Below are 115,343 nucleotides of genomic sequence, written 5' to 3' on the forward strand. Positions count from 1 at the left end.
CCTGCTTACCCACCTTCTCAACCGTTGTTTACTTCTTTCCCCGTGTTTTCAGGTTGCTCCTTAAATGGATTCTGAGGTGGTAATATCCCGAAAATTTCCCCCCAGGATCTTTTAAGTTTTGAGCGAAGCGGTAACTTAAAAGTAGGCGCCCTGATAAAGCACGACCTGCCCACCGGGTAAAACCTGACAAGTCTCTGACTTGTATCATGATAGGGGTGTTTGAAATGAGTTGGTTGCCTCTTTCGCCCCCTTGTTCATTTTGGCTTGATCCAAAACGAACCAAAAGATCAAGAAAACACGAAGATCGCAGGCCCGGTAAACACTTGCACGGTTCCTGCTTACCCACCTTCTCAACCGTTGTTTACTTCTTTCCCCGTGTTTTCAGGTTGCTCCTTATAGAAATTCGGATGCATGGGAATGCCCCGGTGGTTGTAGAGAGCACATCCTTTGAACCATGATTTTTAAGATTGAAAGGATTTAGCGGATGACCAGAACTACTTCAATGTTCCTTGTTCGATGTTGAATGTTCGATGTTCCACACCATTCAACATTTCTAATTCATAATTTCAAATTCCCCTCATCCCTGGGAACAAAGCAAAAATATATTTTCCACAAAAACGCACACAAACCTTTCAGGCTGAGGCATATTTTTCTTACTATCCAATAAACAAACCATCAAGATAAAACAGCTTAACCCATGTCCAAGACTCTCTTCAACATCGACGACGCTTTTCTCTTTGAATCGGAACTGAATGAGGAAGATCGCCTCATCATGGAAACGGCCCGTGATTATGCCCAAAGCAAGCTGGAGCCCCGGGCCCTCAAAGGGAATACCGAAGAATATTTTGATCAGGATATTGCCAAAGAAATGGGGGAGATGGGCTTATTGGGAGTGACCATTCCTGAAGAATACGGCGGATCGGATGCCAGCTATACCGCATACGGTTTAATTGCCCGTGAAGTGGAACGGGTAGATTCGGGCTATCGCTCCTTTATGAGCGTACAGTCGTCGCTGGTGATGTACCCCATTTCCGAATTCGGCACGGAAGAGCAAAAGCAGAAATATTTGCCAAAATTGGCCTCGGGTGAAATGATCGGCTGTTTTGGGCTGACCGAACCGGATCACGGCTCCGACCCCGGCTCCATGGTGACCACTGCCGTAAAAACCGACGGCGGATGGAAGCTGAACGGCGCCAAAATGTGGATCACCAATTCCCCCATTGCCGATCTGGCCGTGGTATGGGCCAAAGCTAAAGAGAATAAAGATGATGAAGGCGTGATTCGCGGGTTTTTGGTGGAAAAAGGAACCAAAGGATTTTCAGCTCCGCACACCAAGTATAAAATGAGTCTGCGAGCCTCCGAGACGGGAGAACTGGTTTTTGATGATGTATTTGTGCCGGATGAAAATGTATTTCCGGATATAAAAGGACTGAAAGGCCCGTTCATGTGTCTGAATTCTGCCCGTTACGGCATCGCCTGGGGAACCGTGGGTGCAGCAGAGTTTTGCTATCACCGGGCCCGTCAATATGTGATGGAGCGTAAACAGTTCGGGAAGCCGCTGGCGGCAAATCAGCTTATTCAAACCAAGCTGGCGAATATGATGACAGACATCACCTCCATGCAGATGCTGGCTTTCCGCCTGGGCAAACTGAAAGACGAAGGACGCGACCATCCTTCCATGACTTCCCTCGCAAAACGACATAATTGCGGCAAAGCACTGGATATCTCCCGGGTTTCCCGCGACATGCATGGCGGCAATGGCATTGTAGGTGACTACCGGGTGATCCATCATGTCATGAACCTGGAGTCTGTAAATACCTACGAGGGTACTTATGATATCCATGGCCTTATTTTGGGACGAGAAATAACCGGTATTCAGGCCTTCACGCCGAAGGGGAATGAGTAAGGATTAAATTCCAAATTCCAAAAAGCCCGGTCATTGTGAGGAGCCCGGGAGGTGGAATGCAGGGTTGGGAAGTCCAACGACGCGGCAATCTCCCTGATACGAATCCGGCAGTGTAACAACGGCTAAAACCCTGTCCCTCTTTGGAGAGGGCATGCGAAATGAACTTGTTCATGCAGCGAGGGAGAGGGAAGCCAGGGGCAGTGGAGCCGGAAGGTGCCAAATTAATATCCAAAGCCCATGGCACCACCGCCCTCCCCGCAAGCAACAGGCGAGCTGTTCTTGCTGTCCCTCCAAAGGGACACAGGGTTCGGTGGTTACTGTCCGGGCGCCACACAGAGTCATCCTGAGGGTACTCCCGAAGGATCTGCACAGGCTGAATCAGGCTTTATTCCCCGTATCTGCGAAGGGTTGTTCAAGTGCCTCCCATTGCAAATGTATGATTTGTAAACCCTTCGCTTGTGTAAAGGAAGGGATCGGAAGTTGTGGCGCGTCCAACACTCTGAACCGGGATTTCAAGGATGAACAGATTCCGCGGATAAATAAAACGTGATGATAAGGTAGTTTCAAAGACCCCAACTTTTACATATTACTGTTAAAGGAAAAATGGACATCTTTGGTATAATCAGTTATACTAAATTATTCGGTAACTAACATTCATTAAAACTACCGTTATGGAACGCATTGTAAATATTGCAAAAAGTCATAAGGAAGCAAGGGATTGGGATATTGAACAAGCGATATCTATGACACCGGAAAAACGACAAGCTATTGCTAAAGAGCTGAAGATTCGTGTTTTTGGGAAAACAGCCAAGGACGTAAAAGAATCCCATCGTTTGCAAATGAAAGATCAGCGTGATTAGATGGATTCCAATTATTTTTCCGGTGATATAAAAGAATTCATCAGGCTTTTAGATAGGTACGATGTTAAATATATGATTGTAGGAGGGGAGGCTGTGATCTATTATGGTTATCCGAGACTTACCGGTGATGTTGATTTTTTCTTTTCCTCTGAAGATAAAAATGTAACCAAATTATTTAAGGCATTATCAGAATTCTGGGATGGGGATATTCCGGGAATTGAAACTGTGGATGAGCTTAAAACACCGGGTTATGTGATACAGTTTGGATTGCCTCCTAATCGCATAGACTTAATGAATTCTATTGATGAGGTAGATTTTGGCGATGCCTGGAAAAAAAGTAAAACAGAACAAATAGAGGTGAATGGGAAGGAAGTTCCGGTATATTATTTGGGATTAGAGCATTTAATAAAAAACAAAGCTGCATCTGCCAGGGACAAAGATCTTGATGATCTGTCATATCTGAGAAAATTATAATTAAAGTTTATTACATACCATACCGTAGTCATCCGTAAGATCCGTTTTATCCGCGTTCCATTCGGTTGCTTGAAATGACTTGGTTGGCTTAGTCGTGCAGGTCTGAAGATCTTGGCTTGTTTATGTCCTTGCCATTCCTTCGCCACTCGGTCCATTGCACATCGTCCATCGCATTTCATTGGGACGATGAACCCCCAGGATTTTTGGAATGAATTGGTTGCCATGAATTTCGACCTCTTCTGTCTTCTCCTTCGCAAGGAGAAGGACGCTTATACAAATTCTGAGGTGGTAATATCCCGGAAATCACCCAAAGAGTTTCTCCTCCCGGGAGGAGATAAAGAGGAGGGTCGCTGGTGCCAAGGGCTCCGGTGGTAGATTAGGTTTGGTTGCCTCCATCTCCAAACCCTATCCCTGTCCCTTTCCCTAACGATCGCTTGCATTACGCCGCTCACGCCAAGGGCAAGGGAACGCCTTGGTGGCTTTGGATGTGGTTAAAGCTTCGGTGGTTGTGGCAGGCGCATCATCGGTGAATCGCGGATTATCCGGATAAAGGGATTCCGCGGATGACCAGAACCACTTCAATGTTCCTTGTTCGATGTTGAATGTTCGATGTTCTACCTGACAACCCTGGGTATAAAAAGCCCGTCATCCCGGTCAAACCGCAGTGAAGCGGAGGTGCCGAACCGGGATCTCCCTAAAATGGCTTGAAATTTTAAACCCACTCCCATCATCTGACGACTGTTTAAGGGGGCAGGCCGTCAACTCCTGCAAAGAGTCGTCCGATGATTAAGCAAGCCGGCGTACTCCGTGTTCCATTTGGCTGTTGGAAATGAGTTGGCTGTCCTAAACTCCGACCTCATCTGTCTTCTCCTTCGCAAGGAGAAGGACGCTTATAGAAATTTGTATGCATGGAAATGCCAGGAGGCTGTGGCACGTTCATCACCTTGAACCGGGATTTTCAGGATGAACAGGATTTAGCGGATAAATAAAACCACTTCAACGTTCCTTGTTCGATGTTGAATGTTCGATGTTCAATGTTCTACCTTTTTTGCTGAAATTTTGTTTGCATTCAATTACCTTAGGCAGGCAATTTCCATAGATCAAAGGTATGCATGGATTTAAAAAAGAAACTTTTAGAAAATACGGAGGCACTGATCGCGAAGGTGGATCAGGTGTCCGATTCCCAGTTCAACACCAAACCGGGAGGAGCGGAGGACAGCTGGTCGGTGGCGGATGTGGTGGAACATTTGTACCGGTCTGAATTCGGCATCCCCAAGCTTTTTACCGGTAAAACGGAAGCCGTGGTTGATCGTGCCCCTGATGCCTATCTTGAAGTCATGCGGAAACGGTTTTTGGAATCCGATAAAAAAATGAAAGCCTCCGATATTACGCTCCCCACAAAAGGGAAAAAACCCAAAGAAGCACTGATTTCCAAATTCCGGAAAAATCGCCGGAAAATTGCCGAATTGACCGGCGAATTAACGCCCGAAGCCTTATGTCTCTTATTTGAACACCCGATCTATGGATATTTGACCCGGCTGGAATGGGTTCATTTTAATATCATTCACGCCCAAAGACATATGCGACAGATTGAACGCATCAAATCTCAGATAAATTGAGCACCTTTAGAGACATCATCAGGATTTAACATCGAGTTCAAAAAAAGAATAAGGAAACAGAAAATAACCCCCAATAATCAGGACTATTGATCACTATGAAAATTACAGGCAGCGCATTGTTGGTATTGTTGTTCACAAGTGTTTTATCAGGGATGATAAATGCTCAGAGTTATTCGACAGAAGAGGTCGTTTTTAAAAGTGGCGACAATGTTTTAAGCGGGACGCTGGTGTTGCCCAACCGCGCTGAAAACGTGCCGATCCTGGTATTTATGGGAGGGATGTATGAATGGGGAGATTTTCATCCGCAACGCGAAGTTTTTATTCGTGAGAACCTGGAAGCGGTTTTCCCGCCGGCCGGGATCGGGGTGTTTTATTATGATCCGCGGGGAGTAGGGGATTCTGACGGGCGATGGAGCCGTACGACCCTCAACGGTTTTGCCGATGACGCCAAAGCCGCCATTGCTTACCTGGAACAGCGAAGGGAAGTGGATGCCGGCCGGATTGGGATTGTTGGTCAGGGCGAAGACGGCTGGGTGGCACAGATTGTGGCGGCCACCGCTCCGGAGCAGGTGAAGCTGATGGCCTCCCTGGCCGGACCTACCTTCAGCGCTACCCGGCAGCTGGTGAATGAATATCACAGTGAATATGTGTGCAACGGTCAGGACAGCACTTCGGCCTATGAAAAAGCCGTTCAGAAAGCGCAGTCGCACCAAAACTGGGTGTCTGCCATTTCCATCACGCGGCGGTGGCGGCACATGAAAATGAAACTGGATTTCGATCCCGCCCAATATATCCGGGAGATTGACATCCCCGCCCTGTTTGTATTCGGCGAAAATGACGGACAGGTGTATGCCGACTGGGCGATGGAGGAATTGAATATCATCTTTCCGGATTCCCTGCCTTCCAACTTCAGAACCCACCGTATCGCCGGCGCCAATCACTATTTCCACGTCGTCCCGCCGTGTTATGAGTATGAGGATGAGCGGGTAAGTGTAAGCCGAAACTTTTCATTCCGTTTCAAAGAAGTATTCCAGAGATTCATTTTTGAGAATTTGTAGGGGTAAGCACCCAGATGCTAAGTGCCAAGGACCAAATTCCAATGACCAAAAGGGCCGGCCATGGGGTACCCCAGGATCTTTTAAGTTTTGAGCGAAGCGGTAACTTAAAAGAAAGTGCCCTGGGAAAGTATGACCTGCCGGCCGGGTATAACCTGACAAGTCTCTGACTTGTATCATGATTGGGTTCCTTGAAATGACTTGGCTGCCTCTTTCGCCCCCTTGTTCATTTTGGCTTGATCCAAAACGAACCAAAAGATCAAGAAAACACGAAGATCGCAGGCCCGGAGGCGCCAAGGGCAAAGGTGGTAGATTAGGTTTGGTTGCCTCCATCTCCAAACCCTATCCCTGGCCCTTTCCCTAACGATCGCTTGCATTACGCCGCTCACGCCAAGGGCAAGGGAACGCCTTGGTGAGTGTGGATGCGGTTAGGTTAAAACCCCGGTGGTTGTAGAGAGCACATCCTTTGAACCATGATTTTCAGGATGGGCAGGATTCAGGGATGTTCAAAACCACTTCAACATTCCTTGTTCGATGTTGAATGTTCGATGTTCTACACATTCAACATTTAAAATTAACCTTACCATTGCTTTAGAAGATCTTTTTGTTCAAATTGTACTATTGAATTTAATTAACTCGTTATGGAAGACACGCTGATCAAAGAATTATCGCGACTCAATAAAAATGAAAAAATCATTTTGGTTGAAGCTTTGTGGGATTCTATAGCATCCGACCCTGACCAGGTTGACGTCCCCGCTCATCATCAAACCATTATTGAGAAAAGGCTGCAGACGCTTAAAGAAGATAAAGCCAATGGAAAGCCCTGGAGTGAAATCCGGAAAAAATATTTGTAGATAAGCGTGCCTAAAACATTGATCCTTACACCACAAGCCGAGAATGATTTTGAGGATGCTTATAGTTGGTATGAAAATCAAGACCCCGGTTTGGGGAAAGAGTTTGCTCGCTGTGTAGATGTAAAATTAACCTCGATTCTTCGGGTTCCTCATCAGTATCAATTGATTTATGAGAACACAGTTCGCAGGGCATTGGTCGGCCGATTCCCTTTTTCGATTTACTTTGTTGATGAAGAGGATTCGGTTACGGTATTTGCTGTTTTACATCAACACCGCAATCCGGAGATTTGGGAATCACGTATATAAACCCCGGCTCCTCCCAGGATCTTTTAAGTTTTGAGCGAAGCGGTAACTTAAAAGAAAGTGCCCTGGGAAAGTATGACCTGCCGGCCGGGTATAACCTGACAAGTCTCTGACTTGTATAATGATTGGGATGTTTGAAATGACTTGGTTGCCTCTTTCGCCCCCTTGTTCATTTTGGCTTGATCCAAAACGAACCAAAAGATCAAGAAAACACGAAGATCGCAGGCCCGGAGGCGCCAAGGGCAAAGGTGGTAGATTAGGTTTGGTTGCCTCCATCTCCAAACCCTATCCCTGGCCCTTTCCCTAACGATCGCTTGCATTACGCCGCTCACGCCAAGGGCAAGGGAACGCCTTGGTGAGTGTGGATGCGGTTAGGTTGAAACCCCGGTGGTTGTAGAAAGTACATCCTTTGAACCATGATTTTTAAGATTGAAAGGATTTAGCGGATGACCAGAACCACTTCAATGTTCCTTGTTCAATGTTGAATGTTCGATGTTCTACCTGACAACCCTGGGTATAAAAAGCCCGTCATCCCGGTCAAACCGCAGTGAAGCGGAGGTGCCGAACCGGGATCTCCCTAAAATGGCTTGAAATTTTAAACCCACTCCCATCATCTGACGACTGTTTAAGGGGGCAGGCCGTCAACTCCTGCAAAGAGTCGTCCGATGATTAAGCAAGCCGGCGTACTCCGTGTTCCATTTGGCTGTTGGAAATGAGTTGGCTGTCCTAAACTCCGACCTCATCTGTCTTCTCCTTCGCAAGGAGAAGGACGCTTATAGAAATTCGGATGCATGGAAATGCCCCGGTGGTTGTAGAGAGCACATCCTTTGAACCATGATTTTTAAGATTGAAAGGATTTAGCGGATGACCAGAACCACTTCAATGTTCCTTGTTCCTTGTTCCTTGTTGGATGTTGGATGTTGGATGTTCCTCCACTAAATACCCCTTTATATACAATCCCAAACTTCGTATTATCATCACTTAACAAAATTCAGGAACAGTGAGCGAAGAAAATAATCCAAATCAGGGTGAGGGAGGCGAAAAGCCCGGCAAGAAGAACGATTCCGAAAATTTCCCCATTCAGGAATACCGGTTAATACCGGCCGACCAGTCATACGGCGGATATGAAGAAGATGAAATTGATCTCATAGAACTGGCCAAAACCATTTGGGAGAGCCGGCAGGTGATATACAAATTCGTAGCGGCCGGTGTGGTACTCGGGGTGATGGTAGCCTTGCTCAGTCCTAAAGAATACCAAAGCGGCGCCACGCTGATGCCCGAAGCACAATCTTCCCAAAGCGGTGCAAGCAGCTTACTGCAACAATACGGCGGATTATTGGGAATGAGCGGCAGTGCAGACTTAGGAGCAGAAGGAATGATCCCCCCACAGCTCTACCCGGAAATTGTAGAAAGCCTGCCCTTTCAGCTCGAACTGCTGAACACCGAAGTGGAATTTAAAGATTTTGGCACCACTGCATCCGTATATCATTTCTTTGATGAAGTATATACGCCTTCAGTTCTTTCTTATGCAAAGGAATATACTCTTGGCCTTCCGGGAAAAATCATTGGAGCGTTTAAAGAGGAAGCTCCGGTAACAGCCTTGCCCCGTGGATTTGAGGCAGACTCTATAATATCCGTTACCAAAGACCAAATGGAAATTGTTGAAAACATGCGGGAGCGGGTATCGGTTTCCATGAGTGATGAAACCGGGGTAATCAGCTTGTCTGTGACCATGCCCGACCCAAACGCCGCCGCAGAGTTAACTAAAACCAGTATCGGGCTGATGCGGGAATACGTGATTAACTACCGCACCCGCAAGGCGGAGCAAGACCTCATGTTTGCCCGCGAGCAAATGGAAACGGCCAAAGCCGATTTTGAAACCGCCCAAAACCGTTTGGCGGAATTCCGGGACAGTAACATTAACCTGTCTTCGGCCCGTGCTCAAACCCAGGAGCAGCGCCTGCAGTCGGAATATGACCTGGCCTTTAATGTGTACAACACGCTTGCCCAGCAGGTTGAGCAGGCCAAACTGAAATTACAAGAGCAGACCCCGGTGGTGAGCATACTGCAGCCGGTGCAGGTACCCGTAAATGACGAAACCAGCGGGGCTATGATCTTAATTGTATTTGTGATGCTCAGCGGAATTGCGAGTATCGGCTGGATTTTTATTCGTCAGTTTTTGAAATCCAATCCGTTTGGGAAGGAATAACTTCTCTAATACACCCGGTCAAAGAGGGGCCCGTGAGGTGTAATGCAGCCCTGGGTATAAAAAGCCCGTCATCCCGGTCAAACCGCAGCGAAGCGGAGGTGCCGAACCGGGATCTCCCACCACATGGATTGTCCTCACCACAGCCTCCTTGTTGACTAACTTTGCTCGAACCAAGGAGATCGCGGGTCCGGGCCCGCGATGACTTATTTTATTATAACGATGTCATCCTGAACGAAGCGCATGCGGAGTGAAGGATCTCCCTGATACGGCTTGCCCAGGATCTTTTAAGTTTTGAGCGAAGCGGTAACTTAAAAGAAAGTGCCTTGGGAAAGTATGACCTGCCGGCCGGGTATAACCTGACAAGTCTCTGACTTGTATCATGATTGGGTTCCTTGAAATGACTTGGCTGCCTCTTTCGCCCCCTTGTTCATTTTGGCTTGATCCAAAACGAACCAAAAGATCAAGAAAACACGAAGATCGCAGGCCCGGTAAACACTTGCACGGTTCCTGCTTACCCACCTTCTCAACCGTTGTTTACTTCTTTCCCCGTGTTTTCAGGTTTCTCCTTAAATGGATTCTGAGGTGGTAATATCCCGAAAATTTCCACAGAGTTTCTCCTCCCGGAAGGAGATAAAGAGGAGGGTTAGTGGTGCCAGGGGCTCCGGAAGCTGTGGCGCGTCCAACATTTTGAACCGGGATTATCCGGATGAACAGATTTCACGGATGATCAAAATTGCTTCAACATTCTTGAATGTTCGATGTTCTACCCATTCAACATTTCTAATTCATAATTTCAAATTCCCCTTTCCCGTATAAAAATTTATCCCTATCATTGAGTAGTAAAATTACTCGATAATGCGCAACGCAGTTGCGTGCGAAATTCAAAATGAAAAATTCAAAATGAAAAATAGGGTAGGGATGCCGTTAGGGGTTCTATCATCTATTATACTACCTGTTGGTTATAATGCGACCACGATGGTCTAAAACACCCGGATACCCATTTTTCATTTTGAATTTTAAATTTTTAATTCCCTACGGGACCACATGTTAGACACTTTAATCCAATCCAAAACCCGGCTGAAGCTCCTGCTTCGCTTTTTCCTCAACCCGGAAAGCAGCGCGTACTTGCGCGGACTGGCCCAGGAGTTTGACGAAAGCACCAACTCCGTGCGCATTGAGCTGAACCGCTTTGAGGAGGCGGGATTGATAGAGGGGCATAAAGAAGGGAACAAAAAGATGTATAAAGTGAATACAAAGTTCCCTATGTTTAGCGAATTACAGAACATAGCCTTTAAACATTTTGGTATAGACAAGATCATTGAGCAGATTCTTGATAAGCTGGGCGAATTGGATAAAGTTTATTTAATAGGAGACTTAGCACGGGGATTGGATACCAATATCATTGATATTGTACTGATTGGAGAAAACATCGATACATCCTATTTGTCTAAGCTGGTTGCTAAAGCCGAAGACCTGCTAGGTAAGAAAATTAGGACTTTGGTATATAATTCGGATGAAGAGGTTGAGATTGAGTCTCCGAAACTATTGATATACGGAGAGGTAAGTTGAAATTAGGAATGTTAAAGAATAAAGGGAATACATTGAAAATAGTAGTCACGGGCGGTGCCGGCTTTATCGGAAGCCATTTAGTGGACCGATTACTAAAAGAAGGCCATACGGTTACTAACATTGACAACTTCGATCCATTCTACGATGAAAGCATCAAGCGCGAGAATATAAAAGGGCATTTGGAGTATGATTCTTATACGCTGCATGAAGTAGATATAAGAGATAAAGAAGCCCTGGATAAAGCTATTTCCGATGATACCGATGTCATTGTACACTTAGCGGCCAAAGCCGGTGTTCGTCCTTCCATTGCAGATCCCATCGCCTACCAGGAAGTGAATGTAGCAGGTACACAAAATATTTTGGAAGTGGCTCGTGAAAAAGATATTAAACAGTTTGTGTTTGCTTCATCCAGCTCGGTATATGGTAAAAATCCCAATGTACCTTGGAAGGAAGATGATGCTGTATTGCAACCAATTAGCCCATACGCCAGCACCAAGGTAAGTGGAGAGTTGTTGGGACATGTATACAGTCACTTGTACCATATTCGTTTTTTAGCTCTTCGATTTTTTACGGTTTATGGTCCTCGACAACGGCCGGATCTTGCCATTCATAAATTTCTGAAGCTCATGAATGAAGGAAAGAAAATCACATTGTACGGGGATGGATCTACACGTCGCGATTATACCTACATTGATGATATTATTAATGGTGTTATGGCAGCTATTGAATACAAAGACTCCATGTATGAGATCATAAATCTTGGCAATAACCAAACGGTGGAGTTGTTGGAATTGGTGGAAGCAATTGAAAAAGCTTCAGGTATTTCAGCGAAGAAAACCTTTGGACCGGAACAGCCGGGAGATGTCAAGCAGACCTGGGCCGAAGTGGAGAAGGCAAATAAATTTTTAAATTATAAATCAAACTATTCCATAGAGAAGGGCTTGGTAAAATTTTCTCAATGGTATCGTAAAAATTCAAAAAAAGTGATTACACAATGAAAATAATAGTAACAGGCGGCGCAGGATTTATAGGTTCGTCATTACTCCGAATGATCATTGATGAGACCGAACATGAAGTTTTGAATATTGATAAGCTTACCTATGCCGGGCATCTGGAGTCCTTAGAATCCATTTCGAAGTCAAACCGATACCAATTTGAGCAGGTAGATATTTGTGATGCAGAAGAAATAAATCGCATCTTTAATGAATTTCAGCCAAGTGTCATTATGCATTTGGCAGCAGAATCCCATGTGGATCGCTCTATCGATGGTTCCGCAGAATTTATTAAAACGAATGTGAATGGAACGCATACCTTATTGGAGGTAGCAAAGCAGTATTGGCAGGGTTTGGATGACGAGCAAAAAGAGAATTTCCGATTTTTACATGTTTCCACAGATGAGGTTTATGGTGAATTAGGAGATGAAGGCTTTTTTACTGAAGAAACCCCCTACGATCCCCGTTCACCTTATTCATCCAGTAAAGCTTCCTCCGATCATTTGGTAAGAGCATGGCATCATACCTATGGTCTGCCGACGATGATTACCAACTGTTCGAACAACTACGGACCCTATCAGTTTCCTGAGAAATTGATTCCGGTCGTTATTTTGAAAGCATTACAAGGAAAAGATATCCCGGTGTACGGAACCGGTGAGAATGTAAGGGATTGGTTGTACGTAGACGACCATGCCCGGGCATTACTGAAAACAGTTCAGGAAGGAATACCGGGCGAAACCTATAATATAGGCGGCCACAACGAAAAGCAAAATATTGAAGTGGTCCACACAATCTGTGATAACTTGAATGAACTGGTTCCACAAGAAGCGAATTACAGGGATCAAATCTCTTTTGTTACCGACCGACCCGGACACGATTTCCGTTACGCTATCGATGCCTCCAAAATTGAAAAAGAATTAGGCTGGTTACCACAAGAAACCTTCGATAGTGGAATCAAAAAAACCATCCAATGGTACCTGGATAATATAGATTGGTGCGAGGCTGTCACAGAAAACAACTACGATCTCGAACGGCTGGGAACGGCTTAAATAATTTAAAATTTAGAATTACTCAATTTAAATTTTCCAAAATGAAAGGAATTATACTCGCCGGCGGAGCCGGAACACGTTTACACCCGAATACATTGGTAGTCAGCAAGCAATTACTACCGGTGTACGACAAACCCATGATCTATTATCCGCTATCTACTTTAATGCTTTCCGGTATTAAAGAGATCTTAGTGATTTCCACCCCTGAAGATTTACCGCGTTTTGAAGATCTGTTAGGTGATGGCTCGCAATGGGGTATTGAACTGAGTTATGCCGAACAGCCTAAGCCCGAAGGATTGGCCCAGGCGTTTATTATTGGAGAAGATTTTATTGGGGATGATAATGTTGCCCTAATTTTAGGTGACAACATTTTTTATGGACAAGGACTTTCTCAAAAACTCCAAAAGGCAGCTCAATTAGAATCCGGAGCAACGGTGTTTGGGTATAATGTTCAAGATCCGGAACGGTATGGAGTGGTTGAATTCGATGAGAACGGAAAAGTGTTAAGCCTCGAGGAAAAACCGAAACAGCCCAAATCTAATTATGCAGTGGTGGGTTTATATTATTATGACAACCAAGTTGTAGAACGAGCTAAGAACTTGGAACCATCTGCCAGGGGAGAGTTAGAGATTACGGATCTGAATAAGGTTTATTTAAAACATGAAGAGCTTAAAGTAGAATTAATGGGGCGGGGAACAGCCTGGTTGGATACCGGGACACACGATTCTATGTTGCAAGCCTCAAATTTTGTGCAAACCGTAGAACAGCGGCAGGGATTGAAGATTGCCAGCCCGGAAGAAGTGGCTTGGCGTATGAATTATTTAAATGATTCTCAGCTCAGAAATTTAGCAAATCCATTGATAAAAAGTGGTTATGGTGAATATCTACTTAATTTAATTAAGGAATAAATTTAGATGCTGGAAGTAGTTAAAGAACCTATACCGGGATTGTTAATTATAAAGCCAAGGGTTTTTAAAGATGAGCGTGGATTCTTTTTAGAGACCTGGCAGAAAGAACGATACAATGAGATTGGAATTAAAGAAGATTTTGTACAGGATAACTGGTCGCGTTCAACTAAAGGCGTTTTGAGAGGATTGCATTTCCAAAAAGAACATCCCCAAGGTAAGTTGGTGAGTGTTCGTTCAGGAAGAGTATTTGATGTGGCTGTTGATATAAGAAAAGATTCACGAACATTTGGAGAATGGTACGGGCAAGAACTAACTGATGAGAACAATCTGCAAATGTACGTGCCGCCAGGGTTTGCACATGGGTTCTGTGTATTATCAGAAAAAGCAGATTTTGTTTATAAATGTACCAACTTCTATATGCCTGAAGATGAATCCGGTTTAATTTGGAATGACTCCGATCTATCAATCAATTGGATATTAGATGAATCTGAAATAATACTTTCAGATAAAGATAAATTGAATCCAACGCTAGCAGAAATTGCATGAAATTCATTATTGATAGACAATGGGGTTAAAAAGTGACTTATTAAAAGTAGGCTCCTCAAATGCAATTGTCTTGTTATCAAGTCTTGTTAACGGATTCTTTCTTCCATTTGTATTAACCATCAATGGATATGCCAATTATAAAACATACATATTATATGCTAGTTTTATAGGCTTTCTGCATTTCGGTTTTGTTGATGGAATAAATGTTAAGTATGGAGGGATCAGAAAAGATGAGGTGAATTTCCGAGAATTCGAAAAATATCACTTACTGTTTATAATCACTCAGGTGTTTTCAACACTCTTTATCCTAGCAGCCTATCTTTTAATAAACAACGATATTTTTCTTTATGTATGTTTTGCAATCATACCTATAAATATTCAATCATTCTTTTTATCCTATTACCAGGCAATTGGTGAATTCAAGACCTACGCTAAAGCTATAATTGTAGTTCCAATATTTACAATTATTTTTACTATAACTGTTTATTTATTGAGTTATAATAAGTTTCATTATTATGTATTTGCTCAAATTGCTAGTTACTATATTTCTGCAATATATTTAGAATACCATCACTTCAATTATCTAAAGAAGGTAAATGATATTTCTTTTTTTAATTCGTTGAAAAATTTCACTAAAACATTTTATGTCTCATATTCAATTTATTTAAAAATATTTGTTTCTGGCTTCTTTATAATGGTTGGAAACTTAGCTTTTGTTTTATTTTTCGATATAGGTAAATGGATGTCTAAACTATTTACAAGCCCAGAAGGATTTGCCATTTACTCATTTAGTTTATCACTTATAGGTTTTATTGTAATTTTTGTCTCTTCAGTGAACAAAACGTTCTATCCTTATCTTCATAGAAATAGAAAAAGAGTAACCATTATTAAGTTTAGGAATTTATTTTACGTATTGGGGACCGCCTCAATACCGTTATTTTTTCCATTAAAATGGCTTGTAATAAATTATTTACCTAAATATCAAGCGTCTTTATCCTTGACTGCAATTCTTATAACAACAATTCCAGGAATATTCATAATCAAAAGCTTATATATAAATTTATATAAGGTTGAAAAGAAAGAAAGTAAATTTTTATATGACACAATTACATATCTTCTGATTGCATTATTGGTAAATGCTATGTTCTATTATATATATCCAGAACTAATTTCTATTGCATTTGCCTCAGTTCTTTCAATCTATTTTTGGGCAATTTTCCCTGCTAATGTTAACTATATCAGTAGGTGGGATAAAATGAAAGAAGTATCATTCTTGATAATTATATATTCCTTTTTTGCTTTTTTATATAATTTAGAGTTAAATGTTATTCTATCGATGAGTGCAATGATGATATTTGTCTCCATCATTAATTGGGTTTATTACCGTGAAGTTGTGGTAAGTGTTATAAAGCGTAAATTATGATTTACTTTATAATATTAGCGCTTCTATTTTTACTTACTATATACTACGATTTTGGAAACAATAATCTAGGTAAGATACCTTTCTTTTATCTAGTCCTAATAATGCTAATCTGTTTATCTGGATTTAGATATCGTGTTGGTGGAGATACATTAATGTATATGCAAACTTATGGTTTGCTTCCCACTCTTAATGAACTTGACGATTTCCAAAACCCATTTGCAAAGTTGCAGCCACTTTGGTTGTTATTAGTTGCTTTTTCAAAATCGATAAGCAAAGAATTTTTCATATTGCAATTTATGCATGCAATCATTTTAAACTCAATTATTTTTGGCTTCATTCGAAAACATACCCGTTATATATTCACTGCTGTTTTGTTTTATTATTTTGGCTATTACTTTTATTTCAATTTTGAAATTTTGAGGGAGTCTTTAGCTATTGCTATTTTTATTCTATCGTTAGATTATTTATTTCAGAAAAAATGGTTTAAATATTATTTGCTCTCTATAGTTGGTTTACTTTTTCATTTTTCTGCCATTATTTTATTTTTCATACCCTTAATAGTGAAATTTCGATTAAGGACACTAAGCTATATTCTGATTTTTGTACTTGGCTATTTATTAAATCCTTTTTTCATCTCATCTTTGAAATCTTTAGCTGGAAGTAATGCACTATTAATAAGTATTTTTACGTATTTAGATTATAATTACACTATATATGGTCTGCTTTCGCTACTTGTTTTAAATCTGATATATCCGCTTTTTATTAGATATGTTAATGAGTCTTATCTGAAAATCAAGAGTCAGCTAAATCCATTACTAAATGTATATATTTTCATAGGAGCTATCACGCCTATGTTCTATATATTTTATCGGTTCGCAAATTATTTACTTCCTGTTTTTTTTCTGATTTTAGCAAATTGTTTTGTTGTTGTGGTAATGAAAAAAACTAAACATAATTCTAAAATTATAATGTTGATATTAATTTTATGCTCTGTTTCCTTTATACATACGAAAAAATATTTTTCTGACACATCAGAATATGTAAATAACAGTAGGTGGTACTCTCGTTGGTATCCATATCATTCTATCTTTGATAAGGAAGAAGATCCTGTTAGAGAAAAACTAATTATTGAACAATCTAAGCCTAGATTAAATGAAAATTAATATCGGATATTCGTGTGATGAGTCATATGTAATGTATACTGGTATTTCAATGATATCTATGTTTGAGAATAACAAAGATGTTGAGGATCTAACAGTATATTTGTTTTCAAAAAATATTACAGATACTTCTATTCAACAGTTAAGTGACATTGCAAATGAATATGGAAGAAAGTTTGTGAATATTCCTTTAAGCACTATTCTATATGATCTAAATGTAAAAGAAACAGAAAGGCATATAATTACAGTATATGCGAAATTGTTTTTCTCAAGAATAGATGAGATTGAAAAGATAATTTATTTGGACAGTGATACGATAGTAAATAGTAGCCTGAGGGAAATGTGGTCAATTGATCTTCGGAATAATTTAGTAGCAGGGGTTGAAACTTTTTCTGTAAAAGTTAAAAATGAATTGGGGCTAACCAAAGGTGATAAATTTATTAATGATGGCGTTGTAGTTTTGAATTTGAAGAAACTTAGATCTGAAAATATGGAACAAAATTTTTTGCAATTTATAAACCAGTACAAAGGTGCCCCACCTTTTCTTTCAGAAGGTACTATTAATGTAGTTTGTAAAGGTCAAATAAAGACTATACATCCAAAATTTAATTTGATGAGTGGGTTGTTAACAATCCAGAATAGATCATACTACAAATCAGAAAATCTTGGGGGGTATTATAATGATGCGACTATAAATGAAGCGATTCGGAATCCAGTTGTTATTCATTACTTAGCAGCGTTTTTTAACAGACCATGGGATAAAAATTGCAGACATCCATTAAAGAATATTTATTTAAAGTATAAAGAAATGTCTCCTTGGTGTGAAGTTCCATTAACAGATAAAAAACTAAAATTAAGGCTTCGTTTAATTGGGTTTATGATTGACAATTTACCTGATCAAATTTTTGTTTTACTTCGTAGAATTTCCAGCTTTATAAAAACTAAAAATCACTAAATGATTGACAATAAGATTTTAAATAAAAAACTACTAATAACAGGTGGAACAGGCTCATTTGGAAATGCTGTTCTAAATCGCTTTTTGGAAAGTGAACAGTTTTCAGAAATACGAATATTTTCTAGAGACGAAAAAAAACAGGATGATATGAGAAAGAGCTTAAATAATGAGAAGCTCAGATTCTACATAGGGGATGTTAGAAATTATGACAGCATCGAAAAAGCTGTGCGAGGTGTTGATCATGTGTTTCATGCAGCGGCCTTAAAGCAAGTTCCCTCTTGTGAGTTCTTCCCACTGGAAGCAGTAAAAACAAATGTTCTGGGTACACAAAACGTCATTGATGCTGCGGAAAAGAATAAAGTTGAAAAGGTTATTTGTTTAAGCACGGATAAAGCGGCATATCCTATTAATGCAATGGGCATTTCAAAAGCGATGATGGAAAAGGTAGTCGTGGCTGCATCAAGAAATCTCCGGCATACCACCGTATGTCTTACAAGATATGGAAATGTAATGGCTTCCCGCGGTTCAGTGATTCCATTGTTTGTAAATCAGATCAAAAAGGGAGATCCGTTAACGATCACGGACCCAAAAATGACACGTTTCTTGATGTCACTGGAGGAAGCGGTAGAATTAGTATTATTTGCTTTTGAAAATGCTAATCCGGGAGATCTTTTTGTTAATAAGGCTCCTGCTGGAACTATAGGTGATCTTGCTACTGCTTTAAGGGAATTATACAAATCTGATGTTGATACCAAAATCATTGGTACTCGACATGGAGAAAAGCTTTTTGAAACACTTTGTACCAGAGAAGAGATGATGAAAGCAGAAGACATGGGTGATTTTTTCAGAATACCTGCAGATAACAGGGATTTAAATTATGGCAAGTATTTTACAGAAGGAGACGAACATATTTCGGAAGTGGAAGATTATAATTCTCATAATACAGAACAACAAGATGTAGAAGGGATTAAAAAGCTCCTTATGAAATTAGATTCTATTGAACAAGACGTTAAAAGTTTAGGACAATGATAAAAGTTGGGATAACAGGTCAGAATGGATTTATCGGTCAGCACCTCTTTCGAACTCTAAATTTATTTCCAGATAACTTTCAGATAGTACCTTTTGACAGAGAATATTTTAAAAACGAAACCGAACTCAACTCTTTTGTAGAAGCTTGTGATACTATCGTTCATTTAGCTGCATTAAATCGCCATGATGATCCACAAGTAATATATGATACAAATGTCATGCTGGTACACAAGCTTATTGAGGCTTGCAGGAACACAGATTCAACCCCGCATATTCTGATGTCTTCTTCTACCCAAGAAGAACGGGATAATTTGTATGGGCAGTCCAAAAAAGAGGGCAGAAAAGTATTGGCAAAATGGGCTAAAGAAGAAGGCGCAGTATTTACCGGTTTGGTTATTCCCAATGTGTATGGTCCGTTTGGCAAGCCATTTTATAATTCTGTAGTGGCTACCTTTTGTCATCAGCTCACGCATGGTGAACAGCCGGCGATCCATAGGGACGGACAGCTCGAACTGATCTATGTTGGGAGCTTGGTAGAAAAGATCATAGATTGTATAGAACAGAAAACAAATGATTCAAACCATCTTATTTCTGCGGATACCACAGTAAAAGTATCAGAAATTTTAGCAATGTTGTCAGAGTTTAAGGAAACCTATTTTGAAAAAGGGGAGATTCCTGAATTGACAGATACCTTCAGCCTGAATCTATTCAACACCTTCCGTTGCTACATTGATATGGAGGAGTATTTCCCAGTTAACCTCACCAAGCATGCAGACGATCGCGGGGCTTTTGTAGAAGTTATCCGATTGGGAATTGGGGGGCAGGCCTCATTTTCAACGACCGTTCCCGGAATAACAAGGGGAAATCATTATCACACTAGGAAGATCGAGCGTTTTGCAGTGATCAAAGGAAAAGCACGAATAGAACTCAGATTGATTGGTACAGGTAAGGTATTTTCTTTTGAATTGGATGGGGAACAACCGGGGTATGTGGATATGCCTATTTGGTATACACACAATATTTCGAATATTGGGGATGATGAATTATATACCATCTTTTGGATCAATGAGCCTTATGACCCGGAAGATGCAGACACTTATTATGAAGAAGTTTAATACCTTTGCCAAATGAAGAAATTAAAAGTACTTACTGTTGTTGGCACACGTCCGGAGATCATTCGCCTTTCAAGAGTGTTAGTCAAACTAGACGAATCCCCGGCCATAGATCACACGCTCGTACATACCGAACAAAATTACGATTACGAACTGAATCAGATCTTTTTTGAAGATTTGGGGTTGAGAAAGCCGGATCATTTTCTGGAAGCAGCTGGAAGTAATGCCACTGAGACCATTGGAAATATCCTTATAAAGATTGACCCAATTCTCGAAGAAGTTCAACCCGATGCGTTTTTAGTGCTTGGAGACACGAATAGTTGTCTGTGTGCTATTCCTGCTAAAAAAAGAAAAATCCCCATTTTCCATATGGAAGCCGGAAATCGATGTTTTGACCAACGGGTGCCGGAAGAGACCAATCGCAAAATTGTGGATCATATTGCTGACATCAATTTAACATACAGTTCCATAGCAAGGGAGTATTTACTTCGGGAAGGTTTGCCTCCTGATCAGGTTATCAAAACCGGTTCGCCAATGTATGAAGTGCTTCATCACTTTATATCGAAGATCGATAATTCAGATGTATTGGAAAGATTGGAATTAGAAAAATATAAATATTTTGTAGTCTCAGCCCATCGTGAAGAGAATATCAGCAGTGAAAAGAATTTTAAAGGTTTGATCGATTCTCTGAATCAAATTGCTGAGAAATATGAGTATCCGATCATTGTATCTACACATCCCAGGACAAGGAATATGCTGAATGAGAAAAAAGTATCTTCTCATAAGCTGGTAAATTTTATGAAACCGCTGGGTTTCAGTGATTATAATGCTCTTCAAAAGAATGCATTTGCAGTACTTTCAGATAGCGGTACAATATCAGAGGAATCATCTATATTAAATTTCCCTGCCTTAAACATTAGAGAAGCCCATGAACGCCCGGAAGCGATGGAGGAAGCAACGGTTATGATGGTTGGATTAAGACCTGAACGAATTATGCAAGCATTGGAACAAGTGAGTTTACAAAGTCGAAGTGATCGTGATTACAGATTGGTTTCAGACTACTCTATGTCTAATGTTTCGGATAAGGTTGTTCGCATTATTTTAAGTTATACTGACTATATAAATAGGATTGTTTGGTTTAAATAAGAAAATGAAAGAAAAAATTTTGTATGTAGGAAATTTTAAATTACCGGATAAAAATGCAGCAGCACACCGAGTATTAGTCAATTCAAAGATTTTAGTAAAACTTGGGTATGAAGTGATATTAGTTGGGGTGAGAGATGAAGTTGATACCGGAATTTATGAGCATGTCAGTGAGATGGAAGGTATTCAAATGTATTCAGTCTCTTATCCAAAAAAAATTATTGATTGGATAAAGTTTTATGGATCGAATCGAAATATCAACACGATCTTAAAATCCCAACCAAACCTGAAGTATTTTATAGGATATAATTATCAATCTTTGTCATTTTTAAAAGTCTACTTTAGACTTCATAAAAAGCTAAAATTTATTGCTGATACCACAGAGTGGTATCAGCCAGATCATAAATCTTTGTTATTAAGAGCTGTTAAAAAAGTTGATACTGCAATTAGAATGCAGCTTATAAACAAATATCTTACTGATGGAAACATTGTAATAAGTAGATTTTTAGAAAAATATTACAAAGAACAAAAGAATCTCAGAATACCCCCTTTAGTCGATCTTGATGACAAGAAATGGGAATGTCTAGCACCTAAAAATAACAATGGCACAAAGTTTATTTTTTTTGGTACAGTAGGCGGAAAAAAAGAAGAAATAAGTTTAGTACTTAAATTCTTCGATATTATTTCTGAAACAAATAAGAATTGTAGGTTAGATATTTTTGGTATTACTAAAAAGGAATTAATGAATTTGGGTACTCCTAATAATTCCAATGTTAAAGCTCACGGAAGAGTTTCACATAAAGAGGCATTGGTTGAAGTATCAAAATCTAATTTTTCAATTTTTTTCAGAGAAAACAATTTAATCACTAGAGCAGGTTTTCCAACTAAGTTTGTTGAATCTATGTCAGCAGGCACACCAGTCATCACAAACTATAGCAGTAACTTAAAAGATTATTTGATACATGGTAAAAATGGGTATGCTATAGATATACAAAAGTTAAAAAGCAATAGTTTTACAGAGATTAAGAAACTGGAGATTATTGAATCTGATACTGAGTCAATGGGTATAAAAGCTTTTGAAACAGCTGAAAATAATTTTCACTACGTTAATTACATTAATTTAATGGATGAATTCCTAAAAGCAATTTGAAATTGAAAATCTTAGTTCTCTCAAGTTTATCAAAATCACTAATAAATTTCCGTGGACCACTCATTCAATCCTTCGTTGATAAAGGGCATGAAGTAATTGCAGCCGGTCCGGATTATAATGCATATGTCAATGACGTACTTTCAAGGATGGGAGTTCAATATGAAATCTATCATCTCCAAAGAACTGGTACAAACCTGTTAAGTGATATCAAGAGCTACAATTCTCTAAAAAAATTGATTAATAAAGTTCAACCGGATCTGGTTCTATCTTATACCATAAAGCCGGTTATATATGGAAGTTATGCGGCGAAACGATTGAAAGTGCCAAAAATATATTCGATGATTACTGGTCTAGGTAATGCATTTAATAACACTACGTCCTTAAAATCAAGCTATTTATCATGTATAACAGAGTTCTTGTACAAAGCATCCTTAAAAAATACTGATGGTGTAATTTTTCAAAATCCTGATGATAGAGATGTTTTTGTAGAAAAAGATATCATTCAAAAGGGTAAGGCATTTAGAATTTATGGTTCCGGTGTCGATATAGACGAGTTTGCTTTTTCTGAACCTGTTTTTAATCCTGTTACTTTTTTGTTTATTGGGCGCCTTTTAAAGGAAAAAGGTATTAATGACTTTATAGAAGCAGCAAGGATAATTAGAAAAAAATATTCAGATACAAGATTTTTGGTCGTTGGTGGGTTAGATAATAATCCAACTTCTTATTCAATTTCTGACTTTAAAGAATTTCATGATTCAGGATTAATTGAATTTATTGGTCGAGTAAAAGATGTTAAACCATATATAAAACAATCGTCTATATTTGTTTTACCATCCTATTATGGAGAAGGTACTCCTCGTACAGGTTTAGAAGCCATGTCAATGGGAAGACCACTTATTATGACAGATTCTGTAGGGTGTAGAGAAACTGTTAAAGATGGTTTAAACGGTTTTTTAGTACCAATTAAAAATCCCAATAAAATTGCTCAAGCCATGGAGAAATTTATTATTGACCCTAACTTAATTACGCATATGAGTAAGGAAAGTAGACGTTTTGCCGAAGAAGTATACGATGTAAGTAAAGTGAATAAAGAAATTTGCAAAATTTTAGGTCTTTAATGCTTAAAAGGTTCTTTGATTTTACGGCATCAATTACGGGTTTAATACTAGTATCTCCATTGTTTTTACTTTTAATGATACTTGTCCGAATAAAAATGGGAATCCCGGTTTTCTTTACTCAAGTTCGTCCGGGAAAAAATGGAAAACCATTTAAAATGTATAAGTTTAGAAGTATGACAAATGAGACTGATGAGGAAGGAAATTTGCTACCAAACGAATTACGACTTTTGAAGTTTGGAAAGTTTCTACGGTCGACAAGTTTGGATGAGCTGCCTGAGCTTATTAATGTGATTAAAGGTGATATGAGTCTAGTTGGTCCCAGGCCACTTAAGATGGATTATTTGAAATTGTATACTCAGGAGCAAAGAAGGAGGCATGAAGTCAGGCCAGGAGTTACAGGCTGGGCTCAGGTAAACGGTCGAAATTCAATTTCATTTACAGAGCGATTTAAAATGGATGTTTGGTATGTGGATAATCAATCTTTATGGTTAGACATTAAAATATTATTTAGGACATTATTTAAGGTATTCAAAAGAGAAAATATTAATCCAGATCAAGGAGTGCAGAAAAAACCCTTTGATGGGACAAATTGAAAGTGTATGAGGAAAGATCAGGAAGTCAGTGATAAATACAAGAAGAATCAAGATTTTGAACTTGCCTTATCGTTGATGAATAAAAAATTACATGAATCAGAGCAAGAATTAATTGCAAAATTACCTGAGAGTTACCCTACAATTCATATAATTGGCGCACCCCGTTCTGGGACAACACTTGCTGTTCAGCAATTGGCTGAAGGACTCAAAGTCGGATATATAAATAATTTGATAGCTGCATTTTGGAAAGCCCCATTATTTGGTATTCACCTATCCAAGCAATTATTAAAGGATGAATATCATTCTAGTTTTAAGTCAACCTATGGACGTACAAGCGGGATACAAGAACCACATGAGTTTGGATATTTCTGGAACTATCATTTAAAGTATGATGAATTTTATCAGCAAGATAGTAATCATGAAGCAAAAATAGATTGGGATTATTTGACTACATTGATAAAAAATATGTGTGAGGTGTATGACCGTCCGATATTGTTCAAATCTTTCTTATATGGCTTTCATGCACTTAAAGCTCAAAAAATATTACAGAAAACATGTTTTATTTACATTCGCAGAGACTTAATGGATAACGCCCTTTCCATTTTAAAAATGAGAAAAAAATATCTTGGTGATAGCAATGAATGGGCTTCCATTAAACCGAAACAGTTTGATATCCTGCAGGAAAGAAATATTTATCAGCAAATTATTGGGCAGATACTGTTCTTGGAATATGAGTACATAAATCAGCTAAAAGAGCTTCCCAAAAAAAACCGATTGATTATTAATTATGAAGATATGTGTGATAATCCCAGTGAGTTTATTAATAATGTCCATTCATTGTTGAAACCACATTACAAAGGATTAAAGCAAAGCGAAATTCTATCAGAAAATGAAATACAACGAAAAGCATATGACGATCAAGGAGAAAATGTAGAAAATTTTGAAAAGGCAATTAAATCTTTAATACATGAATTCCCAAAGCTAAAAGTATTAACCGAAGCAAGAAAAGATAAGGCACAATCAATTTTATGAAATCAAATTTCCTAATGCCTGATGATGATCAATGGAATAATATTTTAAATCGAACGAATTATGAGTTTTATCAACACCCGGAATTTTTAAAACTCGAGGCTGAGTTGGTTGGAGGAGAAGCTACAGCTTGGTTTGCTGAAGATGCCGATGAATGGATTTTAATTCCTCTTATCAAAAGGACAATTCCGGATGAAATAACAAATGGGAAGGAATACTATGATTTAGTGAGCCCTTATGGCTACCCGGGTATTTTGCACAGTTCCTACAGTGCACTAAATACTTTCCTAGGTGAGTTAAAGGAGAAAGGTAAAAAGGCGGGATATATTTCCACCTTTATAAGATTGAATCCACTATTAAATCCGTATTTTTTACACGAAGATGAAGACATATCCCACATCATTCATGGACAAGTGGTTATGATTGATATGAATAATTCATACGATGATCTAAGAATGAATTATTCATCAAACTATAGACGAAATCTAAAAAAACTAGTCAAGTCTGGTAACAAATTAGTTTGGAATGAATGGGAGTTATTAGATGACTTTATTGAAATTTATAATGAGACCATGGAGAGAGATGAAGCAACTGAATATTATTTCTTTCCTAAAGAATATTATTTAAGAATTAAAGATTTCATTGGTACTGAAAACATCGACTTGGTGATTGTAAGAGATAAAAATCAAAGATCCATAGCGGGGGCAATTTTTTGCAAAAATGATCACGTTGTACAATATCATTTGGGTGGCACAAAAAATGAATTTCTAAATGATTCACCATCTAAAATGCTATTTGATGGTATTATTGAAAAGTATAGTAATGAAGTGGAGTTCTTTAATCTTGGAGGAGGAGTAGGTAATAGCCAAGACTCACTTTTTAGGTTTAAGCAAGGTTTCGGAAAGGAATATATAAAGTTCTCTACTCTACGCATTGTCAATGACAGGCAAAGATACAACAACTTGTGTGCTGATTTCTCAAAAGAAGAACTTTATGATATGAGTGGATATTTTCCACTTTACAGGAAATGAGTTAAGTATGAATAAACAAAAAATATGGCTCTCTTCCCCCCACATGGGTGGAGAAGAACTCGAATACATCCACCAAGCCTTCGAAAAAAACTGGATCGCTCCGCTCGGGGATAATGTAAACGGCTTTGAGGATGATCTTAGAAATTACACAGGTACGAAAGCGGCCGGTGTTTTTACGAGCGGCACGGCCTCTATTCATTTGGCCCTTATTTTACTGGGAGTGGAAGCAGGGGATGAGGTACTGTGTCAGTCTTTTACCTTTTCCGCTACGGCGAATCCTATTCGATACCAGGGTGCAATACCGGTATTTATAGATTCAGAAGCAGATACCTGGAATATGGATCCGGAACTTTTAGAAGAGGCTATAAAGGAGCGGTTGGAGAATTCGGGTGAGGATGTTGAATCAAACCCGGCAACGATTCGTCAGACGAACGGCAGTCGTCGGACGAAGCTGCCTAAGGCTATTTTAGCCGTCCATCTCTATGGCATGCCCGCCAAAATGGATGAGATTCGCGCCATCGGAGCGAAATATGGAATTCCGGTGATCGAGGATGCTGCCGAAGCTCTTGGCTCCCATATAAATGGACAAAAATGTGGTTCGTTTGGGAAATTGAATGTGTTGTCGTTCAACGGAAATAAGATCATCACTACCTCCGGCGGCGGTGCATTGCTCAGCGATGACGAAGAATTAATCCAAAAAGCCCGGTTCCTTGCCACACAGGCCCGGGATGATGCCCCTCATTATCAGCACTCGCAAATCGGCTATAATTATCGAATGAGCAATATTGTGGCGGGTGTCGGCCGCGGTCAGATGAAAGTGTTAGATGAGAGGGTGGCCCAGAGGAGAGCGGTGCATGAACGATATTTTGAGGCCTTAGGAAAAATCTGGTTGGAAGGAGAAATTCAAAATTCAAAATTCAAAATTTTAAATTCCTCTCCAACCGGGGTGTATTTCTTAAAAGAACCCTCCGGCTACTTCAGCAACCGCTGGCTAACAACGGTCATCATCAATCCGGAGGAGACAGGAGGAGTTACCCGAGAGGATATTCGATTGGCTTTAGCAGAAGAGAATATTGAAGCGCGGCCTCTTTGGAAGCCGATGCATCTGCAGCCGGTCTTTGAGAGTTTTCCTGCATACTCAAATGGCTTATCGGAGTGGTTGTTCGAATATGGTTTGTGCCTGCCGAGCGGAAGTAATATGAGTGAAGAAGATCAGGCCCGCGTCATCAAAACCATAAGAGAAACTATTGCCTAAAGCCCGGTCATTGCGAGGAGTCCGAGAGGCATAATGCAGGTTTGGGAGCTTAAACGACGCGGCAATCTCCCTAAAACGAGCACCCAAATAGACCAGGGAGATCGCCACGTCGGCAACCGGGGAATGTCTTGAGTAAACCTGTTCACCTCCTCGCGATGACTTAATTCTATAAATTTTCCCAAAATTTTATACTAAGCTCCATTTCTTTCCGTTCATTCCCCCTAACTGAATCATAGGTTCAGTCCTCACTCTTTACCGACACACGATAAAATGGGCATTAGAATGTTTTAAAGCAGGGTTTGTGGTATCCATAAAGCCCTAAAAAGCAGTCCTTTAAAAAAATGAAATATTTTTTTTGGTTGATTATGCTTATTATTGGAGTCTTGCACTATAGAATTGACAAAAGAGAAGCAAGTATACATTCATAAATAGATATATATGAAATGAAAGATACAGTATTTAAGTACAAGGGTTTTTTTAAAGGGGTAGCAGATATATTAACCTGGACAAGCATGACCGTCATTGCCTTTCTGTTACGATTGGATGGTGATTTAACGGGATACTTTCAGGCCATTGCACAAGCCACAGCCATTCTGTTTGTGGTGAAATCTGCCCTGGCCTATTACATGGGCAGCTACCGGCAGTCGTGGCGCAATACCGGCTACAGCGATTTATTTCATATCGTTGTCATGGTATCCATTCTGACGGTGCCTTATGCCACTATTGTTTTTGCGGGGGGAACCGCAATTAATGTTCCGCTTTCTATCCCAATTATTGAATTTTTCCTCTCTATTCTGGCTTTAGTTACCCTGAGAGCCGGAACACGATTTTTTATCAAATACCGTATCCCGGCCATTCGTAACAAACAGTATAGAAGACGCATTCTGATTGTGGGAGCCGGAGAAAGCGGAACAATGGTGGCCAAGGAAATGCTTAAAAGCCGTGACGCCTTAATGCATCCGGTGGCATTTGTGGATGATGATTTATCCAAGCGCAAACAAAAGCTCATGGGAATTCCGGTGAAGGGGACGATTTATGAGATTCCCGCTATCGTCAGGAGTATGAGAATCGATGAGATTATTATTGCAATGCCTTCGGAATCGGGTGACGTGATTCGACGGGTAGTTGAAAAAGCACGGCAGACGGATGCAGATTATCGCATCATTCCGGCGTTATATGATTTATTGAGCGGGAAAGTTTCCATCAGTCAGCTGAGGACGGTAGATGTAGAGGATTTGCTTCGCAGAAAGCCGGTCAGCCTGGAAACCCGGGAGATCAAGTCCTATATCCAGAACAAACGAATATTGGTAACCGGTGCAGGCGGGTCGATCGGTTCGGAAATTGTACGCCAGATTTCCCGTTTTAATCCAAAACACGTGATTCTTCTGGGCCGGGGTGAGAACAGCATTCACCAGCTGGTCAGGGAAATTAACAATGAAATTCCGGAATTGGAGTATTGCATTCGTATCTGTGATGTCCGGGATTATGATTCACTGGAAACGATTTTTGAAAATGATCGGCCGGAAGTGGTATTCCATGCCGCTGCCCATAAGCATGTGCCTTTGATGGAAGAGAATCCTTCACAGGCTATTTTTAATAATGTAATGGGGACTCGTAACCTCGTAAACCTTTCGGTGGAGCACAGAATTTCCCATTTTGTGAATATTTCCACAGACAAAGCGGTGAACCCGACTTCGGTAATGGGTGCAAGCAAGAGAATTTCCGAGTATATTGTAGAATGGGGAGCAGATCAGGCTCAAAACGGAGAAATTTTTGTATCAGTTCGCTTCGGTAATGTATTGGGTAGCCGTGGCAGTGTGATTCCTATCTTTAAAGATCAAATTCGAAAAGGCGGGCCTGTAACTGTTACGCACCCGGATATGGTTCGGTACTTTATGACCATCCCCGAAGCCTCACAATTGGTGTTGCAAGCCGGGGCCTTGAATAACAATGGAGCCGTTTATGTACTGGATATGGGAGAACCGGTGAATATTGAACAAATGGCTCGCGACCTTATTAAACTGAGCGGACTTGAGCCCGATGTGGATATCAAAATTGAGCATACCGGTATTCGTCCCGGAGAAAAACTCTTCGAAGAACTGCTGACGGCAGAAGAGGGTACCGACATGACCCGCCACGAGAAAATATTCATGGCTCGGAAAAACGGCGTATTGGATAACCTGGAACAGCGGCTTAATCGCCTCAAGGAAATTGCCAGAACCGGAGACAAAGAGACGATTAAAGAAGAAATCTACAACTTTGTACCCACCTATTCCGGCTATTTGACACGGGAACAAGAACAAGAGGAAGAAACACTGGCTTAGGTGTACTTGCTGTCATTGCGAGGAGCTTGTAAGGTAGAACGCAGGCTTGAGAAGTCCAACGACGAAGCAATCTCCCTGATATGGCTTCCCAAGCATGTCAAGGAGATCGCGGGTCTCCGCGTTCACTCCGCCCGTGATGACAGCCTGTGGGTAAAAGAAAAGCCAGTCATCCCGGGCAAACCGTAGCGAAGCGGAGGTGCAGAACCGGGATCTCCCTGACGAGGCCTGGGATATTTAACACTGAGACTTTGGTAAGTGCGTAGTCTGCATCAGGGAGATCGCGGGTCCGGGCCCGCGATGACTCATTTTATAATAACAAGGTCATCCCGGACAAGATGAAGCGGAGCGGAATCGCCGATCCGGGATTTCCCTGAATCAATTTGGGATGTGTAACAACGAGCCCCTGGGTATAAAAAACCCTCTTCTTAAATACTTCAAATGTCCTTACTTTGGCTCAAATCAATTATAATGGTAAAATAACCAAAGGTTGATATGAGTATCAGGAACCTCCTGCAAAAAATTGAACAAAAAGAATATAAAGTCGGGGTCATTGGATTGGGCTACGTCGGCCTGCCATTGTTATGGACTTTTCATTCAGCAGGCCTGCCGGTTATTGGATTTGATATCGATCAAACAAAAATTGACAAGCTGGAAAAGGGCACGCCCTACATCAAACACCTCGGAAGCAAGATGATGGAAACTCTGTCTCAATCCGACCGCTGTGAGGCCACCACCGATTTTTCCCGCCTGCATGAAGCGGATGCTATTTTGTTGTGTGTCCCCACGCCCCTGGACCATCACCGCGAGCCGGATATGAGTTTTGTGGAGCAGACCACGGAGACGGTTTCCAAATATCTGCGGAAAGGGCAGTTGGTGATTTTGGAATCCACCACCTGGCCGGGCACTACGGAGGAGCTGATGATTCCCATCCTGGAGAAGAATTCGGGATTGAAAGCCGGATCGGATTTTTATGTGGCATACAGCCCGGAGCGGGAAGATCCCGGGAACCCGAATTTCAATACGGCGAAGATTCCCAAAGTGGTGGGCGGCCATGGCGCAGAGGCACTGGAACTGGCAACGGCCATGTATGATACCGCCATTGTGCAAACCGTGCCGGTCACCGACTGCAAAACGGCCGAAGCGGTAAAGCTGACGGAGAATATTTTCCGCTCGGTCAACATTGCCCTGGTGAATGAGCTGAAGGTGGTGTATGAGTCTATGGGCATTGACGTGCATGAGGTTTTGGATGCGGCGGATACCAAGCCGTTTGGCTTTATGAAATTCACGCCCGGACCGGGTTTGGGCGGACATTGTATCCCCATCGACCCGTTTTATCTGACCTGGAAAGCCCGTGAGTTTGAGAAGCACACGCGTTTCATTGAGCTGGCCGGTGAGGTAAATACTAACATGCCAAGCTATGTACTGGACCGGACGATGCTGGCCATGAATCAGCATAAGAAGGCGATGAATGGCTCCAGGGTGCTGGTCATAGGCCTCGCCTACAAACCGGATGTGGATGACATGCGGGAGTCCCCCACCTTCAAAATTTTTGATTTGCTTAAGGCAGTGGGGGCCGAGGTTTCGTATTACGATCCCTTTATCCCCGAAGTCCTCCCCACCCGCGAGCATGCCGACTGGACGGGACAAAAGTCCATCGAGTGGAATCAAAAAACCGTGTCCGATTTTGATGCGGTTATCATCTCCACCAACCACTCTTCCATCGACTATGCCGAACTGGCCGAATGGAATGATTGCATCATCGACACCCGCAACGCCATGAAGGGCGTGGAGCCGAAGGATGAGCGGCATATTTTTAAAGCGTGATTGAAAGCTGTCAGCTATCAGCTTTTTGCTTTAAAAATATACAATGTCTTGTTATGGGTACTGTTGCCCTTGGCGCCAGCCCTCCCCGCAAGCAACAGGCGAGCTATTCTTGCTGTCCCTCCAAAGGGACACAGGATTCGAGCCTTTGGCGAGTGCGGTGCTTGCAGCCGGGAGATCCCGCATCTCCGTATTCACTCCGTGCGGGATGACAGTCCCTGGGTATAAAAAGGCTGTCATCCCGGTCAAACCGCAGCGAAGCGAAGGTGCCGAACCGGGATCTCCCGCCACATGGATTGCCCTCCCCACAACCACGTTGTTGACTAACTTTGCTCGAATCAAGGAGATCGCGGGTCTCCGTATCCACTGCGCCCGCGATGACTCATTCTATTATAACGATTTCATCCCGAACAAGTCCTCTCCTTGCGAAGGAGAGGATTTAGGTGAGGTCGAAGATTAGGACCGGTAAGTTAAATAAGTGAAGGATTTCCCTAAAACGAGCAACCAAATAGATCAGGGAGACCGCCACGTCGGTAACCAGGGTAGTCCTCGAGTAAACATGGCAGCCTCCTCGCGATGACGAGGTTGAAATAAACTAAAAACCCTTTAATGGTCATCCCTGCGCAGGCAGGGATCCGAATGTTTCCATGGAATCGATAACCATCTTCAATAAGACTATCAGATTCCGGGCATTCGCCGCGGAATGCTGAATATCGAGCTTTGGCAAGCGCGGTGTTTGCAGTTTGGGGATCCCGCATCTCCGTATTCACTCCGTGCGGGATGACAGGCCTTGGGTAAAAAAAGCCCGTCATCCCGGTCAAACCGCAGCGAAGCGAAGGTGCCGAACCGGGATCTCCCGCCACATGGATTGCTCTCACCACAACCACGTTGTTGACTAACTTTGCTCAATCAAGGAGATCGCGGGTCTCCGTATCCACTGCACCCGCGATGACTCATTCTATTATAACGATTTCATCCCGAACAAATCCTCCCCCCCAAAGATCTCTTAAGTCAGCGCTCGATAAACCATAGTGATTTACCAAAATTTATTGCCTCGCTTAAGACTTAAGAGATCTCCGTATTCACTCCGTGCGGGATGACAGCCCCTGAGTAAAAAAAGCCCGTCATCCCGGTCAAACCGCAGCGAAGCGGAGGTGCCGAACCGGGATCTCCCGCCACATGGATTGCCCTCACCACAACCACGTTGTTGATTCACTTTGCTCGAATCAAGGAGATCGCGGGTCTCCGTATCCACTGCACCCGCGATGACTTCTGCTATAAAAACGATTTCATCTCAAACCTCAAATCTAAAAACACTTTTTCACTACAAATTATGTACCTTCACAGCTCATCAAACCAAAGATTATCATATGAAATCCATTACATTTTCAGTCATTGGTTTTGGCAGGATCGGGAAACGACACGCTAAAATAATCCATGAATATGAACACAGCTCCCTGATTTCAGTAACGGATGTGGATGCATCTCAGTTTGAATCGGCCGGGGAATTGGGGATTCAGGCAGAGCAGTATGCCTCCATACATGATTTCCTGGAACATGACGAGCATAAAAGCGACGTGGTTTGTGTCTGTACTCCCAATGGCTTTCACACCGAATATGCCGTGAAGCTGCTCCATGCCGGTTATCATGTACTTATTGAAAAACCGATGGGCTTAACAAAAGAATCTTGCCTGGAAGTGATTGGGGCACAGGAAGCCACCGGCAACCGGGTTTTTGTGGTAAAGCAAAACCGATACAGTCCGCCTTCCGTTTGGATGAAAGAGGTGGTAGAAGAGGGGCGCATCGGAGACGTGCTGATGGTGCAGGTGAACTGCTACTGGAATCGTGACGAACGCTATTATGAAAACAGCAGCTGGCGGGGCACGAAAGACCTGGACGGGGGAGCGCTTTTCACCCAATTCAGTCATTTCGTAGATTTGATGTATTGGGTATTTGGAGATATAAAATCACCCAAAGCGATGATCAGAAATTTCACCCATCCCGGACTTAAAGATTTTGACGATTCCGGTTTTGCCCAGTTTGAATTCGTAAACGGGGGACTGGGGTCCATCAATTATTCCACCTCCTGCTGGGATAAGAATATGGAAAGCAGCATTACGGTGATAGGCTCTAAAGGAAGTTTTAAAGTGGGAGGTCAGTATATGAACGAAGTGGAATACTGCCATATCGAAGACTATGAAATGCCGGAGCTGGCCGAGACCAATCCCCCCAACGATTACGGTCCTTTTAAAGGAAGCGCAGCCAATCATCACTTTGTTTTTGAAAATGTAGTGCAGACGCTGAACGGAAAAAACGAAGCCACAGCCAATGCCTTTGAAGGAATGAAAGTAGTCAGCATCATCGAACAAATATATGAAGCGAGATCTTAAATATGAGATATAAGATTTAAGACAAATTCCAAACACTTGCACCTTGAACCTAACACCTTGTACCTAAAATTATGTCTATCCCTTTATTAGATTTAAACCGGCAGTATGATTCCATAAAAGAGGAAATCAGGGCGGCCATCGATGAGGTGCTGGAGAGTCAATACTTTATCATGGGCGATGAGGTGAAAGCCTTTGAGGAGGAGGTAGGCCGATATTGCGGATCCAACTTTGCCTACGGCTGTGCTTCCGGCTCCGATGCCTTGCTGCTGGCGCTTATGGCGATTGATATCCGTCCCGGGGATTATGTGATCACAAGTCCGTTTACCTTTTTTGCTACGGCCGGAGCTATTTCCCGGTTGGGGGCGATTCCGGTGTTCCTGGATATCGAAAAAGATTCTTACAACCTGGATCCCGGTCAGGTGGATTTATTTATGAGGGGAGAACACCCGGTCTATAAAAAACTGAATCCCGATCCTGACAAAATCAAAGCCGTCATCCCGGTTCACCTGTACGGACAAATGGCGGATATGGATCCCCTGATGGAAATTGCCAATGAGCATAACCTGGTGGTGATTGAGGATGCTGCTCAGGCTATCGGGGCGGAGTATAAAGGACGAAAAGCGGGTTCCATAGGCGATATCGGGTGCTTTAGTTTTTTCCCCAGCAAAAACCTGGGCGCTTTTGGAGATGCGGGTTTGGTCACCGTAAAAAATCAAAAAACAGCCGATAAAGTAGATATCCTGCGGCTTCACGGGGCCAAGCCGAAATATCATCACAGTCTGGTAGGGATCAACAGCCGGCTGGATACCATTCAGGCCGCGGTGCTGTCGGTAAAGCTGAAATACCTGGATGAATGGTCGCAACGCCGGAAGGTGATAGCGCATCGCTATAATCAACTTTTTGAGGAAGCTGGGGTGGCCGGAGCACTCAGTGATTGTTCCGGGACTTGTACAGAAATGGGTGGAGCCGGTTGCTCACTGGATCCGAATTCCCTGATCACTCCAAAAGAAGCAACGGGGACGGAGGCATCGGGAGGCAAACATATTTACCATCAATACACCATCCGCACCAAAAAAAGAGAGGAACTGGCGCAGGCATTGAGTGAACAAAATATTGGCCATTCGGTGTATTACCCGATTTCACTTCATGAACAAGAGTGCTTTTCATATTTGGGATACCAGGCTTCCGACTGCCCCAACTCACACTGCGCCACCCGGCAGGTCATTTCCCTCCCCATTTTCCCGGAACTGACGGATGAGGAAATCCGCAAAGTGGCCGAAGTGGTGGTGGAGGTGGTTAGGGGATAGGTTTGGGTAAAAAAAGCCCGTCATCCCGGTCAAACCGCAGTGAAGCGGAGGTGCCGAACCGGGATCTCCCTCCACATGGATTGCCCTCACCACAAGCTCGTTGTTGATTAACTTTGCTCAAATCAAGGAGATCGCGGGTCTCCGTATCCACTGCGCCCGCGATGACTCATGCTATTATAACGATTTCATTCCGAACAAGTCCTCTCCTTGCGAAGGAGAGGATTTAGGTGAGGTCGAGGATTAGGTCTGGTACGTTAAATCAGTGAAGGATCTCTTTGATGCGAGCCGGATGTTGAACAACGACTCTCTGGCAAGTGCGGTGCTTGCAGTCGGGAGATCCCGCATCTTCGTATGCACTTCGTGCGGGATGACAGGTCTTGGGGAAAATAAGCCCGTCATCCCGGTCAAACCGCAGCGAAGCGGAGGTGCCGAACCGGGATCCCCCGCCACATGGATTGCCCTCACCACAAGCTCGTTGTTGATTAACTTTGCTCGAATCAAGGAGATCGCGGGTCTCCGTATCCACTGCGCCCGCGATGACTCATGCTATTATAACGATTTCATTCCGAACAAGTCCTCTCCTTGCGAAGGAGAGGATTTAGGTGAGGTCGAAGATTAGGCCCGGTAAGTTAAATCAGCTCCAAAAACCTCTACAGTCCCAAAACCCTTCCGGTACCTCAGCGAACGTCGTTCACGTCTTCGCGATGACCGGTAGGCTCCGAACGATGGCCGAATTCCTCTAACTCCTAACACCTCGCACCTAAAACCTAACCCCTAACCCCTAACACCTAACTCCCAAAACCCCTATATTCTCCCCGCAATAATAAATCAAGAAAACAAAATCGCAGACTATGAAAATCGCCGTAGCAGGAACCGGATATGTGGGGATGTCGCTGGCCGTATTATTATCTCAAAACCATGAGGTGGTAGCCCTGGATATCGTAGAAGAGAAAGTAGAGCTCATCAATAATAAAAAGTCTCCAATAGTTGATCCTGATATAGAAAAATATCTGAGAGAGAATGAATTAAACCTATCGGCTACCTTAGATAAAGAGGAGGCCTATAAAGGAGCTGAATATGTGATCATTGCCACTCCTACTGATTATGACGAAGAGACCAATAAATTCAATACCCGCACAGTGGAAGCAGTTATTCAGGATGTTTTGGCTATTAATCCTGACGCCGTGATGGTGATTAAGTCGACGATTCCGGTTGGATATGTAAAAGAAGCCAAGAAAAAATTTAATACTGAAAACCTGCTATTTTCTCCGGAGTTTTTACGAGAAGGGAAGGCGTTGCATGATAACCTCTATCCCTCCCGGGTGGTTGTTGGAGAACGATCAGAACGAGCTCAAAAATTTGCAGACCTGTTGGTAGAAGGAGCAGATAAAGATCCTGAGGATATTCAGGTATTATTTACGGACAATACCGAGGCAGAGGCAATCAAGTTGTTTTCAAATACTTATCTTGCCATGCGTGTTGCTTACTTCAATGAACTGGACACTTACTGCGAGACCCACGACCTGAGTTCTGTGCAAGTGATCGAAGGGGTGGGCCTGGATCCGCGTATTGGAGATCATTACAACAATCCTTCTTTTGGATATGGAGGGTATTGTCTGCCTAAAGATACCAAGCAGCTGTTGGCCAATTTTGGGGATGTCCCGAATAATTTAATCAAAGCTATTGTTGATGCTAATACTACCCGCAAAGATTTTATAGCTCGTCAGATCTGGAAAAATGATCCGAAAGTAGTGGGTGTTTATCGGCTGGTGATGAAACAGGGTTCTGATAACTTCCGTCAAAGTGCCATTCAGGGAATTATGAAACGCATCAAGGCAAAGGGAATCGAAGTGGTGGTCTATGAACCCTACCTGGATCAGGATGAATTTTATCACTCTAAGGTGATCCGTGATCTCGATGAATTTAAGAAAATGTCAGAAGTTATTATCGCCAATCGCATGGTAGATGAAATTCAGGACGTGAAGGATAAAGTTTATACCAGGGATCTTTTCGGGAATAATTAGGATGTAGCCAAAGAACGAGCGGCTTATTTTTAAAGCGTGAGTGAAAGCTGTCAGACTTCAGCTATCAGCTTTTTGCTTTAAAAATATTCAACACCTTGTTATGGGTACTGTTGCCCTTGGCGCCAGCCCTCCCCGCAAGCAACAGGCAAGCTGTTCTTGCTGTCCCTCCAAAGGGACACAGGGTTCGAGCCTTTGGCGAGTGCGGTGTTTGCAGCCGGGAGATCCCGCATCTCCGTGTTCACTTCGTGCGGGATGACAGGCCTTGGGTAAAAAAAGCCCGTCATCCCGGTCAAACTGCAGCAAAGCGGAGGTGCCGAACCGGGATCTCCCTGATACGGTTTGGAATGGTTAACCCCGGCACATCATCTGAGAACCACGGATCAGGCGGATGAACAGATTCCGCAGATAATCAAAACCACTTCAATGTTCCTTGTTCGATGTTGAATGTTCGATGTTCTAAACATTCAACATTTCAAATTTCCTCTCTCAAACTTTTAAAATTATTACTGCAACAAAGGGCCTGAAATTTCTATCTTAAGGGCAGTTCAAAAGAATTAACTATGATCTGGGAAAACTCATTATATCTGTGGCTGTTGACGCTGATACCGGCAGGAATTGTACTGCTTTGGTGGAAGTCAAGACAAGTGCGGGCCATTCAAAAAAAATATTTCAGCACCGAGCTCTTCAGTAGCCTCCGTAAGGGATTCTGGCCGCTCGGAAACCGGCTGAAAACTATCTCCATGCTGGCAGGGCTGTTTTTCCTGATTGTGGCTTTGGCCGGGCCCAAAATAGGTACGGAAGTGAGGGAGATAAAAAGGCAGGGGATTGATATGCTGGTGGCCCTGGATTTGTCAGCGAGTATGAATGCAGAAGACGTTCGTCCAAGCCGGCTCGAGAAAGCCAAATTTGAAATTAACCGGTTGATTGAACGGCTTCGCGGAGACCGTGTCGGGCTGGTGGTGTTTACGGGGGAGGCCTATTTGCAAAGCCCGATGACGCTCGATTACTCCGCATTGCGGCTCTTCCTCGATATCGCCGATACCGAACAGATGCCAAGTTCGGCTACCGATTTTAAATCGGCTATGGAAACAGCCATGGATGCTTTCGAGGCACTTGAAGATAATGGAACCGATGCAGCAAAAGTGTTGCTTATTATCTCGGACGGAGAAGATCACGGACAGTCGTATGATGAGGCTCTTGAAGCACTGATATCGGAGAATATTTTAGTATATACATTGGGTGTGGGAACTGCTGAAGGCACCACTATCCCGATATATGAAGAGGGAACGGACCGGTTAATTGGGTATAAACGAGACAATAGCGGACGGGTGGTAACTACAAAATTACAGAGTCAGACTTTGCGAAGCATTGCCGGTAAAGGCAACGGAGAATATTATTCTATTGAGCGCGGGAACGATGGAATAGATTCGTTTTTGGCTCGTATGGATGATCTTGAAAAAGGAGAGTTTGCAAGTCAGGAGTACGCCGATTACAAAAATCAGTACCAGTGGATGGGAGTATTAGCGCTGCTGTGTTTCGTGGTTTCTGTACTTATCCCTTCTTACAAAGAGTAACCGGTTAGAAATTTACATACATACACACACATACATATATAAATCAGCATGTCAGATAAGGAACAACAGTTTCAAAAAATTGAAGAAAAGCTAAAAGAGCAGGGTTTTAAAATATCGGATCAGGATTTTGATCGCCCATGGGGTGGCTTTTTTGTGATTGATGAAAATCAGGCGAAGAAATTTATAGAAACTTATTTCGATGATGTTGAAATGAGCGAGGTAAATATCTCAGGCAGGTTAAGCCCGAAAATTTTATTGGTCGAACCGGGAAAGAGATTATCCTGGCAATATCACCATCGCCGTGCTGAAATGTGGCAGGTGGTAGAGGGGCCGGTGGGAGTAATACGCAGCATCACTGATGAACAAAAGCCGGTGAAAAAATATAATGAAGGAGATTTGATTACCCTGAAGCAGGGAGAACGTCACCGCCTGGTCGGTTTAGATGATTGGGGCGTTATTGCTGAAATTTGGCAGCATGTGTATGCCGACCACCCCTCAAATGAAAAAGACATCGTCCGCCTCGATGATGATTTCGGCAGGTAATTAATTAGTAAAAGACGAGACAAGTAAATTTAAAATGATAAAACTATTTATCACCGATCTGGACGGCTGTATTTCACATCCGTTTGTAAGTCCGGATTGGAGAGCATTATCTCGAATTAGGGAATTGAGCCAGTTAAGCAGGGATGATGAGACCATTCCGGCTTTGACCATCTGTTCCGGCCGGCCCTTTCCGTATGTGGAAGTTGTGGGGCAATGGCTGGATGTGGATTACCCCATGCTTTTTGAAAGCGGCGGGGGCATGTATGATATCAAGACAAATGAAATTACCTGGAATCCGCATTTCGACGATGAAGCAAAAAAGGCCGTTGCCGAGATTAAGAAGTGGATGGAAGGAACGCTCATAAAAAATTATAAGGGCACGTATCCTGAATTTGCCAAGTATACGGATGCCGGCCTGGTCAACCCGGATTCTTCCAAAATTGCATTGATGCATAAAGAAGTGCTGAATCATGTAAATGGGAATTACCCTATGTTCGAGGTGCATGTCACCGACGTTTCCGTAAATATCATTTTGAAGAAAACCAATAAAGGGGGAGGCATCCGCTTTCTTTGTGAAAAATTGGATATTGACCTGGATGAAGTCGCCTATATCGGCGATACCGGCGGTGATATTCCGGCTCTTGAAATAGTGGGCAAATCTTTTGCGCCTCAAAATGCCAATTCCGGGGTGAAAGAGGTAGCGGATGTAATAACCAAAGAAACTACCCGGGGCGTCCTTGAGGCGTATGAGCAGCTGATCGCGTTTAATAGAGGGTAACACTAGACTTTAGCAAGTGCGGTGCTTGTATCAAGGAGATCGCGGGTCTCCGCGTTCACTCCGCCCGTGATGACAGCCTGTGGGTAAAAGAAAAGCCAGTCATCCCGGGCAAACCGTAGCGAAGCGGAGGTGCAGAACCGGGATCTCCCTGACGAGGCCTGGGATATTTAACACTGAGTCTCTGGCAAGTGCGGTGCTTGTATCAAGGAGATCGCGGGTCCGGGCCCGCGATGACTCATTTTATAAAAACTCCGTCATCCCGGACAAGATGAAACGAAGTGGAATCGCCGATCCGGGATCTCCCAACTGCAGCCCCAAAGATCTTTTAAGTCTTGAGCGAAGCGGAGACTTAAAAGTAAATGCTCCGGAAGTCTCTGACTTCCAATATGAGCTACCGGTTCCACTTCAAATAAGAATTTCCTCAATCTCAATCAGCCCGGTTTTATCTATATACCATTGGGCACTACTATACGGATAATCTTGTGGTCTTTTGCAAAACCCCTCCTTTACCGGATTATAATGGATATACTTCATTTTCTGAGTGAAAAACTTGTTCGAAGTTACCTCCATTGGACGATTATCCTGTCTCCAAAATTGATACTTTTTGTTATTTGAGTTTTGACTTCCCGCTTTCTTAAACATCCATAACATCCACTCTTTTCGGCTTTCTTTAGGGTTTGATTTCAGGTCTTTGAGTATTGAAAAAGCGGTATATTTTTTGAAATCACGTAGGATATCAGAGAGGTTTGCGTCTTCCTGTGCACTAACCAATAAATGAAGATGATTGGTCATCAGGCACCAGCCATGAATTCTAAGCCCTTTATTTTTCTGGCAAAACTTCAAACTGTCGACAATAATCTTTTTATGTGCAGGTCTGGTAAATACATCAATCCAGTCTACCACAGCAAAAGTGATGAAATGAGCTTGTTGGTGATTATGAATATTGAACCCCGTCATAGTTGAAATATAAAATCTCGAGGCCTTAATGCAAGTCAGAGACTTGCGGAGCTAAGCTCTTAAGTCATCGCTCGATAAACCATTGTGGTTTACCAAAATTTATTGCCTCGCTTAAGACTTAAGAGATCTATGGGTTTCTCAACTCCGGTTGGCCAAGTGTCGAAACCTCATCCCATAGATCGACCATCTCGGGGTTCAAACTTTTAATAAGCTTAATTTTCCAGGCTCGTTTCCACTTCTTCATACTTCTTTCAGCCTGAATTGCCTCATACATGGTTGGGAAAGCCTCATAATACATCAGTTCCCGAATATTATACTTTTTAGTAAAGTCACATCCTTCGCCATTTCGATGGTCATTAACCCTTTTAAGCAGCTGTGAAGTCACTCCGGTATAATAAACCGTCCGGTGCTTATTTGATAATATGTATAGATAACCTGTTTTACTCATTTGTTAAGTAAGAGCGATGAGAAAGGAATTCCTTACAAAAAATTTGCACTTAGCGAGGAGATCGCGGGTCTCCGCGTTCACTCCGCCCGTGATGACAGCCTGTGGGCATAAAAAAAGCCAGTCATCCCGGGCAAACCGTAGCGAAGCGGAGGTGCAGAACCGGGATCTCCCTGACGAGGCCTGGGATATTTAACACTGAGACTTTGGCAAGTGCGATGCTTGTATCAAGGAGATCGCGGGTCTCCGTATCCACTGCGCCCGCGATGACTCATTCTATCATATCGATATCATCCCGGAGAAGTCCCCCAAAGATCTTTTAAGTCTTGAGCGAAGCGGAGACTTAAAAGTACATGCTCCGGAAGTCTCTGACTTCCAATACGAGCAACCGGTCTCACCGGATGTTCCTGATCACTTCAATATTCAATGTTGAATGTTCGATGTTCAATATTCCCCCTCCCCTAAAACCCTACTGAATCTCTCGTTCCTGAAGCTGTTTGAGGAGTTCAAAGTAATTCTCAATGAGGCGTTGATAATCAGGAGAATACTGGGTGAAATTTGGGTCATTCAGGCGTCTTCGGATTTGCTTCTCCAGTTCTTCCAGCGTCAGTTCAGGAGGGGTGGAGCGTTCAAAATCATCCGCAACGGAACCCTCACGTTTATCTTCTTCATCCCGTTCCTGCATCGCCTGCTCTGCTTCCAGCATGCGCGATAAAATGTTCTGCTGGCGTTCAATCAATATGGGGTCGGCTGCTCCGCCGCGTAAATCATTGATGGTATCTTCCATATCCTCAATCATACGCTCAAGCTCGCTGCCAATTTTATCGCCGTCAAGGTCACCGCTGCGCTGCAATTCCTGCAGTTGCTTCCGTATTTGATTTTGCTGTCTGGCCATTTGATTCAACCGTTCCATTTGATCCTGAGACAATCGCTCTCCCTGCATATCATTGATCATTTCTTGCAGCCTTTGGTTGAGTTGCTGCTGCTGTTCACCGGTTTCTCCCAGCTGTTCCATCATCTGCTGCATCGACATTCCGCTGCCGCCCTGTCCTCCGTTTTGGGAATTCTGCAGCTGCTCCAGCAAATTGGCCACCATAAATGAAATATCGTTGATGCCCCCCAAAGCTTGTCTCGATGCTACGGAAGACTGACTTCGGTTTCGCTCTGTCATTTGCTCTAATGAACGTTGCAGCCGGTCTGACACTTCGAGTTTTTTCTTATTGATCTGATTGGAAAACTGAGGGATTTCGGATGACAACTCAAACAAGGAGTCTGAAACAGACTTAAAAATCTCTTCCACATTCCGCTGATTTCTTGCAAAGCCTACATAAGCCTGACTTCGGTTTTCAGTGGCAGAGGCAAGCGTCGTCAGGTCTTCCTGTTCGAGCGACAAATTCAGCAATGAATGCAGCACGTATCGCAATCCGGCTATATTGACATTCATTTGGTTGCGGTTCATGCTTTGCATCATGCTTTTGGTGTTTTCCGCCAGCTGCTGATATTTCTCTTGTCGGTTTGGATGTCGATTTTCCCCGCTGTTTTCTTCCCTGCCTTCAATTTCTTCCTTCATGTCTTCAGAAAGCCCGTCTAGCTCGTTTTTGGTGTCTTCCTGGTATTCACCTATTGCCTGCCGACTTTTTGGGGTCAGGTTTTCAGAAAGAGAATCTACTTGTTTTTTAAGTTTCTCATTTTCCTGGAGTGAATTCCGTAACTGATCTTTATGCTGATTGGCTTGCTGAAGCTCATGAGACTGGGATAATTCTTCTTCCTTCCGGGCCATATCCTCAAATGACTTTGCCAGTTTATCGAGATCGGAATTAAGTTTCAGCTTTTTGAAGAGTTCAATGGTTCGCTGCAGGCGTTCTTTATACAATTCCTCGTTGAATTCCAGTTCCTGCATGGCCTGCCGGAGTTGCTCCGGATTCATTTGCCCGAGCTGTTCCTGTAATTTCTTCAATGCCTCGCGATACGCAGGGTCATCAATTTCCTCCATGAGCTTTTGAAGTTCCTGATAAGCCTTCTGAGTTTCCTCGGAAAGGATGTTGTTTTGACTCATTTCATTTTTGAGCTCTTCAAATTTTTTATTCAGCTCATCTATCTTCTTCTGAACTTCTTCCTGTTGTTTCTGAACTTGTTCCAGCTCTCTTTTTTCCTCATATCCGGCATTTTGAGGATTGTCTTTCATCTTTTCCTTGAAACGTTCGTAGAGCTCCCGGGTTTGCTCAAAAGATTCGGAAACTTCATCAAGATCGGTAGCCACTTCATTTTCCTCTTCATCGAGATCATCAAAATAATCCACTAAAGAAGGTACTTCGAGTATGATTTTTTGGGAGCTGGATGATTTGAACCCGTTATAGCCATCATTATCCTGAACGGAAATCCAGAAAGTAAGAATGTCCTGAGGTTTGAGGTTGAACTCACTCAGGTTCCATGAAAAAGCTTCCAGGCTTCCCTGAGAGGGCTTGTCCAAAGAAATGGTGCCGGTGACAGGCTCATCCACATAAGCTCTGCTAAGTTCATAATTCAAGGAGGCAGCCGTAAGGCGGAAATCGTCCGTGGCGCGATACAACAGGTTAATTTCTTCAGGGTTGACTTCTTTTAAATTCTGACCGGGCTCAATGACTTCTACGATTGGATACTCATCGGATTGCGGAACCACGATGATTTGAAAGGGATTCCGGTTGGTGAGTCCGTTTTCATCTTCTATATAAAAGCGTAAAGTGTCAGGCTTGTCCACTTCCAGTTCAAAAGAAAAAGTACTGTCTTGCCGTACAGACAGATCTTGTAATTCTTCCCCGGTATAAATTTGCAGCCGGGATGCTTGTTTGTTCAGTTCTCCTGCCAGCTTCACCACAGAGCCTTCATATGCTCTGAGCTGAGACATAGGGTAGGAGGTGATGGTTGAGTCTATCTCAGTGTATGCCGGGGGGATAACCGTTGCTTGTAATTGGGAGAAGCGTGGGCGAAGCTGAACATCGGCGGTATGAAGATCACTTTTGAAGCCATCCATTTCTACATAATATTGCAGCTCATTATTTAAGTCTTGGGAGACAGAGCTGTATGTATTGCCGGAGAATTCCATCACCCGTGTTCTGAAATCTTCTTCCATCCGGGTTTTAATTTTTAAACTGACTTCCTCCGGAACTAAATTCCCGTGGAATTCTATATCAACCTGAAATGGGCTTCCCTGTTCTAATGTCACATCACCCGGCTTGAGGGTAAAGGTGTACGGGTTGGGCTTTTCATAATTTTCCCAAAAAGAAAAAGCGCGCTGGGTGGCATTCCCAAAGTTGAATGAAGTAAATCCGAATATGATTAAAGTTGCGATGCTTAAAGTCAGAAGCCTTTTATGATGGGTATAATCGACGGAGGATTTTACGTACTCAGAAAGCGTTTTTGACAGGCGGGCAGATTCTATTTTACCAAGGTTTTGTAAGATGGCGGCATCGATAAGTTCCCGGTTTCCGCTGCCGGATTTTTCAAGATCGAGGGTGTCTTTTAATTCGGGCAGGTTGCTTTTGCGGCTGAATTCCCGGTAAAACTGTTTGAATTGCTCCGGGTGGATAGATTTTAGGCCTCTCAGGTAGGAAATGCCGGTTGCCAATAAAAATAAAATAAGAAGTACGGATTTTGTGGCAACGGAGAAGTAAAAGACCTGTTCTGCTATAATAAAAGCAGTAAATCCGGTAAGTAAAATAAGCACAGCCCTGAGTAACACCACTCCATTTCTTTTCGAAAGGATGGAGCGGTAAGCCGTATCAAGCTGTTTTTTTACCTGTTCGGTAGAGCTATGTTGCCCGGGTGTTTGCATAAACTACGATAAGAAAGATAGGTGTGTGTTAAAAACCTTGATTAAAACTATTTATTGCAGGTTAAAGGTCATTAAGTGTTAAAGTTTCAGAAACTGAGAAGCGACCGTCTTTTTGTTGGATGCGGATGATTTCCTTGTGTGCATCATGTTCCAGATACAGGTTCCAGTTTTGTTCAGCCGCTTGCTTTAGAAACGTATCTTTTTCATCCAGCGTTTGAACCGGGTACATATCATATCCCATCACCCAGGGAAGGGGAACGTGTACATGAGTGGGAATTAAATCAGCTGCAAAAACCAGGACTTTTCCGTCATGTTCAATTTTTGGCAGCTGCTGCCCGATTGTATGTCCGTTTGCAATAACAGATGATAATCCAGGCTCATACTCATGATTTTCTTTTACCAGCTTAAGTTTTCCGGATTCTTTTATCGGGTTGATGTTTTCCGGGAGGAAACTGGCTTTTTCACGGGCATTCGGGTTATTGGCATTTTCCCAGTGGGTATCTACTACATGATAATCTGCATTGGGGAAGGTGAGCTTCAGTTTATTATTGTCATCATAAAAACTGGTGCCTCCGCAGTGATCAAAATGTAAATGAGTGAAGATGATGTCCGTCACATCATCAAAGTCAAAGCCTTGTTCCTGCAATGAATTTTTAAGATTTTTGGAGCTTTGATCGAGCTGATAGATACCTTCCATTTTCTCATTGAACTTGGTGCCGGCTCCGTTATCAATCAGGTAAACCTTTCCGGTGTTGTTTGACTTGATAAGCAGGCAACGCATGGTCATAGGGATGCGGTTTTTCTCATCGGCAGGAAGTGCCTTTGACCATAATGTCTTAGGCACTACGCCAAACATCGCACCGCCGTCTAAACGGAAGTCGCCGGTTTCAACAGTGTATAATTCAAATGGACCGATAGTAGTTTTTGATAAGCTCATGTACTTTTAAATTGGTTGAATTTGAATATAAGAATCCATTGGAAGGATTCAGAAATGAATATTAGCGCTCCGGCCCTGAACTTTGAAATTCCAAATTCCAAATTCCAAAAAAAACCGGTCATTGCGAGGAGCCCGGGAGGCGTAATGCAGGTTTGGGAAGTCCAACGACGCGGCAATCTCCCGGATACGGGCTTGATGTTGAATACAGGCTAAAACCCTGTCCCTATTTACCCTCGTTCCCAACCTTCTGGTTGGGAACGCCTGATCGAACATCCGGTTCGAATGTATATTTTAAATGAGTTGGTTGCCTTAAACTCCGACCTCCTCTGTCTCCTCCTTCTCAAGGAGGAGAACTCATTGGTGAGGTCGAGGATTAGGCTTCGGGCGCTGTTAAATTGAACTGCGATGAACCGAACGACCGATTAGCGATGGATGATTTTTTGTCTCCTCGCGATGACGGGGTTTATAATAGATATCAATTAAAGTCAAAGTCCTCCAAAGGGACACAGGGAACCGGCATCGAACCTCCCACATTGATGAACTATTGAGGGGTATTATTCTAAGCTAATGGCATATAAATTGCCGTCTGAGCTTCCAAAATAGATCACATTCCCATCAATCAAAGGGGTGGATAGAATAGAGCCTAAGGAGTGAATCATCTTTTCTGATTCAAGATATTCTTCTCCATATAAAATAAAGTCTTCATTGAACCCACCTTCTTCACTGAAAATGGTATGGTAATTCTTTTTGCTGTTTTCAGTTTGAAATTCCCAAACCTTTTTCCCGGTTTCAAAGTGCACGCCGTAAACTTTGCCATCAAAACTTCCAAAATAGATGATCTCATTATGGGCAACTGCAGAACCATAAACCCTCATTTCTACCGGAAATTCCCAATTCACTTTACCATTATTTTTGTTTGTATTGTAAAAGATGTGTGAATCAGAAGTTCCAAAAAACAGGTTTTCTTTATATACCAAAGGAGTGGAGATTACCCAACTTCCGGTTTTGATATTCCATTTACCCCGACCGGTTTTTGTGCTCAAGGCATAAATATTATAATCTCTGCTGCCAAAATAAACGGTTTCATTATCTATAGCGGCTGCTTTTTGAATTTCCCCTTTGGGAAAAAATGAACTTCCAATAGTTTTGAATTTCCAAATTAGGTCTCCATTCTCAGTATTAAGGGAGTAAAAATTTCCATTATAATTTCCGAAATATAATTGGTTGTCGGCAACAACCGGAGAAGCATGTATAATGTCATCCGTTTGATATTTCCATTCCAAGTCTCCGCTTAGTCCGTTTAAAGCATACATATGACCATCTCCGCTTCCCCAGTAAACCTTATCTTCATAGACCATTGGATCAGAAAGATAATAGTCCCAAATATCATAACTTTTTTCACCTTCCGATTGAAAAAGCCAAATTAAAGATCCATCATTTTTATCGAGGGCATATAGATTACCGTCTGCACTTGCAAAGTAAATGATATGATCGAATATACTGGCTGTGGAATGAACAGCTCCCTTTGTTTTATACTCCCAAGCTTTTTCACCGGTTTCTTTATGGATAGCATAGAATGTATGATCTCCGCTCCCAAAATATAACAAGTTGCCATTTGTTACAGGAGAGGAATAAACTCTGTCATTAGTTTCAAATTTCCATAGAACATTATTCTGGGCAAACAAACAATCGGTTAAAGCACAAAGCGCAAGAAGTAATACTAGTTTTATTTTCATTATATAAAATACATGTAAGCTATTGGGAGTCAATAAGTAAGGTAGTCATACATTCTTTCAAGAACCTAAAATATTAATTAAATAAAAAAACCTCCGTCCGGAGGTTTTTAAAAAGTAAATTCCAAGTATGCTAAATCAATAATCCTGCCTCAAAAAGAAGGAACTACATCGTTGCGATACATGGTATCAAGCAGGGTGATGATTACCATCAGCATGAAGAAGGCTACTGCCATAACCAACAACATTGCGTTAAATTTAACATCCCAATAGAGATTCATGAAAAATGCCGCTACTAAAAATGCTTTAACCAATGCAATGGAAAGTGCAGTTATTACGTCAAAAGGCGGGGGAATAGCTACAAATTTTGCCAATACTACGGTGAGTATAGTCAAGATAAAAAGTGCAGTTCCAACGGCCCAAAGCTGGCCGGCTGATGAAATATGATGTTCGTGATTATGTGCGCTCATAGTTTAAAATCGTTTAGGATAAAATAATATCTGTCATTCAATGAGGTAAAGCAGGGGAAAGAGGAAGATCCAAATGAGGTCAACCAAGTGCCAATACAGTCCGGTGATTTCCACGGGAGTGTAATATTCACTGTTGAACTCCCCTCGGCGGGCCCGGACGTAAATCCAGGAAATCAACCCAATTCCAATAAGAACGTGCAAAGCGTGAACTCCGGTTAGCATATAATAGATGCTGAAGAAAATAGCCGCTTGTGCGTGCTCAAGACCTTCGTAGGTATAAAATTCACCGGGGAAAATTCCCAAATGAAATTTGTGTGAGTACTCAAACCCTTTAATCACCATAAACACACAGGCGAGTGCAATGGTTATAAGCAGGTTTATCCTGAGTCCTTTCATTTGGTTTTTTTGAGCGGAACGGATTGCCATAGCCACCGTTAAACTACTACCGATCAGAACAACAGTATTTACTGCTCCCCAAAAAGTGTTAAGCTCAAGTGCAGCCATTTGGAATAGTTCCGGATACCATGCCCTATAAATGATATAGGCACAGAATAATCCGCCAAAAAATAAGATTTCGTTTACCAAGAACACCCACATTCCCAGTTTCGCCGTATCAAATTGCTGATCGCTGTCAACAAAATGATGGTGCACATGTGTGGGGGTTGAAGTCGAATGATTCGCCATTTACTTCCCGAGTTGTGTTTTTTGTGTTAACATTTTTATATGTGAATTCTTCTACTGCTTCTAATTTGTCCGAAGCTCTTAATGAGCATCGTGATCATTTGCCAGCCCAAGCTGGAATTCTTCCATGGGTTTGTGATAGTCGTACGGACCATTGATAACCACGGGTGTGTGATCAAAATTATGGAAATCAGGAGGAGAGGTAGATTGCCATTCCAAGCCGCGGCTTCCCCATGGGTTGGAACCGGCTTTTTCTCCGCTCATTAATGATTTTGCCAGGTAGAAGGCGATCAGTAAGAAGCCAACCCCCAGGATGTATGACCCGATGGTTGACGTTTGATGAAATACAGTAAACTGATCAATGTAATTGTAATATCGTCGCGGCATTCCCTGTGATCCCATAATGAATTGCGGGAGAAAGGTTACATTAAAACCGATGAAAATAAGTGCGGCTCCAACTTTTGCCTGAAATTCGTTGTACATCTTACCGGTTATTTTTGGCCACCAATAGTGGAGACCGGCAAGAAATGAAATCAGGGTACCACCCATCATTACATAATGGAAGTGAGCAACCACATAGTAGGTATCATGAAGGTGAATATCTGCAGCAAGTGCTCCAAGCATAATTCCTGTAAAACCACCGATGGAGAATATGAACAAGAATATAAACACATAGATCATCGGTGTTTTCATTTCAATAGAACCTTTGTACAGTGTCGCCACCCAGTTCAGGATCTTAATTCCGGTCGGAATTCCTACGAGGAAGGTCAGGAATGAGAACACCGTAGTTGCCACGGCAGACTGTCCTGAGGTGAACATGTGGTGTCCCCATACCAGGAATCCAATAAAGGCGATAGCCAGGGATGAAAGTGCGATGGCCCAATATCCAAAAATGTGTTTCTTGGAGAAGGTGGTGATCACTTCAGAGATAATCCCAAAGGCCGGTACAATCATAATATATACCGCGGGGTGGGAGTAAAACCAGAAGAAATGCTGAAATAAAACCGGGTCACCGCCCAGGGCCGGATCAAAAATTCCTATACCGAGCGCGCGCTCCATGGTAAGAAGCAAAACGGTAATGGCTAATACGGGAGTCGCAAGTACCTGAATAATACTGGTGGCATATAATGCCCATAAGTTTAAAGGAAGTTTACCCCAGGTAATGCCGGGAGCCCGTAACTTGTGAATGGTGGCGATAAAGTTAGTACCGGTTAATATGGATGAAAATCCAAGTATGAAGACCCCAAGAGTTACCCATATTACACTCGATGAAGATTCGGTACTGTACGGAGTGTAGAAGGTCCAGCCGGTATCCAATCCATTGTTGGCAAGAGCAATGAACGTAAAAATGGCTCCGATAACATAGATATAAAAACTGGCAAGGTTAAGCCTTGGGAAGGCTACATCCTTTGCTCCAAGCTGCATGGGGAGCACAAAGTTTCCCAGTGCAGCCGGGATGGAGGGGATGAGCACGAAGAATACCATGATTGCTCCGTGGAGCGTGAAGAACTGATTGTAGGTATCCGCCTCAATGAAAGTTTTAGCCGGTGTTAACAGCTCCGTTCTCAAGAGAAGGGCAAGAATACCTCCCAATAGGAAAAAGAAGGTAACCGAACCCAGGTACATGATCCCGATTTTCTTGTGGTCCACGGTAGTCATCCATGCCCAAAGACCTTTTTCATCCGTCAGATAGGTGTTTTTAGGGCTTTCGGATGGCTTAAACCGTTTTACCTTTAATGTTTTTTTATTTCCGGTTGACGCCGGGGTTACTTCAGCTGTTGACATATTAATCTTCTAAAGTTTTTATGTATTCAATAATATCGGAGATGTCGTCATCACTCAGGCGACCCTCATAGCTAACCATTTGGTTTTGGAATCCCTCTACAATTTTTGCTGAAGGATCAAGAATTGATTCGCGAATGTAATTTTCATCGGCGGTAACTGATGAGGCGCTTTCAAAATTTCTTTCACTGCCCCATAGCCCCTGGAAGCTTGGCCCAATTTTATCAGAGCCATCTACAGAGTGGCAGGTTACACAGCCTTGAATGCTGATCAGGTTTTCACCACGTTCTACCGGTGTTCCCCCACTTCCGCTGCCTTGTTCTGCCAGCCAGGCATCAAAGTCTTCTTTAGTATGAACAATGACTTTGGCTAACATATCGGAGTGGGAGGTACCGCAGTACTCGGTACAAAAAACCTGCGACTCCCCGGGTTCTTCAGCCTGAAACCAGACATAAGTATATCGATTGGGAAGCACATCTTGTTTAATTCGATAATCAGGTACGAAAAAAGAATGAAGCACGTCTTCTGACTGCATCACCATTTTAATGGGCTTTCCGGCCGGTACGTGCAGTTCATTACCTACCTGGGCTCCGGTATCGTATTTGAAAGTCCAACCCCATTTGTACGCAGAAACTTGAATTTCGTAGGCATTATCCGGAACGGTTTTAAGATTCAGCCATCCTTTATAACCCCATCCAAAAACAACAAAAACCAATAAAAGCGGAATGACCGACCAGGTAACTTCCAGTTTGTTGTTGTGGGTGATTAGCGGAGTTTCATCATCGTCAGATCTGCGCTTATATTTAATTGCAAAATAGATCATTGCAATGGTAACACCGCCAAGGATAATGAAACTTGCGATGTGGATGAAAGCCATCAGCGCATCCGTACTTGCTCCCGTCATTGGAGATTTAAGTTCCGGGAGCATAAAATCGAATAAACTGCCCATTAGTTAAATTCAGTTTTAGAGTTTTGATTTTTTCGTTTTTCACGAAGCCAAAGCGAGCCTAAGAATATACCGAGAATAATCAGTGTAGCCAAGCCGCCAAGCTTCATAATATTAATTGCTACCGGTGCATAACTGCCGGAATCAGGATCATATTGGTAACAGTACATCACTACTTTATCGATGGTGTTGCCAATCTTTCCATCCGCAGATTCATATAAGGCACTGCGCACATTAAATTCATCATAGGAAATCCCGTACAGGTAACGGGTTATTTTCCCATCGGGACTCAAGAGCATAATTGCCGCACTGTGGGCAAATTCTCCGGTGTCCTCAATTTCTTTGTATCGAAACCCAACGGCTTCAACTACTTTATCAATCTGGCTTTTTTTGCCGGTCAAAAAATACCATCCGGCCTTTGTGGTCGAATCCATTTGGCTGAGGTAATTCTCTTTTGATCGTGCCGCCAGTTCAGCATCTTCCTCAGGGTCGATGCTGATTGAAATAACAATAAATTCTTTACCCGGCTTCCACACCATATCTTCGATTACATTTATGGTTCCGTCAAGAACCAATCCGCATAACATCGGACATTCGTAATACAATGGATTCAGTAAAACCGGTTTTCCATCTTCCAATAAATCACCTAACAGAACACTATCACCGTTAGAATCAGCAAACTTAGCATCCAAAGGGATATACTCTCCCAGATGTTCATCGATGCCAAGATTTTGCAGCGCATCCGGTTGTTCACGATTTAACTGCGCATAAGCAGGTTGTGAAGTCAGAAACACTGCAAGCAAAATAATTGCGTACAGTGTAAAACGTCTCATAGATTGAAATTTACTGGTCTGTGGCTATTCTGCTAATAGCGCTGTCAATAGGAATTCTGTAAATACCTTCTTCAAGGTCAACTACACCAAAACTGTTCAGTTCTTGCTCTTGCTGAGCTTTTAATTCTGAATAGTCAGAAACAGAGCTTTGTGATGAAACTTGTTTTTGAGCTTCGAAGAGGCTGTATTGTGAAAAATAAACTAAACCAATAACAAAAATGATAACCAATGAGGTTCCAAGGGTTGACCAGAAAATCAGTTTCTTATAATTGAGTGTATCACTCATTACACCATGGCCAACAGCATAAGCAAACTCTTCGTCTTCGGTAGTGATGTCTACATCTTCAACCAGGGAATCATCAGCTTCAACAGCTGTTTCCGTACCAAATATTTTAGCAGCTTCTTCATGCAACTGGGCCGCCCAGGCGATAACCTGATCTTCAGATACATTGTGTTTTTCTGCAACTTTCTCAATTACAGAACGGCCCTGTGCTACGGCTTCGAGTGCTACTTTTGCTTTAAATTCTGAACTATACTTTTCTGCCATCGTTAAATTCGATTATTGGTGATACGATTTTGAGAGACACTCATCCAGCTTCGGATCATTCTTTGGAATCATATCATGTTTCTTGAAAGTGTTGAAGAATAATCCAAAGAAGACGCCTCCTAATCCAAGGAAGGTGGTAATATCCATCCAGCTGAAGTGGATACCATGCTCGGAGAGTACCGGCATTGCGATCCAGTAAATTTCTGCAAAATGGATTACCAATACCAGTACGGATACAGCGCCGAGAATTTTCCGGTTTTTCTTGGCTTCACGGTTCAATAATACCAGGAAGGGAACAGCAAAACGGAATATCAAAAGGCTGTATGCGATATACTTCCAACTTCCTTCCAGGCGGTGGAAATACCACAGGGTTTCTTCAGGCAGATTCGCATAATAAATAAGCATAAACTGACTGAATGCGATATATGCATAAAAAATAGTGAAGGCGAAAAACCAGGCGCCTAAGTCATAAATATGGACCTGACGAATAGTGTCTTTTAAAATACCTTTTCGCTGCATATAAAAAACCAGCAAAATCATAACAGGCCAAAATGCCTGAAAACTGATTGAAAAGAAATACACTCCAAACATGGTGGAAAACCAGTGGGGGTCGAGCGACATTAGCCAGTCGAAACTTGCAAATGCAATAGATAACGCAAAGATAGGAACGCCGGGGGCGCTTACTTTGCGGAGTAACGAAGTGAGTCCCCAATCGCCGGTTTTATCCATCTGTACGGATACTTTATGGAGCTTCCATCCAAAATATCCCCAGATTGCGAAGTAAAGAAACTGACGGGCAATGAAGAAGGGAGAATTCAGATAGGGTGATTTCCCGCTTACAATTTTATCAAAATCAGGGCTTGCATAATCCAGCAGTTCAGGGTGGCTCCAGTGATAGAGGTTATGAATACCCAAAAGGACGGGTATTACAAAAATACCCCAGATCCATAAGTTAGAAGAAAAGGCTTCAGAAATACGTCGAAACACAACTCCCCAGCTGGAGCGGGTGATGTGGTGTAACATCACCATAATAAGGGCGGCAAGAGCAATTCCGGTAAAGAATACAAAACTTACCAGGTAGGAAAAGAAAAACTGGTCAGCATCCAGGAAATATCCAATGATGCTGGCAATGAGGCCAACGGCTCCAATTCCAAAAAGAGCACGAGGAACTTTGCTGTCGGCTGGAAATTGTAAAGAATCTGTTATTGTAGGCTTATGACTCATTTTGTAAGTGAATTAAGCAAAGTTCTTAGTTGTCAAGATTTTTTATATATAGAATAATAGACTCGATTTCAGCATCGGAGAGGTAGCTGTACGAAGCCATAACCCCTTGTTCGAAACCGACCGGTTTTTTGGCATTCGGCTCAACAATAGACTCACGAATGTAGTCTTCATCTTTTGTTATAGTGAGGGTTTCACCGTCTTCGGTTACTACTTCACCTTCACTGCCAAATAATCCTGCCCAAGTCGGGCCAATACCACCGGGCGAGCCATCTTCATTGTGGCAAGTGCCGCAAGCGTTGGCCGTAATAGCTTCTTGTCCTAATTCAACAGAAGCTTGCGGAGCTTCTTCCGGTTCACTCGCCGCTGCAATGGAATCGAGCCTTGCCTGCTCTCCGGAAAACTCATTCTGCAGAGCGGTAATATCTACATCATATTCCTGAAGTTCTTGTTCTGTAATGTTTTGACTTTCCTGAAGGGCACGGATGTATGCAACAATCGCCCAGCGGTCTTCAACCTTAATTTGTGTAGCATAAGACGGCATGGTTCTTACACCGTTATAGATTGCAGAGTACAATTCTCCGTCTGAAAGATCTCTAACACGAGGTTCGTGATAAGAAGGAGCGGGTACATATCCGTAATTTCCTTCCATAATAATACCGTCACCTGCTCCGGTTTGTCCGTGACAGGGAGTACAATAAATTTCGTAACGTTCTTTTCCGCGGTAAAGGAAAGATTTGGTAAGGTCTACAGGGATTTCATCAATGAATTCTCCGTTTTCATCTACTCCTTCATAGTAAGCCCGGTCTGTTTTGGCCAGCCCTCGAGCTACGGTTCCTTCTACAGGCGTGCGCATGGAACGGCCGTCAGCAAAGAAGTTATTGACTTCCTGAGCTTCTTTTCTCGGCTGTTGATCCATATTCATATTGGGATGGATGGGAGGCTTATCTGAAAGTTGCCCCTGGCAGGCAGAAAGAGAAATCCCGAGCGCACAAAGGCCCGCAATTTTAAACATTCCTTTAAAATTCATTCCTGGAAATGATATTTGCGTTTTATTCTTAATCATATACTTCCTCGATGTGGGTAGCACCGGCTTCTTGAAATAATTTCTTTACTTCCGTGCGGTCAAACTTATCGTCTTCAGCTTCTATGTAAGCAAAGAAACCATCATCAGTTGCTTTTTTAAAGCGCTCTACATTAAAAAGAGGGTTGTGAAATTTTGGAAGCCCGTTAAGGAAAAACATTCCGAAAACAGCACCAAATGAAGATAAAAGTACCGTTAGCTCAAAAGTAATAGGCACCCACGCCGGTGCATTAAAAAATGGCTTACCGCTGATGTTCATTGGATAATCCACTACCGACATGAAATACATCATGGCAATAGCACCTGAAAATCCGATTAAAGCATGACCAAAAACAATCCAGCCTAATTTAGATTTTTCCAGCTTCATGGCTTTGTCCATTCCATGAATAGGAAATGGGCTGAACGTGTCAAACTTGCTAAAACCGGACTTTGACATTGTTTTGGCAACATCCGTCAGTTCTTTCGGATTCTTAAATTCGGCCAGAATACCGTATAAATTTTGTTGTTCAGTTGTACTCATAATCTTTAAACCTTCTCTGATTGAGGTTTGGGTACTTCAATTTTTGGCTTGTGATATTCACCGGTTTCCTCGTCATAATTGTGAGGATCAGCCTGGGGAATTACCGCTTTAATTTCTGCGAGTGCAACCATTGGCAGGAAGCGCAAGAACAGGAGGAACATGGTGAAAAACAGTCCAAATGTTCCAACGTAAGTTAAAACGTCCCAGATGGTTGGTGAATAATAATCCCAGCTTGACGGCAGGTAATCGTTTGCCAGTGAAGTAACCGTAATTACAAATCGTTCAAACCACATACCGATGTTCACGACAATGGAAATAAAGAAGGTGAACCCGACGCTGCGGCGTAATTTCTTAGACCAGAAGAACTGAGGGGACAACACGTTACAAGTCATCATCGCCCAATATGCCCATGCATACGGACCGGTTGCTCTCAGCATAAAAATAGCTTTTTCGTATTCAACGCCACTGTACCAGGCCATAAAGAACTCCATCATATAGGCAAAACCTACCATTGAGCCGGTTACCAGGATAATGATATTCATTTTTTCCATGTGATCGTCAGTCATAATTTCTTTCATCCCGTAAATTTTGCGGGCTACGATCATCAGGGTCAGCACCATCGCGAATCCGGAGAAGATAGCACCGGCAACGAAATAGGGAGGGAAAATAGTAGTGTGCCATCCCGGAATCATGGAAACGGCAAAGTCAAAGGATACAATGGTGTGAACCGAAAGTACCAGAGGAGTAGCCAAACCGGCTAAAATCATATAAGCTTTCTCGTAATTCCACCAGTGGCGGTTAGAGCCCGTCCAGCCCATAGCAAAAATACCATATGCTACTTTTCTGATTTTGTCAGTAGCGCGGTCGCGAATGGTTGCAAGATCGGGAACCAAACCAACATACCAGAACAAAAGGGATACGGTGAAATAGGTAGAAACCGCAAATACATCCCACAGAAGGGGAGAGTTGAAGTTAGGCCACATAGCCATTTGGTTGGGAATCGGAAACACCCAATAAATAGCCCAAATACGACCTACGTGAATGGCCGGGAATACCCCGGCACACATTACGGCAAAGATGGTCATTGCTTCCGCAAAACGGTTAATGGCAGTACGCCAATCCTGACGGAAGAGGAAGAGAATAGCTGAAATCAGCGTTCCGGCGTGTCCAATACCAACCCACCATACAAAGTTGATAATAGCCCAACCCCATCCAACGGGATTGTTAAGGCCCCAGATTCCGGTTCCTTCCCAAATTAAATACCCAATGGCTACTACCATAGTCATTAGCAGTGCATTGGCACCAATCATGGCCAAGTACCATGTTTTTGGTGTAGGACGTAAATTTATATCAGTAACCAGTCGTGTAAGGCTCGCAAAATCGTGATTGCCTTTTACAAGAGCGGGTTCCGGTACGTATTGGTATTTACTCATGTTTTGGATGTATTCCTGATTAATATCTTAAGCCAAAGCCGGGTTTGGGTTCGTAAGTTTTGCCATATATGATGTTCTCGGACGTGTATTCAGCTCCTCGAGCATCTGGAAGTTTCGTTCGTTGCGTTTCATCTGTGCTACTTCGCTGTTATCGTCGGTTAAGTCCCCGAAATAAATAGCATCAGCAGGACAAGCTTGCTGACAAGCTGTTTTAACAGTACCATCGGCCGGTTTTGGTGAGCCGGTTTCTTTTTTAGCTTCAATTTTGGCACGATTTACACGCTGTACGCAATACGTACATTTTTCCATTACACCACGGAAGCGAACAGTTACTTCCGGATTCATCGCCATTTGGATGATATCGGGATCGTCGCCGGTGGTTATATATTCTTTTGGATAGTTGAAGAAGTTGAATCGGCGAACTTTATACGGGCAGTTATTAGCGCAGTAACGGGTTCCGATACAGCGATTATAAGCCATTTGGTTCATGCCGTCTTCACTGTGGGTGGTTGCCGCAACCGGGCAAACCTGCTCACAAGGAGCCAGTTCACAATGCATACAAGGTACCGGTTGGTGAACGGCTTGGGGTGAATCCGGATCATCGCCGACATAATAGCGGTCGTTACGAATCCAGTGCATCTCACGGCCGCGTTTCACTTCTTTCTTCCCTATTACAGGAATATTGTTTTCAGACTGACAAGCAATCACACATACTCCGCAACCAAAGCAAGAGTTAAGGTCGATAGCCATACCCCATTGTGGTTCATGGTCGGGGTAGGTTTGCTCGTCGAACAAGGAAATAGGTTGATCTTCATCCATCTCCGCTGCTTCTTTCATTCCCGGAACAGGATAAGTATGTACCGATTCAAAAGAAGCAAAATCCGGTTTCTCTTTATATTCTGTAAGGGTAGCCTGCCGGTACATGTCACGGCTTTCAAGGCTGTGGTGGTCCTGAACGCAGGCAATTTCATATTTTCCGGCAGCTTTGGAAACTTCTGCTGAACTATATAACATATTTTCAGTTCCCCTGAGCGGATATACATCCACACCGCCTGCGGTATAATCAATATATGAACTGGCTACTCGCCCAATTCCATCACGGCCGTATCCTGTAGTAAGTGTGATGGCATCATCCACGTGCCCGGGTTGAATCCAAGCCGCAATCTTAATGGATTTCCCATTTACATTGATCTCAACAAGATCCGTAGTATCGTTACTGGAACTGAATTCGCTTACACCTAATTTCTCAGCAGTGGCCGGGCTCATAAGTGCCACATTATCCCAGGTGATCTTGGTCATTGGGTCAGGCAGTTCCTGAAGCCAGCCTAAGTTGGCATAACGCCCGTCATATAAAGTAGCATCCGGGCGGATTACCACTTCAATACCTGAAGTAGCAGAAACATTGGCCGTGGCTCGGTTCATTGCAGAAGCAAAACCGGAGCTTAACCGAACATTTACAGCATTAAAGTTCCCGGTGGTATCAATTCCATCGTGAAGGATTTTTGTCCAGCTATTATCAAAGCCGGAACGGTAGAATCCACGGAAAGTATTTTGAACCAGGCCATAACCTTGCTCTAAAGATCCGTTTACAATGGTATTTAAAAATTCAATTTCACTCAGACCGTCATGCAGCGGTTGAATTTGCGGCTGAATCACAGAACGTGCTCCGCCATAAGAATATCCGTCGCCCCAGGCTTCCAGGAAGTGTGCACGGTTTACGTGCCAGTTTACTTTTTTGGAAGTCTCATCCACATAATCAGAAAGATTGACTACGGTTTCAACTTTTGAGAGTGCATTTTCAAAATTAAGATCAGCGGGAGCGGTAAATACGGGATTTACACCTACCATAACTACGGTATCGATATTACCGGCTTCCATCTCAGAAACTACTTCAGCGAAGGCAGCATTACTGCTCTGGCGGTCCACATGCGGAACTTCAAGATAGTTAACGGTACTTCCAACATTGCCTAAAGCCTGATTAATGGCCGCAACCACTGCATGTACTTCCGGTTTGTGTTGACTTCCGGCCGAGAGAGCAGCGTTTCCGGCATTAGCTGCCAGCTCATCTGCTAAAACAGTGATCCATCGATGATCAGAAAATTCATTTGAATATCCGCTAAAAACACTTAATCCGTTAATACGGGTGGAAAGTGCGGCTGCCAGGGCATAAGTAAATGCCTCCATTTGGCTGGCTTTGATTCTCAAGCGGTGATCGGCATAAGAGCCGGTCAAAGAGAAAGAGTCCTCAACCGAATAAATACGGTTCATCTCCCCATCAGTACCAGTTACTTTTCTGCGAGAGGAAACCTGTTTGGCGTACTCTACATTATTAGGATGGGTAGAACTCATGAAGTCATCGTTTAAAGAGATGATGACATCAGCATTTGTAAAATTGTAGTGAGAACGTAACCGGCCGCCAAATGCGATACGATTTCCTTCCAACACATTGTCCTCGCCAAAAGGCTCATATGTAACCCAACTTGCATTGCTGAATTTGGCAAGTGCCTGCTCCTTTATACTGTTATAAGTAGGAGAGGAGTTTGCTTCCGAAATAAAGGCAATGCGCTGATTGGTGTTGGCAAAATGAGAACTTGCAAAGGCTTCAAAATCTTCAGCTGTGGCTTTGTTTCCATTATTTAATGGAGAACGTGAACGGTCAGGATCATAAAGACCGAGAATGGCCGCTTGATTGTAAATACTGGTTCCGCCTTTGCTGGCAGGGTGAAGGTCATTTCCTTCAAGTTTGGTTGGGCGGCCTTCGTGGTTTTCCGCAATTAAGCCCACCAGGTTGCCTTGAACGGGCATGGCCGTTGCATAATATAAAGGTACGCCCGGCACTACATCTTCCGGCTGCTTGGAGTAAGGTAAAATCTTTTGAACCGGTCGGCGACAAGCTGCTAATCCGGCCAGGGCTACAGAAGCTCCCATGACGCGGAGAAAACCCCGGCGCGAAACACCGTCGGTCAGTTCAGTAGCATTTTCCGGGAATTCTCGCTCAGCAAATTTCTGATACTCTTTATTATTAGCTAATTCACTTAAGCTTTTCCAGTATGTGGTTTCTTTAACTTCTTCGCTCATCTGTTGATCTGTAATTTCTGAATCCTTCATTATTAATAATGACAACCCTGGCAGTAGGTTGGAGCATGAATATTTTGTTTATCTACCAATTCTTTTCCAACCTCTAACTGATTTTCAATTTTGTATCCCATGGTAGTAACTTCGTCAACGGGACGTATATATTTCTCGGGTTCGCGGTGACAATCCAGGCACCAGCTCATGCTCAGCGGCTCTGCTTGATATACGACTTCCATTTTATCCACTCTTCCATGACAGCTTTCGCAACCTACGCCAACACTTACGTGAGCGGAGTGATTGAAATAGGCATAATCAGCGAGGTTGTTCACCCGAATCCATTCAATGGCTTTACCGGTTTCCCAACTTTCACGGACTAATTCGAGATTCTCGCTGTCAGTCAAAACCTGATTGTGACAATTCATACAGGTTTGGGTAGCAGGAATGTTAGCCTGCTTAGAATCAAAAACACTGGTGTGGCAATATTGACAATCAAGCCCGAGTTGATCAACGTGTACCTTGTGGCTGTAGGGTACCGGCTGTTCCGGAGCATAGCCCACATCAGTATATTCAGGAGAGAAAAAATACCAAACACCAAAAATAGTAGCGTTCAGCAGTATGATTAATCCAATTAAAATTTTTCGGGGAACCTGATTTGTCCACTTTGGGAAAATCTGCGCCATAAAGATTGCTGATTTAGGTTTACGTATAGAGCAATATTTGCTCCCGTTCAGAAGCCGCGCAAATCTATAAATTTTTTCAATGGAAATTGAAGAAAAACGACGAACAGTCTTTTATTTAAAACAATTCTAAATAGATTTACTTTGACTTCTCAATCTACTTGAGATTGAATGGCTGAAAAGATAGTACACATTTGACAAAAATGCCGAAAAAGGAATTGAAATTTTACATGCTTCGGTTTGGCATGTTTTAACATTGTCTGGCAAAGATATAGTAGCATGATTTTGTGGCAGAAGAGTAAAACTTTGCGAACCTTTAAAAAACTGAGATGAAATCAGTGCGAGGAAAGGGCATACCTTAATATTAGTAATGTGGGTGAGTGCGGTTGAATTTTTTGATTGCCATATTCTCCAAAACCCTCACCCTATTCCTCCGGTATGCCTGAATAATTTTCCAAACCATTTCACCGCCGCAAGGAAAGGGGACGCATTGGGTAAATTTATTACTAAATTAAAGCAGGGTTAAAAACCCAAATCAGTTCAATATTTCATGTTCGGCGCTCGATGTTCTTTAGGAGTTTCTCTCTCATGCAAGGTACAGCCACAGTAGGGAGGGCAGGGGCTGGGTCGTCTGGCGAAATGGCATTATAGTTAGCTTTGCTTGCAGAAAATTAACATAAACCTGCGACCATCCCCCCAATCCGTGTATCATTCCTGTTCGTGTTTTTGAACTTTCGTGGTAAATCAAAAAGTCTAGCCTCTGGTATTGTTGAGAAGATGGGATATGCAACCCTTTTCGGGGTGGTTACATTGCGGTAATCAGTAAAAGGTTATTATTAGCCTGGTTTTCTATTAGTTCGGTTTTTTTAACTCATTGGCGTTAAGACGTTTAAAAGAAAAAATTAAGAAATTATATTTCGAAACATATCTGTATATCCTTAGTTTCAATAAATGATCAGTACCGAGAAAATAATTCCATGAGTCGGAATATATTAACAGTCACAAAAAGTGAGAGAGAATATAAACCTATCTCTCAAATCCTTCAAAGAACAGGAATACCAGCCAGTGAAATCAGGAGAGGACAAGGCAATCGTTCACTAAAAAGAGAATTAGTGAATCAGTCGATCAGTCTCATCATTATAGATTTGTCTGATTTGGAACTGTCGGGTTATGAGGTGATAGATAAAGTAAAGGAGCTTGATCCTGATGTGTCTGTAACATTGATTAAGGATAATTTTAAGCTGGATGAGGCTGTCAAACTTGTCAAAGCAGGGGCCACTGATCTGATCGAGAAAGATGAACTGGAGTCCAGACTCGAGGAATCTGTAGAAGCCATTTTCTCGAAGAAGTTTGAGTTTGAAAAAAACCTTAAGATCTCTGACTTGAATCGTGACCTGGAGGAGATACTCAATAATCATATCATTAACAGTCTTCCGGGCATCTTTTTTGTGATAGACAAAACAGGACAGATCATAAGTGTAAATAACCGGTTCAGAGAAAAATTTGAATACGAACCCGGTGAGGATAATCATTACACAAATTTTGTATCTGAGGAAGATTATCAGGCTGCTGTTGAAAGTTTTGATACTACATTGAAATATTCATCAAATGAAGTTGAATTATTCCTGAAGACTAAAGATGGCGGCGAGGTTCCCTATTTATTATCCGGCATTACAACTACCATTAATAATGAAATGATACTGGTGGGAACCGGCATAGATATTAAAGACCGCAAGGAGGCTGAAAGGAAATTGCTACAAGAACAGTCTTTTACGGAAAAGGTTTTGGATTCTATCCCCGGCTTGTTTTATGTGCTGGATGAAGACATGAACTACATTCGGGTCAACCAGTCTTTTATAGATCAATTGGGATATTCCTGGCAGGAGATTCAGGATATGCATCCGTTAGATTTTTATTTTGAAGACGACCACGAACGAATAGCTAACGTGATCAAGAAAGCTTTTGAAGAAGGCTCCGCTAGCATATCTGCCAGGGTAACTACAAAAAATGGGGAACATCCCTATTTCTATTTGACCGGCTCATTCTTCAATCAGGATGGTACAAATTACATTTTGGGAACCGGCGTTGATATTACACAGCAGGTAAATCTCGAAGATCTGTTAAAACAGGCACAGCGCATGGCAAAGATCGGTGCCTGGGAGTATGACCTTGTAAACGAAAAGATGAACTGGACAGAGGTTACGCGAAATATTCTAGAGGTGGATGCGGATTATGATCCTGACCTTGAAGCCGGAATAAATTTTTATGTTGGGGAAAGTAAGGACAAGATCTCCAAGGCGGTGGAACAAGCCATTGCATATGGTGAATCTTACGATCTGGAATTGAAAGTAAGAACCGGGAAGGGTAAAATGAAATGGATTCGGACTATTGGAGAAGCTTCTTTCCGCGGAGGCAAATGCGTGAGGTTGCATGGAAGTTTTCAGGATATCACGGATAAGAAACTAGCTGAAGAGAGGATCAAGGAGTCTCTGAAGGAGAAAGAAATTCTGCTGATGGAGGTCCATCATCGGGTTAAAAATAATCTGGCGTTGGTTTCAAGTCTTATGCAGTTACAGGCTTATCAGGCTGATGAAGAAAATGTGTATAAATACTTGCACGACAATCAGAGCCGGATTAAATCCATTGCCCTGATTCACGAGCAACTTTATCAGCATCACGACTTCACGTACGTCCACCTTGATGAGCAAACAGAAAATCTGGTCAAACATATTTCAGATTCTATTGGAGACGGAACAGAAATTACCATTGATTTGAATTTGGATGAAGTAATAGTAAATATCAATCAAGCGGTACCTTACACACTCATCCTAAATGAGGTGATCACAAATACCTACAAGCACGCTTTTAATGAAAAAAGAGAAGGACAAATTACAGTTACCCTTGGTGAATTGAATGGACTGATCTCCCTTACCGTTAAAGATAACGGAGTGGGATTCAAGGAAGATTTTGACTTTGAGACCCCAACCACTCTCGGCATGACGCTCATAAAAACACTGTCAGATCAATTGTATGGATCACATAAATTTGATTCAGGTAAAAACGGATCAACGTTCAGTTTGGAGTTCGGGAAAAACGATAGCTTACGGGGGGCTTCAAGCAGCCTGATATAGAAGAAGCTCAACCTCCGGCAACCACCAAAGCCGTTGGCATCCAACGGGTGGAGGTTTAACGTTAAAGCGTTTATTTCCATCGGGCACTATACTCGGTGATTCCTGCGGGATCGTCTCCAAAAAAATCAAGCTCAACCCAACATCCTGCAATCAGGGCTCAATAAACCGTAAGCCGGGGCCCTCAATCTGTATCCTCCGCGCTTGTCCGGAAAAATCTATCGGTATTCCATTCCTGTTCGTGTTTTCGGACTTTCGCGGTAAATAAAAAATGCCGATAAAGGAATCAAAAAAATGCACGTTTTGGTTTAGCATGTCTTAACTTTGTCTCAGAAATTTAAAGAAGCATCATTTTATGGCAGAAAAAGCACAACTTCCCGAGTCCTCCCGAATCTTAGAACAAATCAGTGCGAAGAAAGCATTGGCCTTAATAATAGGACTCAGTGCAGCGGCCGTATTTTTTCTGTTCTGGCTTATCTATTTTAAAGAAGGAGCAGAAGCTTCCGTACCCTGGATTCAAAATCTCTCGGCGGTAAATGCCGGATTGAATTCATTGAGTACCATCTTCCTGTTGCTCGCCTTTCGGGAGATCAAGCGCCGTGATTTCCAAAAGCACATGCGTTTTAATTTGGCCGCCTTTGTAACTTCCTCTTTATTCCTGGTGAGCTATGTGGTTTACCATCACTTTACGGGTGATACCAAGTTCACGGGAGAGGGATTTGTGCGTCCTGTCTATTTCTTCATATTAATAAGTCATATTGTGCTTTCAGTTTTTGTAGTTCCGCTGGTACTTGCCAGTTTCTATTTTTCGTTGAGCGGCAAATTTAAAACTCACAAAAAAGTCTCCCGCTGGACGTTCCCTATCTGGCTCTATGTATCAGTAACCGGAGTACTGGTTTTCTTTATGTTGAGATTCTGGGGATAAGGAATATTGAAGGGAAAATTGGGTCCTTATGTCGGTCCGCCGTCATCCGTCCTCGGTCATTCATTCAACATTTAAAATTCTCATCCCCAGTTCATAAAAACTTTACAAAAGGTTGTTATCATGCAATTCATATACCTATGAGAAATGATGAATACCGAGTTAATTCAAAAATACAACGTACCGGGTCCTCGATATACCAGCTATCCAACAGTTCCGTATTGGAATGAAAAAGGGATTGGTATCGAAGACTGGGAATCAACATTAATCAGTGCTTTTGCGGAATCGTATGAAGATGGCATCTCTCTTTATATTCATCTTCCGTTTTGTGAAAGCTTATGTACGTTTTGCGGCTGTCATAAAAAGATTACCAAGCGGCACGAAGTTGAAGATCCATATATTGAAACGGTATTAAAAGAATGGCAGATTTACGTTGACTTCCTGCCCATTATACCGCGTATCAAGGAAATTCATTTAGGGGGCGGAACACCAACTTTTTTCAGTACATCAAATTTAGATCGCTTAATCAGTGGGATTTTAGACCGGGCTGAAGTCACAGAAGAATATGAGTTTAGTTTTGAAGGTCATCCGAATAATACTTCCAAAGAGCATTTGCAGACATTGTATGATTTGGGTTTTAGAAGAGTGTCGTATGGCGTACAAGATTATGATCCAAAAGTACAGTTAGCGATTAATAGGATTCAGCCTTTTGAAAATGTGAAGCGCGTACATGAATGGTCAAAGGAAATTGGATACACTTCGGTTAACCATGATCTGGTATTTGGGCTTCCACATCAAACCAAAGAAGGTATTAAGGAAACCATCGATAAAACCAACGAGCTTCGTCCCGACCGGATTGCCTTCTACAGCTATGCTCATGTGCCTTGGATAAAAGGAAATGGTCAGCGCGGATTTAATGAAAAGGATCTTCCAAAGGATCATGAAAAGCGAGCGCTATATGAATTGGGCAAGCAAATGTTTTATGATAACGATTATGTGGAAATTGGTATGGATCATTTTGCCCTGAGATCGGATAGCTTGTATGAAGCCATGCAAATCGGAACCCTTCACCGTAATTTCATGGGATACACGGCCGGAGCTACCAAAGTGATGATAGGTTTGGGAATGTCAGCCATTAGCGACAGCTGGTACAGCTTTGCACAGAATGAGAAAAAACTGGAAGACTATCAGGCCAGGGTAGAGAAGGAACAAATACCGATATTCCGTGGACATTTATTAAGTAATACAGACTTAATGATGCGGAAACAAATTTTAAATATAATGTGTCGGTTTGAAACAGAATTTGAGGGCAGTGAGCAGATGTTCAGGAAGATTAAAAATCGTCTGTCAGAACTTGAGGAAGATGGGCTTGTAAATATCGCAGGAAGAACCATCAAAGTGACGGAAGCCGGAATCCCATTTGTACGTAATGTTTGCATGGCTTTCGACTTAAAGCTGCACCAAAATAAGCCGAAGGAAAGACTATTTTCACAAACAGTATGATTCTCGGAAAAAGATTCTGTGATTTGGTACATTTATTCCTAAATTAAGACAAAGAACTCTTAATTAATTTTTTAGTTATGTTGTTATCAAAATCTTGTGTGTACGGATTGCGAGCCTCTCTTTATCTTGCTTCAAAGAGGGATGGAGAGTTCTATTCCCTGAAGGACATCAGTGAAGAACTGGATATCTCGTTTCATTTTTTAACCAAGATCTTACAGCAACTAACTGCAGACGGTTTGATGGAATCCTACAAAGGGCCAAATGGGGGAGTAAGACTTTCTCAAAAAGGCAAAAAATCCACGTTGTATGATATGGTTATTGCCATTGACGGGCCGGGACTTTTTACCCAATGTGCACTGGGTTTGCCCGGGTGTGGATCACAAGAACCGTGCCCTTTGCACGAAAGCTGGATAGGCACAAGGGAATCAATAGAAAAAATGCTCAGGCGGACCAGTTTAATAGAAATTGCCAAAGAAGGTAAAGAGAAACATTTTAGACTCACGGCGGAAGGCCATTTTACCTGGCAATAACCTAAACAGGTAACGCAGAAAAAATTTTTACCCTAAATAAGACAAAATACTCTTAAAATTTTATAACATTATGAATACCCAAACACTATCTCAAAAACCGGTAGGCCAAATAGTAGCCGAAGATTACAGAACCGCACAAGTACTCCGTTCATACGGTCTCGACTTTTGCTGCGGAGGAGGAAAGACGCTGGAAAAAGCCTGTACTTCCAAAAAAATTGAATTGAATGAAGTAGTATCCGATTTAAAAGCTTTAAATATGACGGATAACATTGAAGATAATTACAATGAGTGGTCGCTGGATTTCCTGGTGGATTACATTGTAAACAATCACCACAGTTTCGTGCGAAAAATGCTTCCGGAGATCAGCTTTTATGCTGAAAAAGTAGCCCGTGTTCACGGAGAAAGGGATCCGGAATTACTCGATATACTTCAGAATGTTTATCTGCTTCGAAGCGAAATGATGGGGCATCTTCAAAAGGAAGAGGAAGAATTATTTCCGCAAATCAAAGAATTGGTTACTCAGAAGAAAACCGGGTCAGTAAAAGCGGCTATTATAGAAGCTTTGGAAGATGAGCACGACAAAGCCGGAGATTTAATGGCCAGGATTGAGGAATTAAGCAATAGTTTCAATCCTCCCGAAACGGCCTGTGCATCATACAAAGTATTATTTCAAAACCTGGAAGGGTTTCAGCAAGACCTGCACAAGCATGTTCACCTGGAGAACAACATTTTATTCCCAAAGGCTCTTAAGCTTGAGCAAAGTTTAAACTGATTGACCTCCTCAAAAGACAGGCCACCTTTTCGAGTGATTGAAGGGAGAACTGGCCTGTCTTTTATAACATGGTGCTTCATCACTCCTTCATAAAATTTAGTTATCCTAAATTGGGGTAGGTTGTACTTCCCTCCGCTAAAATTTCATTTAATACAAGCAAAATGCAAAATTCACCTCACTCTTTTTCCATTCCGGTAATGGGAACCGGGCACTCTATCGACTCACCAATTCGCGTAGCTCCGTACGGTATAAATTCAGTTATTTCAATTGTAGATGATTTGCTGGTTGAACGTATTCGCAAGCATTATTCAAATCTTTTGGAGCTACCCTATAAAAATATTCCAAGAAAAGCAGAAGATGGACGGGCCCGGAGAATTACGGCATATTTGGATTTGGTACAGGAGATTGTTCAGCAGAAATTTGAGGAGATTAAAAGCCAACCGTTCTTTGAGCAAAATGAGAAAGCTAAGTATTTTGGGATGTTGCCTGATGGTTCTGAGCTAAAGCAAATGTATTATCAACTTATGGAAATGGTGGCAGGAACTGAACAGCAAAAGCTTGCTTACCAGCTGACAAATGAAATGCAACCTGGCTCCATTGATGTTAATATTATGGCAAAGGTTGACGGATTTAGTTATACCAATAGCGGTCAGCCCATGACTTCCGAATTCAGTGATGGCAGTGCAGCTTTACGTGGATATGCCAACAGTAAAGTTTCGTCCAGTTTGATATTATCTGCCGGTTTTAACCCAAGATTATACAATTATCTGTCTGAATTCGAGGATTTCTACAGAGATGTAAAAGGAAACATCAAGAAAAAAATCATTCTGAAAGTGAGTGATTTCAGGTCCGCGTTAATACAAGGCAAATATCTGGCTAAGAAAGGGTTGGAAATATTTGAATATCGTATTGAATCCGGATTGAATTGCGGTGGACATGCATTTGCTTCTGACGGTTATTTGTTGCCAGCGTTGCTCAAGGAGTTTAAAGAGAAGCGTGAGATGTTGAGTACGGCCATTCAACCCCTTATTGAAAGCTTTTATAACGAAAACCGTGAGGGAGGTTTTAAATCAGATTGGGAAATAAATGTCCCAAGGCTTACCGTACAGGGAGGTATTGGAACCGATGGAGAAGCCAAGCGTTTGCTGGAAGATTTTGAAATGGATGCGACCGGATGGGGCAGTCCTTTTTTAATGGTTCCCGAAGCCACAACGGTGGATGAACCTACCATGAAACTTCTGCAAGATGCAAAGGAAGAAGACCTGTATTTGAGCGGGGTTTCTCCATTGGGCGTTCCTTTCAATAACGTACGTAATACCGGTTCCGAAAAATGGCATAAAGAGCGAATTGAAAAAGGGAAACCCGGCTCGCCCTGTCCTAAAGGATTTCTGGAATCAAATACAGAATTTACAGAAAACCCAATTTGTACTGCATCCACTCAATATCAGTTATTAAAAATAAATCAGATTAATGAAAGTGATATTCCGGATGAAAAGAAAAAAGAACAGCGCGAAAAAGTATTAGATAAAGCCTGTTTGTGTGATCATCTTGGTAATGGAGCTTTGATCAGTTTAGGTATTTTGAAAGAACATCGCGCACCGCAAGCCATTTGTCCGGGTCCCAATATTGCCTGGTTCAACCGAAAATATAGCTTGCAGGAGATGACAGACCATATCTATGGTAGAAGCAATTCACTGGTGCCGCCTGAGAGGCCACATATGTTTGCCAAAGAAATGATTATGTATGTGGATTATTTTGAGGAATTGATTCAGCAAAGTGAAGACCTCGAAGCTGATTTAAAAATGTTAACCCGGTTTAAGAATAATCTGGAAGCAGGTATGGATTATTGTATGGAAATAGCCGGTTCAGATGCTTACCAAAACGAAAATCTGAGTTCTATTTCTGAAACAATTTCCCGGCAAAAACCAAGGCTGCAGCAACTTTTTAAGAAATTGGAAGAGAGCTGTATGGCCGGCGTTTCCTGAATGTTTCTTAAATAGCGTTGATTTAGAACAGTGTAATTAATGACAGATGGAGCTGTTTAACATTCCTTTTTGAATGGGTTTTGACCCTCTGAAAATTAAACTCTCTTGCCTTATCAATTCTTCATCTAAACTTAATAGAATAAGTCTATTCTGTTTAAAAAATTAAAACAAGAAAGACATTAAAACATGAACATGCTGGCTAAAGATTCAGGGATTTGGCAATGGGCCATATTCAGTTTTATACTGGCCGGAGTTACCGGTTTTCTGTATCGTCTGGGCTTTGTTACGGTGCTTCCCTTTGATCTGAATCTTGAAAATATTCGCCATGCTCATTCGCATCTAATGTTTTTTGGATGGGCTTCACTACTGCCGCTTTATCTTATTAAGATAGATTCCATACCCGGATACCATGCTGCAATTGGTGCTCGTTTTATGAAATATTCACTATGGGCTGTACTGCTATTTGGTTTGATTTCATTTCCTTTCTTTTTTATCTGGGGCTATAAATCGGTTTCCATAGGTGATGCGAATCTACCCTTTTCAGTTATATTTTCCGGTTTGGTGATGGTAGGATGGTACGGATTTATGATTGGCTATCTGTTTACGCGAAATCAAAAACATGACTTTGTCCCTAATGTTTGGTTTGAAGGAGCTTTAATGATGCTATTTATTAGCTCATTGGGCGCATGGGGAGTAGGGGCTGTGGAAATGCTGCACATCGGCGGGCCACTCTTAGGCAAAGCTCTCACACATTTTTTCCTGGCTACGTTTGTGGAAGGCTGGGTACTCTTAGTTTTATTGGGTTTGATCTATAAGGCTTTGAACTTGAAAGAAGATGATTTAGTGGTTTCACCGCTCGTTCTGGTAGGGTTGATTGCTATCGGTGCACCGCTGACATTTCCTTATGGTATTTCTGAATCAATGTTGAGCCTTAACTTATCTGTAGCCGCACGGATGGGGGGTATTTTGATAGCTGAGGGGACGCTATTGTTTTTGTATTCTGTCTTTAGAAGCCGCCGTAAGTCGACATCCATTTGGATATGGCCGCTTTTATTTCTGGGGCTTAAGGCTGTAATGCAGCTGATAGCTTCGGTATCTCCCGCTGATTTATGGCTGTCTGAGCATGGAGTTCGTGTTTTTTATCTGCATGTTTTATTACTGGGAGCTTTCACCACCGGTATGATCGGGTTTTTAAAACAAGACAGCTCCATCAATAACGCATATTTTTATGGAGTACTGGTGTCGGTTAGCATCGTACTCATCAGCTTAATTTTGTTGACAAGTTTCTGGCCTGCGTTTCTGAGTGGCGTGTGGATATATTACGGATTGGCGGTAACCGCATTATTACCGGTGATTGCTGTATTAGTGTTCTGGTTAAAACTGAATAAAACCATTGTGCATTGATAAATTTTGGGGTTAATTTGATTATCAGCTGTTTGTTATACTTGGAACAGTTAAGCAATAAATCAGGGAGCTAATCAAATTATGCCGCTAATTACCCGCTTATTTATAAAATCAGGGATGATCTTTTTCCTGATATCTTTACTGATTGGTATTGCGTCTCAAATCAAAGGCTTCTCATTCCCGGCTATTGCTCCATTGTTTTGGCATACACTTATGCTGGGTTGGATTACCCAAATCATAATGGGCGTTTCTATGTGGATGTTTCCGGGACGGGTTAAAGAAGAGAATTTTCAAAATCAAAAATGGGGATGGATAGCTTTTGCATGCTTGAACGTGGGTTTAGGACTTCGCATAATCGCTGAACCGTTTTTAAATATATCGGAAGCAAAATTATGGGAGATTCTGCTCGTTTTTTCTGCCATTTTTCAGTTTATAGCTGTTATGGCCTATGTGACTGAGATTTGGCCGCGGGTGATGTCGAAGAGTCAGCGCAGAAAGAAGAAAAAAGAAGGAGCTTGAAATGCCTCTCATTTCCCGCTTAATGATAAAACTGTCGCTGATATATTTGGTTCTGGGTGTAACCATCGGTGCGTTAATGCTTGTCAATAAAGCCTGGCTGATCTCGCCGATACTATGGTTTGTAATACCCATCCACATCGAGTTTTTGATCTTTGGATGGATTATTCAATTTACCCTCGGCGTTGCCTATTGGATATTGCCCCGCTTCCTGGAATCTAAAGGAAGAGGCAACAAGTACCTTGCCTGGCTGATGGTTTTGTTTTTGAATGCCGGAATTTTATTGGTGGCCTTCTCCGGGTATGGATTGGGGAGATCGTTCGCTTTGACCGGGAGGATATTTGAGATGCTGGCGGTTGTTTTGTTTATTTCGTTGCATTGGAAAAGGGTGGTGACGTACAACCGGGGTTAGCCCAAAAAGAAACTTTAAGCGTCTAACGGACCTTGAAGCGCTCGGTGTTTTTTCAAATCAGGACTCAATCTAATTACGGCAACGCCTGGGGAAGCTTAAGCACATTCCAGGGTTGCTTTCTTTGCAATCTCGTAATAGGAATATGGGTAAATATTTTTATTGAGCTTGTTGCTGAAGGTCTTCCCTCAGAGAAGTAAACCATGACGATAGTTTCTGCCGCTCTTGATTGCTGAGCCGGGCATCAGCATGAATCCATGTATAGGAGGGAAGCGGCATTTCTTCGGCATCAACCAATTCAATGGCCTCTTCCAATTTATGATCAGCGCGATCGGCGGGATAATCTGCCCACATCGATAAATTGAATTCATCCCGCCCTTCATCAATATGATCTTGCAGCCACCAGGATATGGGTTCGATATTTGAGTACCAAGGATAGCTGGTTTTATAAGAATGACAATCATAACAGGCACTTTGTATGATAGCCGATATTTCTTGTGAAGGCTGGTGAATTGTTAAAAAGTCTTTTGAACTGTCGTATTCCGGAACGGAAGTATCAGGGCTGAAAAACTGCAGGACGATTAAAAGAAGGGCTAAACCAAGCAGTATTTTTGAGGATAGAGAATTCATAATTACTCCTTTTTTTAGAATGTATTACAAAAAAAGAAGAGTTCCGTGTAAATAATTATAAATGCTGATATTTAGAACAGGACTAAATTAAAGCTTCACAATTTTACGCCCAAAGGGAAGCAATGCTACCGAAGCCAGTTTAAAGTGTTGCCTGGCGAAAGGGATTCCGATGATGGTAATGAATAAAATCACCCCAAAAAAAAGATGAGTGGCGGCAATCCAGATTCCCCCAATGAGTATCCAGAGGATATTCATGCTGATAGAAAGGCAGCCATCGGCTTTTTCATTGAGGATGGTTTTCTTGCCAAAGGGAAACAGGGAAAGTTTGGCTAGTTTGAAAGTCTGGATTCCAAAAGGAATTCCGATGATGGTGAGACATAGAATCGCGCCCGATATTACATATTCAATGGCTACAAAAAGACCGCCAAAAATAAACCAAATAATATTTCCAAGGGTATTCACAAGCAGAGAGCTGATTTTAAATTAAAAAGAGATAAAGTTCTGACGAATGTATCTCCTTGAAAAGAAAATAGCAGAATATTTTTAGCGATTTCAGCAGATGCTTACAATCGGTCGATTACTTTTTTGAGCATACCGCGAACGGTATCAGCCACTTCACCAAGCTCATTGTTTTCGATGGCCTGCATGGATGCAACCGGATCAACAGCAGAGACTTCCACCTTACCGTTATCATGTTCCTGAACAATGACGTTGCATGGAAGCATCAGTCCAATATGTCCTTCAGCCTGCAAAGCTTTGTAAGCGTTGGGAGGATTACATGCCCCAAGAATTCGGTATTTCCTGAAATCCACATCAAGCTTTTTCTTCAGCGTTTCTTTGATATCAATTTCGGTAAGTACACCGAATCCCTCTTCCTTAAGAATTGCAGTCGTTTTTTCAATGGCTTCATCAAAGTTTAAATCTAATATTTTACTAAAATGATATGACATAGGATTTTTTGATTTTTTATTGATGATTTTGATGTGCCACTAAAACTCGAAAGCACTAAAAATGGATTTTTCCTTTCGTGTTTTAGAGATTTCGTGGCGTTAAAATTTTATCCACCCACGGCAACCAGTACTTCCGGTTCCAACTTCACTTCTGTTTTGATGGAGCGGGTGATCAGACAGGCTTCTTCGGCCTTTTGTAAAATCCGGAGCGCCTTTTCTTTTTGATTTTCATCCATAATAACCAATTTTGGCCGCAGGATAATTTCGGTCATGGCAAATTTACCGGATTCGTTGCTCATAGTTCCGGTTGCCGGCACGGAAAGCTCTTCATACTTCAGCTTTGAGTATTCTGCAATGGCTGTAAACGTGGTCATAAAGCAACTGCTGACCGAGGCTACAAACAGGTGCTCAGGACTCCAGATTTCTTCAACTCCGCCGGGGAATTCAGGTGGGGTAGCCACTTCAATGGTATCATTTAGTTTATTGGATCGAAGTGTGCCTTGACGGCCTTCATCCCACTTCAGTTCAACATCGTAAGTATGTTTTACCAATTCACTCATCGCTGCTCCAGTTGTTGTTCAATAATTTGCTTTAACTGTGGCATTTGTACAACACCGGCTTGTTGCCAAAGCAGTTCTCCTTTATGGAAAAGGATCAGGTTCGGAATACCGCGAACTTGGTATTTGATGGCAACATCAGGATTTCGCTCGGTATCAACTTTGATGATGTTGAGTTTGTCGCCCATTTCATGTTTTAACTGTTGCAAAATGGGTGTCATCATTTTGCAAGGAGCACACCAGTCGGCATAAAAATCAACTAATACGGGCACCTCGTCATTAATGATTTCTGAAAATGATTTTTGTTTGGTTTCTGTATTTTCCATGTTTGTAATTATTTAATCTCTTTAAATTCTGGTTCTGAACTATCATTTACACTTTCAACAGGGGATTTCTGGGGAACTCCACAAGATTGAGATACCATACATCCGGTATTGGTGACAGCCTGGAAAATGAAAAAAGCACTGAAAAACCCGGTAAGGGTATCCTCATGCAAAATAGCCATGACGGCTAAAAACACCCCTACAGACAGAGCTACCCATCGCATGGTATGCCAATTCGTAAATAGTTTTTGTTTAATCATCGAGCTCATAGTCTTTAGATAACCTTTTATTGTGAAGACAATATTAATCACCTTTTCTGCTAAACTCAGTGACAATTATCACACAAGAACACTGAACATCCAACAAGGAACATCGAAGGTTGAAAGAAGGGTATTATGGATGTTCAGTCAGCGAAATTCGGTTTCTGCCGAGTTCGACGAGTCCTTCGGTTTCCATTTGTTTGAGCAGGCGGGAGATGACCTCACGTGCGGTTCCCAGTTCCTGCGCCAATTGCTCATGGGTTATTTTGATGTCTTTAGAGCCGGACACTTTTGCTTTTTTCTGCAGGAATTGCAGCAAGCGTTCATCCATCTTTTTGAAGGCGATGGCATTTACCACTCCAAGTAATTCCTCAAATCGTTTGTGATAAATCTGAAATACATAATTCAGCCATTTCGGATCTTTGCTCATCAATTCCCGAACCTTTTCAATGGTGATAAAAACAACTTCAGTTTCTTCCTCGGCGATGGCTTTTACTTTACTCGTATCGTTATATAAGGCAGCGAGAAATGACATTACACAGGTATCCCCTGGTTGTAGGTAATATAAGACCATTTCCCTGTAATCATCATCAGATTGCATCACTTTTAAACTGCCTTTGATTACAATGGGGATGGAACGGACCGGCGCATCTTCACTGACAATCTCATCTCCGGTTTGGAAAGTTTTGGTAATTCCAAGTTCAGAAAGGGCATTTGCATTAGGAAGCAGCTGATTCATAAATGAATAATTGGTTAAGTGAAAAACTTAAACTACCAAAAGTGAAGATCAGTATCCCTTTAAAGATTCAGAAATTGTTTAGAGATCCATGCGTGCAAATTGGCTGCAATAGAATCTATATCTCTAATCAAACTAATTATAAATAACTGGGGGAGGAAGTGTTATAAGGGAAATTCATACATCCTTCATATAAAAAAGGCATAATAAAAGACATTTATGTCTTAATAACGAAGATAAGTCAGATCATCATGAAACTCACAAAAATATCTATTTCTGCAGTGATAACCCTTGCTTTTTTATTCCATGGGTGCGGAGGGAACAATGGAGAACAGAAGCAACAGAGCAATAAAACTGTACAAGAAAATGAAAGTGGGTTAACCGCTTTTGAATTAGAGCATGGTATAGGTCCTGTATCAGAGACCATCTCATTAGGGGATGAAGTCGATATGGAGCTGGTTCAAAAGGGTAAAGAAATTTTTGAGCTTAAATGTTCTGCATGCCATAAAGTGAATGAACGTTATATAGGACCTGCAATGAATGATGTGCTCGACCGTCGATCTCCAACCTATGTAATGAATATGATCTTGAACCCGGACGGAATGACAAAAAACCATCCGGAAGCCAAGAAATTACTTCAGGAATATATGAGTCCCATGCCTAATCAGGGACTTACTCAGGAAGAGGCGAGGGCTATTGTTGAGTTTTTTGCCTCAGACTTAGAATAACGAATTTTAATACTCAGTCAACCCACCAATCAAAAACAGGAATACTATGAAAAAACAAATGTACAGCCATCGGTTTTGGATGCTTCCTGCTGTTGTACTGATAAGCATCACGCTTTTCGGTTGTAATGGCAATGGTAATTTCAGTTCCAACTCAGATGCAGCGCAAAAAGTATATGTAGCTCCAGGTGAGCTCGACGAATTTTACGGATTTATGTCCGGCGGATATAACGGACAGCTTGGAGTGTATGGACTGCCTTCGGGGCGACACATATTTACAATCCCTGTATTTTCGCAAGCTCCCGTTAATGGATATGGTTACAGTGAAGAGAGTAAGGCCATGCTTAACACGACTCATGGATTTGTACCCTGGGGAGATTCTCACCACCCGGAGCTTTCCCAAACCAATGGAGAAACAGACGGGCGATGGATTTTCATCAACGAGAATAACACACCACGTGTAGCTCGTATCGGTCTTGATGAATTCAAGACTCAGGAGATTATTGAAATCCCTAACTCAGCCGGTAATCACGCTTCGGCTTTTGTAACGCCAAATACAGAGTATGTGTCTGCCGCAACCCGATTCAGTATCCCAATGGATGAGGATATGAACAATATGGATGTGTCTATTGATTCATACAAGGATACTTTCAGGGGAACACTCTCTTTTATTAAAGTATCCGAAGAGGGTAAAATGAACATCGACTTTCAGATCCTGATGCCGGGCTTCGATTATGACTTGTCTCACTCCGGTAAAGGACCATCTGACGGTTGGGCATTTTTTACCAGCTACAACAGTGAAATGGCGCATAGCTTACTCGAGATAAATGCTTCTAAAAATGATAAGGACTTTATCGCGGCTATTAACTGGAGGAAAGCTGCTGAGTACGTGAAAGAAGGTAAAGGGAAAATGATGCCCGGCAAGCACGTGCGTAACTATATAGATCATGAGGAAGGTGGAATAGCCAAATCTGAGACTATTAACGAAGTACGTATTCTTGATCCACGGGAACTGGAAGGTATCGTTTATTTCCTTCCTACCCCTAAATCTCCACACGGGGTAGATGTTGATCCTACCGGCCAATACATAATTGCAGGTGGTAAGCTTTCAACCGTGATTCCGGTTCACTCTTTTGCCAAAATGATAGAAGCGATTGAGAATGAGGATTTCGAAGGTGAAGTGATGGGGATTCCCGTGTTGAAATATGATTCTATCCTTCATGGTGAAGTGGAAGATCCCGGCTTAGGACCTTTGCACACAGAATTTGACGGTAAAGGTTATGCTTACACCACCGCCTTCATTTCTTCTGAAATTGTGAAGTGGGATATTGAAAATACTCAGGTTGTAGATCGGATTGATACCTACTATTCACCGGGTCACCTTATGATACCGGGTGGAGACAGTCAGAAACCGGACGGTAAATATCTGGTTGCTTTGAATAAGATCACCAAAGACCGATACCTCCCAACGGGCCCTGAAATGTTCCATTCAGCTCAGTTGATTGATATTTCCGGCGACAAAATGCAGCTGCTGCTTGACTTCCCAACCGAAGGAGAACCACACTACGCGCAGGGTATTGCTGCCGAGAAAGTTATAAAAAATCAGAAGCGGTTCTATAAGCTTGAAGAGAACACTCACCCATTTCGTGCAACAAGTGAAGCTCAAACTAAAATTGAGCGAAACGGAAACGAAGTTCATGTTTACATGACCACCATCCGTAGTCACTTTGCCCCTGATAATATTGAGGGAATTAAAGTAGGTGACAAGGTCTACTTTCATGTAACGAATCTTGAGCAGGATTGGGATGTTCCGCATGGTTTTGCGATCAAAGGTGCAAACAATGCTGAACTTCTCATTATGCCGGGTGAAACCCTGACCTTAACCTGGGAGCCTAAAGAAACGGGTGTATTCCCATTCTACTGTACAGACTTCTGTTCAGCGCTTCACCAGGAAATGCAGGGTTATGTGAGAGTATCACCAGAGAACTCTGACATTGATTTTAAATATGGAACTGGTCAATGATGATTTGATTTTCTTCACTGCTGGGGAGTTGAAACCTCCCCAGCTTTTTTAAATTTATTTTTAAACGAGGTAACTATGAAGACGTCACACAAAATATGGATGGCATTTGCAGCACTTTTATTGATCGGAATTTACCTCGTTCCAATCTGGAGTATCGGTATGGAAGCTCCACAGTATCCTGAAGGGATCGGAATGAATATTATGGTTGATAATATTGAAGGTAAAGAACCGCAGGATCTAAAAAATATAAATGGTTTGAATCACTACATCGGTATGAAACCAATAGAACCTGCTTCCATACCTGAGTTGAAGATCATGCCTTACATTTTCGGTTTTTTAATCATTTCCGGATTGGTGATTGCAGGAACGGGTAAACGCACTTTGATCTTGTTTTGGCTAGGTATTTTTATATTGGTGTCTATAGCCGGACTGGTTGACTTTTACTTATGGGGATATGATTACGGACATAATCTGAATCCGGATGCCCCGATCAAGGTGCCGGGTATGACCTATCAGCCTCCATTGATTGGCAGTAAACAGCTGTTGAATATCAATGCAACCTCACTGCCACATATCGGATTTTATATTTCGTTGGTTTCCATGAGTATTGCCGGTTTGGCTTGGTGGAAAAGTAAAGATCAGAAATCGTAAAGTGAGGCCGGATATGAGATTTTCAAAATTCATATTAAAGGTCAGTTTAATGATAATTGCTCTGATTCTTTTGGTCGGGTGTAGTCAGGAGCCTGTTCCAATTCATTATAACAGTGACGAATGCGCTCACTGTAAAATGATGATCACCGACAATCAGTTTGCGGCCCAACTGGTCACGGATAAAGGTAAGGCCTATAAATTTGATGCCATTGAATGCATGGCCGTTTACTATCGTGAGAATCAAAATGATTTAAGCGGTTCCAGACTGTGGGTCAGTAATTACAATAAACCCGGTACCTGGCTGGATGCTTTAGAAGCCCAGTTTGTGAAGAGTGAGGTTATTAATAGTCCTATGGGTGAATCCCTGCTTGCTTTACCGGGGAAAGAGGCCGCAGACGAACATGTAGAAGACAAACCCGGGCGTTTACTGCTTTGGGATGAAGTCTCCCAAACGGATATGAAAAAGGGAACGCACAGATAGCATTTTCAATAGTTAAAAAAATGGAGGTCAGCATTGAAAGGTTTAACATGTATAACTATGATGGGCTTATTCCTGCTCGTCGGTTCCATCGCTTCGGCTCAACCCGTTACGGTTTCGCCGGAGGGAGAGACTTCCACCATAGTTGAGGGACTAGAATTAACTCAGCCCTATGACACTCTCATCATCAAAGAGGGAACCTATCGTGAGCACAACCTGATAGTTGATCATCCGCTTACCATTATTGGGGAAGGCCGACCCGTGATAGATGGGGAGAAAAAAGGGTTCATCCTGGTTATAACTGGAGATGATGTAACCGTGAAAGGCCTTGAAATCCGCAATACCAGTACTAGTTTTATGGAAGATTACGCAGGCATTCTGATTGAGAAAACCAAAAATACGGTCATCGAAGACGTAAGATTGATCGATAATTTTTTCGGGATTTATCTTGCTGAGACCGATAAAGCCAAAATCAAAAATAATTATTTATCAGCATCGGGAGAACGGGAGACTTCATCAGGAAATGGAATTCATCTTTGGTACAGCAAAGACACAAAAATTGAAGGTAACTATGTGCGTGGTCATCGCGACGGATTGTATTTTGAATTCGTTGATGGAGCCTTCATCACCAATAACCTGAGTGAAGAAAATATCCGTTATGGCATTCATTTCATGTATTCCGATAACTGCAGTTATGTGGAAAATACATTCAGGGATAATGGTGGAGGCGTAGCAGTTATGTACACCTCGAATGTTGAGATCATCGGTAACCGTTTTGAGGACAACTGGGGATCATCTGCTTATGGTATGCTTTTGAAGGAGATCAACCGCAGTCGTATTGAGAATAATCATTTTGAGAACAATTCGGTGGGACTTTACATAGAGGCCACCAGCCGTAACGAAGTTAAGGGGAATACATTTCGGCAAAATGGTTGGGCGGTAAAACTGATGGCAAACTCAACGGATAACGTATTTAGTGAGAATAATTTCATTGCCAACTCTTTTGAAGTTTCGACGAATAGCCGGCGTAATTTTAACGAGTTTACCGGGAATTACTGGAGCCAATATGAAGGCTATGACCTGGATCGGGATGGAGTAGGAGATGTTCCACATCATCCGGTACGATTGTTTACGATACTGGTTGAAAAACAACCACAGTCTCTGCTGTTGCTAAGAAGCTTGTTGGTAGACATACTGGATGCTGCAGAAAAAGTGATGCCGGCGTTAACCCCTGAAACACTCATCGACATCAAACCACAAATGAATGAGTTATGATAGAACTAAGAGGATTAAAAAAGAAGTTTGGTCGGTTAACGGTACTTGATGAACCCGACCTGGAGATTCCTTCAGGTCAGGCCACCGGAATTGTCGGTCCAAACGGCTCAGGTAAAACAACCATGATCAAAAGTATTCTTGGATTGGTGAAACCGACTGAGGGTGAGGTATTGATCAATGGAGAGTTAGTGAACGACCGCTGGGAATACCGTGAAAAGATTGGCTATATGCCGCAAGTGGCTCGTTATCCGGAAAATATGACAGTGGAAGAGTTGTTTACTTTTATAAAAAAAATCAGGGGAAATAAGTCTTCATATGAATTAAAACTTATTGATCATTTTGCGCTGGAACCGGAACTGAAGAAGCCTATGCGAACCCTGTCCGGCGGTACCCGGCAGAAGGTAGGGGCAGTTTTATCCATGATGTTTGATCCGGAGATTCTCATCTTTGATGAACCCACTGCCGGGCTCGATCCCCGTTCAAGTGTTCAATTCAAAAAGAAAGTGCAAAACCTGAAAGAACGTGGTAAAACCATCATTCTAACGACCCATATTATGAGCGAAATTGAGGAACTCGCTGATTACCTCATCTTCATCGTGGAAGGTAAAATCAAATATCATGGGCCAATGAAAGAGCTTTTAGCACATCATAAAGCACAGCGTTTGGAAGGTGCCGTTGCCAAAATGATGGAGGAGGAAGCCGCATGAAAACACTAACGATTTTAAGTTACCAATGGAAAGATATGATACGGGGAAAATGGATCTTCGGCTATGCCCTTATATATCTGCTGATTACAGACGCACTCATTCGTTTTGGAGGAGCCGGCCCAAAAGCTTTACTCAGCATTTCAAATGTCATGCTTCTGCTCATTCCTCTTGTGGGGATGATTTATGGCGCCTTATATCTCTATCAGTCCAGGGAGTTTACCGAATTACTTTTAGCGCAACCACTCAACCGGAAAACTATTTTTTGGGGATTATATGGTGGACTTGCCGTACCCCTTGCTTTAGCCTTTACAGCCGGAATTTTGATTCCTATGGCTTATAATGGAATGCTCTTTTCTGAAAATGCACTATCCATCTTGTTATTGTTGATACTTGGAAATGTATTAACCCTGTTATTTGTAGGAATAGGATTCTGGATGGGGCTTACTTTTTTCGAAGATCGCATCAAAGGATTGGGGTTTTCTCTTATCAGCTGGCTTTTCTTGGCTGTTTTGTATGATGGTTTGGTCCTGTTTCTGATCTTTATATTGGGAGATTATCCCATCGAAGAACCAATGCTGGCCTTAACCTTGTTGAACCCAATCGATCTTGCCAGAATTACCGTATTGCTGGAATTTGATATATCGGCTTTAATGGGATATACCGGCGCAGTATTTACTCGATTTTTCGGAAGCTTTTATGGAATGCTGACGGCTATAGCATGTATGTTGATTTGGCTGGTAATTCCACTGTGGAGAGCAGTTCAACGGTTTAGGAAAATGGATTTTTGAGTCTTTCTGGAAAACCTTTTTAATGTTATATAGTACTTAACAAAAATATAGAGCAATGGGAAAAACAATATTGGTATTAGGCGGCGGAATTGGCGGGATCAACACAGCCAAAGAATTGAATAGAAAAATTGGAAATGAAGATGGCATTAACCTTGCCCGGATCCTTGTTTTTGAGAAGGATGAGAAAAATGTATTTGGTCCTTCATTAACGTGGCTTATGGTTGGTAAAAGAGAAATGGAAGAAGTATACCGTGAAACTAAAGATGCCGAAATTGGGGGTATTGAAATCATTTTAGGCGATATTGAATCCGTGGATCCGGAAAATATATCGGTTACGTCCGGCGGGAAAAAATATAAAGGCGATTATATGGTCGTTTCACTCGGTGTTGAGCAGTCATCAGAGTATCATCTTGGGTTATTGGGGCACAACTTCTACACGCTTGAGGGGGCTGCTTCATTCTATGACGATTTAAAAGAATTTAAAGGTGGAAAAATTACGATTGTAGTTCCCTCACTGCCATACAAATCACCGGTAGCTCCTTACGAAGCCACGATGCTTGTTGAAAACTATATTAGGGAGCATGGACTGAGAGATAAGACAGAAATTGCTCTTTATACTCCGGAATCGGAACCAATGCCATTTGCCGGTCAGGAAATTTCTGAAAATGTAAAAGAGTTGATGAAATCAAAAGGGGTGCAGTACAAACCCAATCACCAATTGGTTTCGGGTTCAGATAAAACTTTGGTTTTTAAAACCGATTCCGAAGGCCGTAAAGAAGTTGATTTCAGTTTAATGGCGTACACTCCCAAACACGAATGTCCTTCTGTAATAAAAGACACCGGGTTGGTTGGAGAATCAGGCTGGATTGAAGTTGACCGAAAAACAATGGAAACTGATTTTTCCAATGTATATGCCATTGGAGATATCACGGCCATTCGTCTTGATTCAGGTGAAACACTTCCAAAAGCCGGCGTTTTTGCTCAATATCAGGGGCATATTGTAGCACATAATATTGCCAGAGATATCTCAGGTAAATCACCCGATGAAATTTTTGAGGGAGAGGGAGAATATATCCTCGAATTAGGAGGAGATAAGGCTCAAAAAATTAAGGGAAATTTCTACGAAACCGATGTAGATGCCAAAAAATCAAGCATGATCAGGCATTGGGAAAAAGTATTGTTCGAGAAATCCTGGTTTATCAAAAACTTTTGAGCATCAAGCATATTTCCAGTTAAAATCTGCATGCAAAGACCGGTATTTCATCTTGTGCCAAAGCCCTAGTAATACTCCCCAGAAAATTACCGCAACCAGTTGATGCAACACACCCAGTGAAATCGGAACGTTGTAGATGAGGGTGAAGATTCCCAAAAAGTACTGAATGAGTATTACTCCTATTAAAGCTAAACTCAAAGGTAAAAGATCTTTATGGTCTTGAGACCGATACACCTTCAAACTTAAAATACCAACAGCTATCAACAGAACAGTACCGGCTAACCTGTGAATCCATTGGATGGTGCCCGGGTTTTCAATTAGGTTCAGGAAAAAAGGATCTAACATGCTAAAGGTAGGAGGAAGCCATTGCCCGCCCATTTTTGGAAAGGTATTATACATGTATCCTGCATCTAGGCCGGCGGTAAAGGCTCCATAAATAATTTGAATCCAAAGAATCACTGCGATTGAATACATCCATTTTTTATACGGAATCTCTTCTTTTTCCTTTTTCTTTAAACTGCTGTGATATTTGACATCTAAGGCCAGCCACAGGCAATACGCAAATAAGATTAAAGCAAGGGAAAAATGAATAGCCAGTCGGTTATGGCTCACATAGGGAACATCAGCCAGCCCGCTTTTTACCATAATCCATCCCATAGCTCCTTGTAAAGCTCCAAGGCCCAGCAGTATGAACATTCGTTTCAGGAGTTTGTGGTCAAAACAACCACGTGCCCAGAAATAAAGGAAGGGTATGACGAAGATTATCCCGAGCAATCTTCCAAGCAGCCGGTGCAGGTATTCCCAAAAGAAAATGGTCTTAAATTTTTCCAGCTCCATCCCTTTGTTGAGCTGTTGGTATTGTGGGAATTGCTTGTAATGCTCAAAGGTTTCAATCCATTCAGCTTCCGAAGTTGGTGGGATAGCGCCCATAATCAGGTTCCATTCGCTCATGGAAAGCCCGGAATCCGTGAGCCGGGTAATACCGCCAATAACAACCATTAAGCTGATAAGTATTATTCCAGACCATAGCCAGATATAAACAGGGCGATTGTAGGGTGAGCTCATATATTTATTTGGGAAATCTGATTTAGAATAATTTAGCCAGTGGGCAAAATATCCATTTTTGAGAGAAAGTACTTTGTGTAATTGGTAAGAATTTTGAAAAAATAACTGCCATTTTGAAGGATTTAACGTGTGTCAATAAATCATTTAATTTGGTTCTAATTGGTGATACTTTGAGCTAGTAAAAAATTTATAGAAACGGATTGCTTCAATGAATAAATATTACGCAGCAGTTTTCGGAGCAGGAATTTCCGGAACGGCCATTGCTAATGAGTTAGCTAAAAGAGATAAAAAAATTCTTTTAATTGATCCCCATGTTTCTGAAAATGCCCCGGGAGCCCCCGCCGGGTTAGTAAATCCGGCTACCGGAAGGAGAGCTAAAAAGAGCTGGAGATGCCAGGAATGCATGGAGGCCCTGAGAGAGCTGGTGGATGAACTTATCAGGTTTTCCGGCAGAGATGATTTAATCTCAGATACGGGCACCATCAGGCCGGCTATTAACGAGAAACTTGCAGATAACTTCAAAGAAGCCCTGGATAAATACAACTGGCCGGAGGGCTGGATTCGATGGATAAATGAAGAAGAAGTCTCAGAATTGAACCCGGAAATTGCTCCAAACTTTGGGGCTCTTTTCCTGGATTGTGGATTTACAGTTTACGTGGATCGATATTTGAATACTTATCGGAAATATTTGCGGGAAAAAGGAGTGAAATGCCGCTATGAAAAGGCAGAGTATCAGGCAGGTGAGAGCGGAGATGGTTTTAGAATTAAATTCGAAAACGGGGAAGTGTTAAATGCAGAACATGTTATTGTAGCTGCCGGACATCAAACCCCGGGATTCAGAGATTGGGAGTATCTGCCGCTGCACCGGGTTAAAGGACAAATCGTTTGGTTTGAAGCCGATGAAGACCTGGATTGGAATCATGCCACTTCGGCCATGGGTTACAGCCTGAGAAGGGGGGACAGGGACTTGATCGTAGGATCTACGTACGAGCATAAATTTGAAGATCTCGATACCACGGAAAAGGCATTTAATCAGATTAAGGGAAAGCTTGTGAAAATGTTTCCCAATATAGCTGAAAAAGTGAGGAAGAAAGATCAAATGGCGGGAGTCCGGGTTACAACTCCAAACCGGTTGCCGGTGATTGGCCGCCATCCCCAAAATAAAAACCTTTGTATTTACACAGCTATGGGCTCCAAGGGACTCCTGTTTTCCCAATATGTAGGGAGTTTACTGGCCGAGCACTTGATCAATAACGTTCAAATTCCCGAAGAAATAGATACTGTAAGGTTTGAGTGAGCTTAAATTCAGGTGCGCCTTAAGTAGTTATTTTTATATGAATTATTGAATTCAATTTCCGACCGACCGAGCCTGAACAATTGTTTCACGGAAACTCGCATGACAATTTACACAGCCCTGCTGTACAATCCGGTATTGTTCTAAAACTTTATTCATATCATGTTGAATAGCTGCTTTTTTAATCGAATCGGCATGATTATGAACTAACTTATCGTATTCTCCAAAAGCAGGCATTTGGTCTCCGAGCGTTTTTTGTATGAACTTTCTTGTTTCTTCAGAAAGGGGAGGGTGCTGGTTGATTGCGGTGGCTCCTTGCTCTATAAGATGAAAGTTCTGCGTATAAATGCCCTCGTTTATCATACTAACATCTGCCATAATAAGCCGCATAATGGTTTGAAGGTCAGGGGAATTGTTAGCCTGTATTTGGTTATTCAAGGTTAACCCGGTTAAAGTAACGGCCGAAATTAACAAGATTGACAGAAATAGCTTTTGTTTTTTCATAAAAGACTAAGTATTAAAGATTGAGTTCAGTTAGTTTCCGGAATTGAGGTCTTATTCCCAGATAAATCAATAGCCAAATTGCAGCTCTGATAGCCATTGCAATGACACTTTGTATGGCTGCATTTCCACCGGTTAAATAAAATGTCCCAACGGTAAATAGTATCAAAAGATTGAAAATGAGCACAAACAGGGTCATGTATATTGCCTTCGAATGCTTTTTCCAAATCAACAGGCCGGTTCCAACATAGATAAATCCCATAATGAAATTAAAAATCAGTAATGGCTGTAGTATGTGATAACCGGGATTGAAAAATCCAAACAGAACTCCTCCGCCGGCAAAAACAGTTATCCCTCCAAAGAGTATCGCCGTCAAAGCTCCTGACTTTTCTTCAAAACTTGACCTATTCTTCATATTTATATCCGAAATTGGTAACTCATATGCGTTATAGATTCATCAAATGATTAATAAATAATACAAAATTGTCTTAAAACTTTTATTATAAGTTTGATAAGAAATGTAATCCTATATAGTTCGGAATATTTATGCTGCCACAAATTCAGGAAAGTGAACTTAATACACTCAAAAGCAAACGTCTGACAGAAATCATGGCTCCGGTTGGCGATTGGGCTTCACTTCAGGCAGCTCTTCAGGGAGGAGCTGATTCTATATACTTCGGTATTGAACAGCTCAACATGCGTGCAAGGGCTACTAACAATTTTAAACTCGAAGAACTTTCTGAGATCGCTGATGTTTGTTCGAAAAAAGGAGTAAGAACATATCTGACACTTAATACCGTACTTTATGACCATGATTTACCTTTGATGAAAAGAATCATTAATGAAGTAAAACGATGTGGAATAACGGCCATTATTGCAGCGGATCAAGCGGCTATTTCCTATGCTTCCCGACAAGGGGTTGAAGTTCATATTTCAACCCAGGCGAACATCTCTAATATTGAGATGGTAGAGTTCTACAGTCATTTTGCAGATGTGATGGTTCTGGCTCGTGAACTGAGTTTAGGACTGGTCAAAAAGATCGTAGATGGCATCAGAGAACGAAATATTACGGGCCCTTCCGGAGAATTGGTGCAAATAGAGATCTTTGCACATGGTGCGCTATGTATGGCCGTGTCCGGAAAATGCTATTTGAGTTTACACACCTATAATTCTTCAGCGAACCGTGGAGCCTGTAAACAAAATTGCCGGCATGCTTACAAAGTGATCAATGATGAAGGGCAAGAGTTGGTGATTGATAATGAATATATCATGTCTCCAAAAGACCTTTGCACCATCGATTTTCTAGATCAGGTTTTGAATACCGGCGTACGGGTATTGAAGCTGGAAGGCAGGGGGCGATCTCCGGAGTATGTGAAAACGGTTACTCAATGTTATGCTGAAGCTGCATTAGCCGTTGAACAAGGTACATTTAATAAAGAGAAAGTAGCTGGATGGAAGGCACACCTTGAGAAAGTTTATAATCGAGGTTTTTGGGACGGATACTACCTTGGTCGGAAGCTCGGGGAATGGAGTCAGGTTCACGGATCGGCAGCAACTAAAGAAAAAGTATTTACTGGGAAAGTGCTGCATTATTACCCCAAAGCGAAAGTGGCGCACCTTCGGATCAAAGCAAGGGGACTATCTTTTAAAGATCAGATTTTGATTATTGGGGAAAAGACAGGGGTGGCGGAACCTGAGATTAAGTCTCTATGGGTTGATGAAACCTCCGTTCAAAAGGTGGAAAAAGGAAGCGATTGTACGATTCGTATAGATCAGGAAGTTCAGGAAGGGGATAAAGTGTATGTATGGGAGGACCGAAACCCATGAGAATCACTTTTTACAGATCGAAATGCATTGGATGTAACTATTGCGTGGAAGCGTGGCCTGAACGCTGGCAGATGTCCAAAAGAGACGGGAAATGCGTACTGATCGGTGCTAAGAAAAAAGGAAATATCCACCAGGTGCAAGTTGGTGAATATGAAAGAGAATATAATGAACGGGCGGCAGCGGCCTGTCCGGTAAATATCATACGTATCAATCAATAGAGTTTTTATAAAAAGAGGATAAAAGCATGAATAATCCATTTTTCTCACCAAAGGGAGTAGCTGTGATTGGTGCATCGCAAGATGCCCATAAGCTGGGATATGGAGTGATCCGAAACTTGCTTCAATACCGCTATAAGGGGGAGATTTATCCTGTCAATAAAAGTGCCTATGAAATTCAGGGCCTTACTTGCTTTGAATCGGTTGAAAAAGTACCTGATCCCGTTGATTTGGCTATCATCATCGTGCCTGCCAATGCTGTTGCCGGCGTGTTGGAAGAGTGTGGTGAACGGGGGATCAAATATGTGATTATTGTCACAGGTGGATTTAGTGAGACAGGGCCTGAAGGGAAAAAAATGGAAGAAGAATTGATCGAAGTGGCCGGACGATATGACATTCGGATGGTTGGACCAAATTGTATAGGAACGATTGACACCCATACGCCCGTCAATACGACCTTTGTGGTGGGGATGCCGGAACCCGGAGAAATCGGTTTTATCTCTCATTCAGGAGCAATGGTCGCTGCCATCATTGACTGGGCAGAAGGAAGCGGCATCGGCTTCTCCAGAATAGCCAGCCTTGGAAACCAAATCGATGTGAATGAGATTGAGATGACCAAGACCATAGCCAAAGATCCCAAAACAAAAGTAATTACGGCGTATATAGAAGGTGTTTCAAATGGCCTGGAGTTTATGGAGACTGCTATAGAGGCCGCTTTAAAGAAACCATTCCTAATGCTGAAGGGAGGCCATGGGGAAAGTGGGGCGAAAGCAGTGGCCTCTCATACCGGAGCGCTGGCCGGAAGTTCAGAAGCTTACCATGCAGCTTTCAAGCATTGTGGTATTCAGGAGGCCCATACCGTTGAAGAAATGTTTGAGTGGGCTCGGGCCATGGCATGGCAACCGCTTCCCAAAGGAAAAAGGGTGGCGGTTTTGACCAATGCGGGTGGCCCGGCTATTCTAGCGGTAGATGCTTTGGAGCAGGCAGGATTGGAAATAGCCAGGCTCACACAAAAAACAAAAGACTATCTGACTTCCAGATTGCCGAAAGCAGCAAGTGTGAACAATCCGGTGGACGTACTCGCAGGCTCAGGTCCGGCAACCTATACACTGGCATTAGAAGCGTTGTTGACTGATGAACATGTGGATGCAGTTGTGGTAATTCAGGCTCCTCAGGATTGGTTCCTTCCGGTTAGCCTTGCGGAGGTTGTGGGTGAAGTAGCCGGCGCACATCAAAAGCCGGTAATTACTTCTATTATGGGGCGGGCATCCGTTGGAGATGCACTCAAGATCCTTCAAAAGCGCCGAATTCCCAATGTGGCGTTTCCGGAACGCTCGGCTTCTGTGCTGTCTGCGATGATAGCACGACGGGAATGGCTGGAGTCTGACAAAGCCCCGGAATCGGTTAATATTGAGATTAATTTAAAGACGGCAAGTGATGCGGTTGCTCAAAAAGACTGGACTGAGTTGCTAAAACTATATGGCGTTCGGTTTCCTCAGCAAAGAATAGCATCAACCCTCAGTGAAGCCATTGACGAGGCTTCTAAGATAAATGGAGGCGTTGCGATGAAATTAGTTTCGGATGAGGTGAGTCATAAGTCAGATATTGGCGGAGTTAAATTGAATCTAAAAGGAGAGACGGCTATTCGTAAGGCCTGGGAAGAAATAGCAGAAGGAACAGTCAAAGCAGGTGCCGGAATGAAAGGAGTGCTTCTTCAGGAAATGATATCATCTGCCCGGGAAGTGATTGTTGGAATGGTTCGGGATGAACAATTTGGAGCAACCGTGCTTTTTGGTACCGGCGGAACGGATGTAGAATTGATTAAAGACGTACATACAGCAATCGCACCAAAAAATCGTGAACAGGTTCAGCGATTAATCAATGCTACGAAAGCCGGTGTGAAATTAAAAGGATGGAGAAATCTGCCACCCGGTGATAGTGAAGCGTTGACAGGTGTGATTTTAGCATTGAGTAAAATTGCTTATGATTTTCCGGAAATCACTGAACTGGAAATCAACCCACTTTGTGTGTTACCGAAGGGAGAAGGAGTGTATGCCTTGGATGTAAGAGGGGATATGAATCGAAAATTTTAGTTATGCGTCTTCTCCATAAATAAGCTCCTGAAATTCCTCATTCTCGATATTTCCAAAATAATCCTCTATATTCACTTTTTCGATAGAGGCCGCGATATCTTCCGGCTCGTATCGAACGCCTTTGAGTAGATCTTCCACTTCCTGCACAGATTCTTTGCCAAAGAAATCTCCATAAATTTTCATGTTTTTGATGTGTCCCTTTTGTACGTCTAAGCGCAGGTCAATTTCACCTACGGGAAAACGTTTGCTTCGCTGAATGTTGAATTTAGGGGATTTTCCATAGTTCCAGTCCCAATTTCCGTATTTTTCTTTTCTGAGTTCATGTACGGCTTTCCATTCATTTTGGGTAAGTCTGTAAGTTTCGAAAGAGTCTTGGTCTTTATACAAGCCTTCCAAAAGTCGGGATCGAAATTCAGTTACACTCATTTCAGTATCTATAAACTCGATGATGTTAGCTACCCGGCTGCGGACCGATTTATGTCCCTTTGATTCAATCTTGCTCATCTTTACATTTAAAGCGTTAGCTACTTCGCCGAGGTCGCTGTTGAAGAGAAGGGTGCCATGAGAGAACATGCGCTTTCTGGTAGAAAACTGAGCATTCCCTGAAATTTTTTTACCATCGGCGAGAATGTCATTTCGCCCACTCATTTCCGCCGGGACTCCCATTTCTTTTAAAATCTGGATTACCGGTTCATTGAATTTTAGAAAATTATGCAGGTTTTCCTGTTTGTATTTAGTGATGAAACTGAAATTTAAGTTTCCAAGGTCGTGATATACCGCTCCGCCGCCCGACATCCTGCGGACGACATGAATGCCATTATCACGGACATACCCATCATTAATTTCTTCCAGGGTATTTTGGTTCCGGCCAATAATAATTGAAGGTTCATTAATGTAGAACAGAAGATAATCTTCACTTTCACCAAAATTTCGCAGGGCGTATTCTTCCAGAGCCAGATTAATTTGAGGCTTGGTGATTCCTTCATTATCAATAAAAATCATGATGAATAAGAATGTTTGATATTCAGGATATGAAATTTTCAATCAATTAATGTGGGGATGCAAAATCTTGCGTCCCCACATTAAATGGAAAAATGTTAAACATGATTTTAAAATCAACCATTCACTCCGGCAACTTTCAGGGATTGGGTAAGGAATAAACCGTACACGATGTGCATCAGTAATCCGGCTATAATGAGTTTGCCGGGAACCCAGGTATTGGAGTAAAAGAGGCCAAATGATTCCCCTGCTGCAGCCGATGCGAACGGAGAAACAACCAAACCAGCCATTATAGATATGATCACTCCGTAGATAACCCCTTGAACAATCCAGTTTCCGGGAATACGATGTTGAAAATAAACCACCCAGATGAGTGCAAGTCCCACCCCAATAATATTAAAGGCTAAATTCCCAAATATGATTTCATAGGGCGCCACATCGTGCACATGATTAAAGCTTTCAGTCAGGATCAGCCCCACATCTATTACAGGCAGACCAATTCCGCCTTGGAGAAAGGCGGTCATTGCCATGGCAAAAGTTGCGACAAATCCACATACAACAGTTCGGAGGAAAACGGAAGAGCTCATAATGTATCCTTTATAATTTTATTGAAATTTGAAAAACCTGAAAAACTGAATGTACCAAAGTTTTACCGTTCACACTCTTTGCAATTTAATTTTTTGCCCAAGCGGGTTTCCCGGCCTTCTTCTGTAATTACCCAAGGCCGTAATTGCCAAGGCGGATTATGCCTGACGTGTTGGGTATGTCCGCATTTCAGATCGGCTACCCAATCGCCGTGTTCGTCTTTGTGAAATCCGGTAATAGGTTGTTTCATTAACTTGATTGTTCTTCATCTAAAATCTTTTTCAAATTCAGCGATTGCATGGCACTAATTGCCGCTTCCATTGCGCCCTCCGCACAAAGTCCACTTATGGAAGCATCCATAAAACCTTCTTGGGCAGCTTTGATACAGGCTCCTCGAATATTCTCAGCATACTCAATGTTCTGGGTTTTTTTCATTTTTGAATCCATTTTTTAGTAATTGAAATCCACAGTTTTAGAAAAAGATAACATGCACACCGATTCTTTTACCTAACCTCTGACTACGCGGATGGCATAGTACAATATCAATAAGCCGAAAATCAAATTTATTCTTCCCAGCCAGCTCGAGAGTTTGCGGAATTTTTGGGTAAGAATTGAATTGGGTTCGGACTCCATCAGCTCTGCAGCTTTTGGGCCGGCATAGAAGTCGTGTACCCCACTGATAAGTAAGACGATACTGAATATTATCAATTTAATTCCCAGGTAGTATCCAAACCCGGCACTCCAGAAATTTTGATCCAAGAATAGTTTCCAGTCAAAACCCCGAGTGGTTAAATTGGTGACACCTGTAATGATCAAAAGCATGAAAAGCAGCCAGGAAATGCGGCTGAATTTTTCACCGATTAGCTTAAAGAATGCCCCCCTATGCTTATTCAGGAGTGGTTCACGGGAAGCCGGTACTAAAACTGCTACGGTAAACAACATGCCTCCAATCCAGAATATTGCGGACAGGATGTGGATAAAAAGGGAAAGGTAATACATAGATTTAAGATGGTCTGTTTTTGATGATTTTAAAAAATTTTTCCTTCAATTTTGATCAATATGGCCGGTAAAAATATTAATTCCGGGGAAGTGATTTTCCGAGAATTGAGTTGACTCGTCTTCATATCAAATTCATAATCTAGCTTTATTATGGATTTGAAAAGGAATTAATCAACAATTAATTAAGATAAAATAGTCTTAAAACTAAAAATAACTAAATCCCAAAACTATGAAATCTGCTATATTAAAAATCACACTAATGGTCGGAATGGTATTGTTTGGAATGAGTTCCATGTTAATGGCTCAAACCGAAGAATATACCTTAGATGGAATGACTTTCGGAATGCCCGAAGCTGAAGTTTATACAGAGGACTACACGGGCTCCCCGGTAGTTGGCGAGTACGTCACACAACTTCCAAATCTGGCTCCTCTAGATTATGAAGGAAACAAACATCATGAAGTACGCATTGATATCATTGTACAAGAAATTGAAGTGGCTGAGGGCGTTCGCTATCAGGCATGGACATTTGGTGGAACTGTGCCCGGCCCTGTATTACATGTGAAAGAAGGTGACCGCATTACTTTTGTAATGAAAAATCGTTCAGATGAGGAAGTTACTATTACAGAACCAAATAAAGGTGGTTCACCTTTTATGAATCAAGTGGCTGAAAACCCTTACCAGAAAAACTCATCTGCAATTATGCCAATGCCTCACTCTATGGATTTCCATGCCGGAACCGTAGCGAAAGATGACAAGTGGAGAACTATTGGACCTGGAGAAACCATCAAATTTGACTGGGTGGCAAATTATGCAGGTTCTTACATATACCACTGTGGAACTCCAAGTGTTTTAATGCACACTGCGATGGGACAGCACGGAATGGTTGTAGTTTCACCCAAAGACGGATACCCAACCGATTATGAAGTTGACCGTGAGTATGTAGTTGTGCAAAGTGAGTATTACCTGACAAAAGGAGCCGGCGATTTGTACACTTATGATTATGAAGCTGCGTCTAATAACAATCCTTCACATGTAGTTTTCAATGGTCACCAAACAGTGTTACATGATCAGCCGCTTAAAGCCAATGCCGGTGAGCGTGTTCGCCTGCACTTCAGTAACAATGGTCCAAGCGGAACTTCCAGCTTCCATGTTATTGGCGCCATTTTTGACAGAGTTTGGTTAGAAGGACACCCATTCAACGAAATGAGAGGAATGCAGACTGTACTGCTTGGTGCATCTAATTCAGCTACAATAGACTTTATTGTTCCTGAAGAAGGAAAATACATTCTGGTTGACCACGAATTTGTGGATGCCGAAAAAGGTGCTACCGGTACATTGAAAGCTGGTCCACGAAAGAAATAAATATGATCCACAGGGGCGAATTGCATTCGCGCCGAAGGTGAATTTGACTTATTGAAATTTAGCCGTTAGGGTGACTGATACTCACCCTAATGGATTATAAAATGAATTAATATTAAAATGATGAGATCCCTAAGAAACATATCTGCCCTTGCTGCCCTGATGATCTTTGTGATGACCGCTTTTATACCTGAAATCGTGTTTTCACAAACAGCAAGAGTACTTGTTCCTGCGGGATCTTTTCATTCTATTTTACCGGAAGTAGAGGGCGAACCGATTGTTGTTGATTCCTTTTATATGGATGAGACAGCCGTTACCAACGAAGAGTTTTTGGACTTCCTGAAAGCAAATCCCGAATGGAGACGCTCCGAAATCCCTCCCATTTTTACCAATAATGGTTACCTGAAAGAATGGAAATCAGATATGGAACCGGGCTATGAAAAGCTTGGGGAGAATCGTCCGGTAACCCGTGTTTCTTGGTATGCAGCAAATGCATATTGTGCAGACCGGGATGGCCGACTTCCGACTCTGAATGAGTGGGAATATTCAGCACAATTGCTGGAATTCAATACCGAAGCGGAGATGAATAAATTTAGCAGCGGTCTGATTAACTGGTATTCCGGAATTGATGTAAACAATTTGGCCGAAGTTGGTTCTACCGGAATTGAAACCACTACAGGTGTTAAAGATCAATTTGGTTTAGTGATGGAATGGGTGGAGGATTTTAAGCCTATCATCGCCGATGAACTTTCACTGGATTGCGGTACGGTGGGACGTATGAATACATTGGGCAGCGTGTACAGTTATGCGGCATCTATCAGGTACATCACCCGGATGAGTTTCAATGCAAAAATTACTACGGGAATGGTAGGGTTCCGATGTGCATATGATGAGCCGGCGCCTTCCTCCCAAAACCAAAATGGAGTATCGTTATGAAATCGTTAATTACTTTTACGTTGGTTCTTTTTGGAATTTTATCTCTTGAAGCAGTAGCGCAACACAGCCATCACGGACATAAAAAAGAAGCTCTGAAAGCAGGAGAAGTACACGAAGATCATTCGTTGTATCATTTGGATTCTGAGTTTACCAATCACCGAAATGAGAAAGTACAGCTAAGTGATTTCCAGGGTGAGCCGGTAATTGTAGTTCTTTTCTATGGAAATTGCACTCAGGTTTGTCCTATCCTTATTAAGGATACCTGGCGATTATTTAGTTCACTGGATGAATCACTTCAATCCAAAACAAAGGTGCTTGCAGTTTCTTTCGATACTGAAAACGACAGCCCTGAAGTACTGAGAGAATATGCTGAATACGAACAGCTTGATCTTCCCGAATGGCACTTCATTACCGGGAAACACACGGATATAAAAATGCTGGCTACCATGCTTGGTGTAAAATACCAGCAAACTAGTGACGGTCATTTTGCGCATTCCAATTTGGTTACAGTTCTGGATACCTTAGGCAAAATTACCAAAAGGGTGGAAGGTTTAAATCAACCTATGGAAGAAGCTGCTGCAGTGCTCGAAGGAATGTTGAAGAATTTGTAGGGGCGAATCGCATTCGCCCTTTGGCTATTATGGAATGGAACACAGATAATGCAGATGTTGCGGATCATCACAGATCTAAGATAAATGAAGAAATGAATATTCGGTTTTACATATCGTTAATTGTTCTGCTGGGAATTTCTGGAATTGCCACTGCTACTCCCTCTGATACGTTGGTAGTAAAGGTGATGGGAACCCATGATGACGCTCGATTTGAGCCGGCAATCATACAAGTACAGCCGGGCAATGTTGTCAGGTTTGAGGTAGTGGAAGGTTTGCACACGGTTACTGCTTACCATCCTGATAACAGGCGCCCGTTAAGGATACCAAATACAGCCTCTTCTTTTGATTCCGGGATGCTGAATGCCGGAGACAGTTGGTCATTGCTTATAGAAGAGGAAGGGGTAATCGATTATTTTTGCTTGCCGCATGAGAAGTTGGGACATGCAGGGCGAATTATATCAGGAACGGAATATATCATTCCAAACTATGAAGATGACCTCTTGCCTGAAGCCGTTTTGGAAACGTTAAATAAAGCACAGAAACACTTTCTAAACCAAAAGCAGACAGAATCATGATCTCGAAAAAACAACTTAATTATGTGATAATTGTCACAATGTGTATAGCCTTTCTTCCGGTTATGAGTTTTGCGCAAGTTAGTTTGACAGGTGAATTCCGGCCTCGAACTGAACTTCGTGACGGATATCAAATCTTGAATACCGATCAAAGTGATCCTGCTTTTTTTACTTCACAGCGGATGCGATTGAATCTGCTGTTTAAGGGAGATTCTTATGATTTCAAAATCTCTGCTCAAGATATTCGAACCTGGGGCGAAGTACCCCAGCTGGATGATATGCCCAATGTGAACATTCATGAAGCATGGGCACAGGTTAACTTTTCGGAAGAAGTGGGAATAAAATTAGGGCGACAAGAATTGGTTTATGACGATCAGCGTTTGCTTGGAAGTGTAAACTGGGCACAACAGGCACGCAGCCATGATGCGTTTGTTTTGAAATATGGGAATGCTTCCTCTGACTTTAAAGTAGATTTAGGGGCGGCCTATAATCAGGAAAAAGAGAATTTACAAGGGAATAGTTATACTCTGACTAATTACAAAGTACTTTCTTACTTATGGATGAATAAAAATTTTGGTGCTGGGGATGTCTCCGGTTTATTGCTGACAGACGGTTTTGAGGTTCAATCCGGTGATGTGAATTTCCGTTATACCTATGGAACTCACATCAATTATAATGTATCCAAGAATTTTAGAGCCTCAGGCACCCTGTACCTTCAGTCCGGAAAGGATGCAACCCGTACGGATATTTCTGCTTATATGACTGCATTAAAAGTATCCTATCAAGTAAAACCGCTTACTTTTACGGGTGGAATTGATTACCTTTCAGGCGGTAAAGCTGGTGACGATAACCCGGCCAAGAGTACTTTTAATACACTTTATGCTACCAACCATAAGTTCTATGGGCATATGGATTATTTCTTGAATATTCCGGCCGAAACACAAAACGGCGGTCTTCAGGATATATATGTAAGCACAAATTATACAGCTTCCGAAAAAGTTAGCGTGAATGCTACCTACCATCATTTTTCATTGACCAATGAGATTACAGATCCGGGGAATGCAGCTCAATTGTTAAACCAATCTCTGGCTTCAGAGATAGATTTTTCAGTTGCTCATAGGTTTACAAACGATATCAGGTTTCAGGTAGGCTATTCGTTGCTTTTCAGTGATGAGAGTCTTGAACGTATTCAGAATAGAGATGCAAATGGCCTGCAGCAATGGGCATGGGTCATGTTGGTGATCAGCCCAAAGATGTTGTAATCAAGACAACAGTTCGTCCAGAAATTCCTTTAATAGAACTGTGCTGTTATGTTCCTCATCCCTCGATGCATAAATCAGTGTAACCGTGTCATGATGTTTGATGAGCTCCAGCATTTCTTCTACGGCTTCCGAACTGAATAATTCACGACGGTACCGCTCCTTGAACTCTTCCCATTTATCAGGGTCATGGCTAAACCATTTTCGCAAGTCATGACTTGGGGAGATTGATTTCATCCATCGGTCAAGCTTAGCTCTTTCCTTGGAAACTCCGCGTGGCCAAAGGCGTTCGGTCAGGATCCGGTAGCCATCTTCGGGGGAAGCTTCTTCATAAACACGTTTCGTTTTAAGCATATCAGCGTTTTTTGAGGATAATTACACAAACTTAGTAACTCTTATTCTATTTGTGAAACACAGAAAAGCCCTTGAAGGTGACAATTGGGTTTGATTAGGGCGTTAAAACCACAATAAAATGAAAATTATAGGAGAACATTGAATTTCTATTGAATTAATGAATGATTTTTACCCTCAACTGTAAAATGCTTTTATCGTACTCTATACTGCTTCTGAGCAGGGTTTATTAGCAAGTGATGTAGTAATGTAGTAGTGTTAAAAAAGCGCTTTTTTGACTATGTAGTAATCATATTGGGTTTCGAAAATTTGCTTACTTCAAAACAGGGATTCATATTGAGCGAACGGAAGGAAATGCTGAATTAGGTCGAGAGTTTCCGAAATTTTATTCAGTAAAATTTTAACTGAAAAGCTGCATATGACCTCCAAAGATACACAGGTTAATTTCAGGCGCTTTTTTTTTGAAGCATTTAAAAAAGCGCTTCCAGTAATTCTAATAAGCTGCAGTTTTTTTATACAGGCTGTTGCTTATTCTACGTTTTCTTCTGAGATCGAGAGAGAAACAATTTCCTATCAGCAGGATGTACAACTTGTCTCGGATAATTTTACAGGTGACACCACCAAATTATTTTATGGAGTTCCCGAAAGCTTTGTTGAAGATTTGAAGGAGCGGACTTTTACTTATTTCTGGAATGTAGTGGATACTGCAACCTGGCAGACCGATGACCGGTATCCGAGTCGTACATTTACAAGTATAGCGGCTACCGGATTTGCATTGCCTTCCTACATAATTGGTATTCATAATGATTATATAGGCCGGGAAGAAGGAGCTGAGAGAGCATTAAACGTTTTAGAGTGGCTGTGGAATTCTCCGCAAGGCCCGGAAGCTGAAGGAATGACCGGGCACAAAGGATTCTTTTACCATTTTTTGGATTATGGAACCGGTGCCCGCTTCAAACAGGTAGAATTATCAACTATTGATACAGGCTTACTAATGGCCGGAATTCTTACGGCTCAAAGTTATTTTGAGCAAGATAACGCGAAAGAGAACAGAATCCGGGCATTGGCAGATTCCCTTTATTTACGTGTAGATTGGAATTGGGCGATGAATGATAATCCGACTATGTCAATGGGATGGCATCCCGAAACCGGGTTTATAAAGGCTCAATGGAAGGGATATAATGAAGCAATGATTTTGCTCCTTCTTGCCATGGGGTCTCCGGAACACCCCATCCCTGAAAATTCATGGGAAGTTTGGACTTCTACCTACGATTGGGAGGAATTCTATGGCTATGAGCATGTGAACTTCGGCCCTTTGTTTGGTCACCAATATTCACAGATGTTTGTGGATTTCCGCGGTATTCAAGATGAATATATGCGGGAGAAGGGCATCGATTATTTCGAAAATTCAAAGCGGGCAACACTTTCCAATCGAGCTTATTGTATAAGCAATCCCTCCGAATTTGAAGGTTATGGTGAAAATATATGGGGCTTAACGGCATGTGACGGCCCTGCAAATACAACCCTTGATAAGAATGGGAAAAGCATTCGATTCAAAACCTATCATGCCCGGGGTGCCGCTGAAGGTTATATAGAAGATGACGGAACCATTACCCCAACGGCTGCGGGAGGTTCCATCCCATTTGCCCCGGAAAAAACCTTGAAGGCTTTGTACACCATGAAGCAAAGGTACGGAGACCGGCTCTACACCAAATATGGGTTTCTTGACTCATTCAATCTCACATATAGTGAAGAAGGTTGGTTTAATCCGGATTACATCGGGATAGATCAGGGGCCTATTCTCATACAACTCGAAAACCTTCAAACAGGTCTTATTTGGAACACATTACGAAAGAATTCTTACATACAGTCAGGGTTGAAGAAAGCCGGTTTTTCCGGTGGCTGGCTGGATGAAATCGAAAAATAACTCAAAAACGGATTCGCATGAAAAAATCCATACTACTACCTATACCTAACAGATGGAGATTCAAACAATTTGTGAAGCATAGATTTCTGATGTTCACCGGATTTTTGCTGATGGTAATGATGAGTTTGGCTTTCAGCGGAAATGTGTTAGCCCAACAGGAAGTAAGCGGTACGGTGGTTGATGCCGAAACAGGAGAAACTTTACCGGCCGTAAATATTCAGGTGAAAAATACTACCCGAGGCACAACAACAGATCGCGAAGGTAATTTTACCATTAGGTTGGAGCCCGGACAAACGGTATTGGTCTTTTCCTTTGTGGGTTTTAAAACCAGGGAAGTTAACGTAGAAGGGGAGACAGAAATTCGGGTAGAGCTTCAGCCGGATGTAGGAGAATTGGATGAACTCGTAGTGATAGGCTATGGAGCTGTTCGTAAGCGGGATATGACCGGTTCGGTAGGACAACTAAGTTCAGATGATATTGGTAAAATTACCACACTGAATGCGGAACAATCGTTACAAGGGAAGATAAGTGGGGTTCAGATAACCACAACATCCGGTGCACCGGGAGCGTCAGCAGCGGTAAGAATTCGAGGGGTAGGAACCTTTAATAACTCTTCACCGATATATGTGGTAGATGGAGTGATCCTTAACGATATTTCTTTTCTGAACCCTTCGGATATAGCCTCAATGGAAGTGTTAAAAGATGCTTCTGCAACAGCAATTTATGGATCAAGAGGAGCGAATGGAGTTATCCTGGTTCAAACTAAAAGTGGGGCCGGCACAACGGGCGGGCCTATTGTAACGGTTTCTGCTGAAGGAGGAATACAGCAAGTTGAACGCCAAATTGATTTACTGGAAGGGCGTGAGTTTGCCATTATTGCCAACGAGATCCGCTCCGGTTCCTATAATAATGTGGATGCCGTCCCAAATACCAACTGGCAGGATCTGATTTTTCATATTGCTCCTATGCAAAACCATCAGATTTCGGTGAGAGGAGCAAGTGACCGTACTGATTATTATGTAAGTCTGGGTTATTTCCAACAGGAGGGAATTATTGAAAAGTCGCAGTATGAGCGTATTAACCTGAAAATCAATAATAATTACCGGATCAGTGACCAGTTCAGGATTGGAAATAATATAACCATAGCACCATACCAACAGCGTGTTGCTCCAAATGTTACTTTTGCGGCTTATCGTGCGCAACCTGTTTTAGAGCCTTACTATGATGATGGAAGTTTTGGCGTTGTATATAATGTGGGGAATCCTCTGGCTGATTTGGCTTACTCAAATAATTATAACAGCGGGGTACGGATTGTTGGTAATGTATTTGCAGAAGCAATTATAAAAGAAGACTTGCTGATAAAAAGCAGTTTTGGTACAGATGCTTCTCTGAACAGAACTAAAAACTTCACTCCGGCTTACACCGTTTACAATCCGGACGGAACGGCTTCCCAACAGGACAACCTTTACAGTGATTTGTTTAAGGGGGAAGGTTACAATTACACCTGGCTGTGGGAGAATACTGCGAATTATATAAATGACTTTAATAACCATCAGGTGAATGCAGTAGTGGGCTTAACCATGCAGGAGACACGGTCAGAGGTAATGCAATTATCCGGACAAAATGTAATACGGGATGAAGAAGACTTTTGGTACGTACAGCCATCCTACATTATTGATGAAGCTAATAATATTAACATGTTATCCTCCATATTTAACGGAGTTGATGCAGGTCAGTATTATAACATGATTTCGTATTTGGGTCGTGTAGTGTATTCATATGACGATAAGTATATGACCACGGTTACTATGAGGAGAGATGGGTCGTCAAAATTTGCTGAAGAAAATCGCTGGGGATACTTCCCCTCTTTCGCATTAGGTTGGAATGTTGATCAAGAATCTTTTATGGAGCCGGTTACGGCCGTCGATCATTTAAAACTCCGGTTCAGCTGGGGGCAAATTGGGAATGAAAAGATCAGTTATTATGACCGATTTTCGAGGGTTAACTCCGGTATTGTAGCTGTTTTTGGAAATCCTGATGCTCCTTATGTAGCTGCAACCTATGGTAAATCCGGAAATCAGGATTTGAAATGGGAAACTACCACGCAAACTGATGTGGGAATGGAACTGGGTTTATTCAATGAACGCTTGACGGCTGAAATTGACTTTTATAACCGGGTGACTGATGATATTCTGGTAGAATTATCTACTCCGGGACATTTAGGCAATGGTCAAGGGCAACGTATCCGTTATAATGCGGCTTCAATGCTAAACAGGGGGATCGAATTCAATGTAGGGTGGGCTGATAACGCCGGAGACTTTGGGTACAGCTTAAATGTAGTTGGAAATACCATACATAATGAAGTGCAAGCCATAGGTGGAAACAGCGGAATAGACTCAGTACTTGTGGGTGGTTTTTTAGCAAATGGGCAGTCGGTAACACTTTCCAAGGTAGGGCGGCCGATTGGAGCATTTTACGGATATAAAACAGATGGTATTTTTCAAAATCAGGCTGAATTGGATTCCTATCCGAATTTGTCACAGGCCGGGGTAGGAGATCTTCGCTTTAGAGATATCAATGGAGATGGCCAAATTAATGGAGAAGACCGAACCTACCTAGGTTCTCCAATTCCGGATTTTGTCTACGGCTTTTCGGTAGACCTTAATTTTAAAGGATGGGATTTCTCAGTTGGTTTACAAGGACAGATTGGAAATGAAATTTTCAATGGAAAAAATGTAGTACGTCCCGATCCTTATAACTTTGAACAACATGTTTGGGATCGATGGACCGGAGAGGGCACCAGCAATTCAGAACCCCGCCCTTCTTATGGTGGCTATAACTATTTGCCTTCCGACCGCTTTATTCATGACGGCTCTTATTTGCGGGTTCGGAGTTTGATTTTAGGATACAGCCTTCCGGAAAATATATTGGGCAAACTGGGTATGACTCAGGCAAGATTTTATGTGAAAGGAACCAACCTGTTCACCATAACAGGATATACCGGGTATACACCCGAAATAGGGAGTAACGATGTACTGTCTAACGGGATCGATACCGGTGTTTACCCTATTCCAAGGGTCATTTCTATAGGATTTAACACAACATTTTGAGGTCATAATTATGAAAATAAGTCAAGCATTATACATCATTATTTTTGGTTTAATCATCGCAGGTTGTTCTGATTTTCTAAGCGTCAATCCGCAAAGTGAACTGACACAGGAGGCTTTCCCTTCTACACAGCAGGATGCCTTACAATCCACAAATGCGGTGTATTCCACTTTAAGAAGTTGGCATTATCACAGTGGGGGCTTTCCCATTTTGGATATCATGTCAGATGATGCTCATAAAGGCAGCAATCCGGATGATGCAGCAAATACTGTTGGCCCTTATGATGATTTTACCCATTCAACTACCCAAGACGGGCTGGATCGCTGGTGGAATACCTTATACCAGGGAATCCGCCGGGCCAATATAGTAATAGAAAAAGTTCCCTCGATTGAAATGGATGAGACACTAAAGACTCGCTTTATAGCGGAAGCCCGGTTTTTGCGAGGGTTGTATTACTTTGATTTGGTACGGGCTTTTGGCGGAGTACCCTTGGTAACATCGGCCGAACCGGATCTTAAGGTTCCTCGCGCATCTGCTGAGGATACTTTTGATCTGATTGAACAAGATCTGCTTTTTGCTGCCGACAATCTTCCCCTTAAGAGTGAATATGGTGCGGATGATTTGGGAAGGGCAACGCAAGGAGCTGCCCAGGCCTTACTGGCAAGAATGTATCTGTTTCAGGGTGACTTCGTAAATGCAGAAGACTATGCATTGGATGTAATAGCTTCTGACGAATATGATCTTGAAAACGAATTTATAGATGCCAATGGTCCGGAAGGAGAACACGGAGTTGAATCTGTTTTCGAAATTGGAGCGGTTGCAAATGCAGGCCAAAGTGGAAATCAATATGCCAATACTCAAGGTGTACGCGGAACCCCAAACAGAGGGTGGGGTTTTAATCGTCCTTCCATTGATTTAAGGGAGGCATTTGAACAGGACGATCCCCGAGAATCAGGAACCATTATAGAATTGGGAGATGTAATTGACGGAATAGAAATAGTGGGTGATAGTAACACTCCCGACGAAATAACAGATGGTAGTGGTAATGTTATCGAAATTGAAAGCTACAATCGTAAAGTATGGATTCCGGGAATATCAACTAACACTCAGTTCGGCCATAACCGACGGCTTATTCGCTTTGCTGATGTACTGTTGATGGCAGCGGAAGCATTAAATGAAAATGATAGTCCGGGACAAGCTTTAATACACCTGAACAGGGTTCGCGAGAGAGCAAGACAAGGAAATGCGGGTATTTTGCCGGACATCACAGAAACGAACAAGGATGCATTGCGTGATATTATCATACATGAGCGTCGCGTAGAGTTAGCCCTGGAAGGACATCGTTTCTGGGATCTTGTACGAACAAGTAAAGCCGAGGAAGTGATGGGTGAGGAAGGATTTATCCCCGGCAAACATGAAGTATTACCCATACCTCAAAGTGAAATTGATCTTTCACAAGGAGTACTTACCCAAAATGACAATTGGTAAGAATCTAATTTTTAATTAGCCAGTTAACCAAAATCAAAACCAGTCAGTTATGAAAACGAAAAGAACAACGTTAGTGATCATGACAGCTATTACTATGATGGCTGTTATGTTTCATGCATGCAAAAAGAACAATGGAGGGCCGAATGAACTCAATATTGTCTCTATGACAGCGGGGGGAGCGGACCTGAATTCAGCAACATCACCCACAGATGTACCTGTGGATGCAACTATTGAAATAACATTCAATACAGATATTAAAGCCGAAACAGCAACTTCTAATAACATTACACTTATACAGGATTATGATGAGGCGAATATACCAATACAGATTACTGTAAGTGGTCCTACGCTTACCATACAACCGGAAGCTGCACTGGGTGCGGGCATACTCTATCAGCTTAACCTGACAAGCGGTTTATTAAGTACTGATGATCAACCACTAGCCCAAACATCTCGTACATTTACAACAGCAGGGACTTTTACTCCTGCGGGCATCATCGCAAACTGGACGTTTGAAAACAGTGCTGAGGACGTAGCAGGAAATTATGACCCATCCACTGATGGAGTAGTGGATATCACATATGCTGCTAGCCGAAACGAGACCGCCGGTCAAGCTGCGGTATTCAATGGGAATACCAGTATCATTGAAATTCCGATGGCAGACCCTCTCGTTGAAACCAGTGACTTTACCATCAGTTTTTGGATGAAGCCAAATTCCGATCATGTAAACGAAAACGGAGATCCGGCCGGTCATTTTGTGATGGGACTTGGAGCTTTCTATGGCATTCAGTATGAAATATTTTCAACCTATGAAGGTTCGAAATTCGCCATTCGCTATGAAATAGCTAACGACCCGGATTCTACAACCGGTGAAGATATGTGGTTCCCAGCGGAAGCAACAGATAACACTAATGGCGGCTGGCAAGGTTGGGACTATGCCCGAAGTTTAACACCAACAGAAATGCAAGGGTATCTGAAAGACAGCTGGACTCAGGTGACATATACTTATGATGGAACAGATAAACGAGGCACGCTCTACTTTAATGGCCTAATCATGAAAAGCTTTGACTTTGACCTATGGCCAGACGGTGACCCAAAGCAAAGTGTTACAGGTATGACTTATGCCGGTTCAGAACCTGATGTAGTGAATGATCTTGCTTTTGGGTTCATCCATTCCCGAGAAGGCACCATGTGGGATAACGAACCTTGGGGTGGCTATGACTTCGAAACGGCTAACCATTTTAAAGGTCAGCTTGATGATGTAAAAATCTATCATAAAGTTCTTACAGAAACTGAAATTCAGTTGATGTACGACTCTGAAAGCTAAACAAGTGTATTAATCAATCATAAACAAAATCCGGTATGGAGTCTGCTAAATTTTGGCAAGTCCATGCCGGTATTTTTTATAGAGAAAGTTATTTTCAACCATATTTTCATGCGAAATAAAGTTCACATACGTATAGCCTATTTTAAAAATACATGCATGATTTTGTATGGTTTAATAATGCTGCTTTTATTCACAGCATGTGATCAAAATAATGCAGGACAGAATTCTGACGTATTTCAGTTGTTGAAAGTGTCTGCAGATAATGTAACACTGTCATCAGGCCAAACAGTAAAAAATATATCCGTAACAGCGACTTTTCGAATTGAATTTTCGGCATCGGCTGATACAGTTTCTGCTAAAAATAGTATTCAGCTTATAAATTCAGACGAAGAAGAACTTCCGCTCGAGTATAAGTTTGAAAATAATTTACGGGACATTGTTGTCCGGGGTATTCAACCCCTTAAATGGAAAACTTCTTACCAATTGGTGATTTCAAATACGCTGGAATCAGGCCAAGGTGCAGATTTCCCCGGAATTGAATATAGTTTTGAAACAATAAACGGTCAGCTTGAACTGGTTTCGGCTTCTTTAAATGAAATTGATTTAACCTCTTCGGGGCAAAAAAGGGACATCCAATTTGACGATATCCAACTTGAGTTTACGTTCTCAGAAGAACTGGATGAACAGAATTATCAGAATTATTTTAATATCAGTCCTTCATTCTCAAAAAACCTTACTCTTTCTCCTGATAGTCAGACCGTAACAGTGACGAACACTGAACCACTGGATTATTATCGGCATTATTCTATAAACATCAATAGTAGTCTGAGTGCTGCAAATGGATTTGAGTTTGACGGATTTGAGCGCACTTTTCAAACAGGATTGGACCCGAGTCCAAAATTCCCGTCAATTACAGATGAACAATTACTTACTAAAGTACAGGAGGCCACTTTTCAATATTTTTGGGATTTTGGACATCCTGTCAGCGGCTTGGCAAGGGAGCGAAATACCTCAGGTGAAACAGTAACAACCGGAGGCAGTGGCTTTGGTTTAATGGCTATCATTACCGGAATACACCGGGGCTTCATTACAAGAAATGAAGGTATTACACGTATTCAAAAAATCGTTGATTTTTTGGCTACAGCCGACCGGTTTCATGGTGCCTGGTCTCATTGGTTGAATGGCTCAACCGGAGATGCTATTGCATTTAGTACTTATGATGACGGGGGAGATTTGGTGGAAACGGCATTTATGGCTCAAGGTCTTATTACCGTAAGACAATTCCTGGATGAAAATATCGCAGCTGAAAGTGAACTCATTAACGATATCAATTTATTGCTGAATACCATTGAATGGGATTGGTACACACGAGAGGGCCAAAATGTTTTGTATTGGCATTGGTCGCCAAATCATGGCTGGGAAATGAATATGAAAATCAAAGGCTATAATGAAGCCTTGATTGTATATGTTCTGGCGGCATCTTCAGGAAATTATGGTATCGCACCTGAGGTATATCATCAGGGATGGGCATCATCCGGTAATATCATAAATGGAAATTCATTTTACGGAATAACTTTACCTCTTGGATATGACTATGGAGGGCCCCTTTTCTTTTCTCATTATTCGTTCCTGGGGCTTGATCCCCGTAATCTTTCGGACACTTATGCAGATTATTGGCAACAAAATCGTAACCATACATTGATTAATAGAGAACATAACATCATCAACCCAAATAATTTTGTGGGATACAGTTCTGACAGTTGGGGGCTTACTGCAAGCGATAATCCCTTTGGTTATTTAGCCCATGAACCTACACGCGATAATGGCACGATTACTCCTACAGCTGCTATTTCGTCCATCCCATATACTCCGACAGAATCTATGGAAGCCATGAGGCACTTCTATTTTATACTTGGAGATAAACTATGGGGGGAATACGGTTTTCATGATGCTTTTAACCCAACGGAGGGTTGGTGGGCTGATTCATACCTCGCAATAGATCAGGGGCCGATTATTATAATGATTGAAAATTACCGTTCGGGGCTGTTATGGGATCTGTTTATGACAGCGCCCGAAGTGCAGAACGCATTAAGCCAGCTTGATTTTTCAGTCGGAGAGCAATTTTAATTGAATAAGTTTGAGTCATGGTACTTATTAAAACATTACCGAATTGGAGATTACTTATACGCATTACGGTTTATAAAAAATAATCATCATGAAGAAGCCATTACTGCATATCATTATTTCAACTGTAATTATTACTGTCATAAGCCTGGGGTATTTCCTTCCGGCTGTTGCCCAAACTAATCAGCCTCAAAACGTAGTTTTTATTCTTAGTGATGACCACCGCTACGACTTTATGGGCTTCCATGAAAATGCACCTTCCTATATTGAGACTCCCAATTTGGACCGGATGGCGGCTGAAGGGATGCATATTAAAAATGCCTTTGTTACTACTTCTCTTTGCTCGCCTAGCCGCGCTTCAATTTTAACGGGGCAATATGCCCACAATCATCAGGTAGTTGATAACACCAGCCCCATTCCTGAAGCTACTCGTTTTTTTAACGAAGACATACAGCAAAACGGATATCAAACAGCTTATATAGGTAAATGGCATATGGGCGAAGTAGACGATAGTCCGAGGCCGGGGTGGGACCGGTGGGTTAGTTTTCGGGGGCAAGGGGTGTATTCAAATCCAACCCTGAATGTGGACGGAAAGCGCGATGAGTATGTGGGCTATACTACAGATATTTTAACTGACTTTGCTGAAGAATGGCTTGAAGAACGAAGTAAGAATAATAATGAGCCTTTCTTTCTGTATCTGTCTCATAAAGCAGTACACGCTGAATTTGAGCCCGCTGAACGCCATGAAGGGCATTATGCAGACATTGATATCGAATATCCCGAATCTATGGATAAAACCGAGCGGAATTACCGAACTAAACCCGATTGGGTGAAGGCACAACGTAATAGCTGGCATGGAGTGGATTATCCGTATCACGGCGAAATGAATTTCGATGAGTTTTACCGTAAGTATATAACAACTCTGCTGGCACTTGATGAGAGCGTAGGACGCATCTTGAATTATCTTGAAGAGTCGGGCTTAGCTGAAAACACCTTAGTAATTTATATGGCGGACAATGGTTTTTTGCACGGTGAACATGGATTAATCGATAAACGCAATGCTTATGAAGAGTCAATTCGCGTTCCCATGTTGGCATGGGGTCCTGGATATGTTGAAGCCGGAAGCCAAATTGATGAATTGGTACGAAATATTGACATCGCTCCCACTATCCTTGAGTTATTTGATACCAACAGTTCAATTGATATGGATGGCTTGTCTTTTCTGTCATTATTAAGTGGAAAAGGTGAACAACCTGACAGGGAGTTTTTGTATGAATACTATTGGGAGCCGGCCTTTCCTCATACTCCTACTACTTTTTCTATCCGGGGGGACCGCTATAAATATATTTTTTACCACGGAGTATGGGATCGTGATGAACTTTATGATTTGCAGGAAGATCCCCAAGAGCGCTATAACCTGGCTGAAGTACCTCATTACATTGATTTAAGAAATGAAATGAGAACTCGTCTCTTCGACAAAATGGAAGAACAGGATGCAATGAGTATTCCGGTACGAAGGGCAGGATGGCAAGCTGATGAAAAACTTATTGATAATTAAATAAACTCATAAACCCAATTTCAGAATTTATTTAAAAGGATGCGGGTACCATCTGAAAACTAATTTTAACAAGACAATCCGGAGTTCAAAGAACATGAAAAAATCGAGCTTAATATTGATTGCTGCTTTTACCTTGATCATAAATGCATGCGGAGATTACAATCCCGGTTCACATGCTGATAGTGGCTTGGATCAAAAAGTTGATTCTGTACTGACAATGATGACTTTAGAAGAAAAAATTGGCCAGCTTACTTTATTTACAAGTGATATGGACCAAACCGGGGCATTTCTGCGGCCGGAGTATATTGAGGATATTAAAGCCGGAACTGTGGGGGCCATTTTCAATGCTTATGGTTCGGAATATACTCGGTCATTACAGGAAATGGCGGTAAATGAAACACGTTTGGGTATTCCATTATTGTTTGGTTATGATGTAATACACGGGCATCGTACTATTTTTCCTGTTCCTCTTGCTGAAGCCTCAAGCTGGGATATGGATATGATTCGTAAGTCAGCAGAAGTTGCCGCACGAGAAGCCACATCTGAAGGGTTGCACTGGACCTTTGCACCCATGGTCGATATTGCTCGGGACCCCCGTTGGGGCCGAATGGTAGAGGGGAGTGGAGAGGATGTTTTTCTTAGCTCCCGGATTGCGGCTGAAAGGGTGAGAGGTTTTCAGGGAGATGACTTAAAAGATTTAAATACATTGGCTGCAACAGCCAAACACTTTGTTGCTTACGGCGCTGCTAAAGCCGGCCGAGATTATCATAGTGTGGATATGTCGGACAGAAAGCTTAGGGAAGTCTATTTACCTCCATTTAAGGCTGCACTGGATGCCGGAGCCGTCTCTGTTATGACGGCCTTTAATGACCTGAATGGTATTCCTGCCACAGCTAACGAGTACTTATTCAAAGACATTTTGAGAGATGAGTGGGGGTTTGAAGGATTTGTAGTTACTGATTACACAGCCATCATGGAATTGTTGTATCACGGTGTAGCTAAAGACGAACATCATGCCAGCAAATTAGCGTTGGATGCCGGTATAGATATGGACATGCAGGATGGTTTCTATCAACAAACATTAGCTGATTTAGTGGAAAGCGGACGAGTGAGGGAAAGCCAAATTGATGAATCAGTAAAAAACATCTTAAAAGTTAAATTCAAACTGGGCTTGTTTGATGATCCATTCCGTTACAGTTCAGTTGAACGCGAAGAAGCAGAAATTATGAAGCCGGAAAATATAGGCGCGGCCCGGGATATGGCGCGTCGATCCATCGTGCTTCTTAAAAATGAAAATAATGTATTACCTATTGATGAATCCGTAAAAACCATTGCCGTAATAGGGCCGATGGCAGATAATAGAAGAGATCTGATAGGAAGCTGGTCGGCAGCCGGGGACTGGACTAAATCGGTTACACTTTTGGAAGGTTTGAAGAAGAAGATGCCGGATGTAAATTTTATTCATGCTAAGGGAGCCGATATAGAAGGGGAGAGTCGCTCCGGATTTTCGGAAGCTGTTACCGCAGCTCGCCAAGCTGATATGGTTATTCTTGCCCTCGGCGAAGCCTACTGGATGAGTGGGGAAGCTGCAAGCCGTTCTGATATCAGTTTACCCGGAGTTCAAGAAGAGCTGGCAAAAGAAATTCATGAAACAGGAAAACCCATAGCTGCTGTACTTATGAACGGCCGTCCGCTTACCATAAATTGGTTAGATGAAAATATTCCGGCAATTTTGGAAACCTGGTTTTTGGGAACTACTGCCGGTGATGCCATCGCTGATGTGTTGTCAGGTGATTACAATCCATCCGGAAAACTGCCGGTAACCTTTCCACGAAATGTAGGTCAAATACCAATTCACTATGATATGAAAAGCACCGGCCGGCCATTCGATGCAAACAATAAATACACCTCAAAATACCTGGATGTACCCAACGATCCTTTATATGAATTTGGCCACGGCTTAAGCTATACAACTTTTGACTACGGCCCGCTTATGCTCTCATCCCAAACAATGCAACCTTCCGATAGTTTGAGAGTTAGAGTCACTGTTCGAAACACCGGAGAGTATGAAGGAGAGGAAGTGGTGCAGCTATATCTGCACGACAAAGTAGCCTCGATAGCACGATCGGTTCGTGAATTGAAAGGATTCCAGAAAATTAAGTTGGAGCCGGGGGAATCGAAAGAAGTTGAATTTATCATTACCAATGCAGACTTGTCTTTCTATCGTGCAGACATGAGCTATGGTTCTGAACCCGGTAAATTTATGGTGTTTGTTGGAGGAAGTTCCAGTGATACCCAATCAGCAGAGTTTGTGCTGGAAGATTAGTGGATGGGATGGCATTGGTTTAAATTGGAATAAAAGTGTACTGCAAGACCTAAAAAGTCATGATAAGCTCATTTAGGTTTGTATCAGTAGAAAGATCCAGACGCTTACGCAACCTGTAGCGACGTTCTTCTACACCCCTGACCGAAATGTTCAATAATGGAGCTATTTCTTTTGAAGAAAGATTCATGCGTAAATAGGCGCAAAGTCTGAGGTCGCCCGGAGTAAGTTGGGGATATTCTTCTTTGAGCCTTTTGAAAAAATTTCCATGGGCTTCATTATATAATTGCTCAAATATCTCCCATTCATGTTCATCCTCAATGCCTTCTTCAATTAGGTTGTTGAGCGTTTTGAAATATTTATCTGGAAGCTGATTTCCAAGTTTTTCCTTTTGGGTTTCCAGTTCTTCTTTTAAAGAATTCAAAAGGTTATTCTTTCGCATCATCGCCATGGTACTTGATGCCAACTGAGCAGATTTGTGCTCTACTTCTGACTGAAGTTTCTCATTGGTAAGCTTGATGATTTCTTTTTCGGCTTCTTCTCTGTCACGAAGTGTTTTCTTATGCTTTTTTTCTAAATCTTTGCCCAAAGCTTTCCAGCGTTTGCGAGACATATTCAACCGAATCATAAAGGCAAAAGAAGCAATCAGAATGAAATACAATACATAGGCACCGGTTGTGAGATACCAAGGTTGCCTTATGGAAAAGTTAAAAGAAGCTGTTTCAGTAAGTAGGCCATTAGTGCCGATAGAACGAACAGAGAAGGTATAGGAGCCGGAAGGCAGGCGAAGATATTCAGCACTGGTATTGGTTGTCCATTCTCCCCAATCAGTATCCAGATTGTCCAATTTGTATTGAAAAAAAGCTTGATTCCCTACCACTTGTGAGGTACTCCAGTTAAATTGAATCGAATTATTTCGATAGGCTAAATCAACATCTGTTGATTCTTTAGGGTCTATAAGAGTTGTTACATCTTGAGTATTAGAGACCAGTACCGACTGAATTTCAACAGAGGGCTTGGGATATTTTGAGCGGTTGATCATATCAAAGTTCAGAGTAGCAAAACCATCATCAAGGCAAATTAAATAAAGGTTCTCCCGAAGCGGAATGATGTTTTCATATCTATCAACTAAGTTGAAATTATACATTTCAGGCAGCATACGGTAAAGCAGGCGGATGGAGTTAAAATGGATTTGAAAAAGATTGATTTCCGATTGTTTTATGACCCAGTATTTTTGATCTCCGGCAGGTATAATATTCTTGACGGTTCCTTTTTCAGTGAAATAACCGTCAAGATCGGTGTAAGGGACAAACTTTTTATTTATAGCATCCCACTGATACAACGTATCTGCGAAGGAGGTCATAATACGATTGTCTAGCTTAAACACATGATTTGTGTTTTGTGGCAACCCCTCATCCAATCCTATTTTGTGCACCTGTTCCACATTATCAAATTGCATGTTAGGCTGAAGTTGGTACATACCTCTTACAGTGTGCCCCAGCCAAATATTTCCTAAGTGATCAAATTCAAGGAATCGTGCGGGAGTCGAAAAACCTGAAAGAGTATATGACTCTTCCCATATGTTTGATTTTTTTTCATAAACAACCAGGTCACTGTAAGTGCTTTGCAATAATATATTTCGGTCGTTATCAGGATATGATTTTAAATTATAGCCTCCATGCACCGACCCTACTTTTTGAAGGCTTTTGTTTTGAATTACGTATGTACCATCATTTAAACCGGTATATAGCAAGCCGTCAAATTCCTTAATAAACCAAACTTGTCCCTGTGATTCAGGAATCAGGCTTTTGTCAAAAAAAATTCCGTTGTTATCCTGTTTAAACCAATATATCCCCTGATTAGTCCCAATATATAATTCCTCGTTAAAAAGAGCCGCTGCATACACACTACCGATCCCGTCAAGTTCATCACGATAGGTGTGGATGGGTGTATCAAAGGCAATATAATCAAGACCTTTGTCCATACCCACCCATATATTATCAAAAGGATCTGCAGCCAGCGATAAGATGGTATTATTTTGAAGCTGGTTTTGGGTGTTTAGGTTTTTAAGGAAGTTGAAGTCCAGGTCAAAGATATACAGGCCGTTCAGTATGGTTCCGATCACAATTTTATTTTGCGTTCGTACCATCGTATTTAGTTTGTTTCGAACCATCTCATCTTTTCGATCCACATTCCAACTATTGAAAGACGTCCCATCATATATGTAAAGCCCTTTGGAAGTTCCTATCAGGATCTCATTATTGGGTAATTCTATAAATGATTTTACCTCTTCATCTTGAAAAAAATCACTTCCTTCAATTGGAACAAATGCATCATTCTGAAGCCGGAGCAATCCACCCTGAATTTGCTGTGTGTAAACTTCACCGCCAACATTATGCAGGAACATTAATGATCCCGAAGTGTTAATTCGATATACATTCTCTTGATCATAACAATACACCGAGCCAAAACTATGAAAGTATATTTTTCCTTTATGCTCTACAATTTTCCAGATCTCATCATTATTCATATCCGGATTTTCAAGCTGTGAAGCCAGTGAATGATAGGTAAGTTCCCCGTCGTCGTTTTCTTCCCAATAGCCAAATTCTTCAAAAGCTCCGGTGAATAGCGTGTCGCCTATATAGGCGACAGATCGAAAGATAGTTCGTTCAGGTAATTCGTAAAGCCTTATATCTGTATTTTCAAGTACTAATAAACCGGAGTTGTTAGCAACAAAAATTCGTTGCCCTCCATCACTGGCAATATCCCAATTTTGGTTTCCGGCTTTAGACTCATTGACGCTATAGTTATTTACCTGAAAACTGATTTGTGCCAATGAGGTCGGCATTTCCACTAGAAAAAATATCAACACAAAAAAGGCAAATCGTGCCATATGGTTTTGTATGCTAAGAATTTGATAACGCCCTGCCCTTAAATAATAACATAATTAATTAAAAAATGAACAAAGCATTAGTATGGGGTTAAAAGGGAGGTGACGTGGTCATTGATTTTGCTTTGCTATTGAAAAATCAACCCAATCGATGAAATCAATCTGATAAGGAGTCTTTTTTGGTAAAAATA

102 protein-coding genes are annotated in these 115,343 nt (G+C 42.0%); 68 read left to right on the forward strand and 34 right to left on the reverse strand.

The features are described 5' to 3' along the window. Positions 1 to 697 precede the first annotated feature (697 nt). From HUJ22_RS00250 to HUJ22_RS00415, 34 genes are all read left to right on the forward strand, one after another. A complete protein-coding gene (locus HUJ22_RS00250) occupies positions 698 to 1,906 on the forward strand; it encodes an acyl-CoA dehydrogenase (protein WP_290871974.1) in 1,209 nt (402 codons plus the stop codon). A gap of 671 nt (positions 1,907 to 2,577) precedes the next feature. Beyond that, positions 2,578 to 2,766 (forward strand): hypothetical protein, encoded by a 189-nt coding sequence (locus tag HUJ22_RS00255; protein WP_290871976.1) that lies wholly within the window; start codon positions 2,578 to 2,580, stop codon positions 2,764 to 2,766. Then, the gene (locus HUJ22_RS00260; protein WP_290871979.1) at positions 2,767 to 3,240 is read left to right on the forward strand and encodes a nucleotidyltransferase; all 474 of its coding nucleotides are present in this window, start codon (positions 2,767 to 2,769) and stop codon (positions 3,238 to 3,240) included. A 1,112-nt stretch (positions 3,241 to 4,352) separates the two neighbouring features. Beyond that, positions 4,353 to 4,859 (forward strand): DinB family protein, encoded by a 507-nt coding sequence (locus HUJ22_RS00265; protein WP_290871981.1) that lies wholly within the window; start codon positions 4,353 to 4,355, stop codon positions 4,857 to 4,859. A 95-nt stretch (positions 4,860 to 4,954) separates the two neighbouring features. Continuing rightward, positions 4,955 to 5,917, forward strand: coding sequence for an alpha/beta hydrolase (locus HUJ22_RS00270; protein ID WP_290871983.1), 963 nt, complete (start codon positions 4,955 to 4,957; stop codon positions 5,915 to 5,917). Positions 5,918 to 5,931: 14 nt separating this feature from the next. Then, entirely contained in the window at positions 5,932 to 6,084 is a 153-nt protein-coding gene (locus HUJ22_RS00275; protein ID WP_290871985.1) for a hypothetical protein, read from the forward strand. A gap of 471 nt (positions 6,085 to 6,555) precedes the next feature. Next, positions 6,556 to 6,768 carry an addiction module protein gene (locus HUJ22_RS00280; RefSeq protein WP_290871988.1) on the forward strand — a complete coding sequence of 71 codons (213 nt, stop codon included), beginning with the start codon at positions 6,556 to 6,558 and terminating at the stop codon, positions 6,766 to 6,768. An 18-nt stretch (positions 6,769 to 6,786) separates the two neighbouring features. Next, positions 6,787 to 7,074, forward strand: a complete 288-nt coding sequence (locus tag HUJ22_RS00285) for a type II toxin-antitoxin system RelE/ParE family toxin (RefSeq protein WP_290871992.1) — start codon at positions 6,787 to 6,789, stop codon at positions 7,072 to 7,074. Positions 7,075 to 8,071: 997 nt separating this feature from the next. Beyond that, positions 8,072 to 9,280, forward strand: coding sequence for a Wzz/FepE/Etk N-terminal domain-containing protein (locus HUJ22_RS00290; protein ID WP_290871995.1), 1,209 nt, complete (start codon positions 8,072 to 8,074; stop codon positions 9,278 to 9,280). A 1,044-nt stretch (positions 9,281 to 10,324) separates the two neighbouring features. Beyond that, complete coding sequence (locus tag HUJ22_RS00295; RefSeq protein ID WP_290871998.1) at positions 10,325 to 10,849, forward strand: hypothetical protein; 525 nt, start codon at positions 10,325 to 10,327, stop codon at positions 10,847 to 10,849. 8 nt (positions 10,850 to 10,857) lie between these two features. Next, a complete protein-coding gene (locus HUJ22_RS00300) occupies positions 10,858 to 11,847 on the forward strand; it encodes an NAD-dependent epimerase/dehydratase family protein (protein ID WP_290872001.1) in 990 nt (329 codons plus the stop codon). Then, positions 11,844 to 12,890, forward strand: a complete 1,047-nt coding sequence (gene rfbB / locus HUJ22_RS00305) for a dTDP-glucose 4,6-dehydratase (RefSeq protein WP_290872004.1) — start codon at positions 11,844 to 11,846, stop codon at positions 12,888 to 12,890. Before HUJ22_RS00300 ends, rfbB begins: the two co-directional genes overlap by 4 nt. A 41-nt stretch (positions 12,891 to 12,931) precedes the next feature. Beyond that, positions 12,932 to 13,798, forward strand: coding sequence for a glucose-1-phosphate thymidylyltransferase RfbA (rfbA, locus tag HUJ22_RS00310; protein WP_290872006.1), 867 nt, complete (start codon positions 12,932 to 12,934; stop codon positions 13,796 to 13,798). A 9-nt stretch (positions 13,799 to 13,807) separates the two neighbouring features. Beyond that, positions 13,808 to 14,344: a dTDP-4-dehydrorhamnose 3,5-epimerase gene (rfbC, locus tag HUJ22_RS00315; protein ID WP_366870985.1), complete on the forward strand. Its 537-nt coding sequence runs from the start codon at positions 13,808 to 13,810 to the stop codon at positions 14,342 to 14,344. A 19-nt stretch (positions 14,345 to 14,363) separates the two neighbouring features. Beyond that, positions 14,364 to 15,767, forward strand: a complete 1,404-nt coding sequence (locus HUJ22_RS00320; RefSeq protein ID WP_290872012.1) for a hypothetical protein — start codon at positions 14,364 to 14,366, stop codon at positions 15,765 to 15,767. Next, positions 15,764 to 16,930 (forward strand): EpsG family protein, encoded by a 1,167-nt coding sequence (locus HUJ22_RS00325; RefSeq protein ID WP_290872015.1) that lies wholly within the window; start codon positions 15,764 to 15,766, stop codon positions 16,928 to 16,930. The genes HUJ22_RS00320 and HUJ22_RS00325 overlap by 4 nt, the downstream gene beginning before the upstream one ends. Further along, a complete protein-coding gene (locus tag HUJ22_RS00330) occupies positions 16,920 to 17,882 on the forward strand; it encodes a glycosyltransferase family 8 protein (protein WP_290872018.1) in 963 nt (320 codons plus the stop codon). Before HUJ22_RS00325 ends, HUJ22_RS00330 begins: the two co-directional genes overlap by 11 nt. After that, positions 17,883 to 18,911, forward strand: a complete 1,029-nt coding sequence (locus HUJ22_RS00335; RefSeq protein WP_290872021.1) for a polysaccharide biosynthesis protein — start codon at positions 17,883 to 17,885, stop codon at positions 18,909 to 18,911. Beyond that, the gene (locus tag HUJ22_RS00340; RefSeq protein WP_290872023.1) at positions 18,908 to 20,026 is read left to right on the forward strand and encodes an NAD-dependent epimerase/dehydratase family protein; all 1,119 of its coding nucleotides are present in this window, start codon (positions 18,908 to 18,910) and stop codon (positions 20,024 to 20,026) included. Before HUJ22_RS00335 ends, HUJ22_RS00340 begins: the two co-directional genes overlap by 4 nt. 12 nt (positions 20,027 to 20,038) lie before the next feature. Further along, positions 20,039 to 21,169, forward strand: coding sequence for a UDP-N-acetylglucosamine 2-epimerase (non-hydrolyzing) (gene wecB / locus HUJ22_RS00345; RefSeq protein ID WP_290872027.1), 1,131 nt, complete (start codon positions 20,039 to 20,041; stop codon positions 21,167 to 21,169). 4 nt (positions 21,170 to 21,173) lie between these two features. Further along, positions 21,174 to 22,316: a glycosyltransferase gene (locus tag HUJ22_RS00350; RefSeq protein ID WP_290872029.1), complete on the forward strand. Its 1,143-nt coding sequence runs from the start codon at positions 21,174 to 21,176 to the stop codon at positions 22,314 to 22,316. A gap of 2 nt (positions 22,317 to 22,318) precedes the next feature. Continuing rightward, positions 22,319 to 23,434, forward strand: coding sequence for a glycosyltransferase family 4 protein (locus HUJ22_RS00355; RefSeq protein ID WP_290872032.1), 1,116 nt, complete (start codon positions 22,319 to 22,321; stop codon positions 23,432 to 23,434). Then, entirely contained in the window at positions 23,434 to 24,027 is a 594-nt protein-coding gene (locus tag HUJ22_RS00360) for a sugar transferase (RefSeq protein WP_290872035.1), read from the forward strand. The genes HUJ22_RS00355 and HUJ22_RS00360 overlap by 1 nt, the downstream gene beginning before the upstream one ends. A 6-nt stretch (positions 24,028 to 24,033) precedes the next feature. Further along, positions 24,034 to 25,059, forward strand: coding sequence for a sulfotransferase (locus tag HUJ22_RS00365; protein ID WP_290872038.1), 1,026 nt, complete (start codon positions 24,034 to 24,036; stop codon positions 25,057 to 25,059). Continuing rightward, positions 25,056 to 26,087 carry a peptidoglycan bridge formation glycyltransferase FemA/FemB family protein gene (locus tag HUJ22_RS00370; RefSeq protein WP_290872041.1) on the forward strand — a complete coding sequence of 344 codons (1,032 nt, stop codon included), beginning with the start codon at positions 25,056 to 25,058 and terminating at the stop codon, positions 26,085 to 26,087. The genes HUJ22_RS00365 and HUJ22_RS00370 overlap by 4 nt, the downstream gene beginning before the upstream one ends. Positions 26,088 to 26,094: 7 nt before the next feature. Further along, positions 26,095 to 27,342, forward strand: coding sequence for an aminotransferase class I/II-fold pyridoxal phosphate-dependent enzyme (locus HUJ22_RS00375; RefSeq protein WP_290872046.1), 1,248 nt, complete (start codon positions 26,095 to 26,097; stop codon positions 27,340 to 27,342). Between the two features lie 443 nt (positions 27,343 to 27,785). Then, the gene (locus HUJ22_RS00380) at positions 27,786 to 29,666 is read left to right on the forward strand and encodes a nucleoside-diphosphate sugar epimerase/dehydratase (RefSeq protein WP_290872049.1); all 1,881 of its coding nucleotides are present in this window, start codon (positions 27,786 to 27,788) and stop codon (positions 29,664 to 29,666) included. Positions 29,667 to 30,158: 492 nt separating this feature from the next. Further along, positions 30,159 to 31,490, forward strand: coding sequence for a nucleotide sugar dehydrogenase (locus HUJ22_RS00385; RefSeq protein ID WP_290872051.1), 1,332 nt, complete (start codon positions 30,159 to 30,161; stop codon positions 31,488 to 31,490). Between the two features lie 1,367 nt (positions 31,491 to 32,857). Then, positions 32,858 to 33,877, forward strand: coding sequence for a Gfo/Idh/MocA family oxidoreductase (locus HUJ22_RS00390; protein ID WP_290872054.1), 1,020 nt, complete (start codon positions 32,858 to 32,860; stop codon positions 33,875 to 33,877). A gap of 71 nt (positions 33,878 to 33,948) precedes the next feature. After that, a complete protein-coding gene (locus HUJ22_RS00395; protein ID WP_290872057.1) occupies positions 33,949 to 35,184 on the forward strand; it encodes a DegT/DnrJ/EryC1/StrS family aminotransferase in 1,236 nt (411 codons plus the stop codon). Between the two features lie 851 nt (positions 35,185 to 36,035). After that, entirely contained in the window at positions 36,036 to 37,208 is a 1,173-nt protein-coding gene (locus tag HUJ22_RS00400) for a nucleotide sugar dehydrogenase (RefSeq protein ID WP_290872060.1), read from the forward strand. 560 nt (positions 37,209 to 37,768) lie between these two features. Then, entirely contained in the window at positions 37,769 to 38,782 is a 1,014-nt protein-coding gene (locus HUJ22_RS00405) for a VWA domain-containing protein (RefSeq protein WP_290872063.1), read from the forward strand. Positions 38,783 to 38,830: 48 nt separating this feature from the next. Further along, a complete protein-coding gene (locus HUJ22_RS00410) occupies positions 38,831 to 39,325 on the forward strand; it encodes a phosphoheptose isomerase (RefSeq protein WP_290872066.1) in 495 nt (164 codons plus the stop codon). 34 nt (positions 39,326 to 39,359) lie between these two features. Then, entirely contained in the window at positions 39,360 to 40,103 is a 744-nt protein-coding gene (locus HUJ22_RS00415) for an HAD hydrolase family protein (RefSeq protein WP_290872068.1), read from the forward strand. Positions 40,104 to 40,508: 405 nt separating this feature from the next. Here HUJ22_RS00415 and HUJ22_RS00420 read toward each other — a convergent pair whose 3' ends face one another. From HUJ22_RS00420 to HUJ22_RS00435, 4 genes are all read right to left on the reverse strand, one after another. Then, entirely contained in the window at positions 40,509 to 41,060 is a 552-nt protein-coding gene (locus HUJ22_RS00420; protein WP_290872071.1) for a transposase, read from the reverse strand. Positions 41,061 to 41,187: 127 nt separating this feature from the next. Beyond that, complete coding sequence (locus HUJ22_RS00425) at positions 41,188 to 41,508, reverse strand: GIY-YIG nuclease family protein (RefSeq protein WP_290872074.1); 321 nt, start codon at positions 41,506 to 41,508, stop codon at positions 41,188 to 41,190. A gap of 466 nt (positions 41,509 to 41,974) precedes the next feature. Next, positions 41,975 to 45,316, reverse strand: coding sequence for a hypothetical protein (locus HUJ22_RS00430; RefSeq protein WP_290872077.1), 3,342 nt, complete (start codon positions 45,314 to 45,316; stop codon positions 41,975 to 41,977). Positions 45,317 to 45,377: 61 nt separating this feature from the next. Then, on the reverse strand, positions 45,378 to 46,253 hold the full coding sequence (locus HUJ22_RS00435) for an MBL fold metallo-hydrolase (protein WP_290872080.1): 876 nt from the start codon (positions 46,251 to 46,253) through the stop codon (positions 45,378 to 45,380). 54 nt (positions 46,254 to 46,307) lie between these two features. Here HUJ22_RS00435 and HUJ22_RS00440 point away from each other — a divergent pair, with 54 nt between their 5' ends. Beyond that, the gene (locus HUJ22_RS00440; RefSeq protein WP_290872083.1) at positions 46,308 to 46,466 is read left to right on the forward strand and encodes a hypothetical protein; all 159 of its coding nucleotides are present in this window, start codon (positions 46,308 to 46,310) and stop codon (positions 46,464 to 46,466) included. Between the two features lie 341 nt (positions 46,467 to 46,807). Here the strand turns inward: HUJ22_RS00440 and HUJ22_RS00445 are convergent, their stop codons facing one another. The 13 genes from HUJ22_RS00445 to HUJ22_RS00505 form a co-directional block, all read right to left on the reverse strand. Next, positions 46,808 to 47,989, reverse strand: coding sequence for a PQQ-binding-like beta-propeller repeat protein (locus HUJ22_RS00445; RefSeq protein WP_290872085.1), 1,182 nt, complete (start codon positions 47,987 to 47,989; stop codon positions 46,808 to 46,810). Positions 47,990 to 48,138: 149 nt separating this feature from the next. Beyond that, on the reverse strand, positions 48,139 to 48,456 hold the full coding sequence (locus HUJ22_RS00450) for a cytochrome C oxidase subunit IV family protein (protein ID WP_290872088.1): 318 nt from the start codon (positions 48,454 to 48,456) through the stop codon (positions 48,139 to 48,141). 33 nt (positions 48,457 to 48,489) lie between these two features. Continuing rightward, positions 48,490 to 49,140 (reverse strand): cytochrome c oxidase subunit 3 family protein, encoded by a 651-nt coding sequence (locus tag HUJ22_RS00455; protein ID WP_290872091.1) that lies wholly within the window; start codon positions 49,138 to 49,140, stop codon positions 48,490 to 48,492. A gap of 78 nt (positions 49,141 to 49,218) precedes the next feature. Beyond that, entirely contained in the window at positions 49,219 to 50,922 is a 1,704-nt protein-coding gene (gene ctaD, locus HUJ22_RS00460; RefSeq protein WP_290872093.1) for a cytochrome c oxidase subunit I, read from the reverse strand. A gap of 1 nt (position 50,923) precedes the next feature. After that, on the reverse strand, positions 50,924 to 51,868 hold the full coding sequence (gene coxB / locus HUJ22_RS00465) for a cytochrome c oxidase subunit II (RefSeq protein WP_290872096.1): 945 nt from the start codon (positions 51,866 to 51,868) through the stop codon (positions 50,924 to 50,926). Then, positions 51,868 to 52,698 (reverse strand): SCO family protein, encoded by an 831-nt coding sequence (locus HUJ22_RS00470; protein WP_290872099.1) that lies wholly within the window; start codon positions 52,696 to 52,698, stop codon positions 51,868 to 51,870. Before HUJ22_RS00470 ends, coxB begins: the two co-directional genes overlap by 1 nt. 10 nt (positions 52,699 to 52,708) lie before the next feature. Further along, positions 52,709 to 53,245 carry a transposase gene (locus tag HUJ22_RS00475; RefSeq protein ID WP_290872102.1) on the reverse strand — a complete coding sequence of 179 codons (537 nt, stop codon included), beginning with the start codon at positions 53,243 to 53,245 and terminating at the stop codon, positions 52,709 to 52,711. Between the two features lie 12 nt (positions 53,246 to 53,257). Further along, positions 53,258 to 54,469: a hypothetical protein gene (locus tag HUJ22_RS00480; RefSeq protein ID WP_290872106.1), complete on the reverse strand. Its 1,212-nt coding sequence runs from the start codon at positions 54,467 to 54,469 to the stop codon at positions 53,258 to 53,260. 25 nt (positions 54,470 to 54,494) lie between these two features. Then, positions 54,495 to 55,481, reverse strand: coding sequence for a c-type cytochrome (locus HUJ22_RS00485; protein WP_290872108.1), 987 nt, complete (start codon positions 55,479 to 55,481; stop codon positions 54,495 to 54,497). A 43-nt stretch (positions 55,482 to 55,524) separates the two neighbouring features. Beyond that, positions 55,525 to 56,070, reverse strand: coding sequence for a DUF3341 domain-containing protein (locus tag HUJ22_RS00490; RefSeq protein WP_290872110.1), 546 nt, complete (start codon positions 56,068 to 56,070; stop codon positions 55,525 to 55,527). Between the two features lie 5 nt (positions 56,071 to 56,075). Further along, the gene (nrfD, locus tag HUJ22_RS00495; protein ID WP_290872113.1) at positions 56,076 to 57,503 is read right to left on the reverse strand and encodes an NrfD/PsrC family molybdoenzyme membrane anchor subunit; all 1,428 of its coding nucleotides are present in this window, start codon (positions 57,501 to 57,503) and stop codon (positions 56,076 to 56,078) included. Positions 57,504 to 57,530: 27 nt separating this feature from the next. Beyond that, on the reverse strand, positions 57,531 to 60,581 hold the full coding sequence (locus tag HUJ22_RS00500) for a TAT-variant-translocated molybdopterin oxidoreductase (protein WP_290872116.1): 3,051 nt from the start codon (positions 60,579 to 60,581) through the stop codon (positions 57,531 to 57,533). A 32-nt stretch (positions 60,582 to 60,613) separates the two neighbouring features. Beyond that, positions 60,614 to 61,258 (reverse strand): cytochrome c3 family protein, encoded by a 645-nt coding sequence (locus HUJ22_RS00505; RefSeq protein WP_290872119.1) that lies wholly within the window; start codon positions 61,256 to 61,258, stop codon positions 60,614 to 60,616. A gap of 974 nt (positions 61,259 to 62,232) precedes the next feature. On the opposite strand from HUJ22_RS00505, the gene HUJ22_RS00510 reads away from it, so the two are divergent. The 9 genes from HUJ22_RS00510 to HUJ22_RS00550 all read left to right on the forward strand — a co-directional run bounded on the left by HUJ22_RS00510 (position 62,233) and on the right by HUJ22_RS00550 (position 72,427). Beyond that, a complete protein-coding gene (locus tag HUJ22_RS00510; RefSeq protein WP_290872122.1) occupies positions 62,233 to 64,386 on the forward strand; it encodes a response regulator in 2,154 nt (717 codons plus the stop codon). Positions 64,387 to 64,738: 352 nt separating this feature from the next. Beyond that, positions 64,739 to 65,308, forward strand: coding sequence for a DUF420 domain-containing protein (locus HUJ22_RS00515; RefSeq protein WP_290872125.1), 570 nt, complete (start codon positions 64,739 to 64,741; stop codon positions 65,306 to 65,308). Positions 65,309 to 65,455: 147 nt separating this feature from the next. Then, positions 65,456 to 66,808, forward strand: a complete 1,353-nt coding sequence (gene hemN, locus HUJ22_RS00520; RefSeq protein WP_366870987.1) for an oxygen-independent coproporphyrinogen III oxidase — start codon at positions 65,456 to 65,458, stop codon at positions 66,806 to 66,808. A gap of 77 nt (positions 66,809 to 66,885) precedes the next feature. Then, on the forward strand, positions 66,886 to 67,338 hold the full coding sequence (locus HUJ22_RS00525) for an Rrf2 family transcriptional regulator (protein ID WP_290872131.1): 453 nt from the start codon (positions 66,886 to 66,888) through the stop codon (positions 67,336 to 67,338). Positions 67,339 to 67,408: 70 nt separating this feature from the next. Continuing rightward, a complete protein-coding gene (gene ric / locus HUJ22_RS00530; protein ID WP_290872134.1) occupies positions 67,409 to 68,110 on the forward strand; it encodes an iron-sulfur cluster repair di-iron protein in 702 nt (233 codons plus the stop codon). A 161-nt stretch (positions 68,111 to 68,271) separates the two neighbouring features. Further along, positions 68,272 to 70,095, forward strand: a complete 1,824-nt coding sequence (locus HUJ22_RS00535) for a hypothetical protein (RefSeq protein ID WP_290872137.1) — start codon at positions 68,272 to 68,274, stop codon at positions 70,093 to 70,095. Between the two features lie 192 nt (positions 70,096 to 70,287). After that, positions 70,288 to 71,499, forward strand: coding sequence for a hypothetical protein (locus HUJ22_RS00540; protein ID WP_290872140.1), 1,212 nt, complete (start codon positions 70,288 to 70,290; stop codon positions 71,497 to 71,499). An 81-nt stretch (positions 71,500 to 71,580) separates the two neighbouring features. Further along, positions 71,581 to 72,018, forward strand: a complete 438-nt coding sequence (locus tag HUJ22_RS00545) for a hypothetical protein (protein ID WP_290872143.1) — start codon at positions 71,581 to 71,583, stop codon at positions 72,016 to 72,018. Position 72,019: 1 nt separating this feature from the next. Next, a complete protein-coding gene (locus tag HUJ22_RS00550) occupies positions 72,020 to 72,427 on the forward strand; it encodes a hypothetical protein (protein ID WP_290872146.1) in 408 nt (135 codons plus the stop codon). 156 nt (positions 72,428 to 72,583) lie between these two features. Here the strand turns inward: HUJ22_RS00550 and HUJ22_RS00555 are convergent, their stop codons facing one another. The 7 genes from HUJ22_RS00555 to HUJ22_RS00585 form a co-directional block, all read right to left on the reverse strand. After that, positions 72,584 to 73,054: a heme-binding domain-containing protein gene (locus HUJ22_RS00555; protein WP_290872149.1), complete on the reverse strand. Its 471-nt coding sequence runs from the start codon at positions 73,052 to 73,054 to the stop codon at positions 72,584 to 72,586. Between the two features lie 87 nt (positions 73,055 to 73,141). Then, positions 73,142 to 73,516, reverse strand: coding sequence for a YccF domain-containing protein (locus tag HUJ22_RS00560; protein ID WP_290872151.1), 375 nt, complete (start codon positions 73,514 to 73,516; stop codon positions 73,142 to 73,144). 101 nt (positions 73,517 to 73,617) lie between these two features. Then, positions 73,618 to 74,004, reverse strand: coding sequence for a DUF302 domain-containing protein (locus HUJ22_RS00565; protein WP_290872155.1), 387 nt, complete (start codon positions 74,002 to 74,004; stop codon positions 73,618 to 73,620). 107 nt (positions 74,005 to 74,111) lie between these two features. Then, on the reverse strand, positions 74,112 to 74,564 hold the full coding sequence (locus HUJ22_RS00570) for an OsmC family protein (protein ID WP_290872158.1): 453 nt from the start codon (positions 74,562 to 74,564) through the stop codon (positions 74,112 to 74,114). Then, positions 74,561 to 74,887 carry a thioredoxin gene (gene trxA / locus HUJ22_RS00575; RefSeq protein WP_290872161.1) on the reverse strand — a complete coding sequence of 109 codons (327 nt, stop codon included), beginning with the start codon at positions 74,885 to 74,887 and terminating at the stop codon, positions 74,561 to 74,563. The genes HUJ22_RS00570 and trxA overlap by 4 nt, the downstream gene beginning before the upstream one ends. 8 nt (positions 74,888 to 74,895) lie before the next feature. Then, the gene (locus HUJ22_RS00580; protein ID WP_290872164.1) at positions 74,896 to 75,144 is read right to left on the reverse strand and encodes a hypothetical protein; all 249 of its coding nucleotides are present in this window, start codon (positions 75,142 to 75,144) and stop codon (positions 74,896 to 74,898) included. Between the two features lie 133 nt (positions 75,145 to 75,277). After that, on the reverse strand, positions 75,278 to 75,883 hold the full coding sequence (locus HUJ22_RS00585) for a Crp/Fnr family transcriptional regulator (RefSeq protein ID WP_290872167.1): 606 nt from the start codon (positions 75,881 to 75,883) through the stop codon (positions 75,278 to 75,280). A 248-nt stretch (positions 75,884 to 76,131) separates the two neighbouring features. On the opposite strand from HUJ22_RS00585, the gene HUJ22_RS00590 reads away from it, so the two are divergent. From HUJ22_RS00590 to HUJ22_RS00625, 8 genes are all read left to right on the forward strand, one after another. Then, positions 76,132 to 76,608: a cytochrome c gene (locus tag HUJ22_RS00590; RefSeq protein WP_290872170.1), complete on the forward strand. Its 477-nt coding sequence runs from the start codon at positions 76,132 to 76,134 to the stop codon at positions 76,606 to 76,608. A 46-nt stretch (positions 76,609 to 76,654) separates the two neighbouring features. Then, the gene (gene nosZ / locus HUJ22_RS00595; protein WP_290872173.1) at positions 76,655 to 78,628 is read left to right on the forward strand and encodes a Sec-dependent nitrous-oxide reductase; all 1,974 of its coding nucleotides are present in this window, start codon (positions 76,655 to 76,657) and stop codon (positions 78,626 to 78,628) included. A gap of 75 nt (positions 78,629 to 78,703) precedes the next feature. Then, positions 78,704 to 79,279, forward strand: a complete 576-nt coding sequence (locus HUJ22_RS00600) for a hypothetical protein (RefSeq protein ID WP_290872176.1) — start codon at positions 78,704 to 78,706, stop codon at positions 79,277 to 79,279. 49 nt (positions 79,280 to 79,328) lie between these two features. Next, positions 79,329 to 79,760, forward strand: coding sequence for a nitrous oxide reductase accessory protein NosL (locus HUJ22_RS00605; protein ID WP_290872178.1), 432 nt, complete (start codon positions 79,329 to 79,331; stop codon positions 79,758 to 79,760). A gap of 57 nt (positions 79,761 to 79,817) precedes the next feature. Further along, entirely contained in the window at positions 79,818 to 81,032 is a 1,215-nt protein-coding gene (locus tag HUJ22_RS00610) for a nitrous oxide reductase family maturation protein NosD (RefSeq protein ID WP_290872181.1), read from the forward strand. Next, complete coding sequence (locus HUJ22_RS00615) at positions 81,029 to 81,739, forward strand: ABC transporter ATP-binding protein (protein ID WP_290872184.1); 711 nt, start codon at positions 81,029 to 81,031, stop codon at positions 81,737 to 81,739. The genes HUJ22_RS00610 and HUJ22_RS00615 overlap by 4 nt, the downstream gene beginning before the upstream one ends. Then, positions 81,736 to 82,527: an ABC transporter permease subunit gene (locus tag HUJ22_RS00620; protein WP_290872187.1), complete on the forward strand. Its 792-nt coding sequence runs from the start codon at positions 81,736 to 81,738 to the stop codon at positions 82,525 to 82,527. Before HUJ22_RS00615 ends, HUJ22_RS00620 begins: the two co-directional genes overlap by 4 nt. Before the next feature lie 55 nt (positions 82,528 to 82,582). Continuing rightward, positions 82,583 to 83,740, forward strand: coding sequence for an FAD/NAD(P)-binding oxidoreductase (locus tag HUJ22_RS00625; protein WP_290872190.1), 1,158 nt, complete (start codon positions 82,583 to 82,585; stop codon positions 83,738 to 83,740). A gap of 3 nt (positions 83,741 to 83,743) precedes the next feature. Here the strand turns inward: HUJ22_RS00625 and HUJ22_RS00630 are convergent, their stop codons facing one another. Beyond that, positions 83,744 to 84,805 (reverse strand): COX15/CtaA family protein, encoded by a 1,062-nt coding sequence (locus HUJ22_RS00630; protein ID WP_290872193.1) that lies wholly within the window; start codon positions 84,803 to 84,805, stop codon positions 83,744 to 83,746. A 208-nt stretch (positions 84,806 to 85,013) separates the two neighbouring features. Between HUJ22_RS00630 and HUJ22_RS00635 the strand changes: the two genes are divergently transcribed. Beyond that, complete coding sequence (locus HUJ22_RS00635; RefSeq protein ID WP_290872196.1) at positions 85,014 to 86,102, forward strand: FAD-dependent oxidoreductase; 1,089 nt, start codon at positions 85,014 to 85,016, stop codon at positions 86,100 to 86,102. A gap of 51 nt (positions 86,103 to 86,153) precedes the next feature. Here the strand turns inward: HUJ22_RS00635 and HUJ22_RS00640 are convergent, their stop codons facing one another. Both HUJ22_RS00640 and HUJ22_RS00645 read right to left on the reverse strand, forming a co-directional pair. Further along, positions 86,154 to 86,537, reverse strand: a complete 384-nt coding sequence (locus HUJ22_RS00640; RefSeq protein ID WP_290872199.1) for a hypothetical protein — start codon at positions 86,535 to 86,537, stop codon at positions 86,154 to 86,156. A 79-nt stretch (positions 86,538 to 86,616) separates the two neighbouring features. Then, positions 86,617 to 87,015, reverse strand: a complete 399-nt coding sequence (locus HUJ22_RS00645; protein ID WP_290872202.1) for a hypothetical protein — start codon at positions 87,013 to 87,015, stop codon at positions 86,617 to 86,619. A gap of 131 nt (positions 87,016 to 87,146) precedes the next feature. On the opposite strand from HUJ22_RS00645, the gene HUJ22_RS00650 reads away from it, so the two are divergent. Genes HUJ22_RS00650 through HUJ22_RS00660 form a run of 3 tightly spaced genes read left to right on the forward strand, consistent with a single transcriptional unit; the run spans position 87,147 to position 90,735 of the window. Then, a complete protein-coding gene (locus HUJ22_RS00650) occupies positions 87,147 to 88,427 on the forward strand; it encodes a peptidase U32 family protein (RefSeq protein WP_290872205.1) in 1,281 nt (426 codons plus the stop codon). Continuing rightward, entirely contained in the window at positions 88,406 to 88,645 is a 240-nt protein-coding gene (locus tag HUJ22_RS00655; RefSeq protein ID WP_290872208.1) for a ferredoxin, read from the forward strand. The genes HUJ22_RS00650 and HUJ22_RS00655 overlap by 22 nt, the downstream gene beginning before the upstream one ends. A 26-nt stretch (positions 88,646 to 88,671) precedes the next feature. After that, the gene (locus HUJ22_RS00660; protein WP_290872211.1) at positions 88,672 to 90,735 is read left to right on the forward strand and encodes an acetate--CoA ligase family protein; all 2,064 of its coding nucleotides are present in this window, start codon (positions 88,672 to 88,674) and stop codon (positions 90,733 to 90,735) included. On the opposite strand, the gene HUJ22_RS00665 is transcribed toward HUJ22_RS00660, so the two are convergent. The 5 genes from HUJ22_RS00665 to HUJ22_RS00685 form a co-directional block, all read right to left on the reverse strand. Beyond that, positions 90,736 to 91,737, reverse strand: a complete 1,002-nt coding sequence (locus HUJ22_RS00665; RefSeq protein ID WP_290872214.1) for a lipoate--protein ligase — start codon at positions 91,735 to 91,737, stop codon at positions 90,736 to 90,738. A 113-nt stretch (positions 91,738 to 91,850) separates the two neighbouring features. Then, a complete protein-coding gene (locus HUJ22_RS00670) occupies positions 91,851 to 92,321 on the reverse strand; it encodes a hypothetical protein (RefSeq protein WP_290872218.1) in 471 nt (156 codons plus the stop codon). A gap of 62 nt (positions 92,322 to 92,383) precedes the next feature. Next, positions 92,384 to 92,569 (reverse strand): DUF3565 domain-containing protein, encoded by a 186-nt coding sequence (locus HUJ22_RS00675; RefSeq protein WP_290872221.1) that lies wholly within the window; start codon positions 92,567 to 92,569, stop codon positions 92,384 to 92,386. Then, the gene (locus HUJ22_RS00680; protein WP_290872224.1) at positions 92,569 to 92,754 is read right to left on the reverse strand and encodes an acetyltransferase; all 186 of its coding nucleotides are present in this window, start codon (positions 92,752 to 92,754) and stop codon (positions 92,569 to 92,571) included. The genes HUJ22_RS00675 and HUJ22_RS00680 overlap by 1 nt, the downstream gene beginning before the upstream one ends. Positions 92,755 to 92,826: 72 nt before the next feature. After that, positions 92,827 to 93,318 carry a DUF4149 domain-containing protein gene (locus tag HUJ22_RS00685; RefSeq protein ID WP_290872227.1) on the reverse strand — a complete coding sequence of 164 codons (492 nt, stop codon included), beginning with the start codon at positions 93,316 to 93,318 and terminating at the stop codon, positions 92,827 to 92,829. Positions 93,319 to 93,547: 229 nt separating this feature from the next. Between HUJ22_RS00685 and HUJ22_RS00690 the strand changes: the two genes are divergently transcribed. The 5 genes from HUJ22_RS00690 (at position 93,548) to HUJ22_RS00710 (ending at position 98,059) form a co-directional block, all read left to right on the forward strand. Next, complete coding sequence (locus tag HUJ22_RS00690; RefSeq protein WP_290872230.1) at positions 93,548 to 94,681, forward strand: multicopper oxidase domain-containing protein; 1,134 nt, start codon at positions 93,548 to 93,550, stop codon at positions 94,679 to 94,681. A 117-nt stretch (positions 94,682 to 94,798) separates the two neighbouring features. Continuing rightward, on the forward strand, positions 94,799 to 95,614 hold the full coding sequence (locus tag HUJ22_RS00695) for a formylglycine-generating enzyme family protein (RefSeq protein WP_290872232.1): 816 nt from the start codon (positions 94,799 to 94,801) through the stop codon (positions 95,612 to 95,614). Further along, entirely contained in the window at positions 95,611 to 96,225 is a 615-nt protein-coding gene (locus HUJ22_RS00700; protein ID WP_290872235.1) for an SCO family protein, read from the forward strand. The genes HUJ22_RS00695 and HUJ22_RS00700 overlap by 4 nt, the downstream gene beginning before the upstream one ends. Positions 96,226 to 96,254: 29 nt before the next feature. Further along, the gene (locus HUJ22_RS00705; RefSeq protein ID WP_290872237.1) at positions 96,255 to 96,800 is read left to right on the forward strand and encodes a plastocyanin/azurin family copper-binding protein; all 546 of its coding nucleotides are present in this window, start codon (positions 96,255 to 96,257) and stop codon (positions 96,798 to 96,800) included. Continuing rightward, positions 96,797 to 98,059: an alginate export family protein gene (locus HUJ22_RS00710; RefSeq protein ID WP_290872240.1), complete on the forward strand. Its 1,263-nt coding sequence runs from the start codon at positions 96,797 to 96,799 to the stop codon at positions 98,057 to 98,059. The genes HUJ22_RS00705 and HUJ22_RS00710 overlap by 4 nt, the downstream gene beginning before the upstream one ends. Here the strand turns inward: HUJ22_RS00710 and HUJ22_RS00715 are convergent, their stop codons facing one another. Further along, positions 98,060 to 98,410: a DUF488 domain-containing protein gene (locus HUJ22_RS00715; protein ID WP_290872243.1), complete on the reverse strand. Its 351-nt coding sequence runs from the start codon at positions 98,408 to 98,410 to the stop codon at positions 98,060 to 98,062. Between the two features lie 415 nt (positions 98,411 to 98,825). Between HUJ22_RS00715 and HUJ22_RS00720 the strand changes: the two genes are divergently transcribed. From HUJ22_RS00720 to HUJ22_RS00750, 7 genes are all read left to right on the forward strand, one after another. Then, positions 98,826 to 100,334, forward strand: a complete 1,509-nt coding sequence (locus HUJ22_RS00720; RefSeq protein ID WP_290872246.1) for a glucoamylase family protein — start codon at positions 98,826 to 98,828, stop codon at positions 100,332 to 100,334. Between the two features lie 17 nt (positions 100,335 to 100,351). Continuing rightward, positions 100,352 to 103,444, forward strand: a complete 3,093-nt coding sequence (locus tag HUJ22_RS00725) for a TonB-dependent receptor (RefSeq protein ID WP_290872248.1) — start codon at positions 100,352 to 100,354, stop codon at positions 103,442 to 103,444. A gap of 10 nt (positions 103,445 to 103,454) precedes the next feature. Further along, entirely contained in the window at positions 103,455 to 104,930 is a 1,476-nt protein-coding gene (locus HUJ22_RS00730) for a RagB/SusD family nutrient uptake outer membrane protein (RefSeq protein WP_290872251.1), read from the forward strand. A 49-nt stretch (positions 104,931 to 104,979) separates the two neighbouring features. Beyond that, positions 104,980 to 106,257 carry an Ig-like domain-containing protein gene (locus HUJ22_RS00735; RefSeq protein ID WP_290872254.1) on the forward strand — a complete coding sequence of 426 codons (1,278 nt, stop codon included), beginning with the start codon at positions 104,980 to 104,982 and terminating at the stop codon, positions 106,255 to 106,257. Between the two features lie 108 nt (positions 106,258 to 106,365). Next, positions 106,366 to 108,384: a glucoamylase family protein gene (locus HUJ22_RS00740; RefSeq protein ID WP_290872257.1), complete on the forward strand. Its 2,019-nt coding sequence runs from the start codon at positions 106,366 to 106,368 to the stop codon at positions 108,382 to 108,384. An 88-nt stretch (positions 108,385 to 108,472) separates the two neighbouring features. After that, on the forward strand, positions 108,473 to 109,939 hold the full coding sequence (locus HUJ22_RS00745) for a sulfatase (protein WP_290872260.1): 1,467 nt from the start codon (positions 108,473 to 108,475) through the stop codon (positions 109,937 to 109,939). A gap of 94 nt (positions 109,940 to 110,033) precedes the next feature. Beyond that, entirely contained in the window at positions 110,034 to 112,265 is a 2,232-nt protein-coding gene (locus HUJ22_RS00750; protein ID WP_290872263.1) for a glycoside hydrolase family 3 N-terminal domain-containing protein, read from the forward strand. Between the two features lie 49 nt (positions 112,266 to 112,314). Here the strand turns inward: HUJ22_RS00750 and HUJ22_RS00755 are convergent, their stop codons facing one another. After that, positions 112,315 to 115,155 carry a triple tyrosine motif-containing protein gene (locus tag HUJ22_RS00755; protein WP_290872266.1) on the reverse strand — a complete coding sequence of 947 codons (2,841 nt, stop codon included), beginning with the start codon at positions 115,153 to 115,155 and terminating at the stop codon, positions 112,315 to 112,317. Positions 115,156 to 115,343 lie beyond the last annotated feature (188 nt).

Source organism: Gracilimonas sp., assembly GCF_014762685.1.
GTDB lineage: Bacteria > Bacteroidota > Rhodothermia > Balneolales > Balneolaceae > Gracilimonas.

Coding starts and splice junctions, on each gene's coding strand:
- HUJ22_RS00250 (WP_290871974.1), top strand. CDS start 698: ATGTCCAAGACTCTCTTCAACATCGACGACGCTTTTCTCTTTGAATCG.
- HUJ22_RS00255 (WP_290871976.1), top strand. CDS start 2,578: ATGGAACGCATTGTAAATATTGCAAAAAGTCATAAGGAAGCAAGGGAT.
- HUJ22_RS00260 (WP_290871979.1), top strand. CDS start 2,767: ATGGATTCCAATTATTTTTCCGGTGATATAAAAGAATTCATCAGGCTT.
- HUJ22_RS00265 (WP_290871981.1), top strand. CDS start 4,353: ATGGATTTAAAAAAGAAACTTTTAGAAAATACGGAGGCACTGATCGCG.
- HUJ22_RS00270 (WP_290871983.1), top strand. CDS start 4,955: ATGAAAATTACAGGCAGCGCATTGTTGGTATTGTTGTTCACAAGTGTT.
- HUJ22_RS00275 (WP_290871985.1), top strand. CDS start 5,932: ATGCTAAGTGCCAAGGACCAAATTCCAATGACCAAAAGGGCCGGCCAT.
- HUJ22_RS00280 (WP_290871988.1), top strand. CDS start 6,556: ATGGAAGACACGCTGATCAAAGAATTATCGCGACTCAATAAAAATGAA.
- HUJ22_RS00295 (WP_290871998.1), top strand. CDS start 10,325: ATGTTAGACACTTTAATCCAATCCAAAACCCGGCTGAAGCTCCTGCTT.
- HUJ22_RS00300 (WP_290872001.1), top strand. CDS start 10,858: ATGTTAAAGAATAAAGGGAATACATTGAAAATAGTAGTCACGGGCGGT.
- rfbB (WP_290872004.1), top strand. CDS start 11,844: ATGAAAATAATAGTAACAGGCGGCGCAGGATTTATAGGTTCGTCATTA.
- rfbA (WP_290872006.1), top strand. CDS start 12,932: ATGAAAGGAATTATACTCGCCGGCGGAGCCGGAACACGTTTACACCCG.
- HUJ22_RS00320 (WP_290872012.1), top strand. CDS start 14,364: ATGGGGTTAAAAAGTGACTTATTAAAAGTAGGCTCCTCAAATGCAATT.
- HUJ22_RS00325 (WP_290872015.1), top strand. CDS start 15,764: ATGATTTACTTTATAATATTAGCGCTTCTATTTTTACTTACTATATAC.
- HUJ22_RS00330 (WP_290872018.1), top strand. CDS start 16,920: ATGAAAATTAATATCGGATATTCGTGTGATGAGTCATATGTAATGTAT.
- HUJ22_RS00335 (WP_290872021.1), top strand. CDS start 17,883: ATGATTGACAATAAGATTTTAAATAAAAAACTACTAATAACAGGTGGA.
- HUJ22_RS00340 (WP_290872023.1), top strand. CDS start 18,908: ATGATAAAAGTTGGGATAACAGGTCAGAATGGATTTATCGGTCAGCAC.
- wecB (WP_290872027.1), top strand. CDS start 20,039: ATGAAGAAATTAAAAGTACTTACTGTTGTTGGCACACGTCCGGAGATC.
- HUJ22_RS00350 (WP_290872029.1), top strand. CDS start 21,174: ATGAAAGAAAAAATTTTGTATGTAGGAAATTTTAAATTACCGGATAAA.
- HUJ22_RS00360 (WP_290872035.1), top strand. CDS start 23,434: ATGCTTAAAAGGTTCTTTGATTTTACGGCATCAATTACGGGTTTAATA.
- HUJ22_RS00365 (WP_290872038.1), top strand. CDS start 24,034: ATGAGGAAAGATCAGGAAGTCAGTGATAAATACAAGAAGAATCAAGAT.
- HUJ22_RS00370 (WP_290872041.1), top strand. CDS start 25,056: ATGAAATCAAATTTCCTAATGCCTGATGATGATCAATGGAATAATATT.
- HUJ22_RS00375 (WP_290872046.1), top strand. CDS start 26,095: ATGAATAAACAAAAAATATGGCTCTCTTCCCCCCACATGGGTGGAGAA.
- HUJ22_RS00380 (WP_290872049.1), top strand. CDS start 27,786: ATGAAAGATACAGTATTTAAGTACAAGGGTTTTTTTAAAGGGGTAGCA.
- HUJ22_RS00385 (WP_290872051.1), top strand. CDS start 30,159: ATGAGTATCAGGAACCTCCTGCAAAAAATTGAACAAAAAGAATATAAA.
- HUJ22_RS00390 (WP_290872054.1), top strand. CDS start 32,858: ATGAAATCCATTACATTTTCAGTCATTGGTTTTGGCAGGATCGGGAAA.
- HUJ22_RS00395 (WP_290872057.1), top strand. CDS start 33,949: ATGTCTATCCCTTTATTAGATTTAAACCGGCAGTATGATTCCATAAAA.
- HUJ22_RS00400 (WP_290872060.1), top strand. CDS start 36,036: ATGAAAATCGCCGTAGCAGGAACCGGATATGTGGGGATGTCGCTGGCC.
- HUJ22_RS00405 (WP_290872063.1), top strand. CDS start 37,769: ATGATCTGGGAAAACTCATTATATCTGTGGCTGTTGACGCTGATACCG.
- HUJ22_RS00410 (WP_290872066.1), top strand. CDS start 38,831: ATGTCAGATAAGGAACAACAGTTTCAAAAAATTGAAGAAAAGCTAAAA.
- HUJ22_RS00415 (WP_290872068.1), top strand. CDS start 39,360: ATGATAAAACTATTTATCACCGATCTGGACGGCTGTATTTCACATCCG.
- HUJ22_RS00420 (WP_290872071.1), bottom strand. CDS start 41,060: ATGACGGGGTTCAATATTCATAATCACCAACAAGCTCATTTCATCACT.
- HUJ22_RS00425 (WP_290872074.1), bottom strand. CDS start 41,508: ATGAGTAAAACAGGTTATCTATACATATTATCAAATAAGCACCGGACG.
- HUJ22_RS00430 (WP_290872077.1), bottom strand. CDS start 45,316: ATGCAAACACCCGGGCAACATAGCTCTACCGAACAGGTAAAAAAACAG.
- HUJ22_RS00435 (WP_290872080.1), bottom strand. CDS start 46,253: ATGAGCTTATCAAAAACTACTATCGGTCCATTTGAATTATACACTGTT.
- HUJ22_RS00440 (WP_290872083.1), top strand. CDS start 46,308: ATGAATATTAGCGCTCCGGCCCTGAACTTTGAAATTCCAAATTCCAAA.
- HUJ22_RS00445 (WP_290872085.1), bottom strand. CDS start 47,989: ATGAAAATAAAACTAGTATTACTTCTTGCGCTTTGTGCTTTAACCGAT.
- HUJ22_RS00450 (WP_290872088.1), bottom strand. CDS start 48,456: ATGAGCGCACATAATCACGAACATCATATTTCATCAGCCGGCCAGCTT.
- HUJ22_RS00455 (WP_290872091.1), bottom strand. CDS start 49,140: ATGGCGAATCATTCGACTTCAACCCCCACACATGTGCACCATCATTTT.
- ctaD (WP_290872093.1), bottom strand. CDS start 50,922: ATGTCAACAGCTGAAGTAACCCCGGCGTCAACCGGAAATAAAAAAACA.
- coxB (WP_290872096.1), bottom strand. CDS start 51,868: ATGGGCAGTTTATTCGATTTTATGCTCCCGGAACTTAAATCTCCAATG.
- HUJ22_RS00470 (WP_290872099.1), bottom strand. CDS start 52,698: ATGAGACGTTTTACACTGTACGCAATTATTTTGCTTGCAGTGTTTCTG.
- HUJ22_RS00475 (WP_290872102.1), bottom strand. CDS start 53,245: ATGGCAGAAAAGTATAGTTCAGAATTTAAAGCAAAAGTAGCACTCGAA.
- HUJ22_RS00480 (WP_290872106.1), bottom strand. CDS start 54,469: ATGAGTCATAAGCCTACAATAACAGATTCTTTACAATTTCCAGCCGAC.
- HUJ22_RS00485 (WP_290872108.1), bottom strand. CDS start 55,481: ATGTTTAAAATTGCGGGCCTTTGTGCGCTCGGGATTTCTCTTTCTGCC.
- HUJ22_RS00490 (WP_290872110.1), bottom strand. CDS start 56,070: ATGAGTACAACTGAACAACAAAATTTATACGGTATTCTGGCCGAATTT.
- nrfD (WP_290872113.1), bottom strand. CDS start 57,503: ATGAGTAAATACCAATACGTACCGGAACCCGCTCTTGTAAAAGGCAAT.
- HUJ22_RS00500 (WP_290872116.1), bottom strand. CDS start 60,581: ATGAGCGAAGAAGTTAAAGAAACCACATACTGGAAAAGCTTAAGTGAA.
- HUJ22_RS00505 (WP_290872119.1), bottom strand. CDS start 61,258: ATGGCGCAGATTTTCCCAAAGTGGACAAATCAGGTTCCCCGAAAAATT.
- HUJ22_RS00510 (WP_290872122.1), top strand. CDS start 62,233: ATGAGTCGGAATATATTAACAGTCACAAAAAGTGAGAGAGAATATAAA.
- HUJ22_RS00515 (WP_290872125.1), top strand. CDS start 64,739: ATGGCAGAAAAAGCACAACTTCCCGAGTCCTCCCGAATCTTAGAACAA.
- hemN (WP_366870987.1), top strand. CDS start 65,456: ATGAATACCGAGTTAATTCAAAAATACAACGTACCGGGTCCTCGATAT.
- HUJ22_RS00525 (WP_290872131.1), top strand. CDS start 66,886: ATGTTGTTATCAAAATCTTGTGTGTACGGATTGCGAGCCTCTCTTTAT.
- ric (WP_290872134.1), top strand. CDS start 67,409: ATGAATACCCAAACACTATCTCAAAAACCGGTAGGCCAAATAGTAGCC.
- HUJ22_RS00535 (WP_290872137.1), top strand. CDS start 68,272: ATGCAAAATTCACCTCACTCTTTTTCCATTCCGGTAATGGGAACCGGG.
- HUJ22_RS00540 (WP_290872140.1), top strand. CDS start 70,288: ATGCTGGCTAAAGATTCAGGGATTTGGCAATGGGCCATATTCAGTTTT.
- HUJ22_RS00545 (WP_290872143.1), top strand. CDS start 71,581: ATGCCGCTAATTACCCGCTTATTTATAAAATCAGGGATGATCTTTTTC.
- HUJ22_RS00550 (WP_290872146.1), top strand. CDS start 72,020: ATGCCTCTCATTTCCCGCTTAATGATAAAACTGTCGCTGATATATTTG.
- HUJ22_RS00555 (WP_290872149.1), bottom strand. CDS start 73,054: ATGAATTCTCTATCCTCAAAAATACTGCTTGGTTTAGCCCTTCTTTTA.
- HUJ22_RS00565 (WP_290872155.1), bottom strand. CDS start 74,004: ATGTCATATCATTTTAGTAAAATATTAGATTTAAACTTTGATGAAGCC.
- HUJ22_RS00570 (WP_290872158.1), bottom strand. CDS start 74,564: ATGAGTGAATTGGTAAAACATACTTACGATGTTGAACTGAAGTGGGAT.
- trxA (WP_290872161.1), bottom strand. CDS start 74,887: ATGGAAAATACAGAAACCAAACAAAAATCATTTTCAGAAATCATTAAT.
- HUJ22_RS00580 (WP_290872164.1), bottom strand. CDS start 75,144: ATGATTAAACAAAAACTATTTACGAATTGGCATACCATGCGATGGGTA.
- HUJ22_RS00585 (WP_290872167.1), bottom strand. CDS start 75,883: ATGAATCAGCTGCTTCCTAATGCAAATGCCCTTTCTGAACTTGGAATT.
- HUJ22_RS00590 (WP_290872170.1), top strand. CDS start 76,132: ATGAAACTCACAAAAATATCTATTTCTGCAGTGATAACCCTTGCTTTT.
- nosZ (WP_290872173.1), top strand. CDS start 76,655: ATGAAAAAACAAATGTACAGCCATCGGTTTTGGATGCTTCCTGCTGTT.
- HUJ22_RS00600 (WP_290872176.1), top strand. CDS start 78,704: ATGAAGACGTCACACAAAATATGGATGGCATTTGCAGCACTTTTATTG.
- HUJ22_RS00605 (WP_290872178.1), top strand. CDS start 79,329: ATGATAATTGCTCTGATTCTTTTGGTCGGGTGTAGTCAGGAGCCTGTT.
- HUJ22_RS00610 (WP_290872181.1), top strand. CDS start 79,818: ATGATGGGCTTATTCCTGCTCGTCGGTTCCATCGCTTCGGCTCAACCC.
- HUJ22_RS00615 (WP_290872184.1), top strand. CDS start 81,029: ATGATAGAACTAAGAGGATTAAAAAAGAAGTTTGGTCGGTTAACGGTA.
- HUJ22_RS00620 (WP_290872187.1), top strand. CDS start 81,736: ATGAAAACACTAACGATTTTAAGTTACCAATGGAAAGATATGATACGG.
- HUJ22_RS00625 (WP_290872190.1), top strand. CDS start 82,583: ATGGGAAAAACAATATTGGTATTAGGCGGCGGAATTGGCGGGATCAAC.
- HUJ22_RS00630 (WP_290872193.1), bottom strand. CDS start 84,805: ATGAGCTCACCCTACAATCGCCCTGTTTATATCTGGCTATGGTCTGGA.
- HUJ22_RS00635 (WP_290872196.1), top strand. CDS start 85,014: ATGAATAAATATTACGCAGCAGTTTTCGGAGCAGGAATTTCCGGAACG.
- HUJ22_RS00645 (WP_290872202.1), bottom strand. CDS start 87,015: ATGAAGAATAGGTCAAGTTTTGAAGAAAAGTCAGGAGCTTTGACGGCG.
- HUJ22_RS00650 (WP_290872205.1), top strand. CDS start 87,147: ATGCTGCCACAAATTCAGGAAAGTGAACTTAATACACTCAAAAGCAAA.
- HUJ22_RS00655 (WP_290872208.1), top strand. CDS start 88,406: ATGGGAGGACCGAAACCCATGAGAATCACTTTTTACAGATCGAAATGC.
- HUJ22_RS00660 (WP_290872211.1), top strand. CDS start 88,672: ATGAATAATCCATTTTTCTCACCAAAGGGAGTAGCTGTGATTGGTGCA.
- HUJ22_RS00665 (WP_290872214.1), bottom strand. CDS start 91,737: ATGATTTTTATTGATAATGAAGGAATCACCAAGCCTCAAATTAATCTG.
- HUJ22_RS00670 (WP_290872218.1), bottom strand. CDS start 92,321: ATGAGCTCTTCCGTTTTCCTCCGAACTGTTGTATGTGGATTTGTCGCA.
- HUJ22_RS00675 (WP_290872221.1), bottom strand. CDS start 92,569: ATGAAACAACCTATTACCGGATTTCACAAAGACGAACACGGCGATTGG.
- HUJ22_RS00680 (WP_290872224.1), bottom strand. CDS start 92,754: ATGAAAAAAACCCAGAACATTGAGTATGCTGAGAATATTCGAGGAGCC.
- HUJ22_RS00685 (WP_290872227.1), bottom strand. CDS start 93,318: ATGTATTACCTTTCCCTTTTTATCCACATCCTGTCCGCAATATTCTGG.
- HUJ22_RS00690 (WP_290872230.1), top strand. CDS start 93,548: ATGAAATCTGCTATATTAAAAATCACACTAATGGTCGGAATGGTATTG.
- HUJ22_RS00695 (WP_290872232.1), top strand. CDS start 94,799: ATGATGAGATCCCTAAGAAACATATCTGCCCTTGCTGCCCTGATGATC.
- HUJ22_RS00700 (WP_290872235.1), top strand. CDS start 95,611: ATGAAATCGTTAATTACTTTTACGTTGGTTCTTTTTGGAATTTTATCT.
- HUJ22_RS00705 (WP_290872237.1), top strand. CDS start 96,255: ATGGAATGGAACACAGATAATGCAGATGTTGCGGATCATCACAGATCT.
- HUJ22_RS00710 (WP_290872240.1), top strand. CDS start 96,797: ATGATCTCGAAAAAACAACTTAATTATGTGATAATTGTCACAATGTGT.
- HUJ22_RS00715 (WP_290872243.1), bottom strand. CDS start 98,410: ATGCTTAAAACGAAACGTGTTTATGAAGAAGCTTCCCCCGAAGATGGC.
- HUJ22_RS00720 (WP_290872246.1), top strand. CDS start 98,826: ATGACCTCCAAAGATACACAGGTTAATTTCAGGCGCTTTTTTTTTGAA.
- HUJ22_RS00725 (WP_290872248.1), top strand. CDS start 100,352: ATGAAAAAATCCATACTACTACCTATACCTAACAGATGGAGATTCAAA.
- HUJ22_RS00730 (WP_290872251.1), top strand. CDS start 103,455: ATGAAAATAAGTCAAGCATTATACATCATTATTTTTGGTTTAATCATC.
- HUJ22_RS00735 (WP_290872254.1), top strand. CDS start 104,980: ATGAAAACGAAAAGAACAACGTTAGTGATCATGACAGCTATTACTATG.
- HUJ22_RS00740 (WP_290872257.1), top strand. CDS start 106,366: ATGCGAAATAAAGTTCACATACGTATAGCCTATTTTAAAAATACATGC.
- HUJ22_RS00745 (WP_290872260.1), top strand. CDS start 108,473: ATGAAGAAGCCATTACTGCATATCATTATTTCAACTGTAATTATTACT.
- HUJ22_RS00750 (WP_290872263.1), top strand. CDS start 110,034: ATGAAAAAATCGAGCTTAATATTGATTGCTGCTTTTACCTTGATCATA.
- HUJ22_RS00755 (WP_290872266.1), bottom strand. CDS start 115,155: ATGGCACGATTTGCCTTTTTTGTGTTGATATTTTTTCTAGTGGAAATG.